Source organism: Capnocytophaga sp. oral taxon 864 (genome assembly GCF_002998835.1).
Taxonomy (GTDB): Bacteria; Bacteroidota; Bacteroidia; order Flavobacteriales; family Flavobacteriaceae; genus Capnocytophaga; species Capnocytophaga ochracea.
This window is the reverse complement of sequence record NZ_CP027232.1, coordinates 1,076,371-1,191,713: the sequence shown is the minus strand read 5'-3', so window position 1 is coordinate 1,191,713 and position 115,343 is coordinate 1,076,371. Positions and strand designations below refer to the sequence as shown.

Below are 115,343 nucleotides of genomic sequence, written 5' to 3'. Positions count from 1 at the left end.
GAAAGGTCGCCTATCTAGCGATAGGCCGCAGTGAAGAGGTCCAAGCGACTGTTTATCAAAAACACAGGACTCTGCAAAATCGAAAGATGAGGTATAGGGTCTGACACCTGCCCGGTGCTGGAAGGTTAAGAGGAGAGCTTAGTGGTAACACGAAGGTTTGAATTGAAGCCCCAGTAAACGGCGGCCGTAACTATAACGGTCCTAAGGTAGCGAAATTCCTTGTCGGGTAAGTTCCGACCTGCACGAATGGTGTAACGATTTGGACACTGTCTCGGCCATGAGCTCGGTGAAATTGTAGTATCGGTGAAGATGCCGATTACCCGCAGTGGGACGAAAAGACCCTGTGCACCTTTACTATATCTTCGTATTGGTCTTGGATAAGTGATGCGTAGGATAGGTGGGAGACTGCGAAGCGGCTATTCTGGTAGTTGTGGAGTCGTTGTTGAAATACCACCCTTTGCTTATCTGAGGTCTAACTTTGCTAAAGGCAAAGGACAATTCGTGGAGGGTAGTTTGACTGGGGTGGTCGCCTCCAAAAGAGTAACGGAGGCTTCTAAAGGTTCCCTCAGCACGCTTGGTAACCGTGCGAAGAGTGCAATGGCATAAGGGAGCTTGACTGAGAGACCTACAAGTCGATCAGGTACGAAAGTAGAGCATAGTGATCCGGTGGTTCCGTATGGAAGGGCCATCGCTCAAAGGATAAAAGGTACGCCGGGGATAACAGGCTGATCTCCCCCAAGAGCTCACATCGACGGGGGGGTTTGGCACCTCGATGTCGGCTCGTCACATCCTGGGGCTGGAGAAGGTCCCAAGGGTTGGGCTGTTCGCCCATTAAAGTGGCACGCGAGCTGGGTTCAGAACGTCGTGAGACAGTTCGGTCTCTATCTACTGTGGGCGTTAGAAATTTGCGTGGATCTGACTCTAGTACGAGAGGACCGAGTTGGACGCACCACTGGTGTATCTGTTGTCTTGCCAAGGGCATAGCAGAGTAGCTAAGTGCGGATGGGATAAGTGCTGAAGGCATATAAGTACGAAACCCGCCACAAGATGAGATTTCTTTTAAGGGTCGTGGGAGATGACCACGTTGATAGGTTACAGGTGTAAAGGTGGTAACATCATAGCCGAGTAATACTAATCACCCGTAGACTTTTCGCGCAGTATTCTTTTTTATAGATAAGAGTTAAGAGATAAGAGATAAGAAAGTGTAATACTACTTATGTTTTATCAATTATCAATCTCTTAAGAAGTTGTTAGTTAAAAATATGTTTTTTATCCCTATATGTTAAAATATAATTAGGAATAGGTATTTAAGTTAAGATACAAAAAGTAGTTTAAAAAAAGCTCTTATCTTTTACCTCTTACCTCTTACCTAAAACGATTTAAGGTGGTTATAGTCAAAGGTCTCACCTCTTACCATTCCGAACAGAGCAGTTAAACCTTTTAGCGCAGATGGTACTACACTTGTTGTGGGAGAGTATGTCGCCGCCTTCTTATAAAGAGCAATTCTTTATCAGAATTGCTCTTTTTTTTATTTGCTTATTTCTAATAATGCAAAAAAATAAGGAGTAAAACTCCTTATTCTACAATCTCTATATCTACCTGTATCAATCCTTTGTTTTTATTGTCAGTGATTTCCATAAAGGCGCGTTTAGAGAGGTCGAGTTCTCTCCCTTTGGTAAAGGGGCCTCTATCAGTAACAGTAACAACTACTGATTTGCCATTTATCCGATTGGTAACCTTTAGTTGAGTACCAAAAGGCAACGAGGGGTGTGCCGTGGTGAGCTTACTATTGCTAAATACAGCCCCACTAGCAGTTTTTCTTCCATTGAACTTATCGTGATAATAGGTAGCTGTTACATTCGTCTTATATATGCCTGTTTTTATATTCGCAGTTTTTGTAGCTGCTTTTTTCCCGTGAGGATATCTATGGCTATCTACAGTGCTACAAGCCTGTAAAGCTAATAGTCCTATAAGGCATATTGCTATTTTCAAAAAGTTACTCTTCATATATTTTCTTTTTTAGTTTATGTTTCTTTTCTAGAAGTAAACGATGCTTTACTATTGCAAAGCATCGTTTTTATATTACTTAAAATGCTTTATAAGTTACCTACTTTTAGTACCCAAATGTTAGAGTTTTTAAATTCAGGACGTTTCAGCAAGTTGAGCAATGTTTCACCTGCTTCTCCGCGCGATTCATAAGCTCTATCAATATAGATATAGTGCATACCATTTTCTTTATTCTTAAATGTGAATACTTTGATACCTAAATTCTCTATATCTCGTCTCATTTGGTAAGCTCCTTTAGGGTTTTGGAATACTCCTGCAATCACATAATAGCCTTGTGCTATACCCTCTATTTTTGGGTCTTCTACCACTCTTATGCGCTTGTCTAATTCTTCTTGAACAGTAGGTGTTTTAGTTGTTGTTTTAGGAGTTTCTACCGTAGGTGTTTTTGTTTCTGTTTCTGTTACCGTAGGAGTTACTACCTTAGGCGTTGGAGGTGTTACCACAGTAGGTTCAGGAGGAGTGGTCTTAATTGGTTTCTTAATGTGATGTTTGCCACCAAACTGATAAGAAACTACCACATCATAACTACCACCCAATTCAGCTACATAATTAGCAATAGTTTGTTCGTAGCCAAATCCTACGCTCAAGTGGTTAGTCACGTTGAAGCCTAAGCCACCGAAAGCTCCATATTTTTGGTCATAACCGGCGTAAGCCCAACCCAGAGGAACGTCCAACATCACGTGCCCGCCCATTTGAAAATTATCTTTGGTTCTTTTAGCTTTAGCATATATACTGAAAAAACCATCTTCTAAGAAATCACTCCGAGAATCTAACTCTTTGCGATACATCACGTGAGCGGTGAGCGACTTTTCATTAAAAGGCACTGCCATTTCTCCTGCCGAAAACGAATAGTCTAAGAGGTTCTCCGCGGTAATACCAAAATGCCAGAAGTTAAAGTTTACGTCTACCCCTGGTTGTAAGTTGATGATACTCGTAGGTTTCGCATTCTCTATCAAGGGGTCTTGCACGTTTACGCGCACTTTATTTCTGTCGATACTACTGCGGGCAAACACTACGTTTAGCCCTAAGCGCAAAAAGTTATCATCTGATATCTCTACTTGGTGTACGTAGTTTCCTAGTATACCTATATTGGCAAATATACCTGCTGTACGTTGAAAAACCAACCCGTGAGCCATATTGTTGCCATCGTAGTAATCATTCTTTCTACCTGCATCACCACCCCACTTCTTGCCATAAGAGAGCCCAAAGGTATTGAACTTATCTTCCTTAAAGCCCATCCACTGGTTGCGATGAAAGAAGGTAATTTGCGACTCATTCTTGCTAAATATTGGAAACGCAGGGTTCATTAGGTAGGTGTTGTATTTTACAGCCGTATGTCCAGGCATTTCGTAGGGTAGGTAATTACCATCACTTTGTGCAAATAAAAACTGAACACTAAGCGCCAACACTGTTATCGTTATGTTATGTACTATCTTCATCGTCAATTCTTATTTAAGTATTGTAATGGTTCCTTTCTTATCCACGCTTCTCGTTTCGCCGTTTTCGGTAATCTCACCTTTGAGGGTATAGATATAGATAAGCGCACGCTTGCCAAGGTCATTGAAAGTACGCTCATCAGGCCAATTATTTTGGTAGTTGTTTGTCGAGAGTACTTCTTTACCTTCTTGTGAGTATATCGTTACCTTCACTTTCGGAGTGAGGTATATCGACGGTATTTCCCACTTATCGTTAATGCCATCGCCGTTAGGAGTTACCACATTAGGCACTTCCACCACTTGGTAGATATTCAGTTCAAAAGGCAATATGTTCTCGCCTGCTGCCACGCACGACTCCTCTTTCAGTGTATAAGAACCCGACATATCCTCAGAAGTCACCTCCAAAGTTGTGCCGTATTTCACCGTGCCGTCGTCTTTTGTCCAGCTGAATTTATTACCTCCTTCGGCAACTAATCTATCACCTATACGCACGTCGAACTTGCGCTCACGTGCTGTACTGGTTTGGTATACTTGTTTTACAGGAGCAGTGCCTTGACTGTCGCGCATTAAACTCAATTTCAAACCGCCTACTTGGTAGTTCTTCACTTGTATATGAGCGCGTTTAGGGCAACCGCCGTTGTTAATTTCTAAATAGTATTCGCCTATTTCGTTCACGCTTGCCGTAGGGTTTTCACTGCCTATGGGAGTGTCGTTAGTGTAATTGGCACTCGTTACTTTCTTCCATACGTATGAAAAACTATCGGCTACTGATGAGTTAGGGTCGAAGCTATCAGCAGCTACGGTAAGACTAATAGTACCTCCTTGACAAAGGTATACGGTTCCTTTCGCACCGTCAGCCGACGATATTTCAAAATCGGGGATAGGAGTAAACGCTACCGGTTTTTCGTCCGAAGTCTTGATAATCGTACCATAACTAACCCGCACTGAATATTTAGCCGATTCTGAGTTGCCTGCGCGCGACACGACAAACTGTTGTCGGGTTTCGCCAGGCACATCGTTGCTGTCTTTTTGCCATTGGAAGTTAAAGAATTGGTAATCTATTTTCTTTACTTCCACCTGTTCCCCACTACTGCTTAACTGTACGGTTATCTTTTGTATTTCAAGAGTGGTTTGTGTACGGGTTTCACAGTTGGTAGATGCTACCGTTCCTACTCTCACGCCTTTAATATCAGCAATGGTTTCAAAGTAAATAGGAGTAAGGCTGATACTTGTACCACAACTACCGCCATCGGTGATTTTTGCTTCGTATACGTCAGCCGATACAGGCGTATCAGTAACCGTGTATTCCACACCCGTAACGCCTGCTATTACGGTGCCGTTTTTCTTCCATTCCACAGTGGGGTTGGTCATATTGTGCGATATTTTCAGTACCGTAGTTTTTGCAGGGTAGTAAATCTCGCGAGTGTTCATATCTTCCGCCCAACGTGCTGTGATAACGGTGCGCTTTGCCACTACCGAGTTGGACGTAGCAGGGCAACCTCCGCCCGTACCGCCTATGGTAGCGTAATACACTCCTGTGGCAGTTACTCCATATTGGGTCATTCCTACCCCTTGCGCTATCTGTGCGCGGTCTTTAAACCAAGTGTAAGTAGCCGTAGGGTCGGCACCAGTGGTAACCGTGAGCGTATACACCTCTCCACAAAAATCCACATTATCTACACTGTTGTTAATGCGCAATGCATTGCTGTCCTGCAATTGAATATCTAATACATTCGATTCAGGAATGGAAGGAAACCCCGAAGCCGTTATTTTCAAGCGGTATTTACCGTTTTGGGTAGCGCTGTTAAGGGTGATTTCTTGCGTGGTATTGATATTAGTAAATGCACCGCCCGTTTCTCTTTGCCATTGAAAAGTGAAAAACGAATAGTCGCTCGGGTCTATTGCAAGCTCAGTAGCACCCGATACGGCTGTGATTTTGTCTACCGTGAGGTCTATGCTGTTCGTCTCGCAAGGCTGATAAGAAGTTTTAGGCTTGATGCTCACCTTGAAGCTATCAGGGGCTTTAAGTTCGTACTCCTCAGTTTCTACCGTCGAGGCACAACTGCCCGTTTGGATTACTTGGGCTTTGTATTTGCCTGCGCTGGTGGCTACATAAGTATTGGCAGTTTGCCCCGGTATTTCCACCCCGTCCTTAAACCATTTGTACGACGGATTTTGGGCAGTGGTATTTACGCTGAGGGTACGCTGTTTGTTGGGTAACAATACATTCCCCCCTGTGGTAGTAATATTAGCTTTAATAGCATCTTTATGTTTTATTTCTATTTCATTGGAGCGCACATCGCAGGCACTGCCGTTGCCTATCTGCACGCGGTATTTACCTGGAAGATTATTGGGGGGCGACACCACATAGGTAGCCACCCCGTTAGTTTCGCCCAACTTAGTATTGTCGCGATACCACGTATAAGTCTCATTGCCCGCAGGGGTAGCAGTAAGGGTAAAGCTCTCTGAGCTACATATCTCAGTAGCAGAACTACTAAGCACTAGCGACTGCCCACCGCCTGTAACTTTTACAGTGATGTTGTTGGACTTTGAATAATTTCGGTCAAAGCAGTTATCGCCGTAATCGATAGCTACTATATATGTTCCTTCTTCAGTTACAGTAAGTTTAGGACCTGTTTGATTAGGTATTTTAATTCCCCAAGAACTACCGTGGTAAGAAGGGTCAAAAGGTTTTCTATACCAAACATACTTGTAGTCAGAAATATTGGTACTTCCAACACTAGTAAAAATTTGTGCTACTGATATTTCTAATGACTGTCCAGGACAAAGATTTATATTACCTGAAGGAGTAGTTTTTAAAGCTTGTGCTACATTCATATAAGAACCTTCAAATTCCTGATTAGGACTACTACCAATAGTAGCTATTATTTCGCTCGCAGGGTTGGTTGAACGTACGCGAATCCGGTATTTTTTACCCTTTAAAGTCTTAGGGAAAGTTACATAGGCTTCAAAGGTCTGGGCTGTATTTAATGTCTTTCCAGGCCAAAATTTTTCATTCTGAGTTTGTAGTACAGTTGGGTTATTGAAACTTCCATTAGCATCGGAAAGTTCAAATATATATTTATTATCAGCATTTGGAAGAGGGGGTGACCAACGTACACTAATTCTAAATCCTGAATCATCTTTTGGATTGTTTGGCTGAAGTTTCCCATTGTTAGTAGCACTTGCACAAACAAAAGAAAAATTTGTTTTTGCAGAAACTAGTTTATTATCTTGTCCTTGCACTCCTTCTATACCAAAGAAGTATAAAAGCAGAAAAACACTTATGTATTTAAAAAAATTGCTTACTTTCATTTTAAAATACGAATTAAAACATTGCTAAAAATACTATAAATCATACCCACTGGGTACTATACACGGTGCAAAGATACGAAAAAGAAATATCTACACAAAATTAATTGTCCATTTTTTTTACACTCCCCTGTCACCTTTACTCAACGTCCTTACCTGCTTTGTGTTATAACTTTCTGAAAATTAAACTCTTTTCACTATATAATTTTCCTTCATATTCCCTATGCCATCGCGCTACTCCTGTAAAATTTTAAGCATCAATTAAGAATCTTTTAAGAATGTTTAACGCAAAGCTTACGCAGGTAAAAGCTAAAAGGTAAAACCACAACCGATATAATCCCTGCTACTATATTCCCCTTTCCGTCACCACATTCCCCCTTTGAAGGGAGGTAGGGGGGATGTTATCAAATAAACATTACTACACTCTCCATCTCCTTGGGAGAAGTCTCCGAATAGGAGAGTATGTGATTGGGAGAATATTAATCAAAAAAGGTATCCAATCTTTGGATACCTTTTTACTGAGAACAGTTATATCTCTAATCTTTTACAAAAACATAGTCTTGTGCTTCTTTATTGCTAATAATATCTTTAAGAATCCTTACATATTCATTATAAGCGGTAGCTTCAGAGCATACAACAAAAGACACTAATTCTGTTTTTCCTTCAAGTGATTTTCCATAGAATCCGATGGCATTATGTTTAGGAATTAACTTTATTGTATTTTCACCTAGATTAGTAGTAATATGTTCTCTGCGATCTTTGCCCCCAAATTCTATATAATGACGAGTATAATAACCTAAATCTTCTGTTTTTATTGTAAAAGGTTCTTTTAAAGTCGCACCGTAACAATAATACAACTCTTTATAATAATATTCATAACGGAATCTTCCTAAAAATAGTTTATAGTTAGAATATTGAGTGTTAAGCTGTTCTATTGTTCTTGAAGAATTAAAGAAAGTAAAAGGCTTTTCTTGGATTTTTTTATTACTATATGTTACATCAATAACTTTAGGAATAAAAGGAGGAACTTGATCTTGTTCTCTGCCCATAAGTATTAGAGGAAGAGTCTCTTCTACATTTAAAAAATAATAAGGTTCAAAATCATCATCATACATAGATTTTAATAAATTCACATATTCTCTATAAGCTTCATCTGTAGGAAATACGTAAAAAGAAGTAGCAATATAACGATATTGACCTCCGTTTATATAATCATAAGTAGAATAACGACCTGGAGAAGGTTTTGTAGAATATATAATCACAGCTCTTTTCTTTTCAAATAATCCGTAGCGTTCATTCTCAAATGTTTCTCCTTTTTTACCTGTGCAGGAATAGAACTTATAAGGGCGTCTTATATAGGATTCTCTATCTTCCTCAGAAATAAATTCGCCTAATTCATCGTGAGTAATAGTAGCTAAATCGCTATTTACAATCATAAATTTTTTGTAAAAGTCATCTAATAGCTTATTACCTTTCTCTAAGTTACTTTCTATAAGTGGAATAGGGCATCCAGGTAAACGGTATTCTGCTTCAATATACCAATCAAAGTAGTTTACAGGATATATCTTGGAATATCAAATTTCTTAAGGTCTTTATCAAATCCCAAAATAATTTGGTTAGTTTTCACGGTAGGAGTAGCGGTACCGTTACCATTATTACCGTTGCCGTTGTTATCACAGTTGCAGTCCTTGTCTTTACTACAAGACGCTAAGGCTAACCCAATAATAGCCAAATAGAATAAAAATTTCTTCATAATGTTGTAATTTTATATGTTATTTATGCCACAAAAGTACAACATATTTTTTAACTGTGCAATTTTTTTCAGTTAAAAGTTACTAAGAGGGTAAATATAAAATACTTGCATCTCTGTTATAGCTATAATCCCCGCCACCACATTCCACCTTTGGAGGTAGCCAGCGATAGCTGGGTATGTGTAAGGGGGGAGGTTTGTCTCCTTTTCCAGCTTGTCCCCCTTCGGGGGTTCGGGGGCTTACCAAATAAGTAACTCGCTACATTTCCTCTTTTGAAGATAGCCAGCAACAACTGGGTATGTGTAAAGGGGAAGGTTTCTTTCGCTTCCCCGCCACACTCCCTCCTATTGCCTATGCCCTAAGGCCTAGTGCCTTTTCCCTTTCTTTCGCCTCGAAACCCTGTTTTTAACATTTTTAGCCTTGTTGTATTATACTATGAGTCAACTACTTATATACCCTTTCTATACCAATCGTCCAAGATTCGTATAAGCTTCCTATAAGCTCTCTATAAGCTAACCCCACCCTCTTTACAGCCTTTTTTCACCAAAAACGCCCTTAACCTTCTTCTGAAAATCTCCGTTTCCTTCCGAATCCTCCAATGTGTCACTTTTTACGGCACACACTTTGCCAAAGTTTCAAACTTTGGCAAAGTTAATTATTAGTATTATCAGCATTTTTGGTTTTATCAGCATTATTCCCTACCTTTGCACCCTATTAAACACCTATCACCCATTAACCTTTTACCTTTTACCTTATGAACATACAATTACCTCATTCCACATTACAGTCAGAAAAACATTTGTTGCTCTCAGGTTCCAAGTCCGAAAGCAATAGAGCACTTATATTGCAAGCGCTCTTCCCTGAACTCACTGTGCAAAACCTCTCCACTGCCGATGATACCCTACTGCTACAACAAGCCCTTACCTCTCATACAGAAGTTGTAGACATTCATCACGCAGGTACTGCAATGCGCTTTCTCACCGCTTATTTTGCAATACAACAGGGCAAAGAAGTGCTCCTCACAGGTTCTCCCCGAATGAAAGAAAGACCCATAAACCTATTAGTAAATGCGTTACAACAGTTAGGCGCCGATATTACATATACTGAAAAAGAAGGATTTCCACCTATATATATAAGAGGCAAAAAGCTTACTAACAACGAAGTACATATCCAAGGCAACGTCAGCAGTCAGTACAGCTCAGCTTTATTGCTTATTGCTCCTACTTTGCCTAACGGACTCACCTTGCATTTGGAAGGCGAAGTTACCTCTCTGCCTTACTTAAAAATGACTACCAATCTCTTAGCTCATTGCATAGGACAAGAGCAAGTGTTGTTCAAAGCCAATACTATAAAGGTAAACACAATGAAAGGAAAAAACTTACTACATAACAGTTGGGAAGTAGAATCCGATTGGTCTTCCGCCTCCTATTGGTATGTTTTTGTTGCCTTATCGCCCATAGGCACCACCCTTTCATTGTCCTATTTTAGGCCTCATAGCCTGCAAGGCGATAGTGCCTTAAAAACTATTTATGAGTTTTTTGGAGTGCACTCCTCATTCAAAGGTAATGAATTAACTATTGAAAAAGTAGCTGAACCTCAAGAAAAGCGTTTTGAGTGTAACCTAAATGCCACCCCTGATATAGCACAAACCATTGCCGTTACTTGTGTAGCAATGGGCTTAGAGTGCCATCTAACAGGCTTACACACTCTTAAAATCAAAGAAACCGACCGCCTTCAAGCATTACAAACCGAACTGAGAAAGTTAGGAGCAGAAGTAAGTATTACTCACGATAGCTTGCATTTAGCACCTTGCCCACACTTGCGCTCTGGCATTAGCATTGCTACCTATAACGACCATCGAATGGCAATGGCTTTCACACCTTTGATGCTAAAAACTACCCTCGAAATAGCCGATAAAGAAGTCGTAAGCAAATCCTATCCCTCTTTTTGGCACGACGTAGCCCAGCTTACAGTTAAAAGATAATAGTTAAAACTTATTTTCAATCAGTAACATAAAAATCTACCACGATACGACAAAAGTATATTTTAGTTGTAAAATATTAGAAAACAGTATTTTAAACAGCTAATTATCAGATACTAAAAAATAAAAACTAAAAAAAGTTGCTCTAACATAGTGTTTATTAAATAATTAATTTGTACCTTTGCACGCTGAAAGGATTTAGAGAATATTATTAATTAAAACAATATAAAGATGACAAAAGCAGAAATTGTATCAAAGATTTCCGACAAGTTGGGTCTTGATAAAAACGACGTTCAACTAACGGTTGAAAACTTTATGAACGAAGTAATCAACACATTAGAAAGTGGCCAAAACGTATATCTTAGAGGCTTCGGTAGCTTTATTATCAAAACTAGAGCTGAAAAAACTGGACGTAACATCTCTAAGAATACCACTTTGAAAATTCCCGCTCATAACATTCCTGCATTTAAGCCTGCAAAAGTATTCGTTGAAGGAGTTAAAGCTAAGGTAAAAGTAGCTAAAACTGATAAAAAAGCGAAAAAATAACATTGTATTAATAAATCACAATATATTAAATAATTAAGTTATGCCAAGCGGAAAAAAAAGAAAAAGACATAAAGTGGCTAACCACAAACGCAAAAAAAGAGCGAGAGCTAATCGCCACAAAAAGAAAAAGTAGTTTTTAACTACTTTTTCTCTTTAAAGTAGTATTGTTTAACTAAAATCCAACAAAGTGGACAAAGAATTAATCATTCGTTCTGGTTCCTCTTACGTAGATTTTGCTTTGCTCAGAGACGGTAGGCTCATCGAACTTCATAAAGAAGAAGATACTAACGGCTTAGGAGTAGGAGATATAATGCTCGCTAAGGTACGCAAACCTATACAGGGGCTCAATGCAGCTTTTGTAAACGTAGGTCACGAAAAAGACGCCTTCTTGCATTATCACGACTTAGGCCCCCAATTAGCTTCTCTACTGAAGTTCCTTAAATGGGTAATCTCTGGAAAACTAAAAGACTTTTCTCTTAAAGATTTTCCCTTAGAACCCGATATCGATAAAAATGGTTCTGTAGCCGAAACACTTAAACCTAATCAACCTATACTGGTACAGATAGTAAAAGAACCTATCTCCACCAAAGGTCCTCGTATCAGCTCTGAACTCTCTATCGCAGGTCGTTACCTCGTGCTAGTTCCCTTTTCTGACCGCATTTCTATCTCTCAGAAAATAGAAGGTAAAGCCGAGAAAGAACGCTTGCGTAAACTCTTGCAAGGCATTAAACCCAAAGGTTTTGGTGTGATTGTACGCACCGTAGCCGAAGGTAAAAAAGTAGCGGAACTCGACAAGGATTTGCAAAGTCTCTTCAATCGTTGGGTTTTGATGTGCCGAAAAATTCAAAAAGCGGTTTTTCCCTCTAAGGTAATGAGTGAAGTGAACAAAACGGGGGCTATCCTCCGCGATATGTTCAACGATTCCTTTACAGGTATTCACGTAGATAATGAGCAACTCTATGAACAGATAAAAAAATACGTACAAGAAATTGCTCCTGAGAAAGAGAATATCGTAAAACTCTATCACTCATCAGTGCCTATATTCGAAAAGTTCCATATAGAACGACAAATCAAAACGGCTTTCGGTCGCACCGTATCGATGCCAAAAGGAGCTTACCTCGTAATAGAACACACCGAAGCCTTACACGTGATAGACGTAAACAGTGGCAACCATTCCAATAAAAATAACGACCAAGAAACCACCGCTCTATCCGTAAACCTCATCGCTGCTACCGAAATCGCACGACAACTCCGATTGCGCGATATGGGTGGTATCATCGTCGTCGATTTTATCGATATGGGCAATAGCGAAAACCGCCGTGTATTATTTGATCACTTGCGCAACGAAATGGCTGAAGACCGTGCTAAACACAAAATCTTGCCCCCGAGCAAATTCGGTCTGATACAAATCACACGCCAGCGAGTGCGCCAAGAACTAAACATCAAAACAAAAGAAGAGAATCCAAGCAAAGAAGGCGAAATCGAAGCGCCTATCGTTCTAATTGATAAAATCAATATAGAACTTGAAAGCATTATTAAGGAGGAAGCCTATAAAGGACGTATCGTGCTAAATGCGCACCCTTTCATAGCAGCTTATTTAACCAAAGGGCTATTTAGCTCTATCCGTTTCAAATGGTTCTTGAAATACAAGCGATGGATAAAAATCCTACCGCGCGATGCCTATACTTATTTAGAGTATCGCTTCAAAACCAACGAAGGAACCCCTCTTTAACATTACCAAACTCGGTGCGTAGCAATACTCACCGAGTTTTTTTATTAAATAACAAATATGAAAACCATCGTCTCTACAAAAGTCTTATCCCAAGAACAGAAAGCAATCCTTTCGGTTCTTCCTATACACCTTATTGAACACAACTTTATCACCGTAAGCCCTATAACAATGAGCCTCACACCGCCCTACGACTTGCTTATTGTTACCAGTCAAAATGCAGTGAAGAGCCTATCACAAAACCCTTTGGCAACTACCTTAAAAGAGACTCCAGTTCTTTGTGTAGGTGAGCAAACTCAACAACTACTCACTCAAAACGGGTTTAATGTATTGCATTTTGCCCACTATGCCTCTGATTTGGTTCAATATTTACAGCAAAACTTAACTTCCTTAAAAAAACTTACCTCTATCGCATTCTTTGCAGGTACTCAACGCCTTAATACTCTTCCCAACTTCTTTGTTGAAAACAATTTAAAAGTAAAAGAAATCACCGCTTATAAAACTGAATATACTCCTATTAAGATAAAAGAGAACGCAAGTGCTATTCTCTTTTACAGTCCGTCGGGAGTAGAAAGCTACTGCACGCGCAACACCCTTACCGCTGAACAACAAATATTTTGTATAGGTAAAACTACTGCCGAAGCCGTAAAAAACAGATTAAAAAACCAAACTGAAAATATAATCCTCCCTCCGATTCCTACTGTAAAATCTCTTTTAGAAATACTGTCTATAAACCTAAAATAACAGACTATATTAGGGTAATAATCCTAAAAATAAAGAAAATAATCACTAAACATTGTTGCTCTAATTATATTTTTTTGTATTTTTGCCGATTGAGGTAGTATGCTACCTAAACACTATTAACATAATAAACAGGAAAATGAGTTGCAATAGTTGCACAATCAATCATACAAAAAAAGGGTGTATATCCAACTGTCGAGCCAGTAGCTTTGGGAGTGTAAAACTCTCAGTGTTCGATTGGCTTGCTAATACTCAATTAGCTGGTGGACAAGAGTTTTTCGACTGCGTGGAAGTACGTTTTAAAAACAGTCGAAAGGAATACTTCCGCAATGTCGACAAGCTCCCTCTGCAAATAGGAGATGTCGTAGCTACCGAAGCTCCCTCAGGTCACGATGTAGGGGTAGTAACGCTCACAGGTGAGTTGGTGCGTTCGCAAATGAAGAAGAGAAAAATAGATTGGGAAGGCGACTTGCCCCGCGTATACCGCAAAGCCAATCAGCACGATATAGATGTGTGGCAACAGTCACGTGCCAAAGAGATTGAAGTACAAAAACAATCACGCGAGCTGGCTATTGCCTTAGGGCTCGAAATGAAAATCTCAGATGTCGAATTTCAAGGTGATGGCTCTAAGGCTACTTTCTATTATACAGCTGAAGGACGCGTAGATTTCCGCCAACTCATTAAGGATATGGCAAAAGCCTTTTCAGTGCGTATAGAAATGCGCCAGATAGGTTTCCGTCAAGAGGCAGCTCGCTTGGGCGGTATAGGCTCTTGTGGGCGCGAATTGTGTTGCTCTACTTGGCTTACCGATTTTAGAAGTGTTTCTACTTCGGCTGCCCGCTATCAGCAACTCTCTTTAAATCCACAGAAATTAGCAGGGCAATGTGGTAAGCTAAAATGTTGCTTGAACTTTGAGCTCGATACTTATTTAGATGCTCTGCAAGACTTCCCAAGAACCGATACAAAACTCCATACACAACGCGGTATGGCTACTTGTCAAAAGATAGACATCTTTAAGCGATTAATGTGGTTCACTTATGATGAAAACCCTATTACTTGGCACAAACTATCTGTAGACAGTGTAAAAGAAATCTTAGAAATTAATAAAAAAGGCGAACCTATCGAGGAACTCGAAGAATACGCTATTGTAACCGATTTGTCTTCTCGTAAGAGTACCTCAGTATATGAGGGCATCGAACTCACTCCGGTAGAAGAAGATAGCATCACCCGTTTCGATACTCCTAAGCGTAAAAAGAACAAACGTAACAATAAAAAGGACAATAAAGGAGGTCAAAAGAATGCTAAATCTGCTCAAAGTAACAATAATAACTCCTCTAAACAACTGAAATCACAGTCCAATCAAGGAGCTAAGAAAAACAATAACAATGCAGAGGTAGCAAACGAAAAACAAGCTCAAAAGCCACAAGCGAAACCTAAAAATACTCATTATACCAATGGGAATAACAAAAAGAACCCTAATTATAAAAACAAACAAAAAGTTAATAATAACGACAATACACCAAAAGATGAAAATTCTTAGCCTGCTAACCTTCTTTACCTTGCTTATTTCTTGCCATAGTGGGGTGGAATATAGCCAATACGTTTCCCTACCCAATGGTTGGGAACAGCATAAACCTATGTTTTTTGAATTAGAAGAAAACGACACAGTAGCAAAGAAAAACCTTTTTATAATGCTCCGAAATGACGAACATTATGAGTTCAGCAATCTGTTTCTCATTACTAAAATGGAATTGCCTAACAGCAATAAAGTAATTGTAGACACTTTGGAGTACGAAATGGCTACCCCCGAAGGTAAGTGGTTAGGCTATGGCTATTCAGCCGTAAAAGAGAGTAAATTGTGGTATAAAGAGAATTTCACATTCCCTACTAAAGGTAAATATCTCATAAAAATAGAACAAGCAATGCGAAAAATAGGCGATAACAACGGCGTGCCTGTGCTCAAAGGAATTACTGAAGTAGGATTAAGAGTTGAGGAAGTAAAAAACAGAAAGTAAACTTTCATTGATAAACTGATAAATAAGATATGAAAAAACAAACGACACAGAAAACAATAGTCAAACCAAAAAGGGTATAAGCCCCGTCGTAAAATGGTTTTGGTATATCTTTGCTGGTGGAATTGTAGCAATTATGTTGCTGTTCTTATCAGCGTCTTTGGGACTATTAGGCGAGATGCCTGACTTCAAACACTTAGAAAATCCCGAAACCAATTTGGCTACCGAAATAATTACCGCCGATGGTAAATCCTTAGGAAAATTCTATTTAGACGAGAATCGTACCCCTATTAAGTTTAAAGATTTGCCCAAATCATTAGTCGATGCGCTTATTGCTACCGAGGACGAACGCTTTTACGAGCATTCAGGTATCGATGTACGTGGCACCTTGCGCGCAATGTTTTTCTTCGGTAGCAGAGGAGGGGCTTCAACTATTACCCAACAGTTAGCTAAACAACTCTTCCATAAAGAAAAGAAAAGAGGCTTAGGGCGTTATACTCAAAAGATAAAAGAATGGGTCATTGCTACTCGTCTCGAGAAACAATATACCAAAGAAGAAATATTGGCAATGTACTTTAATGTCTACGACTTTAATAACAATGCCGATGGTATACGCTCTGCTGCCAAAATTTACTTCGATAAAGAACCTAAAAATCTCAAGATAGAAGAGGGGGCAATGCTGGTCGGAATGTTTAAAAACTCCGCTCTTTATAATCCAGTGAAAAATAAAGTAGGCGTCACCAATAGGCGTAATGTAGTACTTGCCCAAATGGCAAAGAACAACTACATTACTCAAGAGGAAAAAGACTCTCTACAAAAACTGCCTTTAAAAATTAAATTCACTCCTGAGAGCCATAACGACGGTTTGGCTACCTATTTCCGCGAATACTTGCGTACTTATATGAAAACCTGGATTGAAAACAATCCTAAGCCAGACGGTACCAAGCACAACTTATATCTCGATGGACTAAAAGTCTACACTACTATCGATTCTAAGATGCAAGCCTACGCTGAGGCTGCCGTTAAAGCTCATATGCAACGACTACAAAAGGCTTTCGACGCCGAAAATAACCCTAAAAAGAACCCTATGTTCCCTTTCGTGAAGGTCTCAAAAGATGAGTACGCAGCCCTAATTGAAAAGGCAATGAAAAACTCTAATCGCTGGGCTCACTTAAAGTATTTAGGCTATTCCGAAAAGGAAATCCGCGACTCTTTCTATAAAAAGACCGATATGCGCGTATTCAGTTGGAAAGGTGAGAAAGACACTGTAATGACCCCTCGCGATTCTATACTGTACTACAAGGCTTTTTTGCGCACAGGAATGATGTCTATGGAACCCCAAACAGGGCATATCAAGGCTTGGGTTGGTGGTATTAACTACAAACATTTCCAGTACGACCAAGTCATACAAGGAGCTCGCCAAACTGGGTCTACCTTCAAACCTTTTGTTTATGCCACAGCTATTGACCAGCTCCACTATTCTCCTTGTTTAGAGCTGCCCGATATACAAACTTGTGTAGAAGCTCATAAATATGGTAACCTGCAAGCGTGGTGTCCGCGTAACTCCACAGGTAACTTTACCGGTAAGATGATGACTCTCAAATATGCATTAGCAAACTCTGTGAACTCTATTACGGTGAATTTAATGGATAAAGTAGGTCCTCTTCCTGTCATTAACTTAGTGAAAAAGTTAGGAATTACTTCCAATATGCCTCAAGCTCCTTCCATCGCCTTAGGTACTGCTGATGCCACTGTTTTCCAAATGGTAGGTGCTTACGGTACTTTTGCCAATGAAGGCGTATATGTAAAACCTGTACTGATTACCCGTATTGAAGATAAAAACGGTACTGTACTCTTCGAAAACACTCCTGAAACTCACGATGTAGTAAATGCCGAAGTAGCTCGCGCCGTAGTAAATCTTTTGGAAGGTGTTACTCGCTACGGTTCAGGGGCGAGATTGCGTACCAAAGGAGCTGATAGCTACAACGCTGTATATAAAAATGTGATGACTGGCTATCCTTACCAATTTACCAATGCCATAGCTGGTAAAACCGGTACTACCCAAAACAACAGCGATGGTTGGTTTGTCGCAATGGTGCCTAATCTTGTAACAGGCGTATGGGTAGGAGGCGAAGACCGTGCAGTACACTTCCGTAGTATGGCTTATGGACAAGGGGCTACAATGGCTCTACCTATTTGGGGATACTATATGAAAAAGTGTTATGCCGATACTGACTTAGCTGTTTCCAAAGCAGCATTCCCTGCTCCTCAGAATGTACAAATCCAAATAGATTGTAGCAAGGAGAAAGAAGAAGGCTCAGGAGAAGACGATACCTCTATCGATTTTTAATCATTAAATATATTAAAAAACGGGATACCTTCGCTTTTGCGTTGGTATCCCCTTTTTTTTGTATTGATAAATACAACCGAACTTTCTTCATATCCCTATCTTAGCTTTAATTTACCTTCACTTTTTCTTCGTCTTTTGTTCATCATTTCTTCGTCTTTTCTTCGTTGTAGACCCACTGTAGAGCCACTCATTGCTCGTTCTTTGTTCGTCTTTTCTATAAGCTCTCTAAATCTACATTATTTAATTCTCCCGCCCCCATTTGCTAATTTGCTAATTAACTCATTTACTAATTTTATCCGCCTGTGTGGCTCGACCGTCATTTGTTCGTCATTCGTCTCTCGTCATTCGTACCTACACTCCCCCTTGAAGATAGCCAGCGACAGCTAGGTATGAGTAAAGAGAGAGGTTTGTCACCTTTTTCAGCTTGTCCCCCTTCGGGGGTTCGGGGGCTTACCGAATAAGTGAGTCGCTACATTCCCCCTTCTCCGTCGCTACATTCCCCTTTTTCCGTCATACTCCCCCTATTGCCTATGGCCTAAGGCCTATTACCTATTCCTCTTTCTTTCGCCTCGAAACCTCATTTTTAGCACTTTTTAATCGTTGTATTATAGTATTAATCAACTACTTATATACCTTTTCTATACCAATCTTCCAAGATTCGTATAAGCTTCCTATAAGCTCTCTATAAGCTAACTCAAGCTCTTTTCAATCAAAAAACACTTTTTCCAGTTACTTATAATTCCTTTTTATTTCCTTTTAAAAAGTCCTTGTGCCTCTATTCTGTATATTTTTCGTAACATAAATACTACGATATTTCTTACCTTAAGCTCACGTTAACTTATTGATTACTTACGTTTTTATCAGAAAAATAACTTTTAGTAAAGAAAAATGTACAATAAGTAAAGTGCTTTTTGTTAAGTATTCCTTAATTTTGTCCCAAAGAAAAAACTTTAAATTTTATATAATGAAAAGCATCATTAGCATTTGTATTTTGCTGTTCAGTATCCCAATGCTGGCGCAAAAAGTAACTATTACGGGGGTAGTTACCGATGAAAACAAACAACCCCTCCCTGGTGCAAGCGTTGCCGTAGAGCACGCGCATTCAGGTACGGCTACTGATTTTGAAGGGCGTTTCTCCCTAAGTGTAGCTCCTACCGATAAAATAGTAGTGAGCTTTATGGGCTATCGCTCCAAAACCATAGCCGTAGGTAAAACACGTACTTTCAATGTATCTCTCGAACCTGAGGTCACTCAGATTGATGAAGTAGTACTTGTAGGGTACGGTACACAGCGCAAAAGCGATATCTCTACGGCAGTAGCTTCGGTGAAAATGGCAGATATCGCCCAAAGCAGTCCATCGCAGGTATTGCAAGCGTTGCAAGGTAAAGTGAGTGGGGTGCAAATCATCTCTTCCGATGGTTCTGCTTCCAGCGGACTCACATTTAGAATTCGCGGGGTGAACTCCATCACAGGAGGTACGCAACCGCTCTTTGTTATTGATGGGGTGCCTATGCCTACCCAAAGGGTAACCAACACCAATGAAGATGTGGCTACCAATCCGCTACTCAGCTTAAACCCTAACGACATTGAGTCAATGGAAATCCTCAAAGATGCCGCAGCAGCAGCTATCTACGGGTCTAACGGTTCTAATGGGGTAGTGCTTATCACCACCAAAAAAGGAAAAGAGCTCGCTAAACCTAAATTTAACTTCAGTTATGCAAGTTCTATTGAAATGATGCCTAATATCCCTTTGAAGGTGCTCAATGCTGAAAATTATGCTCACAAAATGCTCGATTATGGCACTTGGGGCAATCAACCTCAAATAGACTTTTGGCAACGAATGATTGCCGAAAAAGGCTGGAATCACCCTGCCGTAAAAGATTGGCTGAAAGAAGTTACCCAAACAGGTACTAAAAACGAAGCTAACGGTAGTATCACGGGTGGTACCGACCAAACCCGCTATATGCTTTCAGTGGGCTATCTGAACCAAGAAGGACTTATCAAACGTTCTGCTTTCAACCGCTTTACTTCACGCCTCAACCTCTCTCAGAAGATTAACGATAAGATGAATGCAGGTATCAACCTCTCTTATGCCGTTTCTAAGGATAAAAATCCCGTAAGCGATTGGTCTCAAAATGGAGTGGTTCTCAAAGCTTTGCAAACTTCTCCTTTCTTAGACTACCCTGGTTTTGGTACCCTGATGAGCTATCCTAATATTCGTACGATGAGCCCTAAGGTAGCAGTAGACCAAGTGGATATCAATACCAAATATAACGAGCTCAACGCCAATGTATACCTCAGCTATCAACTGCTTAAAGATTTGACTTTTAACACCAGTGCTTCTTACCGTTTACACACTATTGGTCAAGACCGTTTTTGGGGACCTGACACTTGGTTTGGACAGTCAGAACGCGGACGTATGGAACTCTCTCATCGCAATGAGAACAGCTGGGTATATGAAGCCCGTTTGCAATACTCTAAGAGCATCAATAAGCACTATTTTTCTATAATGGGCGCTTTTGAAGCCAATAAGTATTGGACAGATTATACTTACAATAAGTCTACCAACTTCGAGGATACCAAACAAGGCATTTGGGGTATCAACCAAGGGTTAGTAACCTATGCGCCTTTGTACACTTATGATGGCAACCAATTAGTATCCTACATCAGTAGGGCTACTTATAGTTATAACAACAAGTATGTACTCAACGCTTCTTTGCGTGCCGATGGTTCTTCTAAATTTGGTAAGAACAACAAATACGGTTACTTCCCTGCCGTTTCTTTGGCTTGGAATGCTCACGAAGAAGACTTTATCAAGAAAATAGAAGCTATTTCCAATTTGCGTTTGCGCGGTAGTTTTGGTATGACAGGTAACAACCAAATCCCATCTTACCAATCTTTAGCGCAACTCGCTAAAAACAAAGTAGTATTAGACGGTAACAAAGTAGAAATCGGTCGTTATACCAGCAATATTGCTAACGACAACCTCAAATGGGAAAGCCAAAAGCAATACAATATCGGTTTAGATTTGTCCTTCCTCAAAAACCGTTACACCCTTTCTACTGAATTGTATTACAAACGCATAGACGATATGCTTTTGGAAGTGAATATCCCTTCTACTTCGGGATTCCAAAAAGCGTGGAAGAATGCAGGTTCAATGGAAAACAAAGGTCTCGAAGTGAGTTTCAATGCACAATGGTTGCGAGAAAGCGATTTCAAATGGACAACTGATTTCAATATTTCTTTCTACCGAAACAAAATCCTTTCATTAGACGAAGGTCAGTATCAACAATTTTACGACCGAGGTATCAACTCCAAAATCAAAAGTGATGTGCTCTTGCGCGTAGGTATGCCAGTGGGTATTTACTACGGTTATGTAGCTGATGGTGTATTCCACAACCAAAACGAAGTGGATAACGCTCAGCCAGGGCCTAACGTAGCTTTAGGCGGTTTACGTGTGAAAGACATCAACCACGATGGTGTAATCGATACTAACGACCGTGTGCCCGTAGCCGATGTAAACCCATTGCACACGGGTGGTATAGGTAACACTTTCTCATATAAAGGTTGGGAATTGTACGCTTTCTTGCGTTGGTCGTATGGCAACGATGTAGTAAACGGTAATGCTTACTACCTCACAGGCACTAAGAATATCGACAATATCACACAAAGCGTTTATAACAACGTGTGGTCAGAAGCACACCCCGACCGTAACTTCCCGCTCTTTGGAGGTGGTTTCTGGGCTGAAAACGCTTTCCGCAGCGACTTGGTAGAAGACGGTTCTTTCTTGCGTTTGCAAACTGTTACTCTTAGTTACAACTTGCCTAAAGAAGTATTAGAACCTTACAAACTTAACAAATTGCGTGTAGGCGTTACCGGTACCAATCTTGCGCTTTGGACACGTTATTCAGGGTTTGACCCCGAAGCGAATACTGGCTATGGAACTATTGCCCGCTTAGCCCCAGGTCTCGATATGAGTCCGTATCCACGACCCACATCGGTTTTATTCTCAGTAGAAGTTGGTTTTTAAAAGATATAGATTATGAAATTACATATTATCACCATTATAACAATAGGGGTAAGCCTCGGATTGAGCAGTTGTGGCAAGTTCTTGGAAGAAACCCCCAAGAGCACCCCTACATCTCAATTTTTCTATGAAAATGAATTGGATGCTCGCCAAGCGATGAACGGTACTTACCGTTACCTCACCGATGTGTATGTTACAGGACACGGCACTAAACAAATCAGTACCGACCTTGCTAAACGCGCCGATTGGGACGAAGGGGGAGGCTTGCGCAACTACAAGTTTGGGTCAGACAACGATTATATTACCCAAATGTGGCAACAACACTATGCTGCCATTAAGAACTGCAACTCGGTAATCGATAATGTAACCGAACACCAAGGTCGCATCAATAACTGGGAACGCTATGTAGCCGAAGCTCGTGGTGTGCGCGCTTACTTGTACTTCGATTTGGTGCGTTGGTTTGGCGATGTGCCTTTGGTTGTGAAAGAAACCAAATCACTCGACGACCTCAAAGTGCCTCGTACTCCACAGAAGCAGGTGTTTGAGCAAATCATTGCCGACTTTACTTATGCAATGGCTCACGTAGCCGAAAAAGGCGATACAGGCAATGGTTACCAATACGGACGTATTACCAAAGATGCTTGTCGCGGTTTCTTAGCTAAAGTACACTTGTGGCTTGCTTCAGTAGCACAACGCGACGGACGTGAAGTGCTTGGTTCGGCTACTGAAAACTACACCAAAGCAATGAACTATGCCAAAGAGGTCATACAAGGCGGTCGCTACCAATTAGTAGAATACTATCCCGATGTATTCAACGCTAAAACCAAAATAAGCGAAGCTCCAAAAGAAGTTATTTGGTGCGTACAAGGTCTTACAGGTGACGATACCGGTACCCTCACAGGAATGCTTTACGGAATGAGAGGGAATGAGAACTTAGGAGGTTCGTGGGATAACATCTCCAGTTCCGATTACCATCGTATGATTTATGAACCCTCCGACTCTATTCGCCGATTGTGGAACTGCCCACGTGTGCAAGTGCTCGACAATGGTAAGTTATGGGGTTGGGACTACAATATTTATAAAGATACCCGTGTAGACCAACCTCTTAGTAAGGCTACCGAAAACAATAACTGGGTAATGTGGAGTATCGGTAAGTTCCGCCGTTTCCCACTAGCTGATACCTCTTCGTATAACTACAAGAACTTTGGTATGGATGAACCGTTACTTCGCTTTGCTGATGTACTTCTCATCTATGCCGAAGCCTATAACGAGGTAAACCATTCACCTGGGGCCTACACACCCTCATCTTCTTTAACAATGAATGGCACCAACGTGCAAAGCGCTTACGATGCAGTGAACTTAGTGCGCAAACGCGCTCGTATCTCTAACAAAGCAGGCGGACGCATCGTACACCGTGATGTATTGCCTCGTGATTTGGATAAAACTCATATCAACGATGTAAATACCGTAGTACCCGATTGGAAAACCTCCTCTTATGGCTATGACTATGCAGGTACTGCTATGTGGACAGCCAAACATTACAGAGATGACTATACTGCTTTCCGCACCGAAATACTGAACGAGCGCGCTCGTGAGCTTGTAGGAGAAACTACTGACCGCTGGTGCGACCTCGTACGCCGTGGCATTTTGGTACAAGCTTTCCAAAACTGGCGTATCAACAATCCGTTTATCAGTGGGGAGGAACGCCGTATTCCAGCACCTGCTGCGCCTGAGAATGTTCGCCCTTATCACCAGCTATTACCTATTCCGCTTAGCGAATTGGACGCAAATAAGAATTTAACTCAAAATCCTGGATATTAAAATGAAAACATATATATTACTCATTAGCAGTTTGCTACTCACGGCTTTGGGTGCTTGTACTAAGGACAAACCTGAAGACGTAGACCTATCAGTAACAGCTGATAAAACCCAAGTGAAGGTAGGCGACCCCGTAACTTTTACTATTCATCACAATGTAAATGCTTTGGCTATTTACACCGGTGATGAAGGGCACGATTACCAAAAGAGTATAGACAATGTACTCAAAGGGAAGACTTCAGAGGAATTACAAGGTAAAAACTATCGCCCTACCGACCCTGATGTGAAACCTTACAAAGTAGACTTTACTTCTACACAAGTAGGGAGCACTACTTTAGCCAATGGCGCTTTTGAAGTGCGCAACGCCAATAGCGGTGATAACTTAGTTGGCAGTCAAGCCGAAGTAGTAACCGATGCTACCATAGGTAAAAATGTAGTGAAAGTGAATGCCCAACACCCTAACTGGTGGTATGAAGCTTTGCGCCTTAATGTAAACACCAAAGTAGGAAGCGACAAGAAGATGACTTTACGAATGAAGTTTGCGACAACTACTTTGAAAAGTACTAACGACCAAAGCGAACACCCCGAAGAAACAAAGTTCCCTATCGTGATATTCTTAGGAGGAATTGCTGAAGGAGAAACAGCAGTCACTTTCAAAAAAGAAACCGTTTGGGATTTATTTGTAGAACCCAAAACTGAGTATACCGATTACACTTTTGATATTGGTCGTACCATTTCAGCGTGGGAAAGTGCTGTAAACAAAAAAATGGCAACGCTTTCTTATATTCAGATTCTGTTTACTACCGTGGGTGCTGGCATTGGCTATATAGGTGATTATTTTGTTGAATCGGCTAACTTTGGAGCTATTGACTATAAGGCTTTCGATACAGGAAAAGGTATTACCATTACCGATGATTCTGGGGTAACCAAATATACTCATACGTATGACAAAGCAGGAACTTATGAGGTAGTGGTAGTGGGCAGTAGCAGTGGTTTTAAAAGCTATTCAAAAGACGGCTATAAAACTGATGTAGGAACTGTAAGTGCTGACGAGTACAAGTACAACACTGAGTACCGCACTATCAAAATTACGGTAACCCCATAAGATAGTGATGAGGTGTAATCTGTACGAATAGGGTAAAGAAAAGACGAAGAAGAGGTGAACGAAGAGTGGGTCTACAGTGGCTCTACAACGAACAAAAGACGAAGGAATGACGAACAAAAGACGAATCTACGATGAAGGTAAGGCGAATCTAAGATGAAGAAATGAAGGTTACTTATCAGTTTTTAGATTTGGGTATTTTGAGCTTTTGATAAGGATTTTATATCTTTGCCCTCTAAATGAAATTTTGACAAATGAACAGAACGATAAAGCTCCTGCGAATCCTGCTGTTGTGGTATTTTCTCTTTCCTATCGCTTTCACAGAAGAGTTGGTGGTGAGAATTCAAGCGCAAGAAACTTTCCTTTTCCACCATCTTACGCGCAATGAAGGTCTGTTGCACGACAACGTTACTTGCATTGCTCAGGATTCGTTGGGCTTTATTTGGTTAGGCACCCACAGAGGGCTGAACCGTTTCGATGGCTATACCCTCGATGCCTACAAGTACGAGCAAGACCCTATCAACTCGGTGTACTACAACCGTGTGTACAGTTTGCAACCTATGGGGCGTTACCTTTGGGTAGCTACCGAAGCAGGAGTAGCTTGTTTTGATATTCGGCTCAAACAGTTTGTCAATTTCAAAATAGACGACCCTCTTGATTTGGCTTTCTATACCAAAGTAAAACTCTTACAAAAAGGCACAAACAATGAACTTTGGCTTTTGAGCGAAAACCAAATTAGGCGTGCTAAGGTAGTGTGGAATCAGCGAGAGAAGACACTTACGCTAAAAACATTGCCTATTGGCTCTGCCTCACAACTCACTACTTCGCAACTCAATCCGCAAATAGCAGTGAGCGAAAAAGGAGAAGTGTGGCTTTCGGGGTTCCCTTGGTTATCGGCTTACGTTCCTGACAAGGGCAGACTAAAAGCCCTACCTGAAAAGGTGAACAACATAGGTTCGGGTATCGTAAAGATGCTCTATGCCGATGGCTATTTGTGGGTGATTTACCGAGATAGCTTAGTGAAGTACGCCTGTAAGCCCGATAACACCTATACGATAGTCGCTAAAAAGGATTTTGACCTGAACAAACATTTGCTTTCTCTTACACTGAGCGGGCAATACGTGTGGGTAGTGAATGAAGAAAGTATCTTCCAGTTGGATAAAAACAGTCTTTCTCTGCTGAAAGAACACAGTCACTCGCCTTTGAATCCGTACTCGGCAAGCAATCATATCAACAGTGTGTTCTTAGACAAGGAGAGCAATTTGTGGGTATCGGCTTGGTCTAATGGCGTATCGTACAGCAGTACGCGCGATGCGTTCTTCAAGACGGTATGGATAAAACCCCAGAGCAAAGTGGGTTCGGAGTTTGTAAGCACGATGCACTACGACCCCGATGGCTATGTGTATATAGGCAATAAGTTCGGCGGAGTGATTAGGTTTCACACCCAGAGCCAGCAGTTAGACGAGCACTATTGTAATGCTCCTGAGCTTTCGCCTAACGTTACGAGTATTCAGAGCGATAAAGCACACTTGTACGTATCGGTTCGCGAACGGGTATGGGTGATAGACAAGCAAAGCCGACGCATTATCGGTTCGTTTGCAACACAGTGCAACGATTATATATTTGATATCAAGCTCGATACCTTTCACCGTTTGTGGATTACTACCTATTCAGGATTGGAGTGCTTTGAAGAGCAAAAAGGACAATGGCAAAACGTCTACACCTTTACCGAAACAACGCCTGAACCTCGTAGGTTATCTACTAACAAGCTCCACAAAATATATGTGGATAAAGCTAAGAACGAACTGGTGATAACCTCGGTAATGGGCTTAAACAGATTGCAACTCAATGCCAAAGGCGAGGTAGTGCGTGTGCTCAAATACGCTGCCGACGCTAAAACCCCACACAGCCTAAGTAGTAATTATCTTTGGGCAATTGATAAAGACAAAGATACTTATTGGATAGGCACTATGGGTAGCGGACTCAACAAGGTGGTTCTCACTGATAACGCTAATGGCAAACTCACTTATACTGCCGAACATTACGGTATAGAAGAAGGGGCAACCTCTAACGATATTGAAAGTGTGGAAGTAGATGCTTTTGGCAATGTGTGGTGTGGAGGCTTTTACTTGAGTTTCTTTGATACAAAGCAGAAGCGTTTTGCGGCTTTCAGCAACAACGATGGCTTGCAAGGACACAGTTTCGGGACGGCTTCCTCTTGCAAAGATGCTGAGGGAAATCTGTACTTTGGGGGCTCACACGGCTTTAACTATTTTAAACCACAAGCGCAAATGTTTTCGTCAGCCCACCTAAGAGTACATTTTAGCAGGTTTGAAAACAACGGCAAAGTAGTCAATTCGTCTATAGAGTTTACCGATGCGCTTTCGATAGCGTACCCGAACAACGATTTTTCGGTGTACTTCACCACTTTGTCATACAATGCCCCTCAGCGGTTGCGTTACCGTTATAAATTGGAGGATTACGACACTGATTGGCATTATATAGCCGTGAATGACCCTGCCCCACACGCCACTTACCAAAAGCTCCCTTATGGTACTTACAAACTATTAGTAGAGGTAGGCGATTGGCAACAGTGGAGCGGAGCGCAGACCGAGCTTACAGTGGTCTCCAAGCCTCCTTTTTGGCTTACGTGGTGGGCATACACCCTCTATGCACTTGGCCTTGCAGGCTTGCTGTACATAGGTTTCAGGTACTTTATGCGATGGACGCAAATGAAGCATACCATAGCTGTACAAGAGGAAAAAGAGCGACATAAAGAAGAGCTAATGCAGATGAAAATGCAGTTCTTTACAGACGTCTCACACGAGTTCCGTACACCACTTACCCTAATGAGCCACGCAGTAACTGAAATGGAAGAGGAAATGCCTTCCAATAAGTATGTGCATACCCTCAAACGCAATACGGGTAAGCTCAGTAATATGGTGAACGAACTGCTTGAAATACATCGTATGGACGTGTATACACCTCAGCTAAAAGCTAATTATATTTCGGCAAATAGCTATGTGCAAGCCATTTACAACGAGTTTAAGGAGTGGGCAAGCAAAGTGGCTATAACCTTGCAATTAACACTGCCTGAACAAGAAGTGAAGTTGTGGTTAGATGAGAAGTATTTTAGCAAGATACTTTCGAATATTCTTTCTAATGCTATTAGGTACTCCAATGCGGGAAGCACTATACGCTTATCGATTTCGGTAGAGAATTTGAGCGAGCTCACACCGCTCTACAAGAGCACCTTTGAGAACACTGCGCATACCTTGCCAGGCAAACAGTTGGTGGTAAAAGTGCAAGATGAAGGCATAGGGTTGGAGAAGAATGCCTTATCCGAAATCTTTGAACGCTTTCACCGTGTAGAGAGACAAGGACAAAAAAGAGTAGGTTCGGGCATCGGGCTTTCTTTGGTAAAATCATTAGTTGAAGCGCATCGCGGTGGGATTATCATTAGCAGTAAGCCCAATGTAGGTACCGAAGTCATCATCACCTTCCCTATGGACGATAGTTACTTATTGCCCGAACAGAAGTTACAGGACAGTGCTTTTCAGCTGAAAGAATACTTATCGGACTATGCGGTTGAGTATGAACACATAGGCGAAGAAGAGGACGAAATGTTAAATTTGCCCCAAGAAGATAAACCTACCTTGCTTTTAGTAGACGACAATCACGAGGTACTGATGATACTCAAAAACATCTTTATCAAAGAGTACAACATCATTCTCGCCTCCGACGGCGAACAAGCGATTGAGAAGTGTAATCAGCATTTTCCTAATTTGGTCATATCGGATGTGATGATGCCTAAAATTGACGGATTTGAGCTTTGTGCTATCCTGAAAAAGAACCTGCAAACGTGCTTTATCCCTGTGATATTGCTCACGGCGAAATCGCAAATAGAGTCGCAGATAGAAGGAATTGAGTTAGGAGCTGATGCCTACCTCACCAAACCTTTTGATGTGAAACTGCTCAAAACCAATGTGCGCAACTTGCTCAACAAGAGCAAACAACACGCTCCTATTGAGAATATCCGTCAGAAGGTAATTGATAAAAAACAACAAGAACAGTTAGACAAGCTCACTCACTTGGTAGTGACCAATATGCAAAACCCACATTTCTCGGTAGATAATCTCTGCCTTGAACTCGGTATGAACCGCACTAAGTTGTACAGCTTTGTCAAACAAGCTACCGAGCTTACCTTGGCGAACTACATTCGCAAAATACGCTTAGACAAAGCTGCCGAACTGCTTAAAACTACCGATAAACTCATCAGTGAAGTGTGCTACGAAGTAGGAATCGATAGTCCGTCGTATTTCACAAGAGCTTTTAAAGAACAATTTGGGGTATCACCCTCAGAATTTATTTTAGGTAAGAGGTAAAAAGTTAACGGCTAAGAACTAATAACTAACGACTAAAAACATACAAATGAAAAGAATATTTGCTTTTATTACTTTGTGCAGTTCGCTATGGGCGAGCGCACAACAGCCCACTGAAATCACCCTACTACCCAATGAACAATGGTGGGGTGGCTTTACGGGCGTAGGCAAAGAGATGCCTTACCAACCATCGGAGCGTATTTACAACTTGCGCACCGAGAATTTTAACAACCAATCGGTACCCTTTCTGTACTCTAATCAAGGGCGTTATATCGCTTCGGAAGCTCCTTTTGCTTACCAATTTAAAGAAGGAAAGATACTTATCACTCCTTCACGGGCTGAGGTGAGTTGCCACACAGCAGGCTCTACCCTCAAAAGTGCCTATCAGGCAGTGAGTAAACAATATTTTCCACCTTCTGGGGTAATCCCCCCCGAAGTGTTCTTTACCAAACCACAATACAACACTTGGATAGAACTTATTTACAATCAGAACGAAAAAGACGTTTTAGCCTACGCCAAAGCCATTCTGGACAACGGAATGCCAACGGGAGTAATAATGATTGATGACAACTGGCAAAAAGACTATGGCGTATGGCAATTCCGCCCCGATAAGTTCCCTACGCCTAAGGAAATGATAGACCAACTCCACCAAATGGGCTTCAAAGTGATGGTATGGGTATGCCCATTTGTATCACCCGATAGCCAAGAGTACCGCTTTTTGCGCGACAAAGGCTATTTAGTGAAGAAAAAAGGAGCTGACACCCCTGCTATCCTCGATTGGTGGAATGGGCTCAGCGCTTGCTACGACCTCAGCAATCCCGAAGCCTTTGCCTACTTTGTGAATATGCTTAAAGACCTACAAAAAGAATACGGCATCGATGGATTTAAGTTTGATGCAGGTGACCCAGAGCGTTATTTGGCGGAAGATGTAGAGGTTTTCGACCAAAAATCTTACGATACTGAACAGACCTATCTCTGGGGTAAATTAGGCTTAGAATTCCCCTACAACGAGTTCCGCGCTTGCTGGAAATTGGGCGGACAGGCTTTGGTACAGCGTTTGGGTGACAAGAGTTACTCTTGGGACGGTGTAGCCCGTTTAGTCCCCGATATGATAGCCGCAGGACTCAACGGTTATGCATTTGCTTGCCCCGATATGATAGGCGGAGGGGAATACGGCAGTTTCTTGAATGTAGACCCTACTAAGTTCAATCAGAAACTCATAGTGCGCTCTTGCCAAATACATTCGATGATGCCTATGATGCAATTTTCAGTAGCTCCTTGGCGCATTCTATCGAAAGAGAATTTGGCTATCTGTGTCAAATACGCCAAATGGCACGAACAATTAGGTGACTATATCATAGCCGAAGCTAAAAAATCGGCACAAACAGGAGAACCTATTGTGCGCAGTATGGAGTATACTTTTCCTCATCAGGGTTTCGCTAATTGCAAAGACCAATATATGCTGGGCGATAAGTATTTAGTAGCCCCTGTAATGACCGAAAGCGATATTCGCACGGTAAAACTCCCCAAAGGCACTTGGCAGGATGAACAAGGCAAAAAGTACAAAGGAGGCAAAGAACACACCCTAAAAGTACCTTTGGAGCGATTGCCTTATTTTGTAAAGATTAAGTAATAAATTATGCATTGTAAACTTAAAATCCTATGAAAAAATATCTTTTAACATTTTTTGTTTTACTAACCACCATAATCTCTTGCCAAAGCAAAGAAGATGACGTTAACAATGGAGGAGGTACACAGTCACCTACTACCAAAACCTCTACTACTACGTCTACTACCACCCCTATACCACCCGTTACCCCCCCAGCAGTTCCTTCTCTCAATCAGACAGTGAGATATGAAGGTACTAATGAGGTGTTTTTAAATCCTGAAAGAGGTTTTTTAACCCATCAAGACCAAGGGGAAGGTGATTGGACACTTAATGCAGATTGGGTGAGACAAAAGCGAAATCAGGAGGGGATAAGTCTTATTCTCACGATTTATTATATGAATAACTTTCGAGAGAAAGACATTCCGGAGTACTTTTTAAATCGGATTCGGAATAATATGCGAGTCATTCGCGAAGGAGGCTCTAAGGTGGTTTTACGCTTTGCTTATTCAAAAGACCAAGGTGATTATTACAATGGTAGAGGAGATACCTCGTGGTATTGGACGGAAAGACACCTTAACCAATTGTCACCAATAATTCGTGAAAATGCCGATATCATAGCTGTATGGGAAGCAGGTTTTGTGGGTGTTTGGGGCGAATGGTATTACACCAATCATTACGGCTTTGAACCCAAAGAAAACGCAGGAGCTTATGAAGCCCGCAGAAAGGTATTAGCAAAAGAATTGAGCATTTTACCTAAGGATAGAATGGTGTGTGTGCGCTACCCAATGGCAAAGATATTTACCCAAAACATCAATGTGCACACGAATCTTACAGAGGGAAATGCTTATAATGGCAGTGACTTATCACGCATAGGCTTCCATAACGATTGTTTTTTAGCTGATGCTCCTAATATGGGTACTTATCCTAATGAAAACTACCGCAAGTATATAGAGCGGGAGACCCAGTATGTGGTGATGGGCGGAGAGACTTGCACCTCGCCTAATAGTTTTACAGAATGTAGCAATGCTTTAAGAGAAATGGCTTTGTACCATTGGAGTTATATTAATATGGACTTTCACGAGGGTACTATTAATAGTTGGAAAAACAGGTGTATGGACGATATGAAAAGAAAATTAGGCTATCGTTTTGCACTTAATTACAGTAAATTTACGGGCAACCCAGTGCCTGGAGGACATTTGCAAATAGAGCTTGAACTCAAGAATGAGGGCTTTGCTTCGCCGTATAATCGTCGTGATGTGCAGATTGTTTTAGTGAGAAAAGGCACTTCGGAAAAACAAGTATTTAAACTCAATGACGACCCTCGACGTTGGTTTGCAGGTAAGACTGTGAAAGTGAAAGCAGATATTACTTTACCTCAGCATCTTTCCAAAGGGCTTTATGACATTTATTTGAATTTACCAGACCCTTACCAAAGTCTTGCTCATCGTCCGGAATACAGCATTCGTTTGGCTAACAAAGGCATATGGGAAGCTCAAACAGGTTATAACAAACTCAATACGATTACGATACAGTAAAGATTAGGATAATAAAAACAGAAAAAAAAGGTCAGCAAGAAGAGTTTTGCTGACCTTTTTTAATAATATAACGTGAGTTCGATGTAAGAAAAGTGTAGCTTACGCTACAGAAATCTTACAAATCTTAAAAAAATCAAACAAATAGGTAGCAAGCTGCCTGAAAGTCTCGTACGAATTACACGGATAGTCTTTCAATTGACAATTGATAATTGACAAATGAGATGTGCACGGATTGGCAACTTCGTTGCTGGATTTCACAGATTATAACACAAATACTATTGTAAATCAATATTGTACATATCGAACTGACGTTAACATAATACCAGAAATACTGATGGGTGATGGAAGGTCGGAAAATTCAAAAGGAAACGGAAGATTTCAGAAGAGGCTGGAATGCAATTTTGATGAAAAAAGGTTATTAGGAGGGTGTGCTTAGCTTATAGGAAGCTTATACGAATCTTGGACGATTGGTATAGAAAGGGTGTATAAGTAGTTGGTAATGAATAGTTAAAGATGGTGAGAAAATACTAATTTTGAGGGAAATAAAACGAAGGAAAAACAAAGTAAAGTAGCGGATAAGACAAGGTAAGAAAGATGATGCAGCTTTTTTTTGATTTTGTTTTTGACCTGCGTACTAATATAGACCCTAAATACACTATTATAGTAGAATAAGATGGTATTATTTACAAAAAAAGCCTTTGGAATTCCAAAGGCTTTTTTTGTTGTAACATTAAAAAACTTTATTATGATTCTAATGGAATAACAGAAACAAATGATTTGTTATCTCTCTTCTTTTCGAACTTAACGATACCATCGATTTTAGCGTGCAGAGTATGGTCTTTACCAATATACACATTCTCGCCAGCATTGTGTTGAGTTCCGCGTTGTCTAACAATAATGTTTCCTGCGATGGCAACTTGACCACCGAAAATTTTAACACCTAAGCGTTTAGAGTGAGATTCTCTACCGTTCTTAGAACTACCGACACCTTTTTTGTGAGCCATTTTTTCTTAGATTTTTAGGTTTAACAATTATTTTACGATACCACCGTTCAACTCGTCTTGCCATTTTTTAAGTTCGTCCCATTTGCCTTCAGCGGCTAATTGAGCTTGAGCTGCCCAAGTTTGAGGGTCTAAGTGTGCCAAGGTTGAACTTGTTTCTGATAGAATGGTTTTGATTTCTTCAACTGATTTCTTAGCTAATTTAGCAAAGGTGTCTACCCCTGCTGCTACTAAGGCTTCTGCTGCTTTAGGCCCAATACCTTCTATCTTTTTCAAATCATCAGCTTTTGCTGACTTAACAGGAGCTTTTTCTGTCTTAGGTTTTGCTTGGGTACTTTTAGCACCACTTGCAACGATGTTCTCAATTACAATTTGTGTAAGGAACTGACGATGTCCGTTCTTAACTTTGTAACCTTTACGTCTTTTCTTTTTGAACACGAGCACTTTGTCGCCTTTCAAATGTTTCAAAACCTTTGCTTCTACGGAAGCTCCATTTATAGCTGGGGCGCCTACGGTGATGGTTCCGTTGTTATCTAAAAGGAGTACGTTATTAAACGCTACTTTCTCTCCTTCTTGATTAGGCAAACGGTGAACAAACACTTTTTGGTCTTTGCTAACTTTAAATTGTTGCCCTGCTATCTCTACAATTGCATACATAGCTTTGTTATTTAATAATGGTTTAAATCGGGCGCAAAAGTACGAATTATTTTTTACCTACCAAAATAAAAGAGAGAAAAAGTTTTAAAACCTTTTCTCTCTTTCTTATTTTATAGTGCTTATAAGGCTTGTATTAATAACTGTTTTCATCAATCTCTACTTTGCCCCAGAATACTTTGTAGGCGAAATAAGTGTAGAGAAGCAATAACGGCGCCCCTATCGCGGTAATAGTGAGCATAATCTCTAATGATTTTTGAGAAGCTGCTGCGTTGTATACGGTAATACTATTGCCTGTTTCTAAAGTAGTTCTCAAGAAAGTAGGGTGCAAATTCAGTGCTGCTATCACCATAAAAAAAACGATGGTGAGAATAGTACCCACAAAAGCCTTTTTATAGTCTTTTTTCTTCATAAAGAAAGCTACGCTTAAGATACTGAGGAGCAATAACGCAGGGAATACTTTCAATGCAGTGCTATTAGCAATATTTTCAGCTAAATGAGGAGTGAGCATACTGTAAATTGCTACTGCTGTAAACACTACCAAAAAGCCGAGGTATGCATAGTTAATGCGTTTCTCTATGCGGTGGTGCATATCACCGTGAGTTTTGAGAAGCAAATACAAACCTCCGTGTACCATAAAGAGCAACAAAGTCATTACCCCTACAAGTAGTGCATAAGGAGTAAGGAAAGTAAAGAGCGCTCCTCCGGTGTACTGAAAGTTCTCGTCTAATGGAAGCCCTTGTAGTACATTGGCTATTACCACGCCTAAGAGTACAGGCAATACGATGCTACACACGCTATATACGGTATCCCAAGTGTTGCGCCAACGGTCGCTGTCCTCTTTGCCACGTACCTCAATAGCTACCGCTCTAAAAATAATAAAGGTGAGGAAAAGCATAAAAGGCGTGTTCATAGCCGAAAACAATTCGGCATACATTAATGGGAAACCAGCGAAAATACCTGCTCCCCCAATTACTAACCACGCTTCATTACCGTCCCATACTGGTCCGATAGCGTTTAGAACTACACGGCGTTCTTTTTTCTTATCGAAGAACAAATGCCACGCCCCTGCTCCGAAGTCAAAGCCGTCTAAAATAGCATAGCCTGTAATCAAAAATCCTATAATGATGAACCACCACGTAGGGTAGTCGATTCCTAAAAATGTTTCCATATCTGTATAATGTTATGCTGTTTGTAATTGTTCTTGAGTTTCGTGTTCATCTATACCGTGAACGATTTTCTTGTTCATCAAGTAGATGAATAGAGCGAAGAGGATAATATAAATAACAGTAAATAAGATAATCGCAAAGAGTATTTGGTTAGCCGATACCGATTTAGAAAGGGCTTCACTCGTGCGCAAGAGTTTGTACACTATCCAAGGCTGTCGACCCATTTCGGCTGCAAACCAACCTACTTGATTACCTATTTGTGGCAACAATACACTCCATACGAAAATGTGCAAGAGCCAACGTTTGTTGTATAATTTGCCTCTCCACAATAAGAAAGAAGCATAGAGAGTGAGTGCAATGAGAAACATACCAATGGCTACCATTATATGATAGAATTGGAATACAGCATTCACTTGTCCTGGACGGTCTTCCAATGGATATTGGTCAAGACCTGTTACGGGGGCATCAGCATCAAAATGCACCATATAGGAAAGCCCTTTAGGAATACTCAACCCGTGAGTTTTCTCATTCTTTTTGTCTACCCAACCAATAATGTAAGCATCACCAGGCCCTGTTTTGAAATGCCCTTCCATAGCAGCTAATTTCTCAGGCTGGTTTTTAGCTACACCATCAGCTGAGCTGTGTCCTGAAACCAATTGCAACAGGCACACAATGGTACCGATGATAAGAGTTACTTTAAAGGCTTTTTTAGAGATTTCTACGTGGCGACCTTTGAGTAAATACCAAGCGTGAACGCTCAATACCAAGAAGATACCAGCCAAGAACGCTCCTTGCCATACGTGCCATATACGGTCTACGCTTGAGGGGTTGAACACCATCGCCCAAAAGTCGGTGATTACGGCTTTAGCTTGCATACCTTCGCCTGCAATTACATAACCTGCGGGGGTTTGTTGCCAGCTGTTGGCTATTACTATCCAGATAGCAGAACACATAGAGCCTAAGAACACCCCAAGGGTAGCCAAGAAGTGCCATATAGGCTTTACTTTGTTCCAACCGAAAAGTACAATACCAAGGCAGGTACTCTCTAAAGCGAAAGCAAAAACACCCTCAGCCGCCAAAGCACTACCGAAGATATCACCTACATAACGCGAATAGGTAGCCCAGTTGGTACCAAATTCAAATTCCATTACAATCCCTGTAGCGACTCCTAAGCCAAAGGTAAGTGAAAAGATGCGCGTCCAGAAGCGGGCGAGCGTGTCATACTCTTTTTTACCAGTGCGTAGGTAGATACCTTTAAAGGCTACCATTAGTAATCCAAGCCCTATACTTAAAGGCGGATAGATGTAATGGAAGGCAATCGTCAGTGCGAACTGCACCCGTGCTAAAATTTCTGTCTCCATATGTCGAGTAATTTAATTAGTGAAATATGCGACAAAAGTACACTATATGAGTAATATACCAAAAGAAAAGTAGAAAACGGATATTAATTTATATTACATCTAAATAATATAGCTCTTTCTCTACTCTCATACCTAACTTATCGCTATCTTTACCTCTGATGATTGGTATTATTGTTTTTTTTCGGTATTGTGATGTTATAAAAAATCAATGGATACTCAATACTCTGAATATCCATTGATGAACTTATAATTAGATATTATCTATTTTTACTTGTTCTTTTTAATTTTCCCTTTAATTTCTTTCACTTTGTCTTCTACAAAGCGCATTAGTTTATTGGTAATAGGGAAATTGAACACTTCTTTATCAGTAGTAACCCTTGTAGTGAGGTAAATACCCAAAGGCAGAAGTATCAAAGCAGGTATCCACGGTGCTAAGGCTGGGTTGATAGTGTTGTTCTCAGCTATATTTTTCATAAACATTCCTATAAAATAATAAGCTAAGAACAGTATCATTGCTATTACCAAAGGCATACCAATCCCTCCTTTGCGAATGAATGCTCCTAAAGGTGCCGCTACGAAAAAGAGAACAAAACAAGCTACCGTGAGAGCAAACTTATCACTGAGATTTAAAATGTGTAAGTTCATTAGTTTATACCGATATTCAAGGTCGCTTTGGCGGAATTCCACATTGTCTAACTGAGCTTGGTTGGTATTGATAGCCATATCAAGTACCATTGATTTTTGTGTGTTGTTCAGTTTGTTAAAGAGCTCTCTCACCGAAGTAATCTCCTTAACAGGTTTAGGTTTCTCTTGTTTTTCCCCTTCGGCAGAAGGGGGTGGCGGAGGGGCTACTGAGAAACCTGTACGGCGAAACATATTATTGCCATAGTCAGTAATATTCTGTTTAAAATCGGTGCGGAGTGAGTCGATAGCGTAATTAAGCTGTCCTACATTCATCATACGATAGGTAGTAGCATCGGTTTTCTCGTTAAAATCTACATTGTTCAAATGCGAAAGGTCAAGATTGATGATGTATTTTTTAAAGTATACCTTGGCAAAAGGTTCTTTTTGTTGGGCTTCGTAAGAGTTGGTTTTAATATCCTCGTAATAAGTCCCGTCTTCCAAAATAAGCTGTAAGAAGTTACTATTAGTCTTAGAACTCTTCAGTTCTCCTCGCTTGGCATTGATTACAGTGCGATTTACTTTATCGGGAGTCTTTTTGTGAATGAGCACATTCTCTAAAAACTCGTCATTATCACCTCTTTTTTTCCCTACTTTTATGCTTATATCCTCCCCTATGTTAGAGAATACTCCTTCGGCTATAGCCATAGCAGGCTTCACTTTGGCAATGTTCGATCTAAGGGTATACACCTCGCGATAAGCTACTGGAATTACATTATTGGCTAAAAAGAAAGTGCCTAAACTCAGTAATGCCATCAGTATAATCAGCGGACGCATTACGCGCATTAGCGAAATACCTGAGGCTTTCATCGCAGCAAATTCATAGTTTTCGGCAAATGCCCCAAAGGTCATAATAGAGGCTATTACCACTGCCAAGGGCATAATGATAGGGATAAGTTGCGGAATAAAATAAATTAGAAACTTGAATATAATCCATAACTCCAAACCACGCCCCGCTAGCTCATCAATGTATGTAAAGATTGTGTGGAATACAAAGATAAGAACAAGTATAGAGAGTGCTCCTAAAAAGTTAGTAAGGAACTGAGTGATAATGTAGCGGTCTAATATCTTCATCTATAATTCACTGATAGTATAGCCGTCTTTTTTGTACTTCTCGCGGTCGAATTTAAAGATATTGTTCGAAATAGGCTGGTTTGTTTTAAAAGTATTCACTGTGATAGTGGTTTTAGTACCGTTCTTTCCTATTTCAATAAGGTTGTAGATGTGTTTAGTTTGTATATCTATCCCCAACAGAATTTGCTTTACATCAGTATTAGCTTTCTGCGGTTTTAGCTCTACATATTGTATTTTGCGCCCGCGCACATTTTGCTGTATATCCCATTTGTACTTATAACCTTTCTTATAGAAGGTAAGCATTCTTGAAGGAGTAATGGCATTGTCGTCATTGGTGTTTTTCTCTATGGTTACTTCTTCATTCTCAGGTACTATGGTATAGGTCTTATGACCGTCGTATATTTTAGTAGCTCCCAGATAATTTAGCACATACTTGTTTTTGGCAATGGTTACATTACCTTTAGTTTCCTGATTGATATTTTCAGCAATATTATCGAGGTTATACTTAAAATCTATATAGATATTATTGTAAGCAACCATCTTGTTGTACACTTCGTCCAATAGCTTTTTTGCCTTGTCTACTTGCTGGCTATGTGCCTGAAATACGCCTAAAAATAAAGCAAAAGCTACAATAAATATTCTTCTCATTTCTAGTGTTTTTAATGATTTTGTCTCTGTCTAATAGCAATTATTGTTCCAAAGTTTTATTGCGATATATATTTTTTACTTCTCTGTCTTGGGTTCTATCACTTTGCCTCCCTTTTTAAATATCTTTTGCATCAAGTCTTTAAAGGTATTGAAATCTACCGAATAGGTCAGTCCTACCCCTTGGGCATACCCTATACGGTCGAGCATATACTGTTGCCATTCGTTTTCTCGGTTGAATATTTTAGCTGTGAGGCTACCGTCGGTGTTTAAGCGGAATTGTACCTCTACGTTACCCGCCACTGCCGTACGGCTCACTCCTCCCACAGGGATACCCACTTTGGCATTCACACTCGCCCAATCGGTGATTTGGGTAGAGACAGTAAAGCCCAAACGGTCGCTGTTGATGTCGGACGAACCGTCGTTAATCCCCGCTTCGTACGATACTCCCAAGTTCAGCTTGTTGTCTTCGTCCGAGAGCAATTGGTTAAACAAGCCTGCTGCCGTTTCAAAGAGGTTGTAAGCTACCAAACGGTTGTCGGTATTCTTTTCGCTCATAAACGAACCCTGTGCCAAGAGCGAAAAGGCTTGCAACTGCTTGCGGTCTTGGTCTTCAAGCTTGTAGTTGAGCTCCGATACCAAACTCGGACTACTATCAGGGAAAGTAATGTCAAACAAGGTTTCGGGGCGCATCAATTCTCCCTCTAATTTAATGATTACCTGAGTGTTGATTTTCCGGTTATACTGGGTGCTTTCCAATAGCGTACTTGGGTTCGCACTCAGGTTATAAGCCGCTTTCAAGTCGCGCAAAGTAGCTCTTAGCGGGTCGCCACTCCAAGAAATAGACCCCCCTGGGAGTACCGTAAAACGCTTGTCGATGATGTTTTCGTACTTGAAATTATAAAAGCCCGAATAGGTGATAAAGTCCCCCCACATATTAAACTTGCCGTTGGTATTAATTTCAATAAGAAGCGTACCTGCTCCACGCCCCACAAGGTTACTACCCGTTTTTCTATCCATCACAATTTCCACTTCGGCAGTAGGAAGGATATCAAGCTCAAAGTTCAGTTCTAACCCCTTGATAGACTCCAATTCTCGGTTAATTTTTACTTTTTTATCGCCCTTCTCTACAAAAGTGATAAACGAGTCATCGCCCACGCTCTCACTATCGCTGAGCGGTATTTTGAAGGACGTACCCTCTTCGGTCTTCGCATTTACCTTAATCGCAATTTCGTCCAATGCTCCTTTAATGCTCGCATTCCCTTTGATAAAGGCAGTCCCGTAGAACAGCGCATCATCAGTATAAGGGGTGTTGAGCACCATAAAGCGCTTGCCAAGGGTTTGCAATCTTAGGTCTAAAAACCAATCTAATAGTTTGTTATGCCTAATCGAACCATTCAGTTTGGCTTGTGTTTTATAAGCGGTATCGGTCAGTAGCCAGTTGTCTATATCAAACGTCTTATTATTTACCTTTATCCGTGCACCTTCCTGAATATCGGTATTGAGTTTCAGGTACGTAATCCCCACACCTGCTTTGTGCAAGGTGAGTTCGCCGTCCATCAGTGGGTCGGTTACGCTACCGTCTATCTTCACTTGCCCCGACATCGTGCCTCTAAGGTTGTAGAAGATTCCCTCCAAGAACGGATTAAAAGGCGAGAGCTCAAAGTCTCTAAAATAAGCCGTAAGGTCGAGCAAAGTACCCCGCTTCTTGTCTAAGTTAATTTTCCCTCTCGTAGCAAAGCCAAGAGCCCGCCCGTTAGAGAAAAACGCCCCTACATCAAACGACGACAAATCACTGTTACCAAAGATACCCACTTCCAAATCGCCATAGTCATAGCCATTCAGTTTAAAATAGCGTATAAAAAGGTCTGCCGAAGGGTAATATAAGTTCCCGCGTTGAGTGAGCGACACGTTACCATTGAGCGTTCCCGTGAGGTTAAGCCCTTTGATTTCGGGTACTATCTTGTCCATCGCTACATTATGCGCAACTAAGTGCAGGTTCTTATAATCTTTGGTAGTGATGAGCCCACTGAGGTTCATATATTGGTTTTGGTGCGCCATCTTGAAGTTGCTCACCTTAATCGTATCGGCAGTACGGTTGAGCACAATCTTGTTGTACTCATTCATCGCATTCTCGCGGTTAATATACCACGCATTGCCTTTGAAGTTTATCAGTGATTTCTTAATCCCTATAATCGACTCTTGTTTCTTGTTCAAAGTATGGTAGAAATTCAGCTCATAAGTATCTTTACCAGTATCGCCTCCTTTGAACTCAGTACGGAAGAAAAGCGTATCTTTGATAGTGGTATTAATTAGGTTAAAATCTTGAATGGCATACACCCCAAAATCGGCTTTCTTCACTTCAAAATAAGTATTGTACAGCGGGTTTTTATTGTCTATTTCAAGACTGATACTGTCTATCTGAGTGCCATATGCATTCACGCTGGGCGACTTCATTTGGAACTTAAAACTCCCTTTATCGGCATCTATATTCCCGTTGATGAAAGTGTTTCTGCCTATCTTCACTTTGGGCACAAACACTTCTACTATCTTGTTGTAAATATCAAAATGGAAGTCTACGTACTGGTTTTTCTCTATCTTATACGGGTTGTATTGGGCATAGATACTCCCCACCGCGTTTTGCATCACCTTTTTTAGCTCAGCTAACTTGAACTTTCCTCTTACATTCCCGCTCACAATATCAGGCGAATTAATAGTGATTTCTTTCACTCCATTGTTCAAGGTTGAAACGACCTCGAAGTCTTTAAAGGTAAAACTTCCTGCTGAATTGATGTAATTGGTGTGTTTAAATGATATTTTACCCACAATATCGTCCAACTGATTGCCCGAAATGTCTATCACTACCTTACCACAGAACTGCGATACACTGTCCATTTCCATAAAGTGTAAAGCGTGCAAATCGGCAATAGCAATATCCGCTTGAAAGTCAAATTTGTTGTTTCTGCCCGATAGGTCAGCAAGTCCGTTGAAGTTCATTGTAAGGTTCGGGTCTTTTGCGTCTATTTTACCGTTAAACACCTGATTACTAAACTCCCCATTAATACCTATGCGCTGGTAGTTATAACCGTTATAGCCCACCGAATGAACCGTGCCATTGGCGTAGAGTTGCATAGTTTTAAAGTTCAATCCTTGTCCGCGCACTGTCATATCGGCAGTGAGTGCACCCATAGTCGGGTCGTCTAAAATCTTGCCCAAATGAAACTGATTCGTAGTGAGCGTACCTCTAAAAGCCGTTTTATCGGTATGGGTAAGGTCTTCCAAAGAGCCGTCGATATGTGCTTCGCCGTCATTGGTTTTCAGCAGTACATTAGCTTGTAGCGAAGTAGTTCTGTAAGCAAAATCACCTTCTACTGAAAACATTCCTAACCTTTGTAGTTCCGCTGGAATATTTTCACCCAAATCCTTAGGCATTAAGTAAGCCAAATCGTTATAAATACTCTCGGCATATACACCTTTGCCTATCACGGCTATATTAGCGTGTTTTGCTAATAGGTTTTGGAAAGTTAAATCTCCCTCTATAAGCGTGTTCTGATAAGATATTTTTCCCTGCGGAATAGTGAAGTTGTTCAGCGTTCCTTTCATCGTTACGCCCTCTAACACAATGTTTCTACCTCCGTTGAAACCATTGTAAAAAGCGTTCAAATCGGTAGTGTTTACCGTAGCTTTGGGCAGATTAACGTCAAAGACTACCTTGTTCACAAAATCGCCAAAACTGCCGTTGTGAGAGAACATCGTTATAGTACCCTGAATGTCCGTCAATGCCGTTTGCAGTCGCAAATCCTTGGCTTGCATCAAGCTATCGGTATAGCTAAACTGTGTATTTAGGTGGGTAACATTCAGTTTGTCATCAAAGCGGAAGTTCCCTTCTTGCATCTCAAAAAACACTTTGCTACCCAAGATTTTAAAGTCATTTAGCTTAGTGTTCAGATGGTCTACTTTCAAGATAGAAGGGTTAGCGTTATTCTCGTCCGAAATACGGCAATAGCTGTCTTTTAGCTTGATGCTTTTTGCCTTCATCACAAACTTGCCCGTGCTGGGTTCCCCCGAATCGAATTTGTTTACAAACACGTCCAAGTTAGACAAAGTATCACCCTTATGGGTTTTCATATTGAAAATGAGACTATCACCCTTTATGTGTCCAAAGTACAAATTACCGTCAAACAGCTGTTTAAAATCTAAAATAGAAGTCGTGAGTTTCTTTGCCGAAATAAGCGTATCTTGCCTGTGGTCGCGAATAAGCACTCGCTTAATATCCACATCCCCGTTGATTTTCAGATGTATGCGCTCTATATTCAGGTCGATATCAAAATCTTCATTCAGGTAGTTCACCACCTTTTTAGCGATGAAGGTTTGGGTGGCGGGTAAGGTCAAAAGCAGAGCCGTAACCCCAAGTAACACAAGGGTTATAAGAAAGAAACGGACAAGTATTTTTCGTAATCTTTTGATAGAATGAGTTCTTTACTGCTGACTTAGCGTGCAAAGATACGAATAAAATTGAAAAGCAAAAAAAGATATACTGAAAAAATACCCAAACACACTAAAATAGCTTCTTTCCTCCTTCATCTTACCCCCGCTTTATCTTCATCGTGCCTTCACATTATCTTCATCATATCTTCACTTTATCTTCATTGTACCTTCACTTTATCTTCATTGTGCCTCCGCTTTATCTTTATTGTACTTTTACCTTATCTTCATTGCGCCTTCGTTCATTCATCACCTGCCCGTATGACTCGCATCGTCTTACCACCACCGCAATCCCCTTTTGAAGAAAGTCCACATTTGCCATTCGTCACTCGTCATTCGTCATTTATCGCCTTTTCCCTCGCCACACTCCCCCTTTTCTGTCATACTCCCCCCCTATTACCTATGCCCTAAGACTCCACACCACCCATTTTCTCATTTTCAAATTTGCTAATTCCCTAATTATCCCTTCTCCTTTCCGTCACACTCCCCCTAGTGCCTATGGCCTAAGGCCTTTTACCTTTTTTCTTTCTTTCGCCTCGAAACCCCGTTTTTAACATTTTTAGCGTTGTTGTATTATATTATGAATCAACTTTTTATACACCCTTTCTATACCAATCGTCCAAGATTCGTATAAGCTTCCTATAAGCTCTCTATAAGCTACCCCCACCCTCCTAATAGCCTTTTTTCACCAAAAATCCTTCCAACTCACTTTTTATATTTTTCGTTTTCCTCCGATAACCCAGACCAGTCCAATTTGTCCGACAAGTCAGACCCGTCAAAAAACCTTTTTTATCACTACCCTTTTGCTAATTTCCAAATTCTCTCATTTTCTAATTTTCTATGCCCGTCGTGCTACGACCTTTGCCAAAGTTAAATAAACTGACAATCCCTCCGCTAGTGCGTTTCTTGTAGCCTCCACCTCATTTTCTCATTTACTAATTCTCTCATTTCCTCATTTCCTCATTTTCTAATTTTTGGCATTATCAACATCAAATTGGTACAATTATTGCGTTATGGTGTGGCTGAAAAATACTGCTATCAACCATCACAAGGGCTATTACGCTACTTCTTATGGGTATTGTGGAAATTATTCAAACGTGTTAAATAAATGTTAAAATGTCACCTTTCTGATACAACGTAAAAAAAATATACTACCTTTGCACCCGCAATGAATTCTTATTTAACAATTAAAAAATGTTTCGAACAACAACACTATGAACAAAAAGTATTTTTTCTTATTCCTTATTTTTGTATTAAGCAGTTTTTTGTATTTCGTACACGCCCAAAATTCCCATCTTAGCAAAGAAAAACTATTAGCCTTAAAAAAAGTCGAACTTAACATTAAAGATTTGTATAACGAGCTAAACGCCGCCCAATACGACCTTAGCTTCGAAGCTTTTCGCTACGCTTATATAGGCTATCAATCTCTCAGAAAGCAACACCGCTTAAACGAAAAAGACCTCTTCTCTATTATTGATTTTACAAAAGATAGTAGCTCTAAGCGCTTTTATACCATCGACTTAGAGAAGATGAAGATAGTGTATTACACCTATGTAGCACACGGTAGAAATAGTGGAGAAATAAAGTCCTCCTCTTTTTCAGATGCGATGGAATCTAACAAAAGCAGTATAGGCTTTTACATTACAGGTACCACTTACATCGGTAGCAAAGGATTTAGCCTAATGTTGTACGGCGATGAGAAAGGCTATAATAGTAACTTAGCTAAACGTGCAGTAGTTATCCACACTGCCAATTACGCCAATGAAAATTACATAGCTCGTACGGGGCGTATGGGCAGAAGTTTAGGTTGCCCTGTATTGCCCGAAAATATATATAAACAAGTCATTGAAACTATCAAAGAAAAAACAATGATTTTTGCTTATTACAACGATGCAAAATACCTCAGCTCCTCTAAATACTTAAATGTTTTAAAACTTATTGACGACGAATCCGTCTTCTAAATAAATTTTGATTATCCTTATCTGAATACTTAAAAAATAAAAAAGACTGCTATGTAGCAGTCTTTTTTATTTTTCTTATATAGATGTCTTATACTTCTAACTGAAACACCTCTTGTACCCAACTGATACTTTCATCTATTGACGAGGTATCTTTCAAGTGGTTTACAAATTGTGTGGTTATCTTCTGAATGATGCGGTTACTTATCATTTCAGCTTGTTGCTCGTTAAAGTTTTCAATTTTCTTTCGCTGGAAGTCCATTTCAGCTTCTTTAAGGCTTTCAAGCTTCGCTTTTAACGCTTTGATAGTAGGCGCAAACTTGCGGTTGTCTAACCATTGGAAAAACTCTTCTTTTACCTCTTCTACAATCTCCAAAGCCTCTGGAATCGCTTCTTTTCTACGCTCTAAGGCTTCGTCTTTGCGCTTAGAAAGCTCGTCCATATGCAAAAGGGTTACATTGGGGAGTGTTGCCACTTGTTCCTCCACGTTCTTAGGAATAGAAAGGTCTAAAATGAGTATCGGTCGAGCCGGATTGATAAAATCTTTATACACCGTAGGAGTAGCAGCCCCTGTGGCGACTATGAGTACATCTGCTTTGCTAATTTCATTTCGTAACTCGTTAAAATCTTTAACTATTACATTAAACTTACCCGCTATTTGTTCTGCTTTTTCGCGTGTGCGATTGATAAGAGTAATATGTTCATTTTGAGTGTGCTTGATGAGGTTTTCGCACGTATTGCGACCTATCTTGCCTACACCAAAGAGAAGAATATTCTTTTGCGACACCTCAGGTATATTCTGCATAATATACTGCACCGCCGTAAACGATACTGAGGCTGCTCCTGAAGAAAGCGCCGTCTCGTTCTTGATACGCTTGCTGGCGTTAATAACAGAATTCATCAATCGCTCCAAAAAAGCATTGGCGAGACCTTTGTCGCGTGAGAGGGTAAAGGCTTGTTTTATCTGCCCTATAATCTCAAAGTCCCCAAGAATCTGGCTATCTAAACCTGTACCTACTTCAAAAAGATGATGCACAGCCTCTTTGTTCTTTGTTACGTAACCCACTTTCTGAAAATCATCTACCGACCCATTAGAATTTTCACAGAGCAGTTGTATCAGCTGAAAAGGGTGTTCGGCATAACCATAGAGCTCCGTACGATTACAAGTAGAAATCACCAATAGCTCCTCAAAGCCTTCACTTTTAGCTTGGGAGAGCAATTGGTTTTTGTTTTCAGGGGTAAGACTAAACATTCCACGCATCGTTGCATCAGCTTTCTGGTAGCTGAGCCCAATGCAGTAAAAGGTTTTATTCTTAGATATAGTAGGTTGTGACATAGTTTTTTAGTAATTGATACTATCAGTAGTTGTGTTTCGCAAGCGCAAAAATAATAAGTTCGCCGTAAATCACATAAGATACGACGAACTTTTATTCTAAAAAAATAAAATATGTAAACAATCTAAATAATTAGTCTTTTTATCATTTTGTCTATTTGTTAATTGGCACAGCGACTGAGAGGCAAAGTAGAGCACCTTAGCAATCCCTCTTGTTTGGCAATCTCGGCATACGGAATTTCCTCTACGGTAAAACCTTGCGAGAGCAACCAGTTATTCAAGCGTGTAAAATTCTTTTCAGAAACCACCACCTCTGAGCTGATAGAAAAGATGTTGCTAAACATATGGTACATTTCCTCTCGCTCTATATGAAAGAGATTCTCTTTGCCAAAGAGGTCTACCAAATACTGATAATCAGCTTCACAACGGAAACCGCCTTTGTAGATAATTCCTTTGTCTTTACCAATCGGTTGGAAGCAACAGTCGAGGTGGAGGGCATTATCGCGCGCCTCAGTTTGTGATTTCACCAAATCAAACTCCTTTACCTTTTTCTGAGGAAAGAGCTTTTGGATAAAAGCCACCCCTGCTACATTAGTACGAGCTGTAATTTGCTGTTTATAATCTTCCCCTTTATAAGTCCCGATGAAAATATGGTCGTTCCAGGGCATTACATCGCCCCCTTCAATATGTACCTCAGCAGGAGGGGTTATCACTTTTTTAGGGTCTATTTGGTTTACGATGTACTCAATAGCCTGAAATTCTTCTTGTCTATCGGGTAGTATATTAGCTTTGATAAAAGTATCTTCAATCACAAAACCGATATCGCGAGTGAATATCTGGTTGCAGTCAGTAATGATTTCAGGACGATAAACGGTTACGCCGTATTTTTGGAGTACTGCACAAAAAGCGTCCATTTCAGCAACCATATCTTTTTCTATGGGATAAGTACCCGCTTTGATATGCTCCGCCGATTTAGGGTCATAGGCTTCTTCGAGCTTTGGCGTAGGACCATTGCTAGTAGCTGTGCCTAAAATCACAGTTTCTAATTGATCAGTTTCGTTTGTAATATGTAATTTTAGCATATTGATATTGTCTTGTTTTGGGCAAAGATACAAATAATTTGGTAATTAGCAAATTTATCAGTTCTCAATTGCTAATTGATAATTATTTTGTACTTTTGTCGCTCTAAATTCAATACAATGAACACCATACGCATAGGTACACGCGATAGTGAGTTGGCTCTCTGGCAAGCTAAAACGGTACAAAACCAATTAAAAACTTTAGGCTATCCCACTAAGATAGTAAGCACTAAATCTCACGGAGATATAGAGCTAAGCAAACCGCTCTACGAAATGGGAGTTACCGGTATCTTTACCAAAGCGCTGGATATTGCCTTGCTCAATGGCGAAATAGATATTGCCGTACATAGTATGAAGGACGTACCCACGGCTTTGCCTGAAGGAATCGTCGTAGGAGCAGTGCTCAAGCGCGGAAATCCTCACGATGTATTAGTATACAAGGGTGACCTTTCGTTTTTGGAGGCAGAAATAGCAACTATAGCCACCAGCAGTTTGCGACGCAAGGCACAATGGTTACACCGCTATCCGCATCATAAGATAGAGAATTTAAGGGGGAATGTAAATACCCGCTTGCAAAAACTCACCGATAACCCTTGGAATGGGGCTATCTTTGCTGCTGCGGGCTTGGAGCGCATTAATAAATTACCTGAAAAACACTTGGTGCTGGATTGGATGCTACCTGCACCTGCGCAAGGAGCTATCGTAGTGGTGGTGCGCGAGGATAACGTAGCCTTGCAGAAAAAACTACTTCCTCTCCACGACGATTATACTTATATAGCTACTCAATTAGAACGCGATTTTCTTCGCGCTTTAGAAGGTGGCTGTACCGCACCTATTGGAGCTTTTGCTGAGTTTAAAGATGAAAAACTCTACTTCAAAGGAGGTTTGTGGAGCGAAGATGGCAAAGAGTCTTCGGTAATAGACGAAGTACTCACTCAAATAGATGAATATACGGGAGAAAAACTTGCTACAATGGTAAGAAGTTAACGATTAATGGTTAAAAAAAGCGCAACACTTGGTTACAAGTGTTGCGCTTTTTTATTGCTTGTTATACTATAACTACGCATCGATTTTAGCGTACTTAGCGTTTTTCTCGATGAACTCACGACGTGGTGGTACTTCATCACCCATCAGCATAGAGAATACGCGGTCGGCTTCAGTAGCGTTGTCGATGGTTACTTGGCGAAGGGTGCGGTGTTCGGGATTCATAGTGGTATCCCACAACTGGTGATCGTTCATTTCACCCAAACCTTTATAACGCTGGATATTCACATTGCCCATTTCAGCAGAAAGCGCATCGCGTTGTTTGTCGTTCCAAGCGTACTCTTCGCGTTTGCTATTTTTGCTTTTTACTAAATAGAGCGGTGGTGTGGCAATATACACGTGTCCGTTCTCTATAAGTTCTCGCATATAGCGGAAGAAGAACGTAAGGATAAGAGTAGTGATGTGCGAACCATCTACATCGGCATCACACATAATAATTACTTTGTGGTAACGGAGCTTGCTCAAATTAAGTGCTTTGGCATCTTCCTCAGTACCCACAGTTACACCCAAAGCGGTATAGATATTCTTAATTTCATCGCTATCGAACACCTTGTGTTGCATTGCTTTTTCGACGTTGAGGATTTTACCTCTGAGGGGTAGTATCGCTTGGATATCTTTGTTACGTCCTTGTTTAGCTGTACCGCCCGCTGAGTCTCCTTCGACAAGGAAAAGTTCGCATTTTTCTGGATCTTCTTCAGAACAGTCAGCGAGTTTACCAGGAAGACCTCCACCACTCATTACGCTCTTACGTTGTACCATCTCACGAGCTTTGCGCGCTGCTTGACGTGCTTGAGCAGCCAAAATCACTTTCTCGACAATGGTTTTGGCATCGTTAGGATTTTCTTCGAGATAATCTTCGAGCATTTGTCCTACGGCTTGAGATACGGCTGAGGTTACTTCGCGGTTACCGAGTTTGGTTTTTGTCTGTCCTTCGAATTGAGGTTCGGCTACTTTTACCGAAATGACAGCGGTAAGCCCTTCACGGAAGTCATCACCTTCAATCTCCACAGGGTTTTTTTTATCTTTACTCATCTTCTCGAGCAAGCCTGATTTATCGGCATAGGCTTTGAGGGTACGAGTGAGCCCCATACGGAAACCTTGTAGGTGAGTACCTCCTTCGGAAGTATTGATATTATTGACGTAAGAGTGTAGGTTCTCGTTATATGAATCGTTGTAAATCATAGCGACCTCCACAGGGATACCGTTCTTTTCTCCGTCCATAGCTATCACGTTTCCGATGATAGGCATACGGTTGCCATCGAGGAATTTAACGAACTCTTTTAGTCCGTTTTGTGAATAGAATTTTTCGGTGATAAAGTTACCTTTTTCGTCTTTGTTGCGAAGGTCGGTAAGGGTGATAGTAATTCCTTTATTTAAATAAGCGAGCTCGCGAATACGGGCTGCGAGGGTATCGTATTTATACTCAATAGTTTGTTCAAAAATTACTTCATCGGGGTGGAAAGTAACCTTAGTACCGCGTTTATCGGTGTCGCCCACTTGTTTTACAGGGTACATCGCTACCCCGCGTTGGTACTCTTGTTGCCATATTTTGCCGTCGCGGTATACGGTAGCAGTAAGATGGTCGGAAAGGGCATTTACGCAGGAAACTCCTACCCCGTGCAAACCACCCGATACCTTATAAGAACCCTTGTCGAACTTACCTCCGGCACCGATTTTAGTCATTACCACTTGAAGGGCAGAAACGCCTTCTTTCTTGTGGACATCTACTGGAATACCGCGACCGTTGTCTTCCACGGTGATAGAATTATCCTCATTAATGGTTACCGAAATAGTATCGCAATAGCCTGCGAGCGCTTCGTCGATAGAGTTATCGAGCACCTCGTATACAAGGTGGTGTAACCCGCGCGTACCCACATCGCCGATATACATTGAGGGGCGCATACGCACGTGTTCCATTCCTTCAAGGGATTGGATATTGTCTGCTGAATATTCAGCTAAATTTTGTTGTTCGTTATATAATTCTTCTGCCATAATTTTAATATCGAATCAAGGGTGCAAAGGTATGAATTAATTTATTAATGAGCAAATTTTATAATAGATAAATAAAATTAGAAAATGAGAAAATGAGAGAATGAGGTGGAGGCTACAAGAAACGCACTAGCGGAGGGATTGTCAGTTTATTTAACTTTGGCAAAGGTCGTAGCACGACGGGCATAGAAAATTAGAAAATGAGAGAATTTGGAAATTAGCAAATGGGTAGTGATAAAAAAGGTTTTTTGACGGGTCTGACTTGTCGGACAAATTGGACTAGTCTGAGTTATCGGAGGAAAACGAAAAATATAAAAAGTGAGTTAGGAGGATTTTTAGTGAAAAAAGGGTGTAAGAAGGGTGGGGTTAGCTTATAGAGAGCTTATAGGAAGCTTATACGAATCTTGGACGATTGGTATAGAAAGGGTGTATAAAAGTTGATTCATAATGTAATACAACAAGGCTAAAAATGTTAAAAACGGGGTTTCGAGGCGAAAGAAAGAGGAAGAGGTGATAGGCCTTAGGCCATAGGCACTAGAAGGGAGTGTGACGGAAAAGGGAAGAAATGACAAATGATGAATGACGAGAGATGTGACGCAAAAGCAATCACGATATTGTTAATCAGAGATAATCACTCTTTTTAATTCTTAGATTCGCTTTACTATCTTTGTTGTTAGAAAAAAAATATCTACCTTTGCCAAAAATATTTAAAGCTACTCAGGCGGAAATTGTAAGATTTCAAACAGAAATAAGTGCGTTAGACTTCCCCTTACTTACAACTATTAAGAAGAAAGTTGTAATAACACGAGTGTAAGAACAAATAAGAATTGACAATAAGGAAAGAATCGGTTGGATTCTTTTTAGTTTTAACTTTTAACTAAAACAATATGGAATTAAACAAACTAATTGACCACACGCTTCTAAAAGCAACGGCTACCATTGCGGATATTGAGACCCTTTGCAAAGAAGCAGTGGAGTACGATTTTTATTCGGTATGTGTGAATAGCTGTTATGTAACAACAGCTAAGAAATTTTTAGCAGGCACTGATATCAAGGTGTGTAGCGTGGTAGGCTTTCCCTTAGGAGCAATGTCGGCTAAAGCAAAATACTTTGAGACGGGTGAAGCTCTCTCCGATGGTGCCGACGAGATTGATATGGTGCTAAACGTAGGCTTGTTAAAATCTGGTGAAGTGAACAAAGCGTTAGACGAAATTATATCGCTGAAACGCTGTGTAGGTGAGAATAGAGTGCTAAAAGTAATCCTCGAAACCTGCTACCTCACTGACGAAGAAAAACGCTTGGCTTGCCGTATGGCTCTTGATGCTAAAGCGGACTTTGTAAAGACCTCTACAGGATTTGGCTCAGGAGGGGCTACCCTTGCAGATGTGAAACTAATGAAAGAATGTGTGCAAGACAAGGCAAAAATAAAAGCCTCAGGAGGTATACGCGACTACGAAACAGCTATGCAGTACGTAAACTTAGGGGTTCAACGCATTGGCACATCGAACGGTATTGCTATCTTAAAAGGAGAAAAAGGAACGGGCTACTAATGAAAATTATCAGTTATAACGTAAATGGCATTAGGGCAGCGCTTACGAAAGGCTTTGCCTACTGGCTGAAAAGTGCTAACCCCGATGTGTTGTGCTTGCAAGAGATTAAAGCTACAGAAGACCAAATCCCTACGGAAGTTTTTTCGGAATTGGGCTATAAATATCAGTATTACCACAGTGCAGAGAAGAAAGGTTATAGTGGCGTAGCGATACTCTCTAAAATAGAACCTAAGCACGTGGAAGTAGGTACGGGTATCGACTATATGGACAAGGAAGGACGGGTGCTTCGCGCCGATTTTGAGACGCTCTCAGTAATGAGTCTGTACTTGCCCTCAGGTACAAACCCTGACCGCCTTGACTTCAAACTGACTTTTATGGCTGACTTTCAAAAGTACATAGACAAACTGAAACAGAAGGTGCCTAACCTCGTTATTTGTGGTGACTATAACATCTGTCACGAGGCGATAGACATTCACGACCCCATACGAAATGCCAATGTATCGGGCTTTCTTCCGATAGAGCGCGAATGGTTGGATAAGTTTATGAAGAGTGGTTTTATTGATAGTTTTCGCTATTTCCACAAAGAAGCACATCAGTACTCGTGGTGGAGCTATCGCGCGAATGCTCGCAACAACAATAAGGGTTGGCGTATCGATTATCACTTGGTATCTGCTCCCTTAGAAAACCGTATGGAGCGCGCGCTTATTCTCCCCGAGGCTAAACACAGCGACCACTGTCCTATCTTATTAATGATTAATGATTAGTGGTTAATGATTAAAGGCTGTCCGAAAAGTTTATGCTGTTATAGTTTTTCGGACAGCCTTTGTTTCTTATTTCTTCTTTAAAGTAAAACAGTGCATTTCCTCTTCAAAACTATACTTCACCTGCAATTGATAACTATCAGCGATAGACTTTACAATAGCTAAGCCTAAGCCGGTGGAAGTAGCTTCCTGTTGCCCTTTGTGGAAGCGTTGGAAAATCTTGCTAGGGTGTAAGCGTATTCCGTCTTTGGCAGTATTCTTCACTTGAAAACAGTTTTCTTCTAAACGGACTTGTATCTCCCTTCCCTTTTCGGTGTATTTAATGGCATTACGCAATAAGTTCGACACGAGTACCGTTGCCAAATCCTTATTCATTTCCACTTGAAAATCACTATCTTCTTTCACCGTAATTTCCAATTCTTTAAAGGCTATTAAATCACTGAGATCTTCTATAATAGTTGCTGTGAGTGCTTGAAACGATATGCTCTCGGCTTGCTTGTATTGGTGATTTTCTATGCGGGTGAGCATCAGTAGCGACTTGTTTAAGTGAGTCATTCGCATTAGTGACTGCTTGACTTCGCTGAGCTGAACTAATTGCTTTTCGGTCAGTGAAGGGTCATCGGTTAATAGTTCTAATTTGTTGAGGGTAATAGCTAAGGGTGTTTGCAATTTGTGTGAAGCGTTCTCAATAAACACTTTCTGTTCTTCAAATACCACTTCGTTTCGTTGCCACATTTGCTGGATATTGTCGTGCAACACGTTGAACTCAATTACATCAGTAACGATGGGCTGTAGTTTGGTTTTATTCCCTACTTCATATTGGCGAATAGCTGTGAGTATCCCCTTGAAAGGTTTCCATATTTTGTTGATAACTAACAGATTGACAAGATACATTGAGAGTACCAACACCACATACAATACCCCTAACGCAATGGCTAAATTGAACAACAAATCGTCTTTTTCTACCGTAGAGGTGCGTATTTCAAGCGTATAAGGGTTCATATCGCGGTCGTAGAAGCTCGTTTTGAGTACCCTGTATGGCTCGTCTTCATCATCAAAAGGCATATAGAAAAAGGCATTACTAAGAATATTGTGGTCGGAGAAATCTTCTTGCGAAGGGTACACTCTAAAGTCCTCGATACCAAATTCATTTATCTTTAACAGTTCGGGGTGGCGAAGGATATTTTGAATAATAAGCGTCTTCTTGTCTTTCAGTCCGTCATCGATATTGTCGTACACCTCATCTAAAATATAAGCGTAGAACACCGCCGCCCACACCGCCAAGATGAGCAAAAAGGTGAGTGTGAGGTAGCGCAAGGTGTAGTTTTTCAGTGATATTTTCATAGTTATACCAATTTATAACCAATGCCATAAACCGCTTGCAGGTCTATTTCGGCTTCGGCAGTTTTGAGTTTTTTGCGGAGATTCTTTATTTGCGAATAGATAAAATCGAGGCTATCGACTTGGTCGATATAGTCTCCCCAGACAGCTTCGGCAAGGGTGGTTTTCTCTACCAATCGTTCAGGACGAATGATAAAGTAATACAACAGGTCGTATTCCTTTCGGTTGAGAGTAAGCGTTGTATCGCCTACCTTCACGGTACGGGTTTCGGGGAAGAGCTGTACGTTTTTGAGGGTAATCACTTCCTCACCTTGCTGGTTTTTGCGCCGTATAATTGATTTGACGCGAGCCAAGAGTTCAGCGAGGTGAAAAGGTTTTGCAAGATAATCGTCAGCACCCTTTTCGAGTCCGAGCACCTTGTCCTCTACTGAGTCTTTCGCCGAGATGATAAGCACCGAATGGTTCTTTTTCATCGCCCTAAGCTCGTCGAGCAATTGCATACCGCTACCGTTGGGCAACATAATATCCAAGAGAATGCAATCGTAGTCGTAGTCGGCAAGTTTAGCTAGCCCCGAAGGGTAGTCTTTCGCTGTTTCCACCAAAAAGTGTTCTTGTTCGAGGAACTGTCGCAGGGTGAGGCGCAGTTCTTTTTCGTCTTCTATAATCAGGATTTTCATACGGGGGCAAAGATAATAAATAATTGCGAATGAAGAAATGATTAGGAAATGAGGAAATGAGGAAATGAGGAAATGAGGAAATTAGCAAATTAGAGAATGGGGTAAATACCAAAAATGCCAAAAATACTGATAATACCACCAAGGGGAATGGACGGGTCGGACAGGTTAGAGGAGGGATTGGAGAATTCGGAAGGAAACGGAGATTTTCAGAAGAAGGTTAAGGGCGTTTTTGGTGAAAAAAGGGTGTAAGGAGGGTGGGGTTAGCTTATAGAGAGCTTATAGGAAGCTTATACGAATCTTGGACGATTGGTATAGGAAGGGTATATAAATAATTGATTCATAATATAATACAACAATGCAAAAAATGGTAAAAACGGGGTTTCGAGGCGAAAGAAAGAGGAATTAATGACGAGGGACGAATGACGAATGACGAAGGTAATGTGATGAAAATATCTCCCTTCTCACATACCCAGCTGTCGCTGGCTATCTTCAAAAGGGGGAACTGTGGCGAGTCATTTATTGGGTAAGCCCCCGAACCTCCGAAGGGGGACTAGCTGGAAAAGGAGACAAACCTCATCTTTTACACATACTCCGCTATCGCGGTGCACAGGCCCAGCTATTGCTAGCTACCTCGAAAAGGGAGAGTGTGGCGACGGGAAAGCGAAGAAATAACGAATAGCGAGGGACGAATGGTGAAGGTAATGTGAGGGTGTAGCACGGCGGGTAGAGACGAGCTGTACGGGCAATTGGTAGAGAATTGGTAGAAGGGTAGTGGGGAAAATAGTTCTTTTGTACACTCAGACTTGTGGGATAAGTAGCACTTGTGAGATGAATCTGATGGTTGAATTGAGGTTAAGATAAAAATAAGATGAAGAGAAGGGGAGGAGATAGTATTGTATAGGAGGGGTTGGACTGAGGAACGATAGTGTGTAAAAGGTTACATATTTACACATTTTGTGTATAACTACACACTTTGTACACAGGTTACGCACGGGATACTAACAAGTTATCAATAGGTTGTTAATAACTTATTATGTTGATAATAAGTGATTTAATGTAGTTATGAACAGATTTGCGGTATTTTGGCACGGAATTTTCTATATAGTAGGCGTAAGTTGATAGAACTTATTGTGCATAGTAATAAAATAAATGATTTGTCACAAACAGAAAATGGTTAAAAATTAAATTACTGAAAAAATTGCTAAAAGAAACATTGTTAGATAAGAATCATTAAACAAAACTGTTGTTAAAAATTAAATTTCATTTCATTGTGTTGTTGGGAAACAACTTTTATATTAAGAACATTGCTAAAATTTTAATTGTTTAAACACAATCATTTATTAAACTATTTTAAGACATTCCTTTAAGTTTAGCCAAGCTAGCTTAAAGTACTAACAAATATTGGGAGTTAGTAGTAGTATTTATATTATATGCATTGAAGAAAGACTTTCTTGAAAAAAGAAAGTCTTTTTTTATTAATATAGTATGTTTATTAGAAAAGTTTTGTATATTTGCAAAATTTTTGTCCTGTTTTAAAGAGCGCTTTTTAAACGCACAAAGCTGATGTTCATATTTTTATCATATGATGATAAGTGATAGAACGGCTAAAAACAGTATATTTTTTAATTTAAAAAGACATATATAAAGTATGAAGAATCCAATTCTTTTAGTAGAAGATGATGTAGTTTTTTCCAAAATGTTAGGTAAATTTTTGGAGCGCAATGGATATGAAGTAGTAAGATGTTATAATTTAGAAGAAGCGGAGAAAAGCCTAAATGCATCGCTAAGTTTAGTATTCACTGATTTACGTTTGCCCGATGGTGACGGTATCAATTTCTTGAAAAAGGTGAAAGAAGTATATCCAGATTTGCCTGTAGTGGTAATGACCAGCTATGCGGAAGTATCGACTGCGGTAGAGGCAATGAAATTGGGTGCTTTTGATTATATATCGAAACCGTTCCAACAAGAGGACGTACTGAATGTTATTAAGAATGCGCAAAGCAGTACGCGTACGGCTTCGTTACCTAAGAAGGAAAATGTGAAGGCGGACAACAGCCCAGGCAAAGCTGCTCAGCCTGTTGTTACTAACGAAAATTCATATATAGAAGGTGTAAGTGCCGCTTCTAAAAAGCTGAATAAGTTTATCAGTTTGGTAGCCCCTACGGATATGTCGGTACTCATTACTGGTGAAAGTGGTACGGGTAAAGAGGTGATAGCCAAATCTATTCACTTGAAAAGTGAGCGTCGTAACAAGCCTTTTATTGCGGTGGACTGCGGTGCTATTCCTAAAGAAATTGCATCGAGTGAGTTCTTCGGTCACGTAAAGGGTTCGTTTACGGGAGCAATTACCGATAAAAAAGGACACTTTGAAGAGGCAAATGGTGGTACTATTTTCCTTGATGAGGTAGGAAACCTAAGCTATGACAACCAAATACAGTTGCTACGTGCCCTACAAGAGCGCCGTATTAAACCTATTGGTAGTTCTAAGGAAATAGAAGTTGATATTCGTGTATTGGCAGCTACCAACGAAGATTTATTGGCAGCAGTAGGAAAAGGAGAGTTTCGCGAAGACCTTTATCACCGATTGAATGAGTTTTCGATAAAAGTACCTTCGCTAAGTGAGCGCAAAGACGACTTGATGATATTTGCTTCATACTTCTTGGAAAAAGCAAATGAAAAGCTACATAAGAACGTACAAGGGTTTACTGAAAAGGCGGTACAAAAGATGCTTTTATACACTTGGGGAGGTAACTTGCGCGAACTATCGAACACGGTGAAACGCGCTGCCCTACTCACACAAGGTGATTATATTACCGAAAATGAGTTGCCAGAGCCTGTAATTACCGAAACACGCCATTTCCCTACCGAGCGTTTTTCTTTTTCAACCAAAGAAAACGAGCGTGAACTCATTATTAGTGCGCTACACGAGACCCATAATAATAAAACAGAAGCAGCTAAGCTGTTAGGCTTTACACGTAAAACACTTTACAACAAACTTAAAGCCTATAACATAGACGAATTTTAATAGGTAAAAGGTAAGAGGTAACAAGGTAAAAGGCAAGTAAAACGCCTCTTATCTGTTATTTCTTACCTTTTACTTTTTATCTTAAAAAATGAGAAAGACTTATTTACTAATTACTTTTTTTAACCTATCACTATTTACTACACTTGCCCAAAATAAATCTCCTTTAACAACTACCGATGCCCAAGCACAACAGCAGTGGGTGAACGACACTTATAACAAAATGAGCCTTGATGAAAAGATTGGGCAACTGTTTATGGTATCGGTATTTTCAAGCCATATAGGCACAAAAAAAGCCGAGGAGGTAAAAGACTTCATAAAGAAATACTACATTGGAGGGATTATCTTCTCCAAAGGAGGGCCGAAGCGTCAGGCAAAGCTCACCAATGAATACCAAGCACTCTCTAAAATTCCGCTTTTTATGGCAATGGATGCCGAGTGGGGATTGGCGATGCGCTTGGACTCTACTTATGCTTACCCGTGGAATATGACCCTTGGGGCAATCAAAGATAACTATCTTGTAGAACGTACCGGTAGACGTATAGGGTTACACTGCAAGCAATTGGGTATGCAGTTTAACTTTGCTCCTGATATTGATATTAACACAAATCCGAATAACCCTATTATAGGAAATCGTTCGTTTGGCGAGGATAAAGAGAATGTAACCCAAAAAGGGCTTGCTTTTACTCGCGGAATGCAGTCGGTAGGGGTGCTGGGCAGTGCCAAACACTTTCCTGGTCACGGTGATACTTCTAAAGATTCTCATAAAACTCTACCGCTTATATCTTTTGCTGCTAACCGTATTGACGAGATAGAACTTTATCCTTTTAAAGCCCTCATCAGAGAAGGAGTAGCTAGCATAATGGTAGGGCACCTTAATATTCCTTCCTTAGAACCTAAAACAGGGCTACCTTCCTCGTTATCAAGTGCTATTATCACTGATTTACTCAAAAAGAAATTAGGTTATCAAGGGCTTATCTTTACCGATGCACTTGGTATGAAAGGGGTATCGGAATACTTGCCCGTAGGCGAAGTGGAAGTAGAAGCCTTCTTGGCGGGTAACGATATTTTGCTGATGCCAGCTAATGTAGCTAAGGGTTTTGAGGCAATGAAGAAAGCCTACCAGAACAAACGCATCAGTGAGGAACGTTTAGCACATTCAGTAAAGAAAATACTAATGGCTAAATACAAAGTGGGGCTCACATCTTTTAAACAGCTAGACGAAAGCACTGTAACCTCGACTTTGCACACGGTAGAAGATGATTTGCTCACTGAGGAACTGTTTGAAAATGCGATTACGGTAGGGCAAAACAAGGAAAATATACTGCCTATAAAAGACTTAGACAAGCGAAAAATAGCCTATGTGAAGTTTGGCAACGACAGTGGTTGGGCGTTTTATTCCACCTTACGCAAATACGCAGAGACCGTGCTTATTGAGCCTAAGAATGAGGCACAGCTATATGAAGCAGTTGAATCTTTTGACACGATTATTATCGGGTTGCACAAACCAGATAAGACCCCTTGGGACGCATACAAGTTTACAGAGAACGAACTGAAATGGTTAGAGCATATTGCTAAGAAAAAGAAGGTAATCCTCGCAGTGTTTACTCGACCCTATGCGATGCTCGACGTGAAAAATATAGCTTCTATTAAAGCTATTGTATTTGCTTACCAAAACCACAAAGTAGCGCAAGAGAAAGCTGCTCAACTCATCTTTGGTGCTATTGAGGGCAAAGGAGTTTTGCCTGTAACAGCACACCCTAACTTACCCGTAGGCACTTCAATTGCTACTCCTAGAATAGGACGCTTAGCTTACGGCTTACCTGAAAGCGTGGGACTCAATTCTCTTAAACTAAAAGAGATAGACAGTATTGCTCTTGATGCCGTAGTACAAAAGATGACGCCAGGGATGCAGGTATTGGTTGCCAAAAGAGGAAAGGTAGTTTATCGCAAGAATTTTGGTACTTTAGATTACAATCCAGCCAATAAAGTGACCGACAACACTATTTACGACCTCGCTTCGCTTACGAAGATATTGGCTACTCTCCCTGAACTGATGCGCCTTTATGTGCGTGGAGATTTCAAACCCGTAGATACTTTTGAGGATTTGCTACCCAAGCTCAAACATACAAACAAGGGAGATATGACAATGAAAGATGTGCTCTCGCACTATGCTCAGTTCCAGTCGTGGATTCCTTTTTACCGAAAAACCTTAGACATTGATAAAAAGCCTTCGCCTGAGTATTACAGCACTACCAAAAGTGATTCTTTCCCTACTGAGGTAGCCAAAGACTTATATCTTAGAGAAGGGTATACTGACAGTATTTATAAAACAATTGACGAGAGTGAGCTTATCAAAGATAAAAAATATTTATATAGCGACCTCCCTTATTATTATTTCAAGAAGTACATAGAAAAAAAAAACAAGAAGCCCCTACAAGAAATCGTTCAGAAGCACTTTTATAGAGGTTTAGGAGCCTACCAGCTTACTTTTCTTCCTTTGCAACGCTTCTCTCCTGTAAATATTGCACCTGCCGAAGATGAAAAGACCTTTCGTTCTCAGGAGCTTCGAGGGTACGTACACGACCAAGGAGCAGCCCTTTTAGGAGGGGTTGGTGGACACGCAGGACTTTTTGGAACTGCCGACGATGTAGCCAAAGTGATGCAAATGTACCTCCAACAAGGGTATTACGGTGGTACGTGGTTCTTGCAACCTCAGGCTATAAAAATCTTCAACACTTGTAATTACTGTCCAGAAGGTAACCGTCGAGGTTTAGGATTCGATAAACCACAGTTAGGCAAATCAGGTCCTACTTGTGGTTGTGTGCCAATGGATAGCTTTGGACATACTGGTTTTACGGGTACTTTTGCGTGGGCTGACCCCACTAATGAAATAGTAATAGTTATCCTCTCGAACCGCACTTATCCCTCTTCTGACAATAAACTTTTAGTAAACCGATTGGTGCGCCAAAAGATACAAGGAGTGGTGTACCAAGCCCTATCTGCGAATAAAAATTTTTAAAAAGATTTGGTATATAACGAGAAGTTTTAGTACATTTGCGCCACGTTAATTTTTAAAATAGAATTTATTATATGGAAGCGTGGATTATTGCCATTTTTTTCATTGGCTATCTTTGTATTACTACCGAACACCAAATAAAGGTAGACAAAACCATTTCAGCCTTAGCTATGGCTGTCATCTGTTGGACGATACTTAAAGTATTTAATCTTGATGTACTAGAAGTGATCAACGGAGTGTTAGTGCCTGTAGATATAGCTAACAACAGTAATGCTATTGATGAAGCACTACGACATCACTTAGCTGAAACTTCCGAAATACTCTTCTTCTTAATCGGTGCAATGACCATTGTAGAAATCATTGATATGCACCGTGGGTTTGAAATCATCAAGCGGATGATTCGCACCAGAAGCAAAGTAAAATTGCTTTGGATTATAGGTGTTATTGCTTTTTTTCTCTCTGCTATTATCGACAACCTTACTACTACCATTATTCTCATAACCATTGTACGTAAGCTCATACCTAACCAAAAAGAGCGCATTTGGTATGCTTCCCTCATTGTGATCGCTGCCAATGCAGGAGGGGCTTGGTCTCCTATCGGTGACGTAACAACTACTATGCTCTGGGTAAAAAACAAAGTAACCGCTGCTAAATTAGTAGAATACGTACTTATTCCTGCTATTGTATGCTTGATAGTACCTTTGTTAGTTGCTTCGTTTTTACCTGTATTCAAAGGGAAAATAGACACTTCTAACAGCGAAGAGAGTATTACTTACAAGAGCAGTATGCCTGTGTTGGTAATAGGCTTTATCTCTATTATCTTTGTACCTATTTTTAAATCGATTACACACTTACCTCCTTATATAGGGATGCTTTTTTCATTGGCTACTATGTGGTTTATTTCTGAAAAATTAAAACCTATTAGAGAACTTTCATCAACTGATAAGGATAAATTCAGTATTCACCGTGCGATGAGCCGTATCGAGTTTTCCAGCATACTATTCTTTTTAGGAATCCTCTTGGCAGTGGCTTCATTGCAAACTATCGGTACGCTTTTTAACTTTGCACAAACATTGAATGAGACTATCCCAAGTACAAACGTAGTGATTTTGCTCTTAGGTTTCGCCTCTGCTATAATAGACAACGTACCATTAGTAGCTGCCAGTATGGGTATGTTCCAAGAACCTATGGATAGTGGTCTTTGGCACTTCATCGCTTATGCAGCGGGCACAGGAGGTAGTTTGCTTATCATCGGTTCGGCTGCGGGAGTAGTAGCTATGGGTATGGAGAAGATTAATTTCTTTTGGTATGTGAAAAACATCTTATGGATAGCCCTTTTAGGTTTTGTGTTAGGTTATCTTACTTTGGTAAGTTTTGAAGCTTTACACGTTTTTGGATAGCATAAAACGATACATCATATACGAAAAACTGCCTAAATATAATTTTTTAGGCAGTCTTTTTTATAGGTGAACATCAGCGTAGTTACTTCTTAGTCTCTCTCTTTGTGTATTACGGATGTTGTATAGAGAATATAAAAGTACTTCAATGCACAGTGTTCACATTTAAAAATAACTTAGTATCTTTGCTAGCAAAAACACACTATGAAGAATTGTTTTACAGAATAAATAGGATTGTAAGGGAGAAGACTCTTAAAACTTTAAATATGAACGTCGTGTTTATTTGCGAATACTATTGTGTAAGTCAAAAAAACGCCGTACTTTTGCACCCTAAAAGTATTCCAATTAATCACTAGCCACTAACCATTTATCATTAAGCGTTAATCATTAAAAAAGATGTTATCAGAACAAGAAATCATTCGTAGAGAAAAACTTTCTAAATTGAAAGAATTGGGGATAAACCCTTATCCCGCTCCATTATACCCGGTTGATACTACCTCTAAGGACGTAGCCAACCATTATGAAGAAGGTAAACAAGTGGTTGTAGCCGGTAGATTAATGTCGTTGCGTGTACAAGGAAAAGCCTCGTTTGCTACTTTGCAGGATAGTAAAGGCACGATGCAATTGTACTTCAACCGTGATGAGATGTGCCCTACCGATGATAAAACGCTTTACAATGAGGTGTTTAAAAAGTTATTGGATTTAGGTGACTTTATAGGTGCTGAAGGAACGCTCTTCATCACTAAAATGGGTGAGAAAACCGTGTTGGTAAAGAACTTTACGCTACTTTCAAAAGTATTGCGTCCGCTACCTATGCCTAAGATAGATGCCGATGGTAAAGTACACGATGCCTTCACCGATCCTGAACAACGCTACCGTATGCGCTATGTAGATTTGGTAGTAAATCCACAAGTGAAAGAAGTGTTTATCAAGCGCACTAAACTCTTCAATGCTATGCGTCAGTTTTTTAACGATGCAGGGTATTTGGAAGTAGAGACGCCAATACTACAAGCTATACCAGGGGGAGCTAGTGCACGTCCGTTTATCACCCATCACAATGCGTTGGACATTCCGCTGTATATGCGTATTGCCAATGAACTTTACTTAAAACGTCTTATTGTAGGAGGTTTTGACGGAGTGTATGAATTTTCTAAGAACTTCCGCAACGAGGGTATGGATAGAACTCACAACCCTGAGTTTACGGCTATGGAAATTTATGTGGCTTACAAAGATTATCACTGGATGATGGACTTCACTGAACGCTTAATCGAACATTGCGCTATAGCCGTGAATGGTACTACTAAGGCGACCTTTGGTAAACATACAGTAGATTTCAAAGCTCCTTATCCACGCCTTACGATGACTGATGCTATTAAACAGTTCACAGGCTTTGACATCACTGGAAAGACAGAAGACGAATTGAGAGCCTTTGCACAGTCTATCGGTATTGCGGTAGACGAGGCGATGGGCAAGGGCAAACTGATAGATGAAATATTTGGTGAGAAATGCGAAGGTAACTTCATTCAGCCTACTTTCATCACTGATTACCCCAAAGAGATGTCGCCACTGACCAAAGAACACCGCTACAACCCCGACCTTACTGAACGTTTTGAGTTAATGGTATGCGGTAAGGAGATTGCCAATGCTTATTCGGAATTGAACGACCCTATTGACCAACGTGAGCGCTTTGAAGAACAATTGCGACTCTCAGAAAAAGGCGACGACGAAGCGATGTTCATTGACCAAGATTTCTTGCGCGCTCTTGAATATGGTATGCCACCTACCTCAGGTTTGGGTATCGGTATGGACAGACTTGTAATGTTCCTCACCAATAATGAGAGCATACAAGAAGTGCTTTTCTTCCCACAAATGCGTCCTGAGAAGAAAGAAGTAGAGCTTTCGGAAGACGAGAAAGTAGTGTTTGAACTTTTAAAAACCTCAGAAAGACTGCTTTTAGATGCTCTAAAAACACAAACGGCATTTTCTAACAAGAAATGGGATAAAGCCATTAAAGGTCTTACCAGTAAGAAAGTAGCGAAAGTAGTAAAAGAAGGAGAAGAACTGTTCGTGGAATTAGCAAATTAACAAAATTGAAAATTAGTAAATTATGGACTCTGACAAAGTCTTTTATTGACCATTAACCTTTAATAAATTATTTATTGTTCTTGTAAAAACCAAAGAAAGCGATATAACCGTAGCAAACTACTAAGGTGAGGAATGCTAAGCGGAAACCTATATAGTCGGTAAGAGAACCGTACAGAATAGGCAAGAGTCCGCCACCGACAATCATCGTACAAAGGATACCTGAAGCTTGAGTTTTGAGTTCGTCTATCCCTTCACAAGCAAGCGCAAAGATAGTGGGAAACATCATAGAGTTGAAGAGGCCGATACTTAATAAAGTCCACATTGAGAGCAAACCACCAGTATTGATAGAAAACAAAATAAGAGAGATGACAACTATAGCAAAAGTAATGAGAACTTTGGCGGGAGCAATCCACTTGATGAGATAAACACTGATAAAGCGTCCTAACATAGCACCTCCCCAGTAGAAAGTGAGAAAAACAGCTATAATAGCCTTGGGGTCGGCTGAGGTTAGATGAGGTTTTCCTGCCAATGAGCCAAGCGTTTCTACAATAAAGCAAATAGAGGGGCTCTCTAAAATATCCTTAGTGATGTTCATATCGATGAAGTAGTTTACTGCATAACTTCCTATCACTACTTCAGCACCTACATACAAGAAGATACCTATAGCCCCCAACAGTAAGGGAGTTTTCTTGAGAAGATTCCAATAACTGTCTTTATTTACTTCTTCTTTTATTCTATAAGCATAAGGTAATTTAACTACTGCAAAAACAAATGCTAAAGCAAGTGCCCATAAGGCTATATACAAAAAAGGTAATTGTATAGAAAAGGCTTCTTCACGAAAATAAATAAGCTTATCTGTAGTGTCTAAGGCTTCTATTTCAGCTTCTTTTTTTATCTCGTTGCTCAGTAAGTAAGCGGCTCCAAATATAGGAGCAATAGTAGTGCCTATGGCGTTGAAAGCTTGAGAGAAAGTGAGCCGACGAGGCGTAGTGGCTTCATCGCTTAAGATTACCACATAAGAGTTCATAGCCACTTGGAGGAAAGTAACGCCACAGCCTAATACGAAGATAGCAGTTAAGAATATCCAATATAAGCGTTCCCCGGCAGCAGGATAGAAGAGCAAAGCGCCTAAGGAGATGAGCAAAAGACCTAAGATAATACTCCGCTGATAGCCTATTTTAGTGAGAATAAAACCTGCAGGGATAGAAAAAAATAAGTAAGACAAGAAGAAAGATAGGAGAATATAGGCTACATTGGAATAATGCAACTGAAACACATCACGAAGATGAGGTAATAAAAGCTGTATGAGCACTGTTAAACCTCCAAAAAGTAAGAATAAAAGTGCTACCAGAACAAAGGCTTGGGTATGTTTCTTTTGTCTATTCATTGCTGTATAAGCTCGGTTTAGAGCGCAAATCTACTACAAAAGATTAAAAAATAGTTAAAATTTAACACTTTATTTTTATTGTATACATAACTTAAAACGTACAACATACTTGTATTTAGTGTTTTATGTGTAAGTAGAATCCTTGTTAATAAATATGTTAGAAAATATTTTGACAAATCTGTTGGGGGATATCAAAAAAGTTAGTAACTTTGCTCCGAATAAATAGTACTACTTAGCTCACTACTGACCATAACCACTCGTAACTAATTTAACTAATATAATGAAAAGCTGGTTTTTAAATGTAGCCGTACTTTTTCTCACATCAATGCTTTACTCTCAGCAAGGAGTCATTACTGGGGAAGTAATTGATGGTGATTACAACGCTCCGTTAATGGGAGCAAATGTTTTGGTTAAAGGGACTACCAAAGGAGCTTCTACTGATATGGACGGTAAGTATTCCTTGAATGTAGACTCACCTACTGGAACCTTAGAGTTCTCTTATCTTGGATATGTTACCAAGACAGTTTCCTATAAACTTGTGAATGGTAAAGCGCACGTGCGAATTACCCTTACAAGCGACCAACAAACCCTAGGAGAGGTAATAGTAACAGGTAAAAGCACCTTGTTAGACATTGCACAAGAGCGTAAAACACCTGTGGCGGTATCTACTATTCAAGCTACCGAAATTATAGAAAAATTAGGTACACGAGAACTTCCTGAAGTACTCAATAGAACGCCTTCTGTTTATGCTACAAAAGGGGGTGGTGGCTTCGGCGACTCTAAAATCAATATGCGTGGTTTTGATAGTAAAAACATTGCTGTAATGGTAAATGGTATGCCTGTAAACGATATGGAAGGTGGTACTGTATACTTCAGTAACTGGACAGGGCTTTCAGATGTAACTTCTGCTATGCAGGTACAACGCGGGCTCGGTGCCTCTAAATTGGCTATAGCTTCTGTAGGAGGTACAATGAACTTTATTTTGCGCACTTCGGATATGCAAGAGGGCGGTAGCCTCTTTGCAAGCTATGGAACTAATCAAGAATATAAAGCAGTAGCCTCATACAACACTGGTAAAAGCCTTACAGGCTGGTCTACTTCAGTATTATTTAGCAAAAATTGGGGACAAAAATATGCTGATGGCACTCAGTTTGATGGTTATGGCTACTATTTTGCATTAGGCTATGAAGCCTCTAAAAAACATAGCTTCCAATTTACCTTTACAGGAGCTCCTCAATGGCATAACCAACGTTCTTCAAGTCCGAGTATTGCTGATGCTCAACGTTATGGAGGAACAGAAGATAAACCTAACCGCAAATACAATCCTGATTGGGGGTATTTAAATGGTGATGAATATTCACTTAGAAAAAATATATATCACAAACCAGTAGCAATGCTCAACTGGGATTGGACAATGAATGAAAGAACCTCTCTCAGTACTGTGTTTTATGCTTCTTTAGGTCGTGGTATGGGAGTGAATTCTACCGGTGAAGCTCATTCAATAGCAGGTGGTAAATTGCAACGCCATTTCTTAAATTCACTTCGTACAGCTGATGGACTTATCGATTTTGACAAAGCTGTGAAATACAATAACGGAGAGGCTGTAGAAGGACTTTTGCCTATGCAAAATCCAAAACAAGCCGGAAAAAGTGTGTCTATACCTAAACCAGGAGGAGGAACTCTTAAAGCTAGTAACCAAGGTTATATTATGAATGGTTCTGTAAATTCACACAACTGGTATGGAGTGCTTACAAATTTACAACACCAAATTAATGACCACTTCACTGTGAATATGGGGTTAGATGGTCGTTACTATTATGGTTACCACCACCAAGTTGTTACAGACCTTTTAGGGAATGATAGCTATGCTGATAGTAAAAATGAAAATCTAACAGCGCCAAATCTTATTACTTCTGCTAAATCTACTAATCTTAACTGGAATCCATTTAGCACTGTAGCTCCTTTAAATCAAAGAATAGGTTATAGCAACGATGGAGAAGTAAAATGGTATGGTCTTTTCTCTCAATTTGAATACTCTGATGATCATTTTTCAGCCTTCATACAAGGATCTACTTCTTTGCAGTCATATCAACGTATAGACGAATTTATCAAACCAGGTAAATTGGCTGTAAAAAATAATCCTAATACAGCAATGTCTACAAAAACAGGCTTTAAAAATCTTGTAGGTTATAACATCAAAGGGGGTGTGAACTATAATATTAATGAACATCATAACATATATGCAAACACTGGCTATTATTCTAAACAACCATTGTTTAACGCTGTATATCCTAACTATTTGAACTATGTAAACCCTGCTCTTACCAATGAAAAAATATTTGGTGTTGAAGCTGGATATGGATTTAAGTCTAACTTCTTGAATGCAAACTTGAATCTTTACTATACTTCTTGGAAAGATCGTTACCTCCGCAAATCAAATAACTTGCACGTAGGAGGAAATACCATCACAGCTTATGCTAATATTTTAGGTATTAAAGAAGTACACCAAGGAGTGGAATTAGATTTCAAAGCTAATATCACTGAGTACCTAAAACTCAACGGTATGTTCTCTTTGGGTGATTGGTTCTACAAAGGAGATGCTGCGGGAACTCTTACAAATGAAAATAATAACCCTGTAGATTTCCAAGGGAATGAAGTGCCTGCAGGAAGCGCTGCCGAAATTAAACTCTTTTTGGATGGTGTGAAAGTAGGTGAATCAGCACAAACTACAGCTTCATTAGGGGTATCAGTATTGCCTGTTAAAGGATTTAATATAGATTTAGATTGGCGTTATGTAGATAATTTGTATTCAAATCTTAATATAGGTAATTTTACTACTAAAGCTGAAGCCGATAAAGGAGCAGTTAAATTGCCAGGTTATAACTTGTTTGATCTATCAGCTTCTTATAGATGGAAACTTACAGATAGTCAACGGCTCACTTTCTCAGCTCACGCTTATAACTTACTCGATACTTACTATATTTTAGAGTCTTATACCAGTAATCACGTTACCAATACAAGCAAAACTTATAAAGGTATTGATGTTACTAACCGTGTATATTTTGGCGATGGTCGTACCTTTAGCTTTGGAGTACGTTACAACTTCTAAACAGGTAAAACCAGCGAACAGGAGTGGCTGAATCTGAGTAACAGCTAACAAAGGCTATCCATTCATTTGGGTAGCTTTTTTATTGGTGAATGCCACAAATTAGCAAAATTTTCATACCTTTGCTCCCTCATTGTTAATTATCAATTCTTAATTATTCATTGTAAGATATGTTACGATTCGCAAAAGAATATAAATCTATTTATGAAATCTTTGAGACTTATATGCACTCATCAGACTATGAAGATATTGACTTCGTGTTTGATGTAGTGAACTACTTCCGCCGTAAGAGTAACAACAAAAAGACTCCCCTCAATATTGATGAACTCATCGTTGAAATCAAACACAAACCCGAGTGCATCGCTTTCTTCAAGGAAAAGCTCCACAACGTATTTGCTAATAAACAAAAAGTAATTCTTTTTACTGACGCAGGTCTGCTGAACAGTGTTTCTTTCTTCAAAGAATTGCGTCGCCGTATCAGTCGTCAGCTTTTGCCCGACCAGCCTTCGGAAGAGAATATACAATACGTACTCAACCAACTCTTCTACCGTCCTTCCGATGTGAAATGGGTACATCAAATTCCTTTAGATAACTGGAAAGAACTCTTTGAAATACTTGCTGTATCTACTTTCTATGAGGATAGTGAGAGCAAAACTACTTCCAAGCAAATCCTTTTGGCGATAATGATTCTCTCCCAACGTATGGGAGGGCTCGCCTTGCAAACTGATGTGCGCCGTATGGTGCCTGAATATGCTCACCTCAATAGTCCCTTTATTGCTCTCGACGATGAGCTGAACAATCTTGCACGTACTCTTTCCAAGGAAGATAACCCTTATCTATACATACAAGACCACGAACTCGATTATAAACAGCTGAATATCCTAGCTGGTCAGTGTGAGGATTTCGTAAACAAAGCTGATGCCAATACTTCTAAATATGGGGTGAGTTTCAGTGTGAACCAAACTCTTTTGCTCATTCGTCAGCAAATAAAACGCATCAAGCGACTTTATAACTACCTGTTTATAGAAAAAGAAGCTGATAAATGTGAAAAAACGATTGCCTTCTACTTAGATATGGTGAAAACTAATTCTAAGAAGAACAATATTCGAAAACTGATAGATGATAGTGTTTATAACATTACCTACGAGATTACGAACTATACCGGCAAGACCGGTGAACACTATATTACTTCTACTGCTGGTGAGTACTTCAAGATGCTTAAAACAGCTTTGTGGGGTGGCGTTATCGTGGGGTTTATGTGTTTGGTAAAACTCTATATGTCGATGCAACCTGACCAAAGTGATTTTTTTCGTGCCCTAAACTACAGTTTTAACTACGCTATTGGTTTTGTACTCATCTACCTCACAGGGTCTACTTTGGCTACCAAGCAACCTGCAATGACGGCTTCTACGATTGCTAAGACTTTAGAGAGCCTCAGCGACAACGATAACAATAAAGAAAAACAGAAACACTACACCGAGTTCTCAGCACTCTTCACGCGTTTGTTTCGTTCGCAGTTCATCGCCTTTGTGGGCAACGTGTTTGGTGCTTTCCCTGTGTCTATGCTTTTGGCGATAGGAATGAGTTATCTCAGTGGTTACAATATCGCTACTAAAAAAAGTTTACATCTCTTGGAAGACCTGAATATATGGCATACCCCCGTATTTTTGCACGCTTGTATTGCAGGGATATTTCTGTTCTTATCGGGTATTATAGCAGGTAACGTAGCTAGTGTAAACAATTTTAACAACTTCTATTATCGTCTTTCTGAACACCCCTTTCTTAAAGGCTTCTTTGGTAAAGTACGTATGCAACGCGTTGCTAACTGGATGCAACAAAAGTGGCCGAGTGTCGTCTCAAATATTTGGTTTGGAGTCTTTATGGGAAGTGCGTGGGCAATAGGTCATTTCTTCGGCTTACCACTCGATATACGCCACATCACCTTTGCCAGTGGTAATTTAGCTTACGGCTTGTATGGTATGAATTTTATCATTAGCTTAGAGAATATTTTTTGGTGTATCTTAGGGATAGGTATCATTGGTTTAGGTAACTTTATTGTGAGTTTTGGTCTGTCGTTATGGATAGCCTTGCGCTCTCGCGAAGTCCCTGCTTCAGAACTAAAATATTTAGGTCGTTGTGTGTGGAGAGCCTTTAAAGAACATCCCAGAGCCTTTTTCTTTCCTGTAAGGGAGAAAGAATAAAAGAATATTCAAATGAAACACATCAAAGAAAAATTAGCTGAACGTGAGGCTCACAATGCTTTACGCAGTCTCAAACAACGCCATTTTGCTATTGATTTCTACTCCAATGATTATATAGGATTCAGTACAAATTCTGAGATTACTAAACGCATCTCTGAATTACTCCCTCAGCAAACGGCACCTCACGGGGCTACAGGCTCGCGATTGCTTTCGGGTAACTTGCCTATCTTTTCCGAAACCGAAAGCTATATAGCTCATTTTCATAACGCCGAAACAGCTCTTTTGTACAATTCGGGCTATGATGCCAATGTGGGATTTTTCTCCTGTATCGTAGGGCGAGGTGATATTATCTTATACGATAGTTACAGCCACGCTTCTATACGCGACGGTATTTCACTGAGTTTAGCTAACTCCTATAAGTTTAAACATAACGATTTAGACGATTTAGAAAAGCTCTTAAAAAAGTTTGCTACCCCTGATAAAACGGTGCTCATCGTTACTGAAACAGTTTTTTCAATGGACGGTGATAGCCCTGATTTGGTGCGTTTGGTAACATTAGCAACACAGTATGGGGCTTATATAGCGGTAGACGAAGCTCACGCCATAGGAGTATTTGGCAAACACGGCTGTGGATTGGTGCAAGCATTGGGGTTAGAAGAAGAAATTTTTGCCCGCATCGTTACCTTCGGGAAAGGCTTAGGAGCACACGGAGCAGCTGCCTTAGCTTCAAATGAGGTGATACAGTATTTAGTGAACTTTTCACGTTCTTTCATATATACTACTGCTATGAGTCCACATAGTGTGGCAACTATTAGGGCAGGATATGAGACCTTACAGACAACTAAATCAATAGAACAACTGCATCATAATATACAGTATTTTAAAACGCAAATTGCCAAATACAAAATACAAGGTTTTATTCCTTCTGATTCAGCCATTCAAGCTATAGTAGTAGCAGGCAATGAACGAGTGAAAGCACTTGCCGAAGTACTACAAGCCCAAGATATAGGCGTATTACCGATTTTAGCGCCCACCGTACCTGCGGGACAAGAACGGTTGAGAATATGCTTGCACAGTTTTAATACCGAACAAGAAATCGAAAAATTAATTAACCAATTAGCCAGTTTGTCAATTATCTGATTAGAGAATCAATTTTTACCAAAGTTTTTTAATTGTCTGTCGTGCTACGACTCGTCATTATAGTATTGTGGTATTATCAAAGCTGAATCCATTTAGCAAGTCTTTGGTCTTCATACGTTTTTTAGCAGGTAATTGCAATTCTAATAGCTTTATATAACCATCTTTTACAGCTACACGCAGTCCTTTTTTATCTACTAAGAGTTCCCTAATAGGATATTGATGAGAGACAGGTTCGAAAAGAACATCATATACTTTTACATTTAACACTTCTCCTTTTTGTACAAACGCTGTCCACGCAGTAGGGTAGGGGCTCATTCCCCTCACTAAACGCTCTATTGTCATTCCTTCCGCTTGCCAATCTATCTTGCAGGTCTCTTTGTATATCTTAGGAGCTTCGGCAAAAGTTACTTCTTTGTTTTGTGGTTGGGTAGAGCAAGAACCTTCTGCAATGCTATCTACGGTTTTTAGTACCAATTCAGCACCTTGCACCATTAGTTTGTCGTGTAAGGTACCCGCTGTTTCGTGAGACTCAATAGGTGTAACCTCTTGTGCGATAATAGCTCCCGTATCAATCTTCTCGTCTATAAAGAAAGTCGTTACCCCTGTTTCCTTTTCCCCGTTGATAATTGCCCAGTTGATGGGAGCAGCTCCTCGATAGTTAGGTAAAAGAGAGGCGTGCAGATTGAATGTGCCGTATTTAGGCAATCGCCATACCACTTCGGGCAACATACGGAAGGCTACTACTATTTGCAAATCGGGTTGTAAGGCTTTCAGTGCATTTACAAAAGTTTCATCTTTTAGTTTTATGGGTTGTAACACTGGTATCCCTTTGCTTTCGGCATAGAGTTTCACTGGCGACTGGTGTAGCTTCTGTCCGCGTCCCGAAGGTTTATCGGCTACCGTTACTACACCTACTACGTTGTAATGGTTCTCTACTAATGCTTTTAGCGACGCCAACGCAAAGTCAGGTGTCCCCATAAATACAATTCTCATTTTATCACTTGTCATCTTTTTTACCTTTTACCTTATAATCTTTTAATTGTCTCAGAGGCTCATTTTCTTATTTTAGTTAAGCGATGAGCACGTTTTTAGCTTTGATTTATTTTGCGCAAAAATATAAAATTTGGTATTAATAGTAAAGTTTTTTGTAGTAAAACTTTTAATACGAATTATTATTGATTGTTCTTTCGCCCCTTAGAGTTAAATAACATCAATTCAATATAACAAAATTCCATTTTTCATTCGCCTTTCCTATCACTAATTCCTCCTTTTCCGTCATACTTCCTCCTAATGTCTATGACCTATAGTCCAGAACCTCTCACTCCATTTGCTAATTTCCAAATTTTCTAATTCTCTAATTTCCCGACCCGTCAATTCTCTTTTCCTTCACACTCCCCCCTAGTGCCTATGGCCTAAGGCCTATTGCCTTTTCCCTTTCTTTCGCCTCGAAACCCCGTTTTTAACATTTTTATCATTGTTGTATTATAGTGTTAATCAACTTTTTATACACCCTTTCTATAACAATCGTCCAAGATTCGTATAAGCTTCCTATAAGCTCCCTATAAGCTAACCATACCTTCCTAACGACCATTTCTCACCAAAATCACTCTTAACTCACTTTCGAACTTCTCTGTTTTCTTCCGATAGCTCTAACCCTCTATCGCCCGCGTGACTCGCACCTCCCACCTGTCTGACCCCCGTTCTACAAGTCCGCCTCTGCTACTGCATTTCTTGTAGTTCGTGCCCCATTTACTAAGTTCCAAATTTGCTAATTTGCCAATTAGTTTGTACTTTTGCACCAAATTATATTTACTCAACAGAAATAAAGCAAATGAATATATTACGATTTATCACCGCAGGTAGCGTAGACGACGGTAAAAGTACCCTTATAGGTCGATTGTTATACGATAGCAAAAGTATTTTAGCCGACCAGCTCGAAGCATTGGAACAACAATCAAAAAATAAGAACGACGATGGTATCGACCTCGCTATCATCACCGACGGGCTCCGTGCTGAACGCGAACAAGGGATTACTATCGATGTAGCCTACCGCTACTTTGCTACTCCCAAACGCAAATTTATCATCGCCGATGCTCCTGGTCATACCCAATACACCCGCAATATGATTACGGGGGCTTCTAATTCCGAGCTCATAATCATTTTGGTAGATGCTCGCAATGGCGTAACCGAACAAACTCGTCGCCATTCAATCATCGCCTCCCTGCTCAATATCCCAGAGGTAGTGGTAGCCGTAAACAAAATGGACTTGGTAGGTTATAGCGAAGAGGTGTTTAACAATATCAAGCAAGAGTACGAAGAGATTGCTAAACGTTTAGGATTGAAGAGCGTGCACTATTTCCCTATTTCGGCTTTTGTAGGCGATAATATCGTGAATACCACTGAGGCAATGCCTTGGTACAAAGGTAATTCGCTTTTAGACTTTTTGGAAACTGTAGAAATTAGCAAAGACAACTATGACCAACCTCGTTTTCAAGTGCAGTATGTAATACGCCCACAAACCGAAGCTTTACACGATTACCGCGGTTATGCGGGAGAAGTCATTTCGGGCACGTATCGCAAAGGTGATGTGATAATAGTAGAACCAGAAGGTATTACTACAAAACTCAGTAAGATAGAGTATAACGGCGAAGAAGTTGCAGAAGTAAAGGCAGGTGATCCAGTAGTACTACACATCGAAGACGATATCGATATTTCTCGTGGCGACTACTTTGCCAAACAAGGAGCAGAGCCTCAGCAAGGGCAAGATATCGAGGCTATTGTATGCTGGATGGATAAACGCGAATTGCGCGAAGGTAATAAATACTTGTTGCAACAGCGTAGTAAACTTGTAAAAGCAATTGTGAAGGAAATAGAGTATAAAATAGACGTCAATACCCTCAACCAAACTGAAGGTGTAGAAAGTGTAAAACTCAATGAAATCGCAAAAATCCGACTCAAAACGGCTTCCCCATTAGTATACGACACTTTCCAAAGTAATCCTCCAATGGGTAGTGCTATCCTCATCGATGAGACCAGCAATGCTACCGTAGGAGCTGTGATGATAGATGCTAATAATAAGATATTATAAGAGTTTTATTTGATTGATATAAAAAAGCACAAAACAGATATTTCTGTTTTGTGCTTTTATAGATTTTTTTAGTAAAAGTACTAAAAAAAATCATCTAATAGTGTCCCAAATTCTCTTTTACATTTGTAAAGTAAAGCTCTTGAGATACCAATATTTGATTTAGGTCTATCTAAAGCGGTGATAGAAAAGAATTTACCTAAAGCTGAAATCATCAGCATAAACGTAATTTTATCTGTTTCAATAAGGATATAATCTAACTCCAATTTTCCTAAACCATTACCATCTACAACTTTCTTTACTTGATCAACAATAGTAAGGTGAAAAGCAGAGCCTTGCTCAATTATCCTTGAAGCTTCCTCATTAGCAGAAGCTTTACTTAAGATAGAACCATCAGTACTGCTCAAAATTCCATAGAAAAGGAATCCTGGCATTCCTGCTTTCATATCTTGACAGTGAGCATCAAGCATTTGTTGTAGTTGTGCACCTGTCAGTTGTACTTCCGTATCTGTTTTTACGTCTGTACTTTTTGGTTGTAATACTGTATCTGCCATAATCTATGATTTTTTAATCGAGGCAAAGGTATAATATTTTTTTAATAAAAAGAAATTTTTTACAAAAAATCTTTTTTCTATTTTTTGGATAAATATAAAATCTAATGTTAATACAAAGAAAATCAATAGTTAACACTGTAATAAAGTTATTGTTCAAAAGTATGAAATACTGCAGAATTATTTCTGTGAAAAGAAAAAATACTGTAAGTATAAAACGGATATTAACTATTTTATATAAGGAAAATTTAGGCGTCAAACTTGTTTTTTTATATGAATATATAGGATTATTTAATTTATTGTTGTATCTTTGTCCAAGTTTTTTACGATAGAAAAATTACTATTAGACACAAAGTAAATATGAAAATATAGTTTTGTAATAGAATGAATATTATTTTATCTTTAAAAGTATATAACACAAATATATGATAACACATAAATTAACCTCAGAACAAGCAATGGCACTCGAAAATCAGTACGGTGCCCATAACTATCACCCACTACCCGTCGTGCTCTGCAAAGGACAAGGGGTATATGTGTGGGACGTCGAAGGCAAACGCTACTACGATTTTCTTTCGTCTTACTCTGCCGTAAACCAAGGTCACTGCCACCCACGTATCATCAAAGCGCTTACTGAACAAGCGCAAACTCTTACACTCACTTCTCGCGCTTTCTACAACGATAAGCTCGGAGTGTATGAAAAGTACGTAACCGAGTATTTTGGCTTCGAGAAAGTCCTCCCGATGAATACAGGGGCTGAAGCGGTAGAAACAGCTATTAAAATATGTCGCAAATGGGCTTACGAACAGAAAGGGGTGCCTGAAAGTGCTGCCATCATCATCGTATGTGACCAGAACTTTCACGGGCGTACCACTACAGTTGTATCTTTTTCATCTGATAAAAATGCGCGTAAGAACTTTGGACCTTATACACCTGGTTTTGTTTCCGTTCCTTACAACGATTTAGTCGCTTTGGAGAAAGTTCTTGCTGATAATAAAGCAACAGTAGCAGGCTTTTTAGTAGAACCTATACAAGGTGAAGCTGGTGTATACGTCCCTTCCGAGGGGTATTTAAGCGGAGCAAAAGCCTTATGCGAAAAGTATAATGCACTTTTTATCGCCGATGAGGTACAAACAGGAGTAGCGCGTACCGGGAAACGTTTGGCAGTAGACCACGAGAATGTAAAACCAGATATATTGGTACTGGGGAAAGCTCTTAGTGGTGGGGTGTATCCCGTGAGTGCAGTCCTTGCCGATGACCGTATTATGCACGTGATTAAAGCTGGACAACACGGTAGTACTTTTGGAGGCAATCCTTTGGCAGCAGCCGTAGCAATTGAAGCCTTACAGGTAGTAAAAGATGAGCATTTGACTGAAAATGCCGCTCGTTTGGGTGAGATTTTTCGCAAAGAAATCAGCAACTATATCAAAACCTCAAAAATAGCTACCTTAGTACGTGGTAAAGGGCTCCTAAATGCGGTGGTTATCAACGATACAGAAGAGAGTGACACTGCTTGGAATATCTGCCTAAAGATGCGCGATAATGGGTTGCTCGCTAAACCTACTCACGGCAATATCATTAGATTTGCTCCGCCATTGGTAATGAATGAAACGGAATTAAGAGAGTGTATTGCTATTATTATCAATGCTTTAAAAGCGTTTGAAAAGTAATACGCTATATTGCATACAGATAAAAAGCTACCTAATATTTTAGGTAGCTTTTTATTTATACAGAAATATTTTGTACATTTGCCCCATAGGAACAAAATTCATTTTATAAAATAGAAAATTATGTATAATTTATTAAAAGGAAAAAGAGGCATCATCTTTGGTGCCTTAGACGAAAATTCTATTGCTTGGAAAACAGCAGAACGTGTACACGAAGAAGGTGGTAAGTTTGTACTTACCAATGCTCCCGTAGCAATGCGTATGGGACAAATAAAAAACTTAGCCGAAAAAACAGGCTCTGAAATTATTCCAGCCGATGCTACCAATATGGACGATCTCCAAAACTTGGTAACTAAAGCTATGGAGATTTTAGGGGGTAAGTTGGATTTTGTGTTGCACTCTATCGGTATGTCGGTAAATGTGCGCAAAAACATTCCTTATACCGAGTCTAACTATGTGAACACCGAAAAAGGTTGGGACGTTTCAGCACTTTCTTTTCACAAAGTATGCCAAGTGCTTTATAAGAATGATGCAATGAACGAATGGGGTAGTATTGTAGCACTTACCTATATGGCAGCACAACGCACCTTCCCTGATTATAACGATATGGCTGATAATAAAGCCTACTTAGAATCTATTGCGCGTAGTTTTGGCTATTTCTTTGGTAAAGACAAGAAAGTGCGTGTGAATACCATTTCACAATCACCTACCGCTACTACTGCAGGACAAGGCGTAAAAGGTTTCGACGGTTTTATCGCCTATGCCGATGCTATGTCACCACTGGGCAATGCCACCGCTCAAGATTGTGCCAATTATACGGTATCTCTCTTCTCCGATCTTACTCGTAAAGTAACAATGCAAAACCTCTTCCACGATGGAGGGTTCTCTAATACTGGAGTAAGCCAAGAAGTAATTGAACGATTTACTAAGTAGCAGTTAGAAATTGGTTGTTAGTAGTTAAAAAACTAACGGCTAATAACTACTGACTAATAACTAATGAAATGAAGTATCTTTTCATTTATTTAGTGCGCTTTTATCAAGTAGCCATTTCGCCACTCAAGCCTCCTACGTGCAGGTATACCCCTACCTGCTCGCAATACACTTTAGAAGCCTTACAAAAGTACGGTTTTTTTAAAGGAGGTTGGTTGGCTATTAAGCGTATATGCAGTTGCCACCCTTGGGGAGGCAGTGGCTATGACCCCGTACCTTAAATAAACAATAAAAATGCTTTGGGAAAACTTACTCTCTCTTAATAAATATGGTGATACTAGTCTTCGTTTGCGAAAAAATGAAGATGAAACACGACTTAGTTTTGATATGGATTATGACCGTGTGGTCTTTTCAAGTGCTTTTCGTAGCTTGCAAGACAAAACACAAGTAATTCCGCTTTCAAAAACAAGTTTTGTACACACACGTCTTACACATAGTATCGAGGTGTCGGTAGTGGGGCGTAGTTTGGGGCGTGCTGTGGGTAAACACGTGCTCACCAAATATCCTCACTTGCGCGAATTGGGTTACCAAACTAATGATTTTGGAGCCATTATTGCAGCAGCTGCGGTAGCACACGATATTGGTAATCCACCTTTTGGACACAGTGGTGAAAAGGCTATAGGAGAGTTTTTTCAATTCAAAAAAGGAACTGCTATCAAACATTTACTCACAGAAGCCGAGTATGCTGATTTGTGTAGTTTTGAAGGGAATGCCAATGGCTTTAGAATCCTTAATGAAACACGTTTGGGGGCAGAGGGGGGCTTACGGCTTACTTATGCTACCTTAGGAACTTTTACTAAGTATCCTAAAGAATCACTACCTGTACGTCCTACTGATCGTATAGCTGATAAGAAATATGGTTTTTTCCAAGGTAATAAAAAATTCTTCAAAGAAATGGCTGAAACTTTAGGACTAAAATCTAATAGTGTAAATGGTGAATTGCGTTATGCACGTCACCCCTTAGCTTTCTTGGTAGAGGCAGCCGACGATATTTGTTATACTATTATAGACTTTGAAGACGGTATCAACTTAGGGCTTATAAGTGAAGATGTAGCCTTAGAGTATTTAGGTGGTATCATCTCAGATAAGATAAATACTCATAAATATAGCAAACTGCAAACTAAAGAAGAACGTATTGCTTATTTGCGTGCAGTTGCTATAGGAGCTTTGATACAAGATGCTACCGACATCTTCTTGCAAAATGAAGATGCAATCTTGGCAGGAGAATTTCACCAGTCGCTTTTATATGATAGTAAATATCGCCACCAAATCACTGATGTAATAGATTGTAGTGTGGAACGTATATATCAATCCGATGAGGTAGTAGAAAAAGAAGTATCGGGTTATGTGGTTTTACAACATTTATTAGATATCTTTTTTACGGCTATTATCAATCAAGAAAACGGACGTGAGACATCATTTGATAAACTTTTGCTTAAAAAGTTACCTGAAAAGTATCGCAAAAATGACTCGTTATATGACAAGGTGATGGGCATTACTTGTTATATTACAAGCCTTACCGATAGTAAAGCAGTGGAATTACATCTAAAAACAGCCAATACAACCTTTAATATCTAATACTTTAATATGTTTATTATCAGATATATTATAAAGAAAGATTAAAAAAAGTTTAAAAAAACGCTCTAAAAATTTGCAAGTAATAAAAAAAGTAGTACCTTTGCAACCGCAATGAAGAAATGAATTGCACAAATTTGCTGAAGGTCTGGTAGTTCAGCTGGTTAGAATACATGCCTGTCACGCATGGGGTCGCGGGTTCGAGTCCCGTCCAGACCGCTTCATAAGATTTAGTTGTGTTGTTTTGTGTAAATATTTTTACACGGGTTTATAGTAAACCAATGAAAGCTTTCCTTTCTCCAAGGAGAGCTTTTCTTTTTAAGTGAGATTTAGAATATAAATTCCCTTAATTCTCTAATAATAAAAAAGCTACCTATAAACTTTATAGGTAGCTTTTTAGAAATTTAATTATTAATCTAATCCTCGTGTTCTTCTAAATAAGCTTTCCTTACCTTCTTAAACAGCTCCGATGAATACACAAAGTCAGTAACAGCTTCGTTATCGGTCCGGAAAATAGTTTCTTTAGTGCCTTCCCATTCTTTATAACCATTTTTTAGGAATACAATCTTAGCCCCTATTTCCATTACTGAGTTCATATCGTGAGTATTGATTACGGTGGTGATGTTAAACTCTTCAGTAATTTCCTGGATAAGGTTGTCTATCACAATAGAGGTCTTAGGGTCGAGCCCTGAGTTAGGTTCATCACAAAACAAGTAGTTGGGTTGGTTTACGATAGCGCGAGCAATAGCTACCCGTTTCTGCATACCTCCAGAAATTTCCGAAGGTAATTTATCATCGGCATTTACTAGGTTTACACGGCTCAATACTATATTAGCACGTTCGCGTATTTCTTCAGGTGTTTTCTGAGAAAACATCTTCAAAGGGAACATCACATTCTCAAGCACCGTCATAGAGTCGAATAAGGCGCTTCCTTGGAATACCATTCCCATTTTTTGACGCAAGGCTACACGTTCTTTGCGTTTCATATCAGCATACTTCACCCCATCGTAGATAATGTCGCCCGAATCGGGGGTAAAAAGGCCTAAAAGAGATTTGAGAAACACAGTTTTACCTGAACCACTTTGCCCGATAATCAGATTCGTTTTACCTTTTTCAAAAGTAGTAGAAATACCTTTGAGCACTTCAGTTCCGTTAAAAGATTTATGTAAACTTTCTACTTGTATCATATTTCTGCTGAAGCTACCACTGCCTCTTTGTTTATTTTCTTCACCAAGCCTTGTAGTACTTTGCCAGGTCCTACTTCAATAAATTCGGTAGCGCCATCAGCAATCATCTGTTGTACACTTTGTGTCCATTTCACAGGAGCAGTAAGTTGCTTGATGAGATTCTTTTTAATGTTAGCTTCATTGCTTACAGCCGTAGTAGTTACATTTTGGTATACTGGACAAAGCGGTTTGTGGAAAGTCGTTTGCTCAATCGCTGCTGCCAATTCTTCTTCGGCAGGTTTCATCAGTACTGAGTGAAAAGCTCCGCCTACAGGCAATACAAGAGCACGCTTAGCTCCTGCTTCTTTCATCTTTTCGCAAGCTGCTTCTACAGCTTTGAGTTCACCTGAAATCACCAACTGACCTGGGCAATTATAGTTGGCAGGGGTTACAATTCCGTCAACTGTTGCACAAAGTTCTTCAACCTTACTATCGTCTAAGCCTAATACGGCAGCCATTGTACCAGGTTGTAATTCGCAAGCCTTTTGCATAGCGGTAGCACGTTTGGCTACTAATTGCAAACCATCTTCAAATGAGAGGACTTCATTGGCTACTAAAGCAGAAAATTCACCTAACGAATGTCCTGCAACCATTTGAGGAGCAAAATTTTTACCGAACACCTTACTAAGAATTACTGAATGCAAGAAGATAGCAGGCTGGGTAACTTTAGTTTGTTTGAGGTCTTCATCAGTACCGCTAAACATTATATCAGTAATGGAGAAGCCGAGAATGCGATTAGCCGCTTCAAAGAGTGCTTTGGCTTCAGCAGATTTTTCGTATAAGTCAAGCCCCATACCTACAAATTGGGCTCCTTGACCAGGGAAGATGTATGCTTTCATTTATTTATATTTTTATAAGATTGAAAGTACAAAGATATTACTTTTCTATAAGAATGCCAAATATCTGTGTCAAAATATCTTTAGCGACTTCTTCTTTGCTTTTTAAAGGAAAACTGTTTTGAGTCTCTTTAGTAATAAAAGTAACTTTATTGGTATCAGTACCAAAGCCTGCGCCTGTATCGCGCAAGGAGTTGAGTACAATAGCATCTAAATTCTTTTTCTCCAATTTAGTTTGGGCATTGGCAACTTCATTTTCAGTTTCTAAGGCAAATCCAATAAGCGTCTGAGTAGTTTTGATTTTCCCTAAAGATGCCAATATATCGACAGTAGGCACTAAGGTTAGGCTGAGATTACCGCCTTTCTTTTTAATTTTTTCGGGGGCTACAGTTTCAGGCGTATAGTCAGCTACAGCAGCGGCGAGGATAGCGATATCACAAGGAGGAAATTCGCTTATGGTAGCTTCGTACATTTGCTGAGCACTTACCACCCTATGCAGTTGAATTTGTGAGTGAATATTCTTTTCAGTAGAGGGGCCTAATATTAAATGTACCTCAGCTCCTTGTCGTACGGCTTCATTAGCAAGGGCAATCCCCATTTTGCCAGAAGAAAAGTTTCCTATAAAACGCACGGGGTCGATTGCCTCGTAAGTAGGACCTGTAGTAATGAGGATTTTTTTACCTTTAAAAGGAAGATTTTCGGTAAGTGCATTCTCTAAAAACAGTACTATATCTTCGGGTTCAGCCATACGTCCTTGTCCAACAAGTCCGCTAGCGAGTTCGCCATAAGTTGCGGGAATGATATGATTACCAAAAGACTTTAATTTAATTAAATTCTCGGTAACCGTAGGGTGGGCATACATATCCAAATCCATTGCAGGGGCGATGAATACAGGTGCTTTAGCAGAGAAATAAGTAGCCAACAGTAAGTTATCACATACACCGTGAGCCATTTTAGCAATGGTATTAGCCGTAGCAGGAGCGATGAGCATCGCATCTGCCCATAGAGCTAACTCTACGTGGCTATGCCAATTGCCCTCGGGAGAGGAAAAATTTGTTAGCACAGGGTTTTTAGATACTGTACTGAGGGTAAGAGGTGTTACAAACTCTTTTGCATTCTCAGTGAGAATTACCTTTACATTGTGCTCCTTTTTGGTGAGCAAGCGTACTAATTGAGGTGTCTTATAAGCCGCTATACCTGCAGTGATACCAAGTACGATATTCATAATTCAGAAATATAATTAGAAAAAGGCTCTAAACGGCAAGCAAACGCTTACTGCTTAAAGCCTAACAAATAATCTATAAATACCCAATTCTATTCGGCTTCACGGTAATAAATCTTACCTTCAAGCCATTCTTTTACAGCAATAGCTTGTGGTTTAGGTAAGCGCTCATAAAAGCGAGATACCTCTATTTGCTCTTTATTCTCAAAGATTTCCTCCAAGCTATCATTATTAGTAGCGAAAGCCTCTAATTTTTCTACTAATTCCTTTTTAATTTCGGCATTTATTTGGTTAGCTCTTTTAGCAATAATAGAGATAGCTTCATAAATATTACCCGTAGGTGCTTCTATAGCCGATTTGTTATAAGTAACAGTAGTGGTAGGAGCATCTATTTTCTTAAAATCCATAATGTAATGATATTATTTTTGTGATGTAAAACTTTTTAATGATGTGTTTACTTTCGTAAGCATATTCTCTGCTTCCTTTTTGTATTTAGTTTCAGGGTAGGCACGCAATAAGTTGTCGTAAGTTTCTTTAGCAGTATTGAGCCGTTCTTCTTTCTTAGTTTCTATACTGTTGATAGCCCACTCGTAAGCTGAATGCAAACGCGTGTACAACGCATCTTCTCTAAAGACACTACCTGGGTTATTGGTCAAAAAGTTGTCTAACGACTTCATTGCTGCTTGATAGTCGCGTATTTGGTCGTATTGTTTAGCTATTTCAAACTCTTTTTTCTCTAAGCGAGTTACCAAGTCTAAGGCTAGCTCGTTAGCTTCTTTAGCATATTCACTATCAGAGTATCTATCCAAAAAGTATTGTAATTTCTCTAGAGCCTGATAGGTATAAGTTTGGTCTACACTATATTTAGGAGTTTCCAAGTAAAGCGATTTTGCTTCTAAGAAAGCCGACTCTGTAGCTTTTTCGCTACGAGGATATAATTTCTGAAGTCGTTCAAACTGATAAGACGCCAAACTGTATTGTTTTAGCTGATAGTAAGAATCTCCAAACATATAATAAATACGTTCTCCTTGTGGCTTACCCGCATATTCTGAAGCTATTTGTTCAAAAAGGCGTGTCGCTTTTTTATATTTTTTAGCCTTATATAGCTTTTCAGCCTCAGTGTATTTTACGCTTCCTTCTTTTGATTTCAAGGCTTTTTGATACTCTCCACACGAAGTAAAGAGCACAGTCAGAAGACCGATGATGATATATTTTTTTATTAACATTCGGCAAAAGTAAAAAGTTTTTCTGATATAACAAAATTATGTGAGCATTCCTCCATCAACATTGAGCACTTGCCCTGTGATGTAAGCTGACATTTCAGAGGCTAAAAACACACAAGCATTCGCTACGTCTTCGGGTTGTCCGCCACGTTTTAGAGGGATAGCATCACGCCAGCCTTGTACTACTTTTTCGTCAAGTACAGCCGTCATTTCGGTTTCTATAAAGCCTGGAGCGATAGCATTGCAACGAATATTTCGAGAACCTAACTCTAAGGCAATCGATTTGGTAAAGCCGATAATTCCCGCTTTAGAAGCTGCATAGTTTGACTGTCCAGCATTGCCTTTCACTCCCACCACACTACTCATATTGATAATAGAACCTTTACGTTGTTTAAGCATAATGCGCTGTACCGCTTTGGTCATATTAAACACTGATTTGAGATTTACTTCTATTACCTTATCAAAATCTTCTTCACTAATGCGCATCAGTAGGTTGTCTTTAGTGATACCTGCGTTGTTTACTAGAATATCAACTGTGCCAAATTCCGTTACTACTGTATCTACAAACTCTTGCGACTGTGCGAAGTTAGAAGCATCGCTTTGGTAGCCTTTTACTTTCACACCTTTTGTAGCTAATTCTTTCTCTAATGCCATTGCAGCATCCACTGACGAACTGTACGAAAAAGCAATATTTGCCCCGTGGGATGCAAATACTTTGGCTATACCACACCCAATGCCTCTACTAGCACCAGTGATAATAGCTGTTTTTCCTTCTAATAATTTCATATTACTAATTTGTTAATTATGAATTGTCAATTGTTTTCAACCGTCTATGCGCTTCACCTTAAAACCTTTTTCTTTGAGAAGTTGCATAATAGTGTCACGGTAATCACCTTGTATGAGGATAGTATCGTTTTTCACAGTTCCCCCTACGCCAAGGTACGTTTTGAGTTCTTTAGCTAAAATCTTAAAATCGACTTCTGCGCCATTATAGCCCTCAATTACGGTTACGGGTTTTCCTTTGCGTTTTTCGTATTTGCATAGTAAAGGTTCATCCTGCAACCAAATATTAGAAGGAGCTTCTTCAGGTATTTCCTCTTCTATATGGTCAGGGAAAAGTGATTTTAACTGATCTCTTAAATCCATCACTATTTAGGTTGAGTGTAGCTGATACGCAATTTTACATCTTTTATAACAGTACCCAAAGGAGTAACCACTGCTGAAGATAGTATTTTGCCTTTTGTATTAGTGTCTCTCAAATATGCTCCTGAATTAGTGTTTTTTACATTAGAAGCTATTACTATTCCTAAAGGTACATTTGTTCCTATTTCATTAACTAAATTTAAAATGTGATTGGTAATCCTCAATTGGTAAAAAGCTCCTTTTCCGTTTTCTTTTTGTAATTTTCCTAGATGATAGAGATATGAATAAGTAGACGAATCAGCATTTGATGTTGGGTCGTACTGATAATCTACAAGCACAGCTCCTGTTTGGGTGTTATAGATAAAGAGACGTTCAGGCTCTTTTGTATAGCTTACTGAATTATCCACATATAACAATAAACTTGCATCGGTTACCATTAGTTTTTGCGACTTAATATTAGCAATATCTGTATCCGAAATAGTAATAGAAGCTGTTTGTCCTAAAGCTCCGCTGAGGTATATTTTACTGCTATCAGTCAAACTCTCTCCTGAATTGTTAAATAAGTTTACTGTAATGCCATTCAATGAAAGTTCATAACGATTTTTACGTGTTTCTGTAGTTGTAGAATTCGTTCCTGAAGTCTCATAGCTATATACAATCTCTATTTTTGCATTTGCCATATTTAGGAGCATCATTAAATCCTTTGAAAAGTTAGAAGCACTGACACTAATCCCTTTAAAATATTTTTTAAATTCATTAGCGTTAGCAAGTTCGCTACTGCCTTCCTTGTTGATAATTTTTGTTTGGAAGAAATTTGTGCTTAGTGGAATACGCAACCCTGGTGCTAATACATCTTGTACTTTTTTACTTTCATCTTCTGTAGTTCGTGGGTTGTCAAACTGATAGCGGGTGATAGATTTATTACTGATGGTATAAGAGGTAGCGGTAGTAGTACCTGACACTATCGATGCTCCCAAATTATTGGTAAGGTCAGTATTATTAGAATAATATACTTTAGCGTTGAGATCTGTATCAATATCACTTAAATAATAGTTGAGCTCTTTTACGTCTATATTGAAAGAAGCGTTTTTATGTCCATAAAGAGAATCTAGGGTATATTCACCATCTTTTTTATAAGTAGCTTTACTATTAGAACTGTTTGGATTAAAGAACGGAATGTATAAATAAGCTTCGGTTACTTTCTCTTTTTCTTGTTTATTATCCTTATTTTCATTGGCTTGTGTTTTAGTTCCAAAAGTCGGATTAACAGCTGGTAATGTTACTTGTGCCACTATGGTAGCCGATTTGGTACCAAAGGGAACTTGGCTATACTGTCCTAATAAATATCCTCCTAAACCGTTGGTTTGTACCGCACTTTCTTTTACTTGGCTTACCTGAATAGTAGCTGTAAATACATTAGTGTCAAAGTTAGGATTTTTTAGCAGTCCACCATCTATCTCGTTAAAATCATTACTTGAGCACGCACTGAGAAGTGTTACTATAGTAGCGAAAAATAAAATCTTCTGTATGTTATTCATTCGTTTGTTATTTCTTTAATATTTTAGTATAAAATTCGCGGTAAGAATCTTGGAAAGTTTCCTTATCGCTGTTGTAAAGCACAGGCTTTCTTAGATTTTTTAGGTAGGTTTGGAAATCTTCAGGCATATCTTCACTCACCACTACAACTCCATCTGAATATTTGATAGCGACACGCATCAAATTGTAATAAGTAGGATTTTTTAGCGGGTCTACCGTCTTTTTGCTAATACCATCAAAAGCCACTTTATTGATAAGCGTACTGTCCAAAGCCCCCTCATAATCGCTATCGAATACTGAGGTAACTATCTTACTTTCTGAAAAGATAGGTTCATCTTTGTAATAGGTGCGCAAGTAAAGAGGCAACAAAGCCGATACCCAACCGTGTATATGAATAATATCGGGTAACCAATTGAGTTTTTTAACAGTCTCTACAATACCTTTAGCAAAGAAAATACAACGCTCATCGTTGTCTGGGTACATATTGTTTTCCCCATCAAAGAGTGTGCCAGTGCGCCTGAAATATTCATCGTTGTCAATAAAATAAACCTGTATGCGCTCCTTAGGGATAGAAGCTACTTTAATAATCAGAGGTACATCAATGTCATTGATAATAATATTCATCCCCGAAAGGCGTATCACCTCGTGCAACTGATGACGTCGCTCATTGATATTACCAAACTTGGGCATAAAAATACGTATCTGCCCTCCATTGTTATTCACCATTCTCGGGGCTTCAAATGACATCTTTGCCAACTCACTATAGGGCGAATAAGGCAACACTTCCGACGATACGTAGAGTACTTTTTTATCTTTCATAAAAAGTAATTAGTTATTTTAATTAGCTCTTAGAAGGCACAAAAGTACAAAAAATTATGCACATATCCATAATTTTATATAAGTTTGCACCCAAAAAAGATTTGATACCGATGATTTACACACACCAAAAGGAACTCCATAACCTATTGGAAACCCTTAAAAATCAAGGAAAAACAATTGGATTAGTGCCCACTATGGGCGCTTTACACGACGGACATTTATCGCTCGTAAAAAAAGCTAAACAAGAGAATGATATAGCGGTAGTGAGCATTTTTGTGAACCCTACGCAGTTTAACAACCCTACCGATTTGCAGAAATACCCGCGTACCTTAGAAACCGATGCTCAGAAGATTGCTCAGTTCAGTAAAGAGATATTTATTTTTGCCCCTACCGTAGCCGATATTTATGGCGAAGAAGTAGTCGCTGAACCTTTTGACTTTGCAGGATTAGACAAAGTGATGGAAGGTACTTCTCGTCCTGGTCATTTCGATGGTGTAGGCACGATTGTTAAAAAACTTTTTGAGATTGTAATGCCCGATAGAGCTTATTTTGGTGAAAAAGATTACCAACAACTGCTTATTATTCAGCAAATGGTGCGACAAAAGGGCTTGCCAGTAACCATTGTTCCTTGCCCAATCGTGCGCAATGCCGATGGTTTGGCTCTCAGCTCCCGCAATGCTCTCCTCAGCGAGCCAATGAAACAGCGTGCTACCATTATTTACAGCACTCTACTCGCTGCCAAAGAACGTTTTGCTACTCATAGCCCTGCCGAAGTAGAAGCGTGGGTAAAAGGAGTCTTTGCTCAACAGCCCGACTTCACCTTAGAGTATTTTACCATTACCGATGCACATACTTTGCAATCTATTACCAAAAAAGAAGCAGGTAAAGACTACCGTGCTTTTATAGTAGTACACGCCGAGGGAGTAAGATTGATTGATAACCTTGCTTTTTAGGTAAAAAGTAATAAAAAACTTTGCCAAAACTCTAATTGTCTTTGGTGCTACGAGCTTTGGCAAAGTTATATATCTTCTAAATAGCTAATTGATTAATCCCCCTTAGTAACTATAAATACATTTTCTTTCTCTACTCCTATTACTTCGTGTTCTACATCTACGGGTATTTGATAGGTATCGAGGTCTTTGAGCACAATTTCTTCTCCATTGATAAGAAAACGTACAGTTCCTTTCACCATAATAAGGGTTGCAGGGATACTGGTAGTGTGTTTTTTCAGCACTCCTCCTTCACCTAAAGCTATGGCTACTTGTCTCACATTTTTACCATCTTTTACAAAATAAGTAGTAGGTTTATCAGTCTTAAAAGTGAGCTTATCGGCTAAGTTTACTTTCTGTAACGACTTTACGTGTTCTACTGTTTTGCCATTCACAGCCGTAATGTTGTGCATTTTAAGAATGTCCTGCGCTTTACCAGCGCGTATACCGCGACGGCAAAAGAGGACAATATTCTCTTTTCCTTTTAGTTCTTGCCATCGGGCACCCATCTCTTCCAAAGGAATATTAATGGCTCCTTCAGCAGTCCCCGCGGCGTATTCTTTTGGAGTACGCACATCTATTAAAGTTACATTTTTAGCGTTGATACGCTCGGCGAGCGTTTGGGATTTTGCTGTAATTGTTACAAGCAAAAGTATCCCTAAGGTCATTGAATACTTCATAAAGATTAATTTTATTATATAGCTTAGCGTTAGAACAATTTTGCTCCGTAAATACTCGTTTTTATGAATTGTTTCCTCTCCTTTGGAGAAGTCTGCGAGAGCAGAGTATGTGAAGTGAGGTGAGGCTTTCATTAGCTCATTACTTCAGTTTCTCCGAAACTTCCACTAATCGGATAAACTCCTTTCGGTAGCCTTCCTCATCTTTACCTATAGCGTTTTTAGCCAAGTCAAGTACCTGAGAGTATGAGGATTTAGCTTTATATTTAGAGTTCCTTAAGAGCATTCCCCATTCAGCTACGGCTGATGCAAAGCGGTAATCATCATCTGTTTTAGCGAACTCAGTAAGTGTAAAAGGGATAGGAGTGCTTTCTTCTACGCTTTTAGCATCTTTTACTATAGGGTCTTTATAGCGTATTTTGAGGAAAGCTAATTCGTTAGCAAATCCTTTTTCTACTTGTTTTTGATAGCGCAACCCATCGGTTGTAGCGCCTTTGGCAGGTACCAATTCATATAAAGCAGTTACGGTATGCCCAGCACCTATTTCACCAGCATCTTTCTTGTCGTCTTCAAAATCTTCATTGGCTAAGGCACGGTTTTCATAGCCTACCAATCGGTATTCTTTCACGTATTGGGGATTGAATTCTAACTGCAATTTCACATCTTTAGCTACGGTGTAAAATGTACCGCCAAATTCATTCACTAATACTCTTTTGGCTTCGGTAAGATTATCGATATAAGCATAGTTACCATTTCCTTTATCGGCAATAGTCTCTGCCATATCATCACGGTAATTTCGCATACCATAGCCTAATACCGAAATGTATATACCATTGTTACGTTCCTCTTCTACCAAACGTTGCAACTTATCACGTGAAGAAATTCCCACATTGAAATCGCCATCGGTTGCTAAGATAATACGGTTATTGCCTTTGGGCAAAAAGTTCTTTTTGGCTACTTTGTAAGCGGTTTGCAATCCAGCTCCTCCTGCAGTAGACCCACTAGCTACTAAATCGTCTATCACTTTAGATATTTTTTTCTTCTCTTTAGCTGAGGTGGAAGGCAGTAAAACTCCTGTTTGGCTCGCATAAACTACAATCGCTATCCTATCTTCTGAACGTAAATTATCCAAAAGCAATTTGAACGATGCTTTTAGCAACGGCATCTTGTTAGGTGAGTCCATAGAACCTGAGGTGTCTATTAGAAACACTATATTAGAAGGTGGCGCTTTGGTAAGATCTATTTTCTTTGCTTGTAATCCAATGCGCAACAAATAATTATCAGGATTCCAAGGACAGCTACTTAGCGTTGTTGTAGCATTGAGAGGTGCTTTACTACCTTCGGCTGGAGGTGTATAGTTATAATCAAAATAATTAATAAGTTCCTCTATGCGTACTGCATCTTCATCAGGTTTTTGCCCATAGTTGATCATACGGCGCACATTGCTGTAGGAAGCTTTATCCACATCGGCAGAGAAAGTAGTTACGGGATCTGTAGCTGTACTTTTAAAGCCACTTTCATCTATCGCTTTATAAGTTTCGCGAGAGGGTTCATAAATGTCATAAGTAACAGCTTTCTTTTGTTTATCTTTTTTTCTATTACGTTTACCTACATAACCTGTTGTTACCACCACTTCTTGAAGTGTAACATTATCTTCTTCTAAAACTACATTGATAATCTTCTGTCCAGTAACTTTCACTTGTTTGATTTTCATTCCTATATAAGAAAACTCTAAGATATCACCATTCTTTACTTTGATAGTGTATTTACCATCAAAATCAGTTTGAGTACCTTGGGTAGTTCCTTTAATTACTATCGAAACACCAGGTAATGGGTCTTTAGCGTCATCAGTAACAGTACCTGTTACTTCGTACTCTTGTGCATACAGTGTGGTCAGTGCAAAGAAAAATAAAATTAGTATTCGTTTCATATGATAAAATTAATAAGGTTTATTTAGGTATGCTATCGGTGTCTTGTGTACCAATAAACTTCATTCGTTCTTCTAAGTCGTTTCCGTAGATGTTATTGATACGCGCAATCACACTGTTAAACGTTTGTCCTAATAGCGAAATATTGCTTTTGAGCTCTTCTTCTTTAAAATCTGGATTGTTCTTTACATTGTCAGCTAAAGCTTTTATCTGTGTTTGGAAAAGTCTAAGACGTGCCTTTACAGTAGGAACATTTATCTTTTCAGGGAAGGTAGCGTCATCGCTGAGTAATTCTCGTAAAGCATCTTCTATCTGTACCAACCAAAAGAATACTGAATAATAAGAGCTCTCTACTTCCGAATGTTCCCCCACAATCTTGTCTGAATACTGTCCTACTTTGTGAAAGTATTTAGCAGGAAGTTCTAAAACAGAACGATACAGAATTACATTGTCATTCTCTTTAGCATTCTCATCTAAGGAAAGTTTTATAGTGTAAGGAGCTGATTTTTTAGGTGAAAAAGTAATCTGATATCTGTTCCAATCGTCTTCTAGGGCGGTCTTTTTTACGTTGCTTGTCGAGGAGTTAAGTGTATCTAATGCAAAGGTTGCCGATAGTTCATCGCTGTTGGACTCTGAGAAATTTAGGTTTACTTTTGGATAGTTTACTTTTTTTAAAACTACAGAAAAAGTATAAGGAATGTTTGCTACCAAAAATCTACTCCATTGTAAAGAGGCTACCTCATTGTTCTTTTTCTTTTCAAACCTAAAAACAGTGTCTTTCGAAGCCTCTGCGGGAGCTCGCCAATCACGTTCTACTAAGCTATTGATGTTTTCAGTTTTAGAGTTGATAGGGTACAGTCTACTGTACACCAAGAGGCTATCGGGGTTTGAGAGCATTAAATCATCTGTGTTTTTAATCTTGGCAGGAGCCATCGAAACAATCACCTGCATCAGCGATTGAAAACTCTTCCAATGCTTCATATCCTCTTGAGCTTTAGGGGTAAGATCTATCAATTTGAACTCCTCAAAGTCAATTGATTTAACTTTGTGCACTTGCCTTGTTTTGTTAGTCTCTTTGTCGTCATTACACGAAATGAAACACGTTAATAAACTGAATAATATATAAAATCTGTACTTCATAACCTCTTGTATTACTGAAAACACCAAAGCCAGACTTACTTACATAAATCTGGCTATTAGTGATAAATCTAAAACCTAAATGACTATTTAGCTAACTTGTTAATATGTTTAGCTAAACTGCTCTTTAAATTCGCCGCTTTATTAGCGTGAATAATATTTCTCTTAGCAAGTTTATCAATCATCGAAACTACTTTAGGGAAAAGAGCTTTGGCTTCTTCTACATTTTCCAAAGCGCGTAGTTTTCTCACGGCGTTACGAGCCGTCTTGTGTTGATAACGATTGCGTAAACGAGCTGCTTCGTTTCTTCTGATTCTTTTTAATGCTGATTTATGGTTTGCCATTTTCCTTTATTAGTTTTATTTTTATCGCCGTACCTTTCCTTTTGAAGATACTTCTAATAGTTGCATTTAGTAGTCCGTAGGGGAATCGAACCCCTGTTACAAGGATGAAAACCTTGCGTCCTAACCCCTAGACGAACGGACCTTGAAAATTATTGTTTAATCCAAAAAACTTAATATATGCTTGTAGTCCGTAGGGGAATCGAACCCCTGTTACAAGGATGAAAACCTTGCGTCCTAACCCCTAGACGAACGGACCATTCTACTATTAAAGTACTACTTCTCCTTTAATGCGGTGGCAAAAGTACTACTTTTTTTTATACCTGCAATATTTTTGAACATTTTTTTTACTAAAACGATAAAATTATTTCTTAAGTGTCTTATAGTTAGTAGGTTGTTAATCTGTGTTTTTTCTATGTAAACAATTCTTTTTATTTAGTTGTTACAAATTTAGTAAAAACGTAAGCGTGTTTACACCATCGGCGTAATCCCATAGTTTAGGAGTCTGCGTTTGCCCGAAGGGTATTTCTCCATCTATAAAATTATGACCTACTACACATTGTATCTTTTCTCTGTCGGTTGCTAATTTCTTTTTTAGGGCTTCTTTATTGGTGTAATATTCATAGAAAAGAGTCGCAATAGGTGAACCGTAATGTTCGTCTTCTTTCAGCAGTAAGAAACCGTTCTCGAGTAGTCTATACAAGCTCATTAGGTAAACGGCTTTGTTGTAGTCGTAGTTATTGGCGTATTTTTGTTCTTCAATAATGTCTTTATATGGGTAGATAGCCTGAAATAATAGGTCGAAATCATAACCCTGGGGTACAAATAGTTTAGAAACACTTCGGCAACCCAAGCCGTAATACAAAAAGATGTCTTTACCTAAATCCTGCAATTCCTCAGGTGTTTCTTCACCTGTAAGTACGGCTACTGAATGGCGGTTTTTCCTTATAATATGGGGTTTCTTGCCAAAGTAATACTCAAAATAGCGTGCGGTATTATCGCTACCCGTAGCTATTACGGCATCGTATTCAGTTACTTTATCATCTGTAAAAGCTACCGCTTCTGCCCATTCAGGGGCAAAAGCCTTCATCTGTTTTATAAGGTAGGGAAGTAGTACGCCATCGTCGCTGGAGAGCTTCACTATTGCCTTATGTCCTGCTACCAATACACACAACAAATCGTGGAAGCCTACCAAAGGCAGATTACCAGCCATTATAATCAATATTTTTTTAGGCGAAGTAGTTTGTGGTAATTGATATTGCGACAACCATTGTTGTACATTGTTTTCGCTGAGGGCTTCACTCCACGATTTGAAGGCAAATATTACATTAGCACGTGTAAACCAACTGTTCTGCTGTTCTGCTTTATCAAATATATCGTTGAATTGTTCGGTTTTAGAAAGTAGTTCTCCTAACCGAACTAAGTTGTTTATATTTTGTTGCTTCATTAGAAAGTATCTATTTTACTTTTTACTTTTTGCCTTTTGCTCACATACCCAACTGTGAGCCTTCGCTCGCTTTTCCTTTTCCTTTTTATCTTTTACCTTTTACCTAAAACGATGGTACTATCCCAATCCGTACGCCAAACTTAGGATTACGCACCCCATTCACATCATTGAAATCGTTGCGCCATACGAAATCTACTCGTATAAAGCGAAAGTTTCCTAACCCTATGTTCTCAATCCCAAATCCGTATTCCCAATACAGTTTTTCAGGTGAATTGAATATAATATTGGTAATATTAGCTTGTTTGTTCTTGTCAGAGAGTGTTCCGTAAGCAAATCGTCCAAATATTAAACTCTTAAAGCGTGTTTTTTGCAAGAAAGGAATGCGGTTGAACAAGAAACCATCAAAATGATGCTCAAAATATCCATTGATATAGGTGTCGGTAATGAAATCGTAGTAATCTAAAAGCGCAAAAGTGTTAGGAGCTGATGAATACGATTGGTTTGCAGGAGTAGGGGTTAGTGCTATCAGAGGTGCTGTACCGAATACCTTCCCTGCTTCCACCGTAGCGTGGAAAATACCGTACCCGAAAAGCGGAATTGGTTTATAGAGTATCGTTTGTACTTTGTCGTAATCAAACTTACTGTTTAATACACCGTCTACGCCTTTGGAGTATTTAAGGGTATACATCGGGAAGAGCTTTTTGCCATAACGCTGTTCCACCCCATAGCCAAATACCTTTCTGTTGGGGGTAAAGGTAAATTGTGCCCCTGTATAAAAGTTGTCGTATTCGTGAATTTCCTCGCCTGTCTTGGGGTTTCGGTAGGCAATAAGGAAGTTCTCTTCGCTTGCCGAAGTGAGTTTTTGGTAAGTGCCAAATACCGAAAACTGCAAGTTAGGCACAATATCATAGTTAATAACACCTTGTACTTTTCTGTTGCGAGTAAGATAATAGTTCTCACCACGTGCAATGATAAAGTTGGTAGTATTTTCAAAATCTAATTTGGTATCGTCGTGCATCACAAAGGTACCCAATTGCAAATTGTCGTTCTGATAGCCCGCTCCAAAGGTAATACGCGGACTGTGAGAGATAAGGTATTTACCACTGATACCGTATTTAAACTCTTTGTCTCTCACCCCATAAGCTCCGTATACATAGGTGCGGAAGCGGTCATCGGTAGAGAAGAACGAACGAAAGCCGGCTCTTAGCCGTAAACCCTCTACGTTGTTGCTCGAGAAAGTTTGCCAAAACCTGCCAAACTGCATATAACTGCCAATAGGAATATAGCCCGACGTCACAATATCGGTTACATCACCTATCATCTTGATGCGTTTATTGCTCCCCACTTCCCGAATCAGAACTTTCGTTTTAGTGAGGTCTGCCCCTCCTAAGGTATTTGCGTCCCAATAACTATCGTCTTTGTAAAACTGATTTTTTGCAACCTTTACCACCTGCTCGTCATAAAAATTAGCAGGTTTAGGCTTGTTGAGAACAATATCCGAAAAAGTGATGTAGTTCTTTACATACAATCCCTTTTCTTCGTCTTTCTTCGTTAAGAGCGTAAAGTCTCCTTCTTGTATTTCGTGTTCAGGAAGGTAAATACTGTCGTTGGCAATGGTAAAGTATTTTTCAAAAGAAAGTCCACGTACTAAGTTGATATTCGTTTTAGCCGTAGTGTGCATCTGTATCGAACTCACTATATAAGTCTTAGTGTCTACTTCAAACTTTCCCTCTAATGCTAAATCTTGGTCATCACGAGGAAAAAAGTTGATGCGATAGAACGAGCGGTCGTCTCTCTGAATCGTATCGCTCAGCACGTACAGATATACGCCATAACCAAACTCCGCTAGCGGACTCACAAAGGGCTTGTTCAGTATCATATAAGTATTGTCGTAAATATCAAAATCGTCAAACGACTGACTTACACGTTCCAATCCAAAACCTTGTTGTACAATCCCTTGAGCACGTTCAGCTTCTATGTCTACTCGCTTTTTCCCCAACTGATTGTTGCCGTAAACCGTTTCTATCTTTTCAGTGAGATACATTGGCAGAGAGAAGGTCTCTTTGTATTTCTTCTCAGAAAGAATACGCCTGATGGTGTCATATTCCTTTCCTAAAGCCTTTTTTAAGAAGATGGTATCGAGGTTGTTCACCCCCAATTCCGTTGTACTATGTTTTTTAAACTGATACGCCGTAGCGTTTTGCAGTCCACGTTTCTTTTTATTCTTCCAAATACCTTGCAATACGGTATAGGCAGGGTTCTCTTTTTTAGAAAGTGCCTTAGTAGGTTTCGCTACAACTGTTACCTCTTCAAGTAATTCCCCTTCCACCAATACCACTACCAAATCCTTGGTGTTGTCTTTGTCTAAATGTATTTTCCTAGTGTTGTATCCTATAAGTGAGACTTCTAATTCCTTCTGTCTTTTCTCCGAATACAGAGAAAACCGCCCTTGGTCGTCGGTATAAGCTCCAATGGTAGTTTTTGCAAAAATCACATTGGCATAAGCCACGGGGTTGCCGTTTTCATCAATCACTTTACCCGACACGTGTGTCTGCCCCCATACTTTTGTAAGACAGAGCATTAAACCGAATAGAAGGAGTAGTAAGAAGCGTTTTTTCATCGTATAAAATCACTTTTAAAATGCAAAGATATAAAAAATAATAAAAATAATATACAGAATGTTACTTTTCTAAAACCAAATCTACTGTATATTATTATAGACTCTTATTTTTTGTAGACCTGCCTTTCACAAAAAAATAATACTCATTTTTCGTCTATTGTTCCTTTGTCATTCGTCGCCCCCGTCCCTCTTCATTCGTCATTCGTCCCTCGTCATTACTTCCCTTTTCCGTCATACTCCCCCTAGTGCCTATGGACTAAGGCCTATCACCTATTCCTCTTTCTTTCGCCTCGAAACCCTGTTTTTACCATTTTTTGTATCGCTATATTATACTATGAGTCAACTTTTTATACACCCTTTCTATACCAATCGTCCAAGATTCGTATAAGCTTCCTATAAGCTCTCTATAAGCTAAGCACACCCTCCTTATAGCCTTTTTTCACTAAAATCTCTCTCAGCTCACTTCTGAAAAATTCCGTTTTCTTCCGAATCCTCTTATTCCCTTTCTCAGCTTAACCCACTTGTCCGAACCACCTGAGTCTCTCCGGAATTCTTCAACTAATTTCCACTACTTCCTAATTTACTAATTTCCCAATAATAAAAAAATACCAAAGGAAGTAGCACACGCTGCTTCCTTTGGTAATAAGGTTATTCAGAAATTAAATTGGAGACTTTAATTATGATTTTTTTGTAGGAATTAAATTATTTAATAAAATATTTTATATTGTTTTTTTAAGATTTTTATAATTACTCATACATCATATAATACCATTTCTTTGGCATTATTTCACGCTTCAAAGATAAAAAATGAACTTTTCTTTTTTCTCCTATTGGCTTTTTCAATGTAAGATAAAAATCTTTTGATAAATCGTAGTTTTGTTCACTATTCTTTTCATATAACTTATATGTTTTAATATAAGTTGCTAAAAAACCAGAGAAATCTCTTTTTCCAAGAACTTCTTCATCTATATCATCTCTATATTCTAATAGTATTATATTCTCATTATCTAATTCTATAACTATTCTGTATTTAGGAGAAGAAGCATTATCTTTATCATAATTTAATTTATCAGCTCTTTTTAATTCATAATCTGATAATCTAATTAGGTTTTTATCATCTTCTTCTTTAAAGATATTGTGGTATGTAATTCCTAAATCTTTGTAGTTATTAGGATTATCTGGTACATCTTTATTGTCTTTACTACAAGACAAAAATAAAGGTATAAATAAAAGTGTTAATATATATTTCATAATGTTTTAAATTTTAAAATTCTGTAAATCTGAAATTATTTCTTAAATTAATAGTTATTAAACTTTTCTTCCATTCTATACTTTCCTCCGTTAGCTATGGTGAGTGTGTATATTTTTGCTTGCCAACAATCACGTTCATCATCATTATAGCAATAACTTTTAGGATAGCAAGTACAAACTTCTACTTTTATATGGAATACATTATTGGATATTTTTCTTGCTATTGGAGGAGACCTATAAGGAGTATTGGCTTCGTAAAACTCAAAATAATCTTCTGCATATACAACGGCTTGTTCTGTTGTGTAACTTTTAACAGCTTTCCTTTTTACTGTTTTCTTTTGTTGTGCGTAAGTGCTTACTCCTATGAATAAACATAATACTAAGTACAATACTTTTTTCATTATTTTAAAATTATAAAGTTGTTTAAAATCGTACAACTAACCCTACTTTATCAGTACCTATAATAGGAGAAACTCCAAACTTTTTTTCTTGATTTCGGTTATAAGTTTCAATAGCTCTTAATCTTAACTTCTTCTTTTGTCCATTGAATATGCCTGCTGGAATCATAAAAACTAATGCTGGAACTAAAGGATATAGAGATGCTTTGTAATTCATTTCGTTTTGTTTACTATCACTACTTTTTTCTGTTTCACTTGCTAATAACATAATAGCACTTGTAGTAAGGCAAATGCCTGAAGATATGGAACAAATAATTTGTCCAGTTTGGAAGCCTTGTGCTCCTTTCCATTGTCTCTTAGCTTCAGGATCTTTATAGAGGAAACTTTTCATTTCTCCTCCACTAATTAATTGACCATTTAGATAAAACTCTCTACCTTTTTGGATAATAGTCTTTTTTATGGTGTCTTGCTCAACTTCTACTATTATTTCTTCTTGTTTAGGTTCCATTGTTTCTTTTTTAATGGTACGAAGACTTTCAGCAAAAATATCTTTTGAACCATTGGCATAACGTATCATTAGAACATCTGATTTAAGAATTGTGTAGGTAGGTCCTTCTAAGTTATCTGTTTTTTTGTACTTCACTTGAGAAGTATTTATTTCTAAGACCTTAGCTTGAATATCTTCACCTTTTTTAGTAGTAATAAGGTCTTGTGAGTAAGCCACAAAGCTAAATAATGTAAAGCATAAAAATAATAAGTGTTTCATATTAGTAAATATATTTAATAATTAATTTCATTTTTAATGACAAGCGAAGAAGTCTTTATTCTTAGAAGAGAAGTTGCATACGGCAAAGGAAGACACAATTGCGCTTCCTTTGCCCCATAAGCTAACTTATTCTGTATTACTTAAATTGTAGAAATGTACCAGATTCCCAACAACAGAATAAAGCTAACGCTTTTTTCATAAAAACAGAAAGCGTGAATTACTTACTATCTGTTGTCAGGAGTTCTGGTAAACTTTGTAATACAGAAAGTGTAACCCACGCTATAACGCAGGCATCAACTTTTTGTTACTGTATTACTTTTTGAAATGTACCAGATTTCTGACAACAGAACAAAAGCTAACGCTTTTAATATGTCTTTATTTTCGGTGCATAATTACGACTATTTTTTATACTATGCAAATATTTTAGCATTTATTTTTATTGTTTAATAGATAAGTTATTTATTATCAGTTAAAATACAAAAGGTAAAGCACAATTAGCCACAAACAACTAATGTCTAAATTATTCACGGTTGTTAGCAATTACTCCTCAGAGTTACTAAAGATACTCATAGCCCCACTAATATTCTCATCTACTAATTCCCTCATTTGCTAATTTTCTCATTTGCTAATTTTCTCATTTGCTAATTAATCTGTCTGTGCGACTCGCACTTTACCTGAGCAACAAATCTCCTAAACCCTTCTTCTCCTTTTGGAGTATGTTTGAACACACCACAATTCTCCAAAACCTCACAGAAAGTATCGCCTATACTCCTATTAATAAAGTTATCTAAGTTCTCTATGGAAAGTGGAGTAGGGGAGGAGCTCACGTAGCGTTCTAACCACTGAGTGTGTTTTTGCAAAGCAGAGTCAGCATTCATTTGGGAATATACAGTGCTGAAAGCGTTACCAGCTGTAATGGCTTCACTAAGCAAGGTTTTAATGCTCGCCATTTCAGTCTTTAACCTACCAGGTAAAATCGCTAAGCCCATCACCTCAATAATCCCAATATTCTCTTTTTTGATATTGTGCAGATGTTCGTAAGGGTGAAAGATACCCATAGGGTGCTGGGCATCGGTACGGTTGTTGCGCAAAGCCAAATCAAGTTCATATTTCCCGTTTTTAAAACGTGCCACAGGGTTTACCGTATTGTGTCGCACGCCCTCAGTATGCGAGTAGATGCCTAATGATTCATCGCTGTAGTTTATCCACGATTGCAAGATGACATCGGCTAAAGCAATGAGACGGTCTTTCTTACCGCGCAATCGTAATACGCTCATAGGCCAATTTACGATACCTGCTTCTACATCTTCAAAACCTTTAAAGTTCACACGTTCTTTTATGGTAGCTTTTTCCATAGGGAAAACGTGTCGTCCGCCTTGAAAATGGTCGTGTGAGAGGATAGAGCCTCCTACAATAGGTAAATCGGCATTAGAACTGAGAAAGTAATGAGGGAATTGCTCTACAAAGCCCAATACGTGCTCAAAGCAAGCTTTGTCAATCTTCATCGGGCGATGCTCACTCGAAAAGACAATACAATGCTCGTTGTAATAGATGTAAGGGGAGTATTGGAAAAACCATTCTTCATTAGCTAAATCTAACTTAATAGTGCGCAAATTTTGGCGTCCAGCGTGATTTACGCGCCCCATATAGCCTTCGTTCTCTTTACAAAGCAAACATTTTGGGTAGTTAGTTGCTACCACATCTTTTTGGGCAGCAATATCACGAGGGTCTTTCTCTGGCTTAGAAAGGTTGATAGTAATCTCTAAATTGCCATAAGGGCTATTGTGTTCCCACAGAATGTTCTTAGAAATCCTATCGGTGCGTATGTAGTTGCTTTGCTTGTTGAGCTCATAAAACTGTTGGGTAGCTTGCTCCTTGCTCCTTTGGTAAGTATGCCAAAAGTCTTTACGAATCAAGGAGGTACGAGGCAATACCTGTCCCATAATCTTAGAGTTCAGTAGGTCGCGGAAAGTAAGCGTATCGGTAGTGAGGGTGCCGTTCTTAGCTGCCCACTGCACTAAGCGGTCGAGTACTTCCGTAGGATAAGTTATCTGGGCTACCTCTTTATCGATTTGAGTTTGCTCTTCTTTTGTAAACTCGGTATAACTATCGCAACCAATACTTTCCAAAACAGCATTGGTAACAAGAATACGGTCGTCTTCCTTCACCAAGTTATGAAGTACCGCATAACTGATGAGCTTTTCTACTTCAATATAAACTTTCACGATTAATAATTATCAATTAATAATTAACAAGACTATTCGTTATTTAATAAGAAACTTATAAACGGTTTCTTGCTTGTACACTTCCCCTTTTTCTAATGGTTTTACCCCAAACTTCGGCTGATTGATGCCATCGGGGAAATCTTGCATCTCAATAGCTACACCTACAAATCGTGGGTTTTTTGATGGTTTTTCTTTGGCAGTACATACCTTATCGAATACAGGTACATCGTCCAAAAAGTTACCAGTGTAAATCACAGCCACACGTTGGGTAGTATAGGCTTCCATAGTAATACCACTGTGAGGAGAGTGCAATACCAACTGAGGAGCATCTTTGAGTCCGCTGTGGTTGAGCACAAAGGGGTGGTCGTAGGCACGAGTGATTTTGAATTGAGGGTGACCTTCAGCAATACCCTCAGCGATAACTTTACCTTTGCGGAGGTCGAAAGTAGTACCTCCTACAGCTATGTAATTACCGGTAGGAATCAATCCTTCTGCCAATTCACAAATATTATCAGCAGCGATTTGTAGTACTTGGGTATCGCCATTCATTTCCATATCACCTGAAAGGTTGAAATAACTGTGGTTGGTGATATTGAGGTAGGTTTTGGCATCGGCAACAGCTTCGTAAGCAATGTGCAGACTGTTGTCATCAGTGATAGTGTAAATCACTTTGAAATCTACCTTTGCAGGGTAGCCTTCTTCACCATCAGGACTTGTGTAGTGCATTTCCAAGCCATTAGCGAGCTCTTTTACTTCAAAGAGTTTACTGCTAAAGCCTTCTTTACCACCGTGCAATGAGTTTTCACCATTGTTTTTAAATAGGTGATAGGTTTTCCCGTCGATAGTGAAAGTAGCGTTGTGAATACGCCCTGAAGTACGCCCAATAGTAGCTCCGTTGTAGGCGCCATTACCTATGTAATCTTCTAAATGCGCATAACCTAATACTACGTTTTTCAGTACGTTGTGCTTATCTTTTACAGCTATTTCGGTAATGGTACCGCCTAAGTTCAAAACAGACACGCGAAAGCCATTTGCGTTCTGTAAGGTATATTGATAGACAGCCTGTCCGTTGTGAGTACCGAACAGGCTTTTGTTGATGGTTATCATACTTTGTCTTGTTTATAGTTTTTTAGCGCCGTCGCTTACAGAAGCGATATAGAAATCGGCAGCATAACCTATTTTGTTTTTGTAAGCCTCGCCTACGTTTTTAATGAAATCGTCTACTTTGTCTTTTTTCACGATGCTTACAGTACAACCGCCAAAGCCAGCTCCCGTCATACGTGAACCTACTACTCCAGGTTGTTCCCAAGCAAGAGCAGCCAAAGTGTCGAGTTCTACGCCTGTTACCTCATAATCGTCGCGCAAAGAAATGTGCGATTGGTTCATTAACTTACCAAACTCAGCTAAATTACCTGCTGAAAGCTCTTTTTGTGCTTTAAGAGTGCGTTGGTTTTCATATACTGCGTGTTTAGCTCTCTTTTGGCGAACGGGACTCTTGATGAGGTCTTTGTTGGCTTCAAATTGTTCAATAGAGAGTTCTCCTAAGGCTTTAATAGGCAATTTAGTTTGCAATTCGGCTAAGGCTTCATCACATTCAGCACGGCGTTCGTTGTATTTAGAATCGGCGAGACCACGGCGTTTGTTAGTATTAGCAATCACGATTACTTCGTCTTTGAGTACCACAGGGACATAGGCATATTTGAGTGTGTTGCAATCGAGGAGGATAGCGTGGTCTTTCTTACCCATAGCTACTGCAAATTGGTCCATAATACCAGAGTTTACCCCAATGAATAGGTTTTCAGTTTTCTTGCCTAATTGCGCCATTTCCACAGGGTCGATAGAGAGGTGGAAGAGGTCTTTTAGCACAATAGCGGTAAGCATCTCAATAGAAGCAGAAGAAGAAAGCCCTGCGCCATTAGGGATATTCCCAGAGAAGAGAATATCGAACCCAGAGTCGATTTTTTGTCCTGCTTCGAGGAACATTTTAATCACACCTTTTGGGTAGTTAGCCCAGTCGTGTTTTTTGTCGTTGGTAAGTTCGTCGAGGGTGAACTCCATTACGCCAAGGTCAGCAAAGTTTTCAGAATACATACGGAATTTGCGGTCATTGCGTTTTTTTACGAGACCGTAAGTACCTTTGTCGATAGCGCAAGGGAACACATTACCACCATTGTAGTCGGTATGTTCACCGATGAGATTCACACGTCCTGGTGCGAAGAATTGTTTTTCGGCAGGAGCACCGAAAACTTCTTGAAACTTTTGTTCTAAGTGTTTCATATAGTTTTAATTTTAGTTATTAGTTTTGTTTAGAAATTACTTAATTAAATAATATAATGGAAAAAGGGAGTGCTGTCAAAGACAATTCTAATAGATATGATTCTTGTAGAAACAATATATTTCTTATCTTATAAAGGATTTTAGCTGAGTCAAATACCAATCAAAGTCATCATACATAATAAAGTGGAGCCCTTTATTGGCATATCTAAGGTCTCTCAAAGATAAATTTTGATATTGATCTCTTATGTTGTCTTTTGAATAAGTAAATGCGGACTCTAAGAGCACTAAGGCAGGCACTTTTATCTGTTTTATTTCCTCTCTTAGGTCTGTATTAGAGATTTCACACACAAGTTTGGCGAGGGTCTCCCTATCTGAGGCTACACTCCACTGAACGATGGTAGGCTTCTTGGCTTCCTTTGTTGTATAGTACATCATTGAAGCCATTTGCGAACGCTCAAAGTCTTCTTTGGGCATTGCTGTAAGTTCCTTGATCATAGGAGAACAATCCTTGTTAGGTGTTATCTTAAAATTAGGATCAGAAAGCAAAGGCAAGCAAGGCAAAGCATCTACAATCACTATTCTATCAAGTAGGTCAGAGGCTTTAGCAGCTATTTTCATAGCAAGGATGCCCCCTAAGCTATGCCCTACAATTGTAGGTTTTTGGATGTTCTCCTTTTTGATATAGGAGATAATGGCATCTGTCCAATAGTCCAAACTTGGATTCTTTACAGGGGTAATTCCTCCAAACCCCGCTAAGGTAAGCAGGTAGCAAGTGTGGTTAGAGATCAGAGCAGGTACAGTCTCTTGCCAGACATCGCTGGAGCAGCCAAGTCCTGGAATAAACAAAATAGGACTTCCTTTTTCTCCTACTTTTTTCACTGAGAATGGAGATTGTCCAAACGTAGATAGTGGCAAAATAAGTAAAAGGGAGGTTATAAAAACATTTCTCATAGTAAAAAAAATAGATTTTAAATTAAAAATTAGCTTGGTTTCAACTTTGGCAAAGTTTCAAACTAAAAGTTTGTATTACCTATTTAAAGTACTTTTTAGCAATTGCTCTGAGTTCTTTTTCTTTGTCTTCCAAACGCTGAAAGAGCACGAACTGGTTGCGGGCACGAATGTAATTCTCCTCAGGATATGAGGTTTTAAAGTATACATCGTTGTTAAAATAATCGGCGAGGAAACGAATACCAATAATGAATATCATATATTTGGCTCCGTCGACGATATGTTTTTTCTCTGAGGGAGTCATCACAGGGTTCATTACTGAATAACCTTTGCAGAGCGCTTCGAAGAACTCGGTATTGAAAACGATTTTGCTTTCATCGGCTTCGTTTTCTTCGGTAGGACTTACCGAAGTGCGCACCATATCGCCGAAATCGTACAGTAAGATACCTTGCATCACTGTATCGAGGTCGATTACTCTAAAATCATCGGGATTGGATTTATTGATGAGTACGTTATTGATTTTGGTGTCGTTGTGGGTTACGCGTATAGGAATACGCTTTTCGTCTACTTCTTTTTGGATAAGGTCGAAAATTACCTTGTGTTTTTGCGCAAATTCGTATAGCTTTTCAGCTTTGTCTTTGCGTGCAGGTGTTGCCTGAGCATAAGCCTCTTCGAGTTGTTGGAAGCGTAAATCTCCGTTATGGAAATTAGGAATGGTAGCCTGCAATCGAGAGGTATCGATATCGGCAAAGGTTTTCATAAAAGTTGCAAAGGCAGTGGCAGCTTTTTCGGCTTGCCAAGGAGCTTCGATGAATTCATAAGAAGTGTAACCTTCGGCAAAAGGGAATACTCGCCATACAATGCCCTCGGCATTTACGGAGTATCCTCCTTGTTTAGCTTTCATCATCGGGAGGATGATGTGATTGTTGGGTTCAGTTTCCCAAAGCAGTTCGATGTTTTTGATAATGCAGTCGGGGGTTTTGAACACATTGCTGTTAATCCCTTGAAGGATATAATTTGTATCGGTGGTTTTTACCAAATACGTACGGTTGATGTGTCCGTTGCCATAAGGTTCCACAGAAAGGAGGGTTCCTTTTAAGTTAAATTGATTGGCTATTTCTTTCATTTTATTTAGGTAAGAGGTAAGAGATAAGAAGTAAAAAACTTATTATCTCTTACGGGTTAAACATTTTATTATTGAACTTTGCCAAAGTTTCAAACTTTGGCAAAGTTGAAAGTTGTTATCTTTTTAGTCTTCAAATGATTAGAACCTATCAGGGTATTCGCCTTTATCTACGAGTTTTTGTATTTCGTTTTGTACCATTGCGAGGTCTTCGTGATAGGTCATACCGAACCAGTTGTCGTGATTGGGTAATACTTCTAATTTATATCCGTAATCCTTAATAGCGTGTTGTACTACCATAGGGATATAAAATTCGGATTTAGGGTCATCTTTATGTTCGGCTACAAATTCTTTGAAATAACGGTCGGCTATATCCAATACTTCGTGAGTAAACCCCCAGAAGTTCATAGATACGTAGGTGCTTAGGGGATACTCGGTGCCTGTAGCTTCGTCTACGGCAGTAGTTTCGTTAATTTTACGCAGTTTGGTAGCTTCGTTGATAGAGAGTAGGTGGTGATTGGCGTCTACTTCGCAGATACCGCGTGAAACAGTTCCGTTTTCACTAAGGGTGTTTTTTAGTAGATATCCTCCTGAGAAGAACGTTTTTTCTTTACCAGCATTGAGCGCTTCGTACATTAAACGAAAGCCTTCTTTGCCATAGTAATCATCGGCATTGATGATGAGGAATGGGTTTTTTACAAACTCTCTTACACAAAGCATAGCGTGCCCTGTACCCCAAGGTTTTTTACGTTCGATGCCTTTTGGGTTAAAATCGTCTTGATATACATAAGTAATGGGCACATTATTGAATCGATTTTCTAAGTGTTGGCGTGCTAAATCGTCGATTTCACGACGGATAATGAGTACTACATCGTCGAAACCAGCTTGTAGAGCGTCGTAAATACCGTAATCAAACAGAGCGTTGCCATTGTGAATATTTTCTAACTGCTTGTCTGAACCAAAGCGACTTCCTAAACCTGCCGCTAAAATTACTAATGTTGTCATATAAAGTTAATTTCTTAATAAATAAAAGTCTTGATAAGTGAATGTACTTACTTTGCATCGGCAAAGATAGGGATAATTTTGTAATCTGGAAAAAAATATAACGAAATTTTTACGAAGAATTTAAAAATGCTTTCTGTTACTTGTTCTTTTATAAGAGTTTTGATAATGCCAATAATGTCAGTAATGCCAATTAACTTAGCCAAAGTTCAAACTTTGGCTAAGTGTGTAGCGCAAAAGCGACACACCGGAGTTTTTCGGAGAATCTCGGGAGGACTTTGAAAGTCTCGGGAAGGGGAGTGAAAGGGTTGAAAATTTGAGGAGGAACGAAAGTTTTTGGAAGGATTTTAGAAAGATTTAGAAAGATGTTGAAGGTATGGTTTAGTGTACTTAGCTTATAGAAAGCTTATAGGAAGCTTATACGAATCTTGGACGATTGGTATACAACGACTGTATTAAACGTTGAGAGACAGGCATTTAGGAGGTGTTAAAGATATATTAAAACGAAAGCTAAGGTGTAGGGGTGCGCTTTCGTAATTTAGGGTAAAGGGCGTTTGGGGTAGGGGAGGGGTGTTATAACTTACCTCCCCCGCTCCCCCTCCAAAGGGGGACAATCCACAATCATACCTATTTAAAACTTTTTGCATATTCTCAATGGAGGAGAATCCGTTAAATGTGAATGCTGTAAGGATTATATGGGTGATTTTGGTAAATTAGTTTTTTTTGTTACCTTTGTGCTTTCATTGCTTATTAGCTTTCGCTTTTACTTATAAGTTATGGTATCAGAAAAAGATTTAGAAGCCTTAATGGCTCAGGTAGATGGTGCTGTGGATAGGCAGTACGACTTCATTAAAGAGATGAAGCAGATAAAGCAAACGCTTTGGGAACTGAAAGCCCAAATGCGCGCTACTTCGGTATTAACTTCGGCGGTACCCGCAGAAACGGCAGTGCCTGAGGGCACACGTGAGGCAGTAACAGAGACTCCCCCTGTGGAAACGGTAACTCCTGTTGAAGAACAAACCGTAATAAATACTGTGGCTGAGGAGATGACGGCAGCTGTTGTAGAGAAGCAAACGCCTGTTGCGGCGGTTGCTGAACCGGTGCAAGAAACTTCACAACCGAAACAAGAGACCCCTCCGATTACTTTTACAACAAAAACGAATCCGTTTGCGCCTAAAAAGAAGGTGAGAAATCCGTTTGAGCCGAAGCAATCTACTAACTGGGAGCGATTTATCGGTGAGAATTTGTTTAGCAAGATAGGGATAGTGATTATTATTATTGGGGTGTTTATAGGGGTGAAATACTCTATTCAGCACAATCTTATCAGCCCTGCAATGCGCTTGGTTTTAGGTTACTTAATGGGTATAGGGCTTTTTGTAACGGGAGCTATGCTCAAGAAAAAATATGAGAGTTTTAGTGCTATCTTGGTGAGTGGAGCAATGACGATTTTTTACTTCGTCACCTTTATTGCATATGCTGTTTTTGGTTATTTCCCGCAATCTCTTGCCTTTGTGCTGATGTTCCTCTTTACAGCTTTTACGGTACTTGCTTCGTTGAGCTATAACCAAGTGGTGATAGCTATTATAGGGCTTGTGGGAGGTTATGCGGTACCTTTTCTTTTGAGTAATAACTCGGGTCAGGTAGAAATCCTATTTGCGTATACAGCAATTATTAATATAGGTGTGCTGATACTTTCGTTTTATAAGCAATGGCGTTCACTGTACATTTCGGCGTTGTTCCTCACTTGGCTATTGTTGTTCTCGACGTGGGCATCGGCTTATCAGTACGACGATTTTGTGCCTTACTTTGTATTTAATTTGGTAACGTTCCTCACTTTCTATGTTGCTTTTATAGTTCAGAAAATACACAGGGTACAGGAATTGGAAGCGGTAGATGTACTTTTGTTCTTGTTTAGTAGCTTGTCGTTCTACGCAATGGGTGTTTGGCTTATATTGGATTATTATCCTAATAATCGGACTTTTGTGGCGATGTTTACATTGCTTAACGCTGTATTTCACTTTTTGGTGGGTTATTATTTTCACCTCAAAAAGGCGCCTTCTCAGGCTTTGAAATACCTAGTTTTGGTGTTGGCACTCTCATTTGCTACTTTGGTAATCCCGATACAGTTTAAAGGAACGTGGATAACTATCTTCTGGATAGCCGAAGCTGCGTTACTCTTTGGGTTTGGACGTACTAAAAAAATGCCTGTGTACGAGCGAATTTCATACGCAGTAGTGATTTTGGCTACTTTCAGTTTGCTGATAGATTGGGGGAAAGGCTCTTATAGTATCTTTGATATGGAAGACGCGAGTGCGTATATCACGCCTTTTGCTAACTCGCTCTTTATTACAGGGTTACTTTATAGTGTGGCGGTAGGAGCAATGGCTTATATCAATGATAAATACAAAGAGACAGGGACGCTTAATAAAGTGTTGAGCTTTTTGTTCAATATTTTTTCGGTACTTATTTTGTATTGCACTTTTTACAGAGAGATAAGTGTGTTTTGCGATATGAGGGCTCTACATCAAGACCCTGAGATTTACAACCATTATGTGGCATATCAAGACCTGAACACTTTTAAAGGGGTATGGCATATTATATACAGTGTGTTGTTTATTTCGGCTTATAGTTTTCTGAATGTGAAGTACCTGAAAAAGAAATTGTTGGCAGAACTACAAATAGGCTTAAACTTTTTGTTACTGACTATATTTATGACCTTGGGGCTTTATTATTTCAGTGAGTTGCGTGAACGTTATATGGAAGAAGCGCAGGAAGGAGGACAGTTATCACTTTGGTTTTTAAATATTAGATATGTGGGTTTGCTCTCGCTGGTGGCATTAGGCAATAGCATTTATGCCCTCAGTAAGTTTTTGGAATTTAAAACAGGAGCAAGGCGTGTATTGGAAATGTTGTTGCATCTGGTTATTTTGTGGGTTGCTAGCAGTGAATTACTGCACTGGACAGATATATATGAGTCGGTAGCTAATTATAAATTAGGTCTTACAATTTTATGGGGAGGTTATGCTATTTTATTGGTAGTATTGGGTATTTTTAAAAGGAAGAAATACCAGCGAATATCGGGTATTATATTGGTAGGTTTTACGCTGTTGAAGTTATTCTTTTACGATACTACCCACCTTGACACTCTTCATAAGACCATAGTGTTTGTACTGCTTGGGGTATTGCTACTGATAGCATCGTTCCTCTATAACAAATATACCAAAGAGATAGAGGGGGAGCAAAAATAAGAGGATACAAGATTAAAAAGAGATAGAAAAAATGCTGAATGTGTATTATTTTTCCAAAGAGGAAGAGAAACGTTGTGAGAGATGATTTTTTATAGAAAGTTGTAAATCAAATTAATAAATAATAATAGTAGTTGTAAGGAAAAATTTTTGATAAAAAAATACATATTATTTAAAATAAAAACATTACTTTTGCGCCATAATAACCAAAATTTAATTTTGTAATGATTAGAGATTATAGAGACATTAAGCTTACTGTACAACGTCCTACTCCTATTGACAAGGAGGTGAACTGGAATAAATCGTTGGTAGTGATTAGTGAAACTGATATTTATGGTCGTATTACCAATGTAAACGATGTGTTTTGCAATGTTTGTGGCTATAGTGCTGCGGAAATGGTAGGACAACCACATAGTATTATTCGCCACCCTGATATGCCTAAACTGATTTTTAAACTGCTTTGGGATAACCTTAAATTGGGGAATAACTTTATTGGGGTAATTAAGAACTTAGCAAAATCAGGGGAGTATTACTGGGTAGTCACGGATTTTGAAATGCGCAGAGATGCTGAAGGAAATATCACACACTACATTGCACGCCGTAGATCGGTGCCCAAAGGAGTAATAGACAACTATGTAGCGCCGTTTTATGATACGCTTTTGAAGCTTGAGAAGATAGGTGGAATGGAGCTTAGTGCCCGTTTTTTCAAGAACTACTTAGCTAAACAGGGCAAGGATTATATTGATTTCATTATAGATATAATGAATGAAAATAGAGAAAATGTGTCTTTCGAAGAAAATCAAGTATCATCAGTAGATACTACACAAGTGATTTCAGATGATATTGTAACTATGAATGAGGCTCAAAACGAGAAACGCAAGAGTTTCTTTGGTAGATTGTTTGTGCAATAACTATCTGAACAACCTATGTGATTAACTAAAAAATTTAAAATAATATGTCAGAATTTAAAAGTGCTGTACCTACTATTGCAAGACCTACTCCTATTGACCGTGAAGTACAGTGGGATAAGACCAAAGTACTCATCAGTGAAACAGATGCGGTTGGTACTATTACCAAAGTGAATGATGTGTTCTGTGAGGTATCACACTACACTGCTGAAGAACTCATAGGACAACCTCATAACTTGATACGCCACCCCGATATGCCAAAACTTATTTTTAAGCTTCTTTGGGATAACTTAAAGGCGGGTCACAACTTTGTGGGTGTGATTAAGAACTTAGCTAAAACAGGAGAATACTACTGGGTGGTTACTGATTTTGAAATGCGTCGTGATGCATCGGGTAATATTACGCATTACGTAGGTAGAAGAAGTTCTGTTCCTGAAGCAGCGATTAAAGACTATTTGGCACCTTTCTATGATTCACTTTTGAAAATGGAGAGAATAGGGGGTGTAGAATTGAGCAGTCGTTTCTTTAAAAACTATTTGGCTAAGCAAGGAAAAGATTATATCGATTTTGTGATAAGTATTATGTCAGAGGGTCAAACTAAATTTACAGCTGAAACCGTATCGGGTGTTGATAATAACAACGTGACAGTATCTGACGATATTTACCAAGTAGATGACTCAATGAATGAAAAGCGCAAGAACTTCTTCGAGCGTTTGTTTAACTAATAAAAATATTAGAGAGAGATAAGAGGGGAATAGAGGTAGACTCTATTCCTCTTTTTTGTGGCATAGGATTTGTTATTTATTGAGCGTGGATTGTCAATTGAAAATTATTTTATACTTTTGCCCCGACTAATTAATTCAATAACGAAATGGACTTAACAGCCTATCACTTTGTATCGCTGTTTCGCAATAATGTACAGCAATACCCACAAAAAGACGCTTTGATGGGAAGAGACGCTTCTTCTCATTGGAAAGGTATTACGTGGGAGACCTTAGGCAGTACCACAACCCTTTTATCTAAATCTCTGCTTTCATTGGGTATCCAGCCCCAAGAAACTGTAGGGATTCTTGCACAGAACACCCCACAATGGTCGCTTGCCGACCTTGCTTGCTTGCAAATACGTGCCATTCCGGTACCCATATATACTACAAACACCGCTGAACAAGCCCTCTACGTGATGAATCACGCTGAGGTGAAAGTGCTGTTTGTGGGCGATGAAAAGCAATACCACAAAGCTCTTGAAGTAGCCTCTCAATGCCCCACCTTGCAAATGATTGTGGTATGTGATAACGAAGTGCCTCTTACTGAAAAACAGTATTCCATTCACTGGAATGACTTTTTGGCACTCGGTAATAGTCCGCAGTATGATACAGAGTTAGACAAACGCATTGTAGAACGCAATTTAGACGACCTTTTTACGATTATCTACACTTCGGGTACTACGGGTGAGCCCAAGGGAGTAATGCTCACTTATGAGAATTTAGCTTTCCAGATGGTAGGACATACCGAGCGCTTATCTACCGTAGATAACACTGATACGTCATTGGCTTTCTTGCCACTATCGCACGTATTTGAACGCGCGTGGACGTACTTCTGCCTTTACAAAGCAGTTACTGTTTATTACTTAGATGATACTAACTTAGTGCGCGAAGCCCTTGCTGAGGTACGCCCTACCTTGATGTGTGCTGTACCGCGCTTCTACGAAAAGATATTTGCCACCGTACACGATCGAGCTGACGCATCGTCATTTGTAAAGCGTAAGCTCTTCCGCTTGGCAATAGCTACTGGTAAACGAGTATTGGCATTACGCGAACAAGGTAAGAAACCGCCGTTTGTCTTACAGAAAGCTTATAACCTTTTTGATAAAATGGTGTATAAGAAACTGAAAGAGGCTCTTGGTGGACGCATTAAGTTTATGCCTTGTGGAGGGGCAAACCTCGAACCTAGTATCGGACGTTTCTTTCAGTCGATAGGTATTAACCTGAAATTAGGTTATGGGATGACCGAAACGACTGCTACTATATCTTGTTGGGGCGACGATCGTATCAACCCACAATCGGTAGGGAATGTGATGCCTAATGTACAAGTGCGGATAGGAGAGGAGAACGAGATATTGGTAAAAGGAGGAATGGTGATGAAGGGTTACTACAAGAACCCAGAAGAAACCGCCAAAGCTTTTACTCCTGATGGTTATTTACGCACGGGAGATGCGGGTAATTTGGACGGGAATAACAATCTCTTTATCACCGAACGCATTAAAGAACTGATGAAGACCTCTAACGGAAAATACATTGCTCCACAGATGATTGAAGGCAAGGTAGGGAAGTATAACCTTATAGAACAAATAGCTGTGATTGCTGATGGTAAGAAGTTTGTTTCTGCCCTTATTGTACCTAATTACGAGATGCTCTCACAGGCACTAAAAGACCTCAATATTAAGTGCAAAAACACGGCAGATATGATAAAGCATAGCCAAGTGATTGAGTATATAGGTAAGCAACTACAAAAATTTCAGAAAGACCTACCCGACTACGAGCAGATTAAGAAGTTTACGCTTCTGCCTTCGGCTTTCACTATTGAGCGTAATGAGATTACTCCTTCGCTTAAACTCAGAAGAAAAGTGATTTATGCCAATTATAGTCGTGAAATAGAGGCGATGTACAGATAAAGATATTAGAGACTATCCGTAAAACATTCTAGGATAGTTTCTTTTTATTTTCTATTTTATTCCTAAGTGCTTACGTACTTCGGCAACAGTACTTTCGGTGAACAAGGCTTCTAAGTTTTTCCAAACACTGTGATAGCCGTAAGGTCCATTGAGCATCTCATTTTTAGCATCGGCTATACTCCAATCTTCATAGATAATTCTATACATTGCTACCATAATACCTGTACGATCAGCACCGTGATAACAGTGAATAAGTACCGCTCCTTCGTTTTGATGTTTGCGAATTAGTTTTAGTACACTTGCTATTTCAGGAGCTTTGATACGCCAAGTAAGTAACGGGTGATTGATAAGCTTGATGTCTTCAGAGGCGTGGAAAATCTTCTTGTCTCCTGAACGTGTAAAGTAGCGCAGATTGATGATAGTTTTAATAGGTATCTTTTTGATAATCTTCTTGTCTTCATTTACTAATTGTTCACTTCTGTAAAGCAGACTGTCTACCTTATACAAGTTAGCATCTGCGTGAATAAGAGTAGCTTTTTGTTGCCCCCATAATGAGATAAAAGAGAATAATAGAAGATAAAGTATTAGATTTTTCTTCATAAAAGTAATGTTTTTATAGAATCTGGTAAGTGCTTAAAATCAGGAGGCAAACATACTATTATTATAGCAGATATGCAAACTATATTGCATAAAATAATTGCAATATAAAGATTTTAATTGTTAAAAAAGCATCGTTGTATTTTCTTATTTTGTACCTTTGCACCCGATTTTTAATATTATCTGCTAATCGAAGAGTAATTTGTATGAAAAGATTCTTATTTATGGCAATATTAAGTTGCCTTGGTCTTGTGTTTGTACAATGTACCAAAACCGACACAGAACGTGTAGAAATTAAAGGAGAACGCGGTGAGCGTGGCAACTTAATCCTCTCAGGAATAGGCGTGCCTAATGCTTCTCAAG

At 39.4% G+C, this 115,343-nt stretch carries 80 protein-coding genes, 3 tRNA genes and 2 rRNA genes (2 of these 85 only partly in view); 38 read left to right on the top strand and 47 right to left on the bottom strand.

Translation table 11 applies throughout. The annotated features are described in order from the left end of the window. Together C3V44_RS05265 and rrf are read left to right on the top strand one after the other, a co-directional pair. Nucleotides 1–1,155: ribosomal RNA gene (locus C3V44_RS05265) — 23S ribosomal RNA — on the top strand (it extends 1,690 nt beyond the left edge of the window). A 225-nt stretch (nucleotides 1,156–1,380) separates the two neighbouring features. Continuing rightward, nucleotides 1,381–1,491, top strand: a 5S ribosomal RNA gene (gene rrf, locus C3V44_RS05260). 84 nt (nucleotides 1,492–1,575) lie between these two features. Here rrf and C3V44_RS05255 read toward each other — a convergent pair. The 5 genes from C3V44_RS05255 to C3V44_RS12220 form a co-directional block, all read right to left on the bottom strand. Continuing rightward, entirely contained in the window at nucleotides 1,576–2,007 is a 432-nt protein-coding gene (locus C3V44_RS05255) for a septal ring lytic transglycosylase RlpA family protein (RefSeq protein WP_106095782.1), read from the bottom strand. 89 nt (nucleotides 2,008–2,096) lie between these two features. Further along, nucleotides 2,097–3,506: a PorP/SprF family type IX secretion system membrane protein gene (locus tag C3V44_RS05250; protein WP_106095781.1), complete on the bottom strand. Its 1,410-nt coding sequence runs from the start codon at nucleotides 3,504–3,506 to the stop codon at nucleotides 2,097–2,099. Between the two features lie 9 nt (nucleotides 3,507–3,515). Then, entirely contained in the window at nucleotides 3,516–6,818 is a 3,303-nt protein-coding gene (locus C3V44_RS05245) for a gliding motility-associated C-terminal domain-containing protein (RefSeq protein WP_106095780.1), read from the bottom strand. A gap of 533 nt (nucleotides 6,819–7,351) precedes the next feature. Continuing rightward, nucleotides 7,352–8,251: a hypothetical protein gene (locus C3V44_RS05240; RefSeq protein WP_254425479.1), complete on the bottom strand. Its 900-nt coding sequence runs from the start codon at nucleotides 8,249–8,251 to the stop codon at nucleotides 7,352–7,354. A 116-nt stretch (nucleotides 8,252–8,367) separates the two neighbouring features. Further along, a complete protein-coding gene (locus C3V44_RS12220; RefSeq protein WP_254425478.1) occupies nucleotides 8,368–8,568 on the bottom strand; it encodes a hypothetical protein in 201 nt (66 codons plus the stop codon). Nucleotides 8,569–9,320: 752 nt separating this feature from the next. Between C3V44_RS12220 and C3V44_RS05225 the strand changes: the two genes are divergently transcribed. From C3V44_RS05225 to C3V44_RS05165, 13 genes are all read left to right on the top strand, one after another. Next, nucleotides 9,321–10,550 carry a 3-phosphoshikimate 1-carboxyvinyltransferase gene (locus C3V44_RS05225; protein ID WP_106095778.1) on the top strand — a complete coding sequence of 410 codons (1,230 nt, stop codon included), beginning with the start codon at nucleotides 9,321–9,323 and terminating at the stop codon, nucleotides 10,548–10,550. 228 nt (nucleotides 10,551–10,778) lie between these two features. Then, the gene (locus tag C3V44_RS05220) at nucleotides 10,779–11,093 is read left to right on the top strand and encodes an HU family DNA-binding protein (RefSeq protein ID WP_002670816.1); all 315 of its coding nucleotides are present in this window, start codon (nucleotides 10,779–10,781) and stop codon (nucleotides 11,091–11,093) included. 187 nt (nucleotides 11,094–11,280) lie between these two features. Further along, nucleotides 11,281–12,825: a ribonuclease E/G gene (locus tag C3V44_RS05215; RefSeq protein WP_002670818.1), complete on the top strand. Its 1,545-nt coding sequence runs from the start codon at nucleotides 11,281–11,283 to the stop codon at nucleotides 12,823–12,825. A 57-nt stretch (nucleotides 12,826–12,882) separates the two neighbouring features. Next, nucleotides 12,883–13,566 (top strand): uroporphyrinogen-III synthase, encoded by a 684-nt coding sequence (locus tag C3V44_RS05210; protein ID WP_106095777.1) that lies wholly within the window; start codon nucleotides 12,883–12,885, stop codon nucleotides 13,564–13,566. A gap of 226 nt (nucleotides 13,567–13,792) precedes the next feature. Next, the gene (locus C3V44_RS05205) at nucleotides 13,793–15,103 is read left to right on the top strand and encodes a regulatory iron-sulfur-containing complex subunit RicT (protein WP_106095776.1); all 1,311 of its coding nucleotides are present in this window, start codon (nucleotides 13,793–13,795) and stop codon (nucleotides 15,101–15,103) included. Further along, nucleotides 15,090–15,578 carry a gliding motility lipoprotein GldH gene (locus C3V44_RS05200; protein WP_106095775.1) on the top strand — a complete coding sequence of 163 codons (489 nt, stop codon included), beginning with the start codon at nucleotides 15,090–15,092 and terminating at the stop codon, nucleotides 15,576–15,578. The genes C3V44_RS05205 and C3V44_RS05200 overlap by 14 nt, the downstream gene beginning before the upstream one ends. Nucleotides 15,579–15,600: 22 nt before the next feature. After that, a complete protein-coding gene (locus tag C3V44_RS05195; RefSeq protein WP_106095774.1) occupies nucleotides 15,601–17,925 on the top strand; it encodes a penicillin-binding protein 1A in 2,325 nt (774 codons plus the stop codon). Between the two features lie 964 nt (nucleotides 17,926–18,889). Beyond that, nucleotides 18,890–21,955 carry a TonB-dependent receptor gene (locus C3V44_RS05190; RefSeq protein ID WP_106095773.1) on the top strand — a complete coding sequence of 1,022 codons (3,066 nt, stop codon included), beginning with the start codon at nucleotides 18,890–18,892 and terminating at the stop codon, nucleotides 21,953–21,955. A 12-nt stretch (nucleotides 21,956–21,967) separates the two neighbouring features. Then, nucleotides 21,968–23,773 carry a RagB/SusD family nutrient uptake outer membrane protein gene (locus C3V44_RS05185; RefSeq protein WP_106095772.1) on the top strand — a complete coding sequence of 602 codons (1,806 nt, stop codon included), beginning with the start codon at nucleotides 21,968–21,970 and terminating at the stop codon, nucleotides 23,771–23,773. Nucleotide 23,774: 1 nt separating this feature from the next. Next, nucleotides 23,775–24,875: a DUF5017 domain-containing protein gene (locus tag C3V44_RS05180; protein WP_106095771.1), complete on the top strand. Its 1,101-nt coding sequence runs from the start codon at nucleotides 23,775–23,777 to the stop codon at nucleotides 24,873–24,875. 251 nt (nucleotides 24,876–25,126) lie between these two features. Continuing rightward, nucleotides 25,127–29,257 carry a response regulator gene (locus C3V44_RS05175; protein ID WP_106095770.1) on the top strand — a complete coding sequence of 1,377 codons (4,131 nt, stop codon included), beginning with the start codon at nucleotides 25,127–25,129 and terminating at the stop codon, nucleotides 29,255–29,257. A gap of 46 nt (nucleotides 29,258–29,303) precedes the next feature. Beyond that, nucleotides 29,304–30,887 carry a glycoside hydrolase family 31 protein gene (locus C3V44_RS05170; protein ID WP_106095769.1) on the top strand — a complete coding sequence of 528 codons (1,584 nt, stop codon included), beginning with the start codon at nucleotides 29,304–29,306 and terminating at the stop codon, nucleotides 30,885–30,887. 29 nt (nucleotides 30,888–30,916) lie between these two features. After that, the gene (locus tag C3V44_RS05165) at nucleotides 30,917–32,398 is read left to right on the top strand and encodes a DUF4832 domain-containing protein (protein ID WP_106095768.1); all 1,482 of its coding nucleotides are present in this window, start codon (nucleotides 30,917–30,919) and stop codon (nucleotides 32,396–32,398) included. 743 nt (nucleotides 32,399–33,141) lie between these two features. Here the strand turns inward: C3V44_RS05165 and rpmA are convergent. The 7 genes from rpmA to C3V44_RS05125 all read right to left on the bottom strand — a co-directional run bounded on the left by rpmA (nucleotide 33,142) and on the right by C3V44_RS05125 (nucleotide 43,402). Next, entirely contained in the window at nucleotides 33,142–33,402 is a 261-nt protein-coding gene (gene rpmA / locus C3V44_RS05155; protein ID WP_002670844.1) for a 50S ribosomal protein L27, read from the bottom strand. Nucleotides 33,403–33,429: 27 nt separating this feature from the next. Continuing rightward, a complete protein-coding gene (rplU, locus tag C3V44_RS05150; RefSeq protein ID WP_002670845.1) occupies nucleotides 33,430–34,056 on the bottom strand; it encodes a 50S ribosomal protein L21 in 627 nt (208 codons plus the stop codon). A 133-nt stretch (nucleotides 34,057–34,189) separates the two neighbouring features. Beyond that, nucleotides 34,190–35,224 carry a cytochrome d ubiquinol oxidase subunit II gene (cydB, locus tag C3V44_RS05145; RefSeq protein ID WP_106095766.1) on the bottom strand — a complete coding sequence of 345 codons (1,035 nt, stop codon included), beginning with the start codon at nucleotides 35,222–35,224 and terminating at the stop codon, nucleotides 34,190–34,192. A 12-nt stretch (nucleotides 35,225–35,236) separates the two neighbouring features. Next, nucleotides 35,237–36,583, bottom strand: a complete 1,347-nt coding sequence (locus tag C3V44_RS05140; protein WP_106095765.1) for a cytochrome ubiquinol oxidase subunit I — start codon at nucleotides 36,581–36,583, stop codon at nucleotides 35,237–35,239. 267 nt (nucleotides 36,584–36,850) lie between these two features. After that, nucleotides 36,851–38,338: an LptF/LptG family permease gene (locus C3V44_RS05135; protein WP_106095764.1), complete on the bottom strand. Its 1,488-nt coding sequence runs from the start codon at nucleotides 38,336–38,338 to the stop codon at nucleotides 36,851–36,853. After that, nucleotides 38,339–38,986 (bottom strand): outer membrane lipoprotein carrier protein LolA, encoded by a 648-nt coding sequence (locus C3V44_RS05130; protein ID WP_106095763.1) that lies wholly within the window; start codon nucleotides 38,984–38,986, stop codon nucleotides 38,339–38,341. 75 nt (nucleotides 38,987–39,061) lie between these two features. After that, nucleotides 39,062–43,402: a translocation/assembly module TamB domain-containing protein gene (locus tag C3V44_RS05125; protein ID WP_106095762.1), complete on the bottom strand. Its 4,341-nt coding sequence runs from the start codon at nucleotides 43,400–43,402 to the stop codon at nucleotides 39,062–39,064. A gap of 1,280 nt (nucleotides 43,403–44,682) precedes the next feature. On the opposite strand from C3V44_RS05125, the gene C3V44_RS05115 reads away from it, so the two are divergent. Next, the gene (locus C3V44_RS05115) at nucleotides 44,683–45,429 is read left to right on the top strand and encodes a murein L,D-transpeptidase catalytic domain family protein (protein WP_106095760.1); all 747 of its coding nucleotides are present in this window, start codon (nucleotides 44,683–44,685) and stop codon (nucleotides 45,427–45,429) included. An 88-nt stretch (nucleotides 45,430–45,517) separates the two neighbouring features. Here C3V44_RS05115 and hemA read toward each other — a convergent pair whose 3' ends face one another. Together hemA and C3V44_RS05105 are read right to left on the bottom strand one after the other, a co-directional pair. After that, on the bottom strand, nucleotides 45,518–46,762 hold the full coding sequence (gene hemA / locus C3V44_RS05110; protein WP_106095759.1) for a glutamyl-tRNA reductase: 1,245 nt from the start codon (nucleotides 46,760–46,762) through the stop codon (nucleotides 45,518–45,520). 158 nt (nucleotides 46,763–46,920) lie between these two features. Continuing rightward, nucleotides 46,921–47,841, bottom strand: a complete 921-nt coding sequence (locus tag C3V44_RS05105) for a dimethylarginine dimethylaminohydrolase family protein (RefSeq protein WP_106095758.1) — start codon at nucleotides 47,839–47,841, stop codon at nucleotides 46,921–46,923. A gap of 117 nt (nucleotides 47,842–47,958) precedes the next feature. Between C3V44_RS05105 and hemC the strand changes: the two genes are divergently transcribed. After that, nucleotides 47,959–48,825 carry a hydroxymethylbilane synthase gene (gene hemC, locus C3V44_RS05100; RefSeq protein WP_106095757.1) on the top strand — a complete coding sequence of 289 codons (867 nt, stop codon included), beginning with the start codon at nucleotides 47,959–47,961 and terminating at the stop codon, nucleotides 48,823–48,825. Between the two features lie 72 nt (nucleotides 48,826–48,897). Here hemC and gyrB read toward each other — a convergent pair whose 3' ends face one another. Continuing rightward, nucleotides 48,898–50,874 carry a DNA topoisomerase (ATP-hydrolyzing) subunit B gene (gyrB, locus tag C3V44_RS05095; RefSeq protein ID WP_106095756.1) on the bottom strand — a complete coding sequence of 659 codons (1,977 nt, stop codon included), beginning with the start codon at nucleotides 50,872–50,874 and terminating at the stop codon, nucleotides 48,898–48,900. An 884-nt stretch (nucleotides 50,875–51,758) separates the two neighbouring features. Between gyrB and deoC the strand changes: the two genes are divergently transcribed. Continuing rightward, nucleotides 51,759–52,421, top strand: a complete 663-nt coding sequence (gene deoC, locus C3V44_RS05085) for a deoxyribose-phosphate aldolase (RefSeq protein WP_015782573.1) — start codon at nucleotides 51,759–51,761, stop codon at nucleotides 52,419–52,421. After that, complete coding sequence (locus C3V44_RS05080) at nucleotides 52,421–53,185, top strand: exodeoxyribonuclease III (protein WP_106095754.1); 765 nt, start codon at nucleotides 52,421–52,423, stop codon at nucleotides 53,183–53,185. Before deoC ends, C3V44_RS05080 begins: the two co-directional genes overlap by 1 nt. A 66-nt stretch (nucleotides 53,186–53,251) precedes the next feature. Here C3V44_RS05080 and C3V44_RS05075 read toward each other — a convergent pair whose 3' ends face one another. Further along, on the bottom strand, nucleotides 53,252–54,526 hold the full coding sequence (locus tag C3V44_RS05075) for a HAMP domain-containing sensor histidine kinase (protein WP_106095753.1): 1,275 nt from the start codon (nucleotides 54,524–54,526) through the stop codon (nucleotides 53,252–53,254). 2 nt (nucleotides 54,527–54,528) lie between these two features. Then, nucleotides 54,529–55,200, bottom strand: a complete 672-nt coding sequence (locus tag C3V44_RS05070) for a response regulator transcription factor (RefSeq protein WP_009411863.1) — start codon at nucleotides 55,198–55,200, stop codon at nucleotides 54,529–54,531. 1,648 nt (nucleotides 55,201–56,848) lie between these two features. On the opposite strand from C3V44_RS05070, the gene C3V44_RS05055 reads away from it, so the two are divergent. The 4 genes from C3V44_RS05055 to lysS all read left to right on the top strand — a co-directional run bounded on the left by C3V44_RS05055 (nucleotide 56,849) and on the right by lysS (nucleotide 64,723). Continuing rightward, complete coding sequence (locus C3V44_RS05055) at nucleotides 56,849–58,225, top strand: sigma-54 dependent transcriptional regulator (RefSeq protein ID WP_002670899.1); 1,377 nt, start codon at nucleotides 56,849–56,851, stop codon at nucleotides 58,223–58,225. Between the two features lie 88 nt (nucleotides 58,226–58,313). After that, nucleotides 58,314–61,244 (top strand): glycoside hydrolase family 3 N-terminal domain-containing protein, encoded by a 2,931-nt coding sequence (locus tag C3V44_RS05050; RefSeq protein WP_106095752.1) that lies wholly within the window; start codon nucleotides 58,314–58,316, stop codon nucleotides 61,242–61,244. A 71-nt stretch (nucleotides 61,245–61,315) separates the two neighbouring features. Continuing rightward, the gene (gene nhaD, locus C3V44_RS05045) at nucleotides 61,316–62,641 is read left to right on the top strand and encodes a sodium:proton antiporter NhaD (RefSeq protein WP_106095751.1); all 1,326 of its coding nucleotides are present in this window, start codon (nucleotides 61,316–61,318) and stop codon (nucleotides 62,639–62,641) included. Between the two features lie 393 nt (nucleotides 62,642–63,034). Beyond that, on the top strand, nucleotides 63,035–64,723 hold the full coding sequence (gene lysS / locus C3V44_RS05040) for a lysine--tRNA ligase (protein ID WP_106095750.1): 1,689 nt from the start codon (nucleotides 63,035–63,037) through the stop codon (nucleotides 64,721–64,723). Nucleotides 64,724–64,790: 67 nt separating this feature from the next. Here the strand turns inward: lysS and C3V44_RS05035 are convergent, their stop codons facing one another. Continuing rightward, complete coding sequence (locus tag C3V44_RS05035; protein ID WP_106095749.1) at nucleotides 64,791–66,110, bottom strand: sugar MFS transporter; 1,320 nt, start codon at nucleotides 66,108–66,110, stop codon at nucleotides 64,791–64,793. 280 nt (nucleotides 66,111–66,390) lie between these two features. Between C3V44_RS05035 and C3V44_RS05030 the strand changes: the two genes are divergently transcribed. The 3 genes from C3V44_RS05030 to C3V44_RS05020 all read left to right on the top strand — a co-directional run bounded on the left by C3V44_RS05030 (nucleotide 66,391) and on the right by C3V44_RS05020 (nucleotide 72,557). Beyond that, nucleotides 66,391–69,219 (top strand): TonB-dependent receptor domain-containing protein, encoded by a 2,829-nt coding sequence (locus tag C3V44_RS05030; RefSeq protein ID WP_106095748.1) that lies wholly within the window; start codon nucleotides 66,391–66,393, stop codon nucleotides 69,217–69,219. A 167-nt stretch (nucleotides 69,220–69,386) separates the two neighbouring features. Then, nucleotides 69,387–71,417 (top strand): recombinase, encoded by a 2,031-nt coding sequence (locus C3V44_RS05025; RefSeq protein WP_106095747.1) that lies wholly within the window; start codon nucleotides 69,387–69,389, stop codon nucleotides 71,415–71,417. A gap of 12 nt (nucleotides 71,418–71,429) precedes the next feature. Further along, on the top strand, nucleotides 71,430–72,557 hold the full coding sequence (locus C3V44_RS05020; protein ID WP_106095746.1) for an aminotransferase class I/II-fold pyridoxal phosphate-dependent enzyme: 1,128 nt from the start codon (nucleotides 71,430–71,432) through the stop codon (nucleotides 72,555–72,557). 57 nt (nucleotides 72,558–72,614) lie between these two features. Here C3V44_RS05020 and fmt read toward each other — a convergent pair whose 3' ends face one another. Further along, a complete protein-coding gene (gene fmt, locus C3V44_RS05015) occupies nucleotides 72,615–73,565 on the bottom strand; it encodes a methionyl-tRNA formyltransferase (protein ID WP_106095745.1) in 951 nt (316 codons plus the stop codon). 823 nt (nucleotides 73,566–74,388) lie between these two features. Between fmt and C3V44_RS05010 the strand changes: the two genes are divergently transcribed. Beyond that, nucleotides 74,389–75,645, top strand: coding sequence for a sulfate adenylyltransferase subunit 1 (locus tag C3V44_RS05010; RefSeq protein WP_106095744.1), 1,257 nt, complete (start codon nucleotides 74,389–74,391; stop codon nucleotides 75,643–75,645). An 80-nt stretch (nucleotides 75,646–75,725) separates the two neighbouring features. Here C3V44_RS05010 and C3V44_RS05005 read toward each other — a convergent pair whose 3' ends face one another. After that, on the bottom strand, nucleotides 75,726–76,196 hold the full coding sequence (locus C3V44_RS05005) for a hypothetical protein (protein ID WP_009411679.1): 471 nt from the start codon (nucleotides 76,194–76,196) through the stop codon (nucleotides 75,726–75,728). 422 nt (nucleotides 76,197–76,618) lie between these two features. On the opposite strand from C3V44_RS05005, the gene rocD reads away from it, so the two are divergent. From rocD to C3V44_RS04980, 5 genes are all read left to right on the top strand, one after another. Continuing rightward, on the top strand, nucleotides 76,619–77,863 hold the full coding sequence (rocD, locus tag C3V44_RS05000; protein ID WP_106095743.1) for an ornithine--oxo-acid transaminase: 1,245 nt from the start codon (nucleotides 76,619–76,621) through the stop codon (nucleotides 77,861–77,863). A gap of 120 nt (nucleotides 77,864–77,983) precedes the next feature. Beyond that, complete coding sequence (locus tag C3V44_RS04995; protein WP_106095742.1) at nucleotides 77,984–78,793, top strand: enoyl-ACP reductase; 810 nt, start codon at nucleotides 77,984–77,986, stop codon at nucleotides 78,791–78,793. A gap of 68 nt (nucleotides 78,794–78,861) precedes the next feature. Next, nucleotides 78,862–79,071 (top strand): membrane protein insertion efficiency factor YidD, encoded by a 210-nt coding sequence (gene yidD, locus C3V44_RS04990; RefSeq protein WP_002680684.1) that lies wholly within the window; start codon nucleotides 78,862–78,864, stop codon nucleotides 79,069–79,071. 13 nt (nucleotides 79,072–79,084) lie between these two features. Continuing rightward, a complete protein-coding gene (gene dgt, locus C3V44_RS04985) occupies nucleotides 79,085–80,428 on the top strand; it encodes a dGTP triphosphohydrolase (protein ID WP_106095741.1) in 1,344 nt (447 codons plus the stop codon). Nucleotides 80,429–80,570: 142 nt separating this feature from the next. Beyond that, nucleotides 80,571–80,644, top strand: a tRNA-Asp gene (locus C3V44_RS04980). A gap of 197 nt (nucleotides 80,645–80,841) precedes the next feature. On the opposite strand, the gene C3V44_RS04975 is transcribed toward C3V44_RS04980, so the two are convergent. The 9 genes from C3V44_RS04975 to C3V44_RS04935 form a co-directional block, all read right to left on the bottom strand. Beyond that, nucleotides 80,842–81,612, bottom strand: coding sequence for an ABC transporter ATP-binding protein (locus C3V44_RS04975; RefSeq protein ID WP_106095740.1), 771 nt, complete (start codon nucleotides 81,610–81,612; stop codon nucleotides 80,842–80,844). Then, entirely contained in the window at nucleotides 81,609–82,490 is an 882-nt protein-coding gene (gene fabD, locus C3V44_RS04970; protein WP_106095739.1) for an ACP S-malonyltransferase, read from the bottom strand. Before fabD ends, C3V44_RS04975 begins: the two co-directional genes overlap by 4 nt. Nucleotides 82,491–82,527: 37 nt before the next feature. After that, nucleotides 82,528–83,712: a bifunctional phosphopantothenoylcysteine decarboxylase/phosphopantothenate--cysteine ligase CoaBC gene (gene coaBC / locus C3V44_RS04965; protein WP_106095738.1), complete on the bottom strand. Its 1,185-nt coding sequence runs from the start codon at nucleotides 83,710–83,712 to the stop codon at nucleotides 82,528–82,530. An 89-nt stretch (nucleotides 83,713–83,801) separates the two neighbouring features. Further along, nucleotides 83,802–84,116 carry a DNA-directed RNA polymerase subunit omega gene (locus C3V44_RS04960; protein WP_002670957.1) on the bottom strand — a complete coding sequence of 105 codons (315 nt, stop codon included), beginning with the start codon at nucleotides 84,114–84,116 and terminating at the stop codon, nucleotides 83,802–83,804. 12 nt (nucleotides 84,117–84,128) lie between these two features. Then, nucleotides 84,129–84,935, bottom strand: coding sequence for an outer membrane protein assembly factor BamD (locus tag C3V44_RS04955; RefSeq protein ID WP_106095737.1), 807 nt, complete (start codon nucleotides 84,933–84,935; stop codon nucleotides 84,129–84,131). A gap of 36 nt (nucleotides 84,936–84,971) precedes the next feature. Next, complete coding sequence (gene fabG / locus C3V44_RS04950) at nucleotides 84,972–85,718, bottom strand: 3-oxoacyl-[acyl-carrier-protein] reductase (RefSeq protein ID WP_106095736.1); 747 nt, start codon at nucleotides 85,716–85,718, stop codon at nucleotides 84,972–84,974. 36 nt (nucleotides 85,719–85,754) lie between these two features. Continuing rightward, nucleotides 85,755–86,078, bottom strand: coding sequence for a translation initiation factor (locus C3V44_RS04945; RefSeq protein ID WP_106095735.1), 324 nt, complete (start codon nucleotides 86,076–86,078; stop codon nucleotides 85,755–85,757). Nucleotides 86,079–86,080: 2 nt separating this feature from the next. Then, complete coding sequence (locus tag C3V44_RS04940; RefSeq protein ID WP_106095734.1) at nucleotides 86,081–87,613, bottom strand: DUF4270 domain-containing protein; 1,533 nt, start codon at nucleotides 87,611–87,613, stop codon at nucleotides 86,081–86,083. A 7-nt stretch (nucleotides 87,614–87,620) separates the two neighbouring features. After that, the gene (locus tag C3V44_RS04935; protein WP_106095733.1) at nucleotides 87,621–88,430 is read right to left on the bottom strand and encodes a glycogen/starch synthase; all 810 of its coding nucleotides are present in this window, start codon (nucleotides 88,428–88,430) and stop codon (nucleotides 87,621–87,623) included. Between the two features lie 110 nt (nucleotides 88,431–88,540). Here C3V44_RS04935 and panC point away from each other — a divergent pair, with 110 nt between their 5' ends. After that, on the top strand, nucleotides 88,541–89,383 hold the full coding sequence (gene panC, locus C3V44_RS04930; protein WP_254425477.1) for a pantoate--beta-alanine ligase: 843 nt from the start codon (nucleotides 88,541–88,543) through the stop codon (nucleotides 89,381–89,383). 92 nt (nucleotides 89,384–89,475) lie between these two features. Here the strand turns inward: panC and C3V44_RS04925 are convergent, their stop codons facing one another. The 17 genes from C3V44_RS04925 to C3V44_RS04840 all read right to left on the bottom strand — a co-directional run bounded on the left by C3V44_RS04925 (nucleotide 89,476) and on the right by C3V44_RS04840 (nucleotide 107,562). Next, a complete protein-coding gene (locus tag C3V44_RS04925) occupies nucleotides 89,476–90,099 on the bottom strand; it encodes a rhodanese-like domain-containing protein (RefSeq protein ID WP_106095731.1) in 624 nt (207 codons plus the stop codon). Nucleotides 90,100–90,238: 139 nt separating this feature from the next. Beyond that, a complete protein-coding gene (locus C3V44_RS04920; protein WP_106095730.1) occupies nucleotides 90,239–92,026 on the bottom strand; it encodes a VWA domain-containing protein in 1,788 nt (595 codons plus the stop codon). 19 nt (nucleotides 92,027–92,045) lie between these two features. Continuing rightward, nucleotides 92,046–93,164, bottom strand: a complete 1,119-nt coding sequence (locus C3V44_RS04915; protein WP_106095729.1) for a hypothetical protein — start codon at nucleotides 93,162–93,164, stop codon at nucleotides 92,046–92,048. A gap of 83 nt (nucleotides 93,165–93,247) precedes the next feature. Next, nucleotides 93,248–93,505, bottom strand: coding sequence for a 30S ribosomal protein S20 (gene rpsT / locus C3V44_RS04910; RefSeq protein ID WP_002670974.1), 258 nt, complete (start codon nucleotides 93,503–93,505; stop codon nucleotides 93,248–93,250). A 70-nt stretch (nucleotides 93,506–93,575) separates the two neighbouring features. Continuing rightward, nucleotides 93,576–93,647 (bottom strand) — tRNA-Glu (locus C3V44_RS04905). A 42-nt stretch (nucleotides 93,648–93,689) separates the two neighbouring features. Beyond that, nucleotides 93,690–93,761, bottom strand: a tRNA-Glu gene (locus C3V44_RS04900). A gap of 183 nt (nucleotides 93,762–93,944) precedes the next feature. Continuing rightward, nucleotides 93,945–94,949: an acyl-CoA reductase gene (locus C3V44_RS04895; protein WP_106095728.1), complete on the bottom strand. Its 1,005-nt coding sequence runs from the start codon at nucleotides 94,947–94,949 to the stop codon at nucleotides 93,945–93,947. Between the two features lie 103 nt (nucleotides 94,950–95,052). Beyond that, complete coding sequence (locus C3V44_RS04890; protein ID WP_106095727.1) at nucleotides 95,053–97,569, bottom strand: DUF5686 and carboxypeptidase-like regulatory domain-containing protein; 2,517 nt, start codon at nucleotides 97,567–97,569, stop codon at nucleotides 95,053–95,055. Between the two features lie 747 nt (nucleotides 97,570–98,316). Then, the gene (locus C3V44_RS04880) at nucleotides 98,317–98,820 is read right to left on the bottom strand and encodes a hypothetical protein (protein WP_106095726.1); all 504 of its coding nucleotides are present in this window, start codon (nucleotides 98,818–98,820) and stop codon (nucleotides 98,317–98,319) included. 47 nt (nucleotides 98,821–98,867) lie between these two features. Next, nucleotides 98,868–99,221, bottom strand: a complete 354-nt coding sequence (locus tag C3V44_RS04875; protein ID WP_106095725.1) for a hypothetical protein — start codon at nucleotides 99,219–99,221, stop codon at nucleotides 98,868–98,870. A gap of 22 nt (nucleotides 99,222–99,243) precedes the next feature. Continuing rightward, entirely contained in the window at nucleotides 99,244–99,984 is a 741-nt protein-coding gene (locus C3V44_RS04870) for a hypothetical protein (RefSeq protein ID WP_106095724.1), read from the bottom strand. A 641-nt stretch (nucleotides 99,985–100,625) separates the two neighbouring features. Continuing rightward, nucleotides 100,626–102,209, bottom strand: a complete 1,584-nt coding sequence (locus tag C3V44_RS04865) for a UDP-glucose--hexose-1-phosphate uridylyltransferase (protein ID WP_106095723.1) — start codon at nucleotides 102,207–102,209, stop codon at nucleotides 100,626–100,628. Between the two features lie 39 nt (nucleotides 102,210–102,248). After that, nucleotides 102,249–103,316: an aldose epimerase family protein gene (locus C3V44_RS04860; protein WP_106095722.1), complete on the bottom strand. Its 1,068-nt coding sequence runs from the start codon at nucleotides 103,314–103,316 to the stop codon at nucleotides 102,249–102,251. A gap of 12 nt (nucleotides 103,317–103,328) precedes the next feature. Beyond that, nucleotides 103,329–104,486, bottom strand: a complete 1,158-nt coding sequence (locus C3V44_RS04855; protein WP_009412982.1) for a galactokinase — start codon at nucleotides 104,484–104,486, stop codon at nucleotides 103,329–103,331. Nucleotides 104,487–104,609: 123 nt separating this feature from the next. Further along, nucleotides 104,610–105,437 (bottom strand): alpha/beta fold hydrolase, encoded by an 828-nt coding sequence (locus C3V44_RS04850; RefSeq protein WP_106095721.1) that lies wholly within the window; start codon nucleotides 105,435–105,437, stop codon nucleotides 104,610–104,612. Between the two features lie 79 nt (nucleotides 105,438–105,516). Next, nucleotides 105,517–106,560, bottom strand: a complete 1,044-nt coding sequence (locus C3V44_RS04845) for a phosphotransferase enzyme family protein (RefSeq protein ID WP_106095720.1) — start codon at nucleotides 106,558–106,560, stop codon at nucleotides 105,517–105,519. Between the two features lie 138 nt (nucleotides 106,561–106,698). Continuing rightward, entirely contained in the window at nucleotides 106,699–107,562 is an 864-nt protein-coding gene (locus C3V44_RS04840; RefSeq protein ID WP_106095719.1) for a sugar phosphate nucleotidyltransferase, read from the bottom strand. A 773-nt stretch (nucleotides 107,563–108,335) separates the two neighbouring features. Between C3V44_RS04840 and C3V44_RS04830 the strand changes: the two genes are divergently transcribed. The 4 genes from C3V44_RS04830 to C3V44_RS04815 all read left to right on the top strand — a co-directional run bounded on the left by C3V44_RS04830 (nucleotide 108,336) and on the right by C3V44_RS04815 (nucleotide 114,383). Beyond that, nucleotides 108,336–110,807: a DUF2339 domain-containing protein gene (locus tag C3V44_RS04830; protein WP_106095718.1), complete on the top strand. Its 2,472-nt coding sequence runs from the start codon at nucleotides 108,336–108,338 to the stop codon at nucleotides 110,805–110,807. 221 nt (nucleotides 110,808–111,028) lie between these two features. Continuing rightward, on the top strand, nucleotides 111,029–111,715 hold the full coding sequence (locus tag C3V44_RS04825) for a PAS domain-containing protein (RefSeq protein ID WP_106095717.1): 687 nt from the start codon (nucleotides 111,029–111,031) through the stop codon (nucleotides 111,713–111,715). A gap of 44 nt (nucleotides 111,716–111,759) precedes the next feature. Beyond that, entirely contained in the window at nucleotides 111,760–112,437 is a 678-nt protein-coding gene (locus C3V44_RS04820) for a PAS domain-containing protein (protein WP_106095716.1), read from the top strand. A 146-nt stretch (nucleotides 112,438–112,583) separates the two neighbouring features. After that, a complete protein-coding gene (locus tag C3V44_RS04815) occupies nucleotides 112,584–114,383 on the top strand; it encodes a long-chain fatty acid--CoA ligase (protein ID WP_106095715.1) in 1,800 nt (599 codons plus the stop codon). A gap of 51 nt (nucleotides 114,384–114,434) precedes the next feature. On the opposite strand, the gene C3V44_RS04810 is transcribed toward C3V44_RS04815, so the two are convergent. Next, nucleotides 114,435–114,983, bottom strand: coding sequence for a tyrosine-protein phosphatase (locus C3V44_RS04810; RefSeq protein ID WP_106095714.1), 549 nt, complete (start codon nucleotides 114,981–114,983; stop codon nucleotides 114,435–114,437). Between the two features lie 203 nt (nucleotides 114,984–115,186). Here C3V44_RS04810 and C3V44_RS04805 point away from each other — a divergent pair, with 203 nt between their 5' ends. Next, nucleotides 115,187–115,343, top strand: the 5' end (the start) of a protein-coding gene (locus C3V44_RS04805; RefSeq protein WP_106095713.1) for a leucine-rich repeat domain-containing protein. The gene runs 1,157 nt beyond the window's last position; the window shows 157 of its 1,314 coding nt (coding positions 1–157); its start codon is at nucleotides 115,187–115,189; its stop codon lies off the right edge, out of view.

Bases quoted from the DNA above. Each gene is read 5' to 3' on its own strand.
- C3V44_RS05255 (WP_106095782.1), bottom strand. From the start codon at position 2,007: ATGAAGAGTAACTTTTTGAAAATAGCAATATGCCTTATAGGACTATTA.
- C3V44_RS05250 (WP_106095781.1), bottom strand. From the start codon at position 3,506: ATGAAGATAGTACATAACATAACGATAACAGTGTTGGCGCTTAGTGTT.
- C3V44_RS05245 (WP_106095780.1), bottom strand. From the start codon at position 6,818: ATGAAAGTAAGCAATTTTTTTAAATACATAAGTGTTTTTCTGCTTTTA.
- C3V44_RS05240 (WP_254425479.1), bottom strand. From the start codon at position 8,251: ATGATTGTAAATAGCGATTTAGCTACTATTACTCACGATGAATTAGGC.
- C3V44_RS12220 (WP_254425478.1), bottom strand. From the start codon at position 8,568: ATGAAGAAATTTTTATTCTATTTGGCTATTATTGGGTTAGCCTTAGCG.
- C3V44_RS05225 (WP_106095778.1), top strand. From the start codon at position 9,321: ATGAACATACAATTACCTCATTCCACATTACAGTCAGAAAAACATTTG.
- C3V44_RS05220 (WP_002670816.1), top strand. From the start codon at position 10,779: ATGACAAAAGCAGAAATTGTATCAAAGATTTCCGACAAGTTGGGTCTT.
- C3V44_RS05210 (WP_106095777.1), top strand. From the start codon at position 12,883: ATGAAAACCATCGTCTCTACAAAAGTCTTATCCCAAGAACAGAAAGCA.
- C3V44_RS05200 (WP_106095775.1), top strand. From the start codon at position 15,090: ATGAAAATTCTTAGCCTGCTAACCTTCTTTACCTTGCTTATTTCTTGC.
- C3V44_RS05190 (WP_106095773.1), top strand. From the start codon at position 18,890: ATGAAAAGCATCATTAGCATTTGTATTTTGCTGTTCAGTATCCCAATG.
- C3V44_RS05185 (WP_106095772.1), top strand. From the start codon at position 21,968: ATGAAATTACATATTATCACCATTATAACAATAGGGGTAAGCCTCGGA.
- C3V44_RS05180 (WP_106095771.1), top strand. From the start codon at position 23,775: ATGAAAACATATATATTACTCATTAGCAGTTTGCTACTCACGGCTTTG.
- C3V44_RS05175 (WP_106095770.1), top strand. From the start codon at position 25,127: ATGAACAGAACGATAAAGCTCCTGCGAATCCTGCTGTTGTGGTATTTT.
- C3V44_RS05170 (WP_106095769.1), top strand. From the start codon at position 29,304: ATGAAAAGAATATTTGCTTTTATTACTTTGTGCAGTTCGCTATGGGCG.
- C3V44_RS05165 (WP_106095768.1), top strand. From the start codon at position 30,917: ATGAAAAAATATCTTTTAACATTTTTTGTTTTACTAACCACCATAATC.
- rpmA (WP_002670844.1), bottom strand. From the start codon at position 33,402: ATGGCTCACAAAAAAGGTGTCGGTAGTTCTAAGAACGGTAGAGAATCT.
- rplU (WP_002670845.1), bottom strand. From the start codon at position 34,056: ATGTATGCAATTGTAGAGATAGCAGGGCAACAATTTAAAGTTAGCAAA.
- cydB (WP_106095766.1), bottom strand. From the start codon at position 35,224: ATGGAAACATTTTTAGGAATCGACTACCCTACGTGGTGGTTCATCATT.
- C3V44_RS05140 (WP_106095765.1), bottom strand. From the start codon at position 36,583: ATGGAGACAGAAATTTTAGCACGGGTGCAGTTCGCACTGACGATTGCC.
- C3V44_RS05135 (WP_106095764.1), bottom strand. From the start codon at position 38,338: ATGAAGATATTAGACCGCTACATTATCACTCAGTTCCTTACTAACTTT.
- C3V44_RS05130 (WP_106095763.1), bottom strand. From the start codon at position 38,986: ATGAGAAGAATATTTATTGTAGCTTTTGCTTTATTTTTAGGCGTATTT.
- C3V44_RS05115 (WP_106095760.1), top strand. From the start codon at position 44,683: ATGAACAAAAAGTATTTTTTCTTATTCCTTATTTTTGTATTAAGCAGT.
- hemA (WP_106095759.1), bottom strand. From the start codon at position 46,762: ATGTCACAACCTACTATATCTAAGAATAAAACCTTTTACTGCATTGGG.
- C3V44_RS05105 (WP_106095758.1), bottom strand. From the start codon at position 47,841: ATGCTAAAATTACATATTACAAACGAAACTGATCAATTAGAAACTGTG.
- hemC (WP_106095757.1), top strand. From the start codon at position 47,959: ATGAACACCATACGCATAGGTACACGCGATAGTGAGTTGGCTCTCTGG.
- gyrB (WP_106095756.1), bottom strand. From the start codon at position 50,874: ATGGCAGAAGAATTATATAACGAACAACAAAATTTAGCTGAATATTCA.
- deoC (WP_015782573.1), top strand. From the start codon at position 51,759: ATGGAATTAAACAAACTAATTGACCACACGCTTCTAAAAGCAACGGCT.
- C3V44_RS05080 (WP_106095754.1), top strand. From the start codon at position 52,421: ATGAAAATTATCAGTTATAACGTAAATGGCATTAGGGCAGCGCTTACG.
- C3V44_RS05075 (WP_106095753.1), bottom strand. From the start codon at position 54,526: ATGAAAATATCACTGAAAAACTACACCTTGCGCTACCTCACACTCACC.
- C3V44_RS05070 (WP_009411863.1), bottom strand. From the start codon at position 55,200: ATGAAAATCCTGATTATAGAAGACGAAAAAGAACTGCGCCTCACCCTG.
- C3V44_RS05055 (WP_002670899.1), top strand. From the start codon at position 56,849: ATGAAGAATCCAATTCTTTTAGTAGAAGATGATGTAGTTTTTTCCAAA.
- C3V44_RS05050 (WP_106095752.1), top strand. From the start codon at position 58,314: ATGAGAAAGACTTATTTACTAATTACTTTTTTTAACCTATCACTATTT.
- nhaD (WP_106095751.1), top strand. From the start codon at position 61,316: ATGGAAGCGTGGATTATTGCCATTTTTTTCATTGGCTATCTTTGTATT.
- lysS (WP_106095750.1), top strand. From the start codon at position 63,035: ATGTTATCAGAACAAGAAATCATTCGTAGAGAAAAACTTTCTAAATTG.
- C3V44_RS05035 (WP_106095749.1), bottom strand. From the start codon at position 66,110: ATGAATAGACAAAAGAAACATACCCAAGCCTTTGTTCTGGTAGCACTT.
- C3V44_RS05030 (WP_106095748.1), top strand. From the start codon at position 66,391: ATGAAAAGCTGGTTTTTAAATGTAGCCGTACTTTTTCTCACATCAATG.
- C3V44_RS05025 (WP_106095747.1), top strand. From the start codon at position 69,387: ATGTTACGATTCGCAAAAGAATATAAATCTATTTATGAAATCTTTGAG.
- C3V44_RS05020 (WP_106095746.1), top strand. From the start codon at position 71,430: ATGAAACACATCAAAGAAAAATTAGCTGAACGTGAGGCTCACAATGCT.
- fmt (WP_106095745.1), bottom strand. From the start codon at position 73,565: ATGACAAGTGATAAAATGAGAATTGTATTTATGGGGACACCTGACTTT.
- C3V44_RS05010 (WP_106095744.1), top strand. From the start codon at position 74,389: ATGAATATATTACGATTTATCACCGCAGGTAGCGTAGACGACGGTAAA.
- C3V44_RS05005 (WP_009411679.1), bottom strand. From the start codon at position 76,196: ATGGCAGATACAGTATTACAACCAAAAAGTACAGACGTAAAAACAGAT.
- rocD (WP_106095743.1), top strand. From the start codon at position 76,619: ATGATAACACATAAATTAACCTCAGAACAAGCAATGGCACTCGAAAAT.
- C3V44_RS04995 (WP_106095742.1), top strand. From the start codon at position 77,984: ATGTATAATTTATTAAAAGGAAAAAGAGGCATCATCTTTGGTGCCTTA.
- yidD (WP_002680684.1), top strand. From the start codon at position 78,862: ATGAAGTATCTTTTCATTTATTTAGTGCGCTTTTATCAAGTAGCCATT.
- dgt (WP_106095741.1), top strand. From the start codon at position 79,085: ATGCTTTGGGAAAACTTACTCTCTCTTAATAAATATGGTGATACTAGT.
- C3V44_RS04975 (WP_106095740.1), bottom strand. From the start codon at position 81,612: ATGATACAAGTAGAAAGTTTACATAAATCTTTTAACGGAACTGAAGTG.
- fabD (WP_106095739.1), bottom strand. From the start codon at position 82,490: ATGAAAGCATACATCTTCCCTGGTCAAGGAGCCCAATTTGTAGGTATG.
- coaBC (WP_106095738.1), bottom strand. From the start codon at position 83,712: ATGAATATCGTACTTGGTATCACTGCAGGTATAGCGGCTTATAAGACA.
- C3V44_RS04960 (WP_002670957.1), bottom strand. From the start codon at position 84,116: ATGGATTTTAAGAAAATAGATGCTCCTACCACTACTGTTACTTATAAC.
- C3V44_RS04955 (WP_106095737.1), bottom strand. From the start codon at position 84,935: ATGTTAATAAAAAAATATATCATCATCGGTCTTCTGACTGTGCTCTTT.
- fabG (WP_106095736.1), bottom strand. From the start codon at position 85,718: ATGAAATTATTAGAAGGAAAAACAGCTATTATCACTGGTGCTAGTAGA.
- C3V44_RS04945 (WP_106095735.1), bottom strand. From the start codon at position 86,078: ATGGATTTAAGAGATCAGTTAAAATCACTTTTCCCTGACCATATAGAA.
- C3V44_RS04940 (WP_106095734.1), bottom strand. From the start codon at position 87,613: ATGAATAACATACAGAAGATTTTATTTTTCGCTACTATAGTAACACTT.
- C3V44_RS04935 (WP_106095733.1), bottom strand. From the start codon at position 88,430: ATGAAAGATAAAAAAGTACTCTACGTATCGTCGGAAGTGTTGCCTTAT.
- panC (WP_254425477.1), top strand. From the start codon at position 88,541: ATGATTTACACACACCAAAAGGAACTCCATAACCTATTGGAAACCCTT.
- C3V44_RS04925 (WP_106095731.1), bottom strand. From the start codon at position 90,099: ATGAAGTATTCAATGACCTTAGGGATACTTTTGCTTGTAACAATTACA.
- C3V44_RS04920 (WP_106095730.1), bottom strand. From the start codon at position 92,026: ATGAAACGAATACTAATTTTATTTTTCTTTGCACTGACCACACTGTAT.
- C3V44_RS04915 (WP_106095729.1), bottom strand. From the start codon at position 93,164: ATGAAGTACAGATTTTATATATTATTCAGTTTATTAACGTGTTTCATT.
- rpsT (WP_002670974.1), bottom strand. From the start codon at position 93,505: ATGGCAAACCATAAATCAGCATTAAAAAGAATCAGAAGAAACGAAGCA.
- C3V44_RS04895 (WP_106095728.1), bottom strand. From the start codon at position 94,949: ATGAAGCAACAAAATATAAACAACTTAGTTCGGTTAGGAGAACTACTT.
- C3V44_RS04890 (WP_106095727.1), bottom strand. From the start codon at position 97,569: ATGAAAAAACGCTTCTTACTACTCCTTCTATTCGGTTTAATGCTCTGT.
- C3V44_RS04880 (WP_106095726.1), bottom strand. From the start codon at position 98,820: ATGAAATATATATTAACACTTTTATTTATACCTTTATTTTTGTCTTGT.
- C3V44_RS04875 (WP_106095725.1), bottom strand. From the start codon at position 99,221: ATGAAAAAAGTATTGTACTTAGTATTATGTTTATTCATAGGAGTAAGC.
- C3V44_RS04870 (WP_106095724.1), bottom strand. From the start codon at position 99,984: ATGAAACACTTATTATTTTTATGCTTTACATTATTTAGCTTTGTGGCT.
- C3V44_RS04860 (WP_106095722.1), bottom strand. From the start codon at position 103,316: ATGATAACCATCAACAAAAGCCTGTTCGGTACTCACAACGGACAGGCT.
- C3V44_RS04855 (WP_009412982.1), bottom strand. From the start codon at position 104,486: ATGAAACACTTAGAACAAAAGTTTCAAGAAGTTTTCGGTGCTCCTGCC.
- C3V44_RS04850 (WP_106095721.1), bottom strand. From the start codon at position 105,437: ATGAGAAATGTTTTTATAACCTCCCTTTTACTTATTTTGCCACTATCT.
- C3V44_RS04845 (WP_106095720.1), bottom strand. From the start codon at position 106,560: ATGAAAGAAATAGCCAATCAATTTAACTTAAAAGGAACCCTCCTTTCT.
- C3V44_RS04840 (WP_106095719.1), bottom strand. From the start codon at position 107,562: ATGACAACATTAGTAATTTTAGCGGCAGGTTTAGGAAGTCGCTTTGGT.
- C3V44_RS04830 (WP_106095718.1), top strand. From the start codon at position 108,336: ATGGTATCAGAAAAAGATTTAGAAGCCTTAATGGCTCAGGTAGATGGT.
- C3V44_RS04825 (WP_106095717.1), top strand. From the start codon at position 111,029: ATGATTAGAGATTATAGAGACATTAAGCTTACTGTACAACGTCCTACT.
- C3V44_RS04820 (WP_106095716.1), top strand. From the start codon at position 111,760: ATGTCAGAATTTAAAAGTGCTGTACCTACTATTGCAAGACCTACTCCT.
- C3V44_RS04815 (WP_106095715.1), top strand. From the start codon at position 112,584: ATGGACTTAACAGCCTATCACTTTGTATCGCTGTTTCGCAATAATGTA.
- C3V44_RS04810 (WP_106095714.1), bottom strand. From the start codon at position 114,983: ATGAAGAAAAATCTAATACTTTATCTTCTATTATTCTCTTTTATCTCA.